We start from the raw sequence: 96664 nt of genomic DNA, 5'->3' as shown, positions 1-96664 counted from the left end.
TACCTGCTATAGTGTGCAAACGGGGTTAATCCAAGCAACTTCAGCGGCTGCAAGGCATCCGCGCGGGCATAGGAGCTAGGAAGGGTGCTCCTTTCCCATACAGTGAACTCGTTTAGCTTAGATCGCACCTGTTAGACCTTGAGGAGCCGCAAGTAATTGTTGCGCACATTTACGTTCTCGATGTCGGCATTACAGCGATGGGATAGTGGCTGAGCGAATGGTAAACAGTCGTTGCATTCGAGAAGGTGGTCACCAAACTGCGTCCAAGTGCCAGTTGTGTGCGGCTTAGGAGCCTTAACCTCTAGCGTGATGCATCCAAGTTTTGTCAGCACCTGAGCCGACAGGGCCGGTAAAAGCGAAGCGTGGTAGTCTGCTGGCGCTTGTGATCATAATCAGCTTTGTAGTTGGTAGCTAGTCGCTAGCTACCAACTAGCTACCGGTATAAAGATGCGGGGTTTACATCACCCAAGCGCTATCATCCCACCCAAAGCTCAACACGGAAGCGTTGTTCCTGCAAGCTATTGAACGGAGTGCCACGGGCTGTGAGTCGACGTGGCGCCCCCTACACTTGTATCTGAGGTTTCGCTAGACGCTTTTCATCGCGACGCAATCGCTCGAACATTTCCTGCATTTCGTCTACTTCCGGAACCTGGCGGGGCACAGGGGGCGCCTCAAGGGAGGCCTCGATGGAGCCGAGATCCTGTTCCAGGGCCAGTACGAGCAGGTAGAGGTTCTGGAGCAGGGAAGCGGGATCGGCGCCGCGGATCTCGATCCGGCCGGGCTCGATCTGGATCTCAGGCGGAAGGTCGCGGAGCATCACGGCGTGGAGGTCCTCGGGGAGGTCGACCTTGAGCGACCGCGGCCGAGGCACAGGTTCGGCGAACAGGAGCCGTTCGCGGTGGGCAGCCGTGAGGTCGTCCGCAGAGTCGACTGCTTCCAGGTAGCGGAGCAGGGCGGCGCGGGAGACCAGGTAGGTTCCGCCGATGTTTTGGACCTCGCCGATGGCGCGCATGAGGGATTGGGCGGTGACGCGCTGGACCGCGAAGACCCGCTCGAGATCGCGCCGGGTCCAGCTTTCGGTCACAGAATGCCGCACCCGCTCGGCGATCGCGCCGGCCCGATGCCGCCAGGACACGGTCCGGGACATGGTTTCTCCCTCCAGATCAGCTCTCCCAAGGCTACCTCATTGTTGGCCGGCCTGCCAATATTGCGTGTCTGGGGTGTGTATTTCTGATGCGTGATAAGAGATACTTCTCAGGGGTCAGCGTGCTATCGTCGGCTGAGAGGCCGAAAAGGGCCTACCGAACGGGAGTGCGCGATGGACGAAGTGGACCTGGATCGACCCTCGCATTTGCGTTCTTCACCGTTCGCACTCGCCGGCACGAAGCCCTCTCTCCCGGAGCTGGCTCCGGACGATCCCCTCTGGCGCACGGCCGAGGCAGCCAACCAGTATGTACGAGCCGCCAAATCCCCGGCGACCCGCCGCGCCTATGCCGCGGACTGGCGGCACTTCGCGGCATGGTGCGGGGAGCACGGCCTCCAGTCGCTCCCGGCGGAACCCGCGACGGTCGCCCTTTACCTGGCCGCGCTCGGCGCGACCCACAAACCTGCCACCATCACCCGTCGATTGACCGCGATCTCGGCGGTCCACGGGGAAGCCGACCACCCGTCGCCAGCCAACCTCTCGCATCGCCTGGTCGCCGACACCCTGCACGGCATCCGCCGGACGCTCGGGACCTCGCAGAAAGCAAAAGAGCCGCTCTCGGTCACCCAGCTCATCCGGGTCCTCGATCATCTCGAGGGCGGACTGCTTGCCGCCCGCGACCGGCGTTGCTGCTGGTTGGGTTTTCAGGCGGGCTCCGCCGGTCGGAAGTGGCTACCTTATCGATAGACAAGCTCGAGTGGCACAAAACCGGCATCACGATCCGGCTCGAGCGCTCCAAGACCGACCAGGAGGGCGAGGGCAGGGAAGTGGAGATCCCGCTTGGGCAACACCCCGAGACCTGCCCGGTCCGCGCGCTGAAAAGCTGGCTCGAGCGGGCCAACCTCACCGAGGGCCGGGTCTTCCGCCGGGTCGATCGCCACGGCAACGTGGGGATGGCCCTCGATAAGGATTCGATCGGGGTCATCGTGCAGCGCTCGGTCAAACGGGCCGGGTTGGCCGCGAAGCACTATGGCGGCCATTCTCTGCGCGCCGGCTTCGCAACCCAGGCGTATCTCAAGGGCGCAACCGAGCTCGAGATCATGCAGCAAACCGGGCATCGCTCGCTCGCCATGGTCCGTCGCTACATCCGCGAAGGCAAGAAACTGCGGCAGACCGCAGCGGGGAAGCTCGGGCTGTAGCTGGCATCCGGGAACCTATGATCAAGCGACCAAAACAAAGCGTGGGACTGTTCATGTTTCGCGAAACTACGGCCCGGAGTTGTTCTCTGTGTATCCAGGCAGGCCTAGTGGGCAGGTCGCCACTATGCCGTCTGGGTACTGCCGAAGGGAAGCGAATGGGGAGTTGAATGCTGCAGCTTGGCCCACTCTGGAGCAGCGCTAGCGCCTCGATTGCAAACGTCTGGCTCGCAGTCGTTCGGGAAGATGGTTAAGGAGGCGAGGCGAGGCGGGGTGGCTGGGATCGGCCGGGACGTCGCGAGCCTCACCAAGATCCCGAACCTCCGGCAGACGGCGCCCGCTTGCGAGACGTGGCTGAGGAAAGAACAGAGAGGGAATTGCAGGGCCTTGGCACCACTCATCGTTGAAGATACTCAGATACGGGAGAGCAACTGGGTGATCGCCTCCTTCCCCAAGAGGGAGCCTGATCCGGACCCTAGCAGATTTATTTGGTTGAAGCACGATATTCATGCCTGGCTAGCGGCGGGAACGGTGGAGGCCGACCGTTGCTGCGCTCCATCTCAAGGGCGATAAGGTTAGGGAAAAATGAATGGCTGGTCATCTGGGCGTTCCTCACTGCTGCGGTTAGGGAAGTCGGGATCGACCGCTCCGGTCCCATGACCTGCGCAACGTCTGCGCCACACTGTGACGTTTGGCCGGTGCCGCCTCGAGAAATCAAGATACTGCTAAGGCACTCCCCGATACGAACGTTCAAGCGCTTTCTTTGATCGGAGCGGAGGATCGCCGTGGCAGCAAATGATGACGTCGATCACTGACCTTAGGGGGAGAGATGGCAGCCGCACTCCTGAAGCCCGAAGGGAATCGGGTGCAGCCGGCTATTTGACGGCTATTCGAGCACTAACTTCAGAGTGCGTTACTGGGTCATCCGAGTCGCAAGCGTTCCTTCTGGAACTCTGCGCATTTTACTTCCCTGACTGGGAGTGCCAGAAGTACGCGAGTCCAAACATTGTTACGTCGGCTTGGTCCTCTACGGATCCCTTCTGCAGCGATGCGTGTCGATCGACCTGAATCCAGTAGATCTTGACCCGACAGGCCATCGGCGAATGGGCAGGTATGGTCGAATCATGGCTGTAGCTCAGGCGCATTCCCGGACGACAATCCCGGCGCCATTATTCTCTGCACCCATAGGAACAACGTAGCGGCGTGCTCCTTCGTGCTTCAGGAGAGCTTGGCGAGCCCTTACCAGTTCGTCCTGCTGTACATGGATGAACCTCGAGCTGATCTTGAACAGAAACGCATAGCAGTTGCAATTGGTACTGAATAGCTTGGCAGCGATTTTCATTCATCCGCGCTGAACAATAGAAAAATCTGTTAAAAGTCATGAAGAGGAGTCGCTGAGTGAAAACATCGCACCTGGATCTCCTTCTTTTTGCGGAGGAGCGTGAACGGATTCGATTTCTTCTCCAAAGTCTTTCCGAGATGGCCGCTCAACTTGATGCAGCGAGCATTCAACAAGCTCTCTCCGCAATTCGTAGCAACTTGGATTCTGACGATTTTCAGATCGCTGTAGTTGGGGAGTTCTCGCGCGGCAAGTCAACCTTCATCAACGCGTTGATGGGGGCAAAGATTCTCCCTTCCTCCGTAGCTCCGACCACTACTGTCCTGACCGAAATCGTTCATGGTGGCGCAACTGAATTTCTCCTTTGTTATCGTGATGGGAGCGAAGAAGCTTCTATCTCGGCAGCCGAGTTTAACAGCCTCATCGCACCGGTTGAACCCGCAGACGATGACAGCGAGAGGCGAGAGTTTCAACAACGTCTAACACAGTTGCAAAAAATTGAAAGGGTGGTCATTCGCCACCCTTTTGGTGTTGAACACCAGGGTGTTCGTCTGTTAGATACGCCTGGCACCAACGACCTCGACCCGATGAGGGAACAGATCACGTTTGACATCATCCCCCGTTCAGATGCTGTCGTTTTTCTTCTATCGGCCAGGCAGGCTTTGACAGAGACTGAGATGAACTTTCTCCGTGATCGCGTGCTAAGCGCTGATATCAGCAAGCTGTTCTTCGTGCTTAACCACTCAGACAGGCTGAATGAATCGGAACTTCAAGAAGTGACGAGTGTGATCTCGCAGCGTCTGGCCTCGATTGCGCCAGGAGCCAAGCTGTATTCAGTATCCGCTCGTGCAGTCTTACGCGCTCGGTTGCAGCAACAGGAAGATCTCGAGTGGGAAGCTCGATTCAGGACGTTTGAGGAAGATCTAGCTCACTTTCTACTCTTTGAGAGAATGGACTCCAAACTGACAAGGCCCCGCATGCAAGGCTTGCGCCTTTGTGAGCAGTTGATTACAGGACCTCTCACCTGCCACAAAACGCTGCTAGGTTCGGACCTGCCCGGACTGCTGGCGGCGGAGACGGAAGCCAATCATCGGTGGAAAGAGGGTGCCACAGCTTTCTCGTCCGAGATAGCCCGTCTCAGAAGGAATTTGGAGCAGGGAGGCAGGGACATCGCCCTGAAGCTACGTGGCGAGCTTCACAAAGTGGCCGACGTCGCGATAGGTGTCTTGAGGCAGGGCTACAAAGAATTGAGCAGCGAGCAGATCCAGCAGCGGATAGAGGAAGAAGTTGCGAGTCTCCAAAGATTGCTCCATGTGAAGCTTAACGACTGGCAAGAAGCCGCAATGCGAAGCTCGCTAGAGTCATCTCATGCGCAGATTAGCGAAGCTCTAATTCTCTCGGGCCTGGGACCGGAGATATTTGGCTTTAAATGTTCCTCCGAAATCGCACAAACTCTCGAAGAGCCTTTGCTGACGGGCGAACACCAGTTTCTGATTCGAGCCGGGGCCGCTGCTATGGGGCTGATCTTTATTCCAATCGCATTCCCTTTTGCCATCGCTACTGGCTGGTTCGGAGGGGGGCGCATTTTGGATTGGCTGGAGAACAGAAGAAGAGAAGAGATGATGGCCAAAGTACGCTTATCCCTGGAGGAGCGTTACAGATCTACGATTCCAAACACTCTCAAGCGATTCGAACATGCGTGGGCCATGAAGGTCTCGGATGTCATTCAGGCTCTGGAAGCCAGCTTCGAGGGTCGATTGGCCGACCTCAAGGCTGTTCACACCGCTTCTCTTGCTCGGATCCGCGCAGCCGAAGCTGATCGCGCTTCAGAATATGCCAGGTTACAGTCCCTTGAGACTCGTGTAGGTGAAGTGCGTCACGGCCTGGAGCGAGGTAGACGATAGTGAAGCAAAGTGGAGCTTTGCAAAGCCTCGCTGAGAATGCTTCACGTGCACAGGTGATTGCGCGATCATTGGGCGCGTTGAGTGAGGTGGGCGAACTAAATGAGTGGGCCGAGGACCTGAAGGATCCTTTTAAAGTTGTTGTTCTCGGAGAGTTCAATCGCGGGAAGACTTCAGTTCTCAACGCCTTGTTTGGCATAAGAACTCTTCCAGTCGGAGTACTGCCGACGACATCGGTCATCACCGTGTTGCGCTACGCCAGGGAGCCTTATGTCCGGGTCTTTTATAACGAAGGCTCCCCAGAAGAACTGCCCTGGAGCAAGGATGCGATGGAACAGTACATCGGCAGCGAAGCCGACCTGTCACGGATCAGCTTCGTCGACGTCGGCTATCCACATCCTTTGCTCGAAACGGGAGCGGTCTTCGTGGACACTCCGGGGGTTTCAGATCTAAACAAGCAAAGGGTGGAGGTCACGTATCACTATGTCCCCCGTGCCGACGCCGTGCTTTTTCTCCTAGACTCCACCACCCCTGTCACGCAATCGGAGATGGACTTCCTGCAGACCACAGTCATGCAGGCTGACGTTTCGAGGCTTCTCTTTCTTGCAAATTTTATAGATCTTCTTGAGGTTGAGGAAAGAGGTGACGCAGTTCGACTTGCCGGTCGCAGAATTCGAGAAAGCGTTGGCGAAAACTGCGATGTGATCGCGATCTCTGCCAAGGAGGCACAATCTGGTGGCTCCGATGAGGGCACAGGCTTTGCATCATTAGAGCGATGGCTTTTAGAGACAATCAACAGGAGTCAGCACTCAGAAGAACGCGTCGACCGATTCAGGTCGCGCCTTCTCTCAATAGTGAACAGGCTCAGAGGCATAGTAGAGGATCGACTCCGTCTCTCTACGCTCAAGCAGGATCAACTACAACTGGAAGTGAGCAGGCTTTCGCACGTATTTGAAGAGCGCCTCAAGAAGGTGCAACGACTGGCCATCTGGCTGCGTGATCGCGAGGAAGAACTGCTAGCGATGACGGCAAAGTCGATGGATTGTCTCCGCGAAACCATGGAAGAAGAAATCCTTGATCAGCTGCAAAACTATGGGGGCCGCGACTTTCGTCAGGCAGTAGGTCAGGTGCCACTAACCGTGAAACGCCGTCTGAAGATGTGGGTGGATTCGCGTACGCCCGTTCTTCAGAAGCTGTTCCATCAAGTCAATTGCGGTCTCACGGACGCACTAGGCCGCGAGTTCCACACAGAAGTGCCGCTCCTGCGACTGGGTGCTGTATCCATCGATAAACAGGCCGGAGCCATCGAAATGACTGTTCCGCCGGAGTTTGCCTCTGCGCAGATCAAGGCCGGTGCGATTGCGGGATTGGCCATGGTCGCCGCTCAAGCAGTCGGTTTCGCAATGTTTCCTCTCATCGGTCTTGTTGGACTACCATTCCTGCAAGACAAGCTACTGAAAGGGTCTACCGAACGCGATAAACAGACACTCATCCCCGGTGTACGTGCTGCGCTCTGTGCGAGCCACGACGCATTTCGCTCCTCGGTTCTGGATTCAATCCGCGTGCAGTTCCAGGCGTTAGGAGCAGCTGCAGAAGAACAGTACCGAAGGCTTGCAGAAGCAGAAGTTCATGCCGCCAGAGGAGAGATTGTCGCGAGGTCGGTGCTCGATGATCAATGGACAAGCTTTCAACAACCCAAGTACGCAGAGATTTTAGACGAACTGCAAGGAATCATTTCAAGAGTTCAAGGAGCGGAGGGCGCTGTCTCACATGAGTTCCGAATTTAACGACATCCATCAAGCCATCCATGAAGGTCTGCTTACCGAATATTTCGAGAATGGTCATCTCACTTCGACGGACGTTCATTTCCAGGATCAGATCGACGTGTTTACCGCTGATGGTCTGCACCAGACCGTGAGATCAAATGCAATGGGCGGCCACGACGTGACCCTAGACGGGCAAGTAGTCGAGAGAAGTATCCCGGATGGACACGGGCACACGCAGCTCTACACTGGAGAAATGCATCCTTTGGGCTCGTTGAGTGGAAATGTGCATGGCGGCCACGACCTACTCGACAATGCAGGAGTGCTGGTAAGCAGCAGCATCCCGCACGGCGGCGGGTTCGAGACTGTAATGCATTTTGAGGATCCGCTCGTGCATAGCAGCGACTACAACTTTCCCGACTTCATCTTTTAGCCGAAATGGAGAATCTGGTTCCTGCGACCGCTACTCACATAAGCCGAGCTCTCAGGCACGCTGCTGATCGTTTAGGGGAGCTTCCTGAGTTACGTGAAACGGCCGACCTGATCCGCTCAGCCGCCGATGACGTCCTCTTGCCTCCTCTGGTTGTAGTCTTAGGCGCCTTCAACGCCGGTAAGTCTACGTTGCTGAATGCACTTTTGCAGCGTCCGCTACTTGCCATGCATGTACTACCTTCGACGGCGGTCGTAACCCTCTTGCGGGCTCCCCGTCTGGGTAAACCCGCCATCCAGGCTTTCAAAGAGGGTCGCCACGCGTGGTTCGGGGACATGGATTCCTTAAGCCAGATCTCAGCAGAGGGAGATTCATCTCTGGCTCCCCTTAGGGAGTCGTGGTCGCACATAGAGGTTGGTGTCGACGCAGCGATCCTCGAGCGTGCAACGCTGGTCGACACGCCGGGGTTGAACTCGATCATCGAGTCACACACCTTGGGCACGCAGAGATTCCTGAAGCGGGCGAGAGTAGCGGTCTGGGTCACCTCTGCCTTGCAGCCGATGAGCAAGAGCGACCTGGAACAAATCCAAAGGCTACCTGAAAGATGCAAGCTTCTCATTGCGCTTAATCAGACGGATGAGCTTGATCCAGACGAGGATCCGATTGAGGCCATCTGTCAGCGAGTGGACAGGTTAATTTCACGCCCGAAGCAGGTAGTACCTATCTCTGCAAAAATGGCCCTTGAAAGCTTTCGAGCCTCTGACCAAGACATGCTGCGGCGAAGCAATCGAGGTGCCCTTCTCGCTGCTCTCGAGGGCCAACTTGCGGATCTGGTTGATGGCAATGCGGATGGCTATGCCATATACGTAGCTTTTGAGGAGTGGCGAAAGGTTTTAAAAGCTTCAGCTGCGAAACGGCTTGTCATTGTCCGGGAGCTTGACTCCTTGAACACGAGAAACGGGGCGCTGGAGTCTGAGTTTGCTCTCCTCAGGTCCGCTGCTGAACGCTTTTCTGGAACAGGGAACGCCGTGGCCGCCGTCCTCCTTGCGAAGGATTGCTTCTTTGAACACTTGCCAATAGAGATTCGGTCCACGCTTAAGGAGGCGGCAGACAGCACCCTATCTATAGTCTCGCTCGAAGAAGAGATGCGGTTTAAGTGGGATTCTTGGGAGCTGCGCCAAAAGTCACTCAATGAGCAGCGAGCTCGCCTGTATGAGGCCCAGGCTGAATACAAAAACTCCGGCTTCTTCGGCACCGAACCTGTTTTATTTAAGGGCAAAAGGGCGGAGTTGGATCGAACGGGGCGGGAGCTCGATCAACGCCGTGGTGAGCTGGAACGGGACAAGCGTTCTCTTCGGGAGAAGCAACAGAGCCTGATTCACCGACGCCAGCAATCGAACGATCTTTGCGCCGAAGCATTGCCTTTGTTAGCTAAGGAAATACATACGCTCTTAACGGCCGCTGCCGAAGATCGAAATCTAATTTGTCAGCGTTACAACTCACTCTTGCATCAGCTCGAGCAAAGTCGAGCTGGATGCCGACTCGCGTCCCAAGTTCTCGAGAGAGGAGCATGGGGCCTATTTGATCTATCGAAGGGTTACGCCGAAGTCGTCTTCTTACTGCCCGAGCTATCCGAGGCGCTCCGCGCCGAAGCAACCTTTCCTCACCACTATCAGACGCTCTCTCTCGTAAGTCTCCCTGATCCTGTGACGATCCCGTTCCTGCCTTTGCCGCCTTTCCTCCCAGAAGGGCCGAGGAAAGAGGAGTCTTATTCGATCCGCTTCTTCATGCTTGTGGCGGCATTGGGCTGTCTCCTTTTGATCTCCCTATTTGTTTTGTGGCCGCGCGCAGGCCGCAACGGCCCTTTGATGTCAAGCGATATACGCGCAGCAGTCGATGCGAGGGTGAAAGCTGACGCTGCAAGCCCTCAGAGCCTTGAGCCTAGTCACGATGAGCGCCTCAAAGCCTCGCAGGGATTGACGGAAGGGGCGGTCCAAGGCGTGAATACTCTCTCAGAATCTGCATCTTCTCTGCCTGCACAGCAAGTAAGTGTGGGTCAAGATTTCCAAGATCAGAAGACGGCTGAGGCTTCAGAGTTTCCTCGCTTTACGCAGTCGGTGGGGCAACTTGATAGGGATGGTTTTCCAATCTCAGGTGCGAAGCTGTGCCTACTTCAACGGCCGGATATCTGCTTTCAAATGCCTCCGCATACCACAACAGCTGCTGCGACGCTTACCTATCAATTTGCATTAGATCCCCGTACAGAGCGTTTGCCACTCGCAAATGGAGGATCGTGGGTGTTCTTCTCTGCAGCATTTTCTGCCGGCGGGAGTGGTTTACTTGAGCGAATCGCCATACTGCGGTATGAGAAAGATGCCAGTGGCGGCAGAATCGTCAATCTTATGCCTTTTGTAAGCGCGACTAATGTGAGCGATCGCGCAATGTGGTCGATTCCGAGTGCATCACCCTTTCCCATTTTGGTGCATGCCGACTTTGTGTGGAAAGATGGGGAATCGCATTTTGGTGCACACTTCTACAATGTGACGGTGTGGCGCTTCGATCCAAGCCAAGATAAGTATGTGGAAGCATTTTCCTATCAGACTAGCAAGCGTTACGGCGATGAAGATGACAGCAAGCCAGCGCATGTTCTTGCTTCGGAACGGGCGGAAATCCTTGGCCGACTAGGTTGATGTGATGGCGCGCAATCGAGCTAGTTTGTCTGACCATGACAAAACACCTCACCATGAACTTACGGGAGGGTAAGCGACGCAGCTGCGATCCTCGCTCTAGGTAAAGTCAACCACACTAGCGTAGCAAGAGCAGCTCAGAGAGTGCGACGATCGAGATCACCTAACCGAGCTCGAATGCAAGGGCCTATTAACAGATGACAGACCTTCAATGGTCCACGCTATGGAAGCCAGTCTCCACCGCAGCTTCATGGCCGTACTCTCTGAGGATGATGAGCGTCGTTCGTCAGTGAGCGTTCTTGAGCGCGCTTTGCGGTCCTCCGCTCTTACAAGCGCAGCTAAAAAGGATCTGGCCGGGCTGCGCCGCAATAACGTCGTCGCAGAGAGCCTTTACCGTTCACTCACGAGAATCTATGACCAGCACAATCTTAGAGATCAAGCCGTCCGGGGAAATGCAAAGTCGGAATCTCAGGTTCCTCGAATCATTTGCAGCGAGGCCTTCATCTAAAGGGTCGTTCGACATAGAGGTATGCCGCTATTCGCCGTCAGGTGACGATGGCGGCTCGTCAGGGTAATCAACTGGCATCTTCTTATCTTCGATATCAGAATTGAAGTTGTAGTCGAATAGATCTAGGGTTGCTTGGTGCCTGTTGTTGGCGTTATAGGACTCAACGGTGGTGCTATGAGCAACACAGTCAGCCAGGATACCCTGCCTGTTCTGTGCAAGCGAAACTCTCATATGCTGAGGTTTGGCGGTGACGATGTCAGCCCAAATCACCATTTGCTCGCCCTTGTCTGAAATGCGGACAGGGTGCATTCTTTTTACGTCTCTGCCCTGTGGGTCTATGTAGTGCTGAACCCTCAAAGCACCCGCTTTGGCGCACGGCGGAGGCGGCCAACCAGTACGTGCGGGCCGCCAGATCCCCGGCCACCCGCCGCGCCTATGCCGCGGACTGGCGCCACTTCGCGGCATGGTGCGGGGAGCACGGCCTCCAGTCGCTCCCAGCTGAACCGGCAACGGGCCCTCTACCTGGCCGCGCTCGGCGCAACCCACAAACCTACCACCATCACCCGCCGATTGACCGCGATCTCGGCGGTCCACGGGGAAGCCGACCACCCATCGCCAACCAACCTCTCGCATCGCCTAGTCGTTTCTAGGTGTGGAAGGATTTAGTCCGCGGAATCTCCGGTACATGCGTACGTTTGCCGAGGCTTGGCCCGAGACGACAATCTTGCAACAGCTTATTGCCAAATTGCCTTGGGGCCACAATCTGCGCGTTCTAGACCGGGTCAAGGACCGGCCGACGAGGGAGTGGTACCTCCGCGCTGCCTTGGAGAATGGTCGGAGCCAGAACATTCTGGTGCATATGATCTCTGGCCAACTTCACGAAAGGGAAGGGGAGACCCTCTCGAACTTTCAGAGAACCCTCCCGCCGCCTAGATCAGACATGGCGAATCAGCTTCTGCGTGACCCCTACAATTTCGATTTCCTGACGCTCACGAAGCCGTTTGCCGAACGAGAGCTTTCTGAACTTGAGCGAGTTCAACGGCAGGGAAGTCGAGCCGCTGGCTCGTGAGCTGCGCGACCGCGTTCACCGCTGGGTCGGCATCCCCACCTGTGTTGGCATTGCACCTACGAAGACCCTTGCGAAGGTGACCAACTTCATCGCCAAGGAACGTCCGCAGTATCGCGGGGTCTGCGATCTGCGTTCCAGCCGCGTGCGGGCGGAGCTGCTACCCACCGTGCCGGTCGAAGAGGTCTGGGGCATCGGCGGAGCCTCGGCCGCAAAGCTCGCGAAGCTTGGAATCCTGACGGCGGCGCACCTAGCTGCCCTCGAACCGGACGACGCCCGCGCTCTTATGACCGTGACCGGGGGCCGCACGGTATACGAGCTGCGCGGGATCTCCTGCATGCCTTTGGAACTGATAGAGCCGACCCGGAAGGGAATCGCCGTCACTCGCAGCTTCGGGGCTCCGGTCACTTCCTGGCAGCCGATGCGGGAGGCCATCGCCAGCTACGCTACTCGTGCGGCGGAAAAAATGCGGCGCTACAGGGTCGCCGCCGAAAATATTTCGTCTTCATGCACACAAATACCTTCAACAACGATCCGTTCTATGCCAACGGTGCTCCGGCCCGGTTCGCGGAAACAACCAACGACACCGGGGAAGTAATCTCCCTGGCCGAGCGCTTGGGAGAACGGCTCTGGCGCGACGGCTTTCGGCATTCAAAGTGCGGCATTATGATTACGGAGCTGCTGCCTGAAACCATCCGGCAACCGGCCCTCTGGGGCGAGCTGGATCGGGATCGTAGAGAACAGGCATGGAAGGTCATGAATAAGCTCAATGCCACCCTCGGGCGTGATACCGTACGCATTCTCGGGGCAGGGTCAAAGGACGCCTGGAAACTCAGAGCTGAGCATCGCTCGCCACGATGGACTACACGGTGGGATGAGCTGCCGAAGGTGCGTGCAAGCTAACAATCAGCTGATCCACGTGTGGTGCGCCGCAAGGTTCAAACACAAATCGGGCAGGTTTGTGTTTGATTTAATATCGTCATTGTGAGCTATACTGAAGTGGGTCGGGAGCGCTGCATTTTAGCGGTGCGTAGAACTTCGGTTCTCCTGGCCGATCTCTTAAAGGGCTGCTCCTGAGCAGCCCTTTCGCTTTTGGGATGGGAAAGATGCACCTTCTGTACGTTGACGAATCCGGCGCTATTGGAAATCCCACCGAAAAGTTTTTCATACTCGCCGGTGTTTCAGTATTCGAGCGCAATACGCACTGGATTGAGCGAGATCTAAACGAAATTGCAGCACGCTTCAACAAGGAAGAACCGTATACTGTGGAGCTTCATGGAAGCCCTATGCGCTCAGGCAAGGGTTTCTGGAAACATCAACCGCGAGATGTACGAGAACAGGCGATCATCGATGCTCTGAGTGTTGGGATACGGGATCGACAGCACAGGCCTCGTCTTATTGGCGCAGTGCTCCAGAAGGAGAACCACACTGGTAAAGAGATGTCTGAGGTTGCTTTTGAGCAGCTAAGCAGCCGCTTCGACATGTATCTTACGCGGCTTCATCTAAAGCAACAGGACACACATCGTGGGTTGATGATCTTTGATGAGTGCTCAACGGAAAAACGAATACAAACACTCGCCCGAGAATTCAAGCACAGTGGTCACACCTATGGAAAAATTAGAAACTTCGCCGAAGTACCCGTGTTTCTCGATTCACGGGCTTCACGGCTTATCCAACTAGCAGATCTCGTCGCTTATGCAATGTATCGTCATTTTGAACATGGAGACTCGAAATATTACGACGTCATCTATCCATGTTTCGACCATGATGGTGGGGTAGCTCACGGCTTATACATCCGCTAGCTTGTCGAACTCCCAGCTGGTGCCGTTTCAGCTAGGAGATGAAGGCCGTCAAGATGTTTTCGGCGTCAGAGTAAGTTCACGTTCGAGCAGGTCTGCTTTCGCTCGCAACCTGGCTGATTGAAGCGCCAACCCGGCGATCTCAGCTTCCTGAGTGGGATCGAGACGAACAATCTGCTCTGATGCAAGGTCATCCGGCTTGAACTCTGGCACGCTAGAACCCGATCCAGACTTGACTTCAATCTAATCGAAGTGAGTTCGGCTGATTCAGTTCGAATCTGATCGGTCGCGGTCCTCCATAAAAGGTGAACAACGGACAATGTCTAATGAAGAGCTGAATCAGCGGAACTACTTTGTAAACGGGAAGCTACGTGGAGAGATGTTCGGCGATTTCGAAGCAATGAACATTGGTGGCACCAGCGTCCGGGAGCTGAAAGCTGTAGGTATCGACCTACTAATTCCCGAGTCGGTCAGTTTCCCCTGGACCCTCTATGCAGCACCGAAGAAACCTGGTAATGCTAAGCCGGACCGAGTCTTCCTGCGACGCGACGCGGGCAAGCTTAGGGTTGTGGCGAACGCCGAACAAAAAGCTCCCACTAAACTTCGGAGTTCGAAGGAGGTTCTGAAAGCGGCCGAACAGGCTCTTTTTGCAGGTGCTGCTATGGGCACCACTATAGCGGCCATCTCCAATGGTTCGAACTGGATGTACATCGACGTCGAAAAATCACTTCTCGCCGGAGAGGTGGTTTACTTCCCCGAAACTCGCGATTTCGGTCCGGGAGTGTTAGCAAACCTGATAGTGGGAGATGCGGGAGTGGCCAAAGATCCCGCTCCTCTTGCAGACACCGTATGGCAGATGATCTGGCACGCCACTAAGGAGGAGCCCAAACAATGCCTGCTAACGTTCGTCGAAATCTTCGTTCTGAAGTTTCTCTCTGACAATCTTCCCCTCAAGTCTCTCCCGGATGCCTACCGGTTTTACGGCCTGCTGACTGACCCGAAGCAGTTTCAAGAGCAGCAAGGCGTAACAGCTATTGAATATTATGTTTCGAAGATTCGACCGTTCATCAAGAGTCTTTTCCCCGACAATACTCTGGCGGTGGATCCGCTTGTCAGCTCAACATTTGGCTTGAAGACAATCGTTTCCAAGACCTCCGTGATAAACGGATTCGCTTTTCTACGATCATCGAGCGTGACCCTGGCTGGATTCAACCGCATCTTCATGGAAATTCTAAGGGAGTTCCAGAATTTTGGACCGCTAACGACAATCGATCTCGAGTTCAAGCTACGCCTGTACGAAACATTCCTCAAGCGCAGCGCGCGCCAGCAAAAGCTTGGACAGTTTTTCACGCCGAGAAACATTGTTCGTTCCATGATCCTAATGGCTCGTCTAGAGAACCTGAAGGACGGCGCAATCGTACTCGACCCAGCCGCCGGCGTAGGTGGATTTGTTTTAGAACCGCCCCTGATCGTCCCTTCGCTTGCAAACAATACCAGTTTCAGTGAAGGTCAAGTACGCAGACGCATTCGTCTCATCGGCGTTGATGTTGATGCGAACACGCACATCTTAGCCAAAGCGAACACTCTGATCCACTTCGCCGAAGCAGTCCGGAACCCGCTGACGACCTTAAGTGCTCTGAACCAACTAATGGCCGAGACTTTCGTTCTGATGAACACCAACGAAACACTCGGATCACTACAGAATCCTCCGCGAGAGACGGTCGATATCATCCTTACAAATCCTCCGTACGTCACCAAAGGAAGTGGCGTCTACAAGGATGAGGTTCGCGAAGCAGGGACGGGCGTAAATGGAGTGGAGCTTAGAGACTACTATGATCGGAGCGGATTAGGAGTAGAGGCTCTATTCCTTCGATACATCTCCGGAGCGCTGAAGCCAGGTGGAAGAGCTTTCGTGATCGTACCTCTGGGTCTTCTCAACCGCACTGATCCAGGACCCAAGAAGCGGATTCTGGATGAATGCAATCTCCTTGCATCTATCGCGCTTCCTCGCAATACCTTCTTCAATACAGCGCAATTAACTTACATCTTGGGTCTGGAGAAACGCCACAGTCCTGCCGACAACAGGCCGGACGTCTTCTGCGGAATAGCGAGCACGATAGGCGAAACCTTGAATTGGGAGCGCATTCCTACTCCAGCTGATAACGATCTCGAAAAGATAGCAAAGATGTTCGTTGCCCATAGCGATGGGGTCACCGGCGCATTGGATGGGGCCCAAATTGCCAAGAGTGTGCCGGCAGTAGAGTTTACGGAGAACGATCGTTGGGATGTTTCCCGCTTTTGGACTGAAGATGAATCCGTAGCTCTAGGCCACAAGGACTCGGCGATCAGCCGAATGGACTTCATAGATGAGACGCGAGCCGAACTGGAAGAGATAAGTGCCGATCTAGAGGTAGCGAAAACCGACTTAAATGCACTCACGTCTGGAGATATTAAGAAGCTAAGCATGAGTGATGCAAAGTACTTTGAAGTTCGCTCGGGAACGCGCGTGACAGGCAAGGAGATTCGAGACAACCCAGGCAATCTTCCGATCTACAGCTGCTTCAAGACCGAACGAGAAGTGAAAGGGTTTGTAGCAGGGTCATTTTTTGAGGAGGCGAAGGGTGGAACGATCGAGACCCGTCCTATTGTCACTGTCAATGCGAACGGGGCAAGCGTCGGGAAAGTCTATGTCCGGAGAGATCGGTGCGGCATTACGGATGACGTCATAGTCGTTGAGATAAAGGACGCAAGCATCGATCTTGACTACTTGGCAATCGCTTTGAGGGCGGCCGTTGATAGAGGCGGCTTCCTGTATGAAGCCAAGCTGTTCGCCAAGCGAGTCCGTGAACTCGAAGTAGAAATCCCGGCTTCAGCCAACGGATTCGATATAAAGCAGCAAGTAGAAATCTCGCGTGCTGTGAGGCGGTTCGATGCACTCCGAACGCGGCTGCTCGATTTGGGCGTAAGGAGCGAGACGATCAGGGCAGTGTAGATTGCGTGATGTACCACCGAGTAGCCGCGAAAGCGATAACCAAAGAGGCACACCATAGCTTTATAGCTTTCATAGCGTAGTTTGAACGACCGCCTCACCCGTAGCGAAAGGGTGTAACGCCAGCGAGAGGAATTGAACTGGCGAAGCGGGATGGCGTCTATAAAGGCCGGAAGCGCTTGCTTACGCCGGATCGTGCTGCTGAGCTGACTCGCCGCTTGGGACAGGGCGAAAGTAAGGCGGCTCTGCCTCGTGAGTTCAAGTTGGATCGGACAACGGTGTACCGCGACATCGGACGTGCGCAGGCGGAACCTGGAAGGGCGGGGAAGTGACGCGGCTTGTTCAAAGGGTGATGCATTGTCCTTGCGGGAATCCGAAGGTCCTGGCGTTGGGATTGTGCTCAACCTGCTACACGCTGAAACGGCAGGATGAGGAATATTTTTGGGGCTTGCGCGAAGCGGTTCCGGAGCGTGATGGTTACCGATGCCGCGGCTGTGACGCTTCCGGTCGCGATAAACGCTCCATCATCGTTCACCACCGGGTGCCTGGGAAGTCAGTCTTGAACCTGATGCTTTCCCTTTGTCCTAGCTGCCATGCCAAGGTTCATCGTACCAAGGCGGTGCTCTCGGCTATGCCGCCGCTCCTTTTGGAACTATGGCGGGAGCAACATCCCAGAGGCCACGATCAGAAGCAGCTAGACTTCAGTTCGAAGAAGCCTGCGGCCAAGCTCGTTCCACTCTTTGGAGATGAGAAGGAATTAATAGTTTGATTGCTGAAATCGCGACCTTTGGATCTTCAGATCGTTAGGAGTAATGGTGAACATTCCAGATTGGATCCACACCGTCTTGATGTCCTTTGAATCTCGGACAAATCCCTTCATGGAGGTGTCCGTTGCCGACGCGCTCAGTGCCGTCAGGAAAGATCATGGTGACCTTGACGATGAGGTTTGGGCTGTCTTTCTTGCGGAGCACTCAGCCTTCATGTACCGCGAAATGCCTGATGAGGACAGTTTGTGGGGAACCTACTTCGCACCGATGATGGAATTCACCCAAGCAGACGGATCCATCCTTAGAGTGCCGAACGTTATGGACCTCAATGGCGCGACGGTGGCTCACTGGAAGGCACGAGCGAAGATTACTAAAAACCCGATCATGCGTGCTAGGTATGCCGACTGCGTCTGGGATTTAGATCGAGTCGTCACCAAAGAGAAGCGGCAGCACGAATTCGCCTTGATCGCGGCACAGTCCTATATCGAGAACGCTCGGCGAGGCGGATTCGCGGATGAAGTGAATGCAAGCACAGATTTAAGCCGCGCTCTCGACATCGAAGGCGTTCGTCAACTGACGCGGGCATTGGCGCTAGCTCGTACAGTCAATGCAAAGGAACTGCAAACCGAAGCTGTGTCTGAACTAATCGACTTTTGCGAGCGGAGCGGGAAACCCGGTGCGCCTGGCATCTGGTTGGCCCCCTTTGACTCCCTCTACGGCCAGAAGGGGCTTCTGACGCCCGCACAGCAAGATGACTTGATCAAGAATCTGGAACTCATGCTTGCGCGCACTACAAGCCAGACAGAATCGAAAGAGTTTGATCCATGGGCTGCGCAGTATGCAGCTCAGCGCTTGATCACTCACTATAAGGACACCGGGCAAACAAAGCGTCTGGTGCTGGCTTACGGGCATGCTTTCGAGACGATGGCGAAGGATGCTGCGCCCTTACTCGCAATTGCATGGCTGCAGCCTGTGATAGAGGCATACCAACAAGCCGGATTAAAAGGGGAGGCGGAGAGGCTTTCGCTCGTCGCCGCTGAAAAGGGACGAACGCTTGGTGACGACCTCAAACACGTTAAGGTAGAAGTTCCGTTTGATAGAGACCACTTTCTGAAGTCTGTGGACCGGCTCTTGGCAGGGGACGACCTCAGTACGAAGTTGTACCTTATCGCCCATGAATTCGCCCCCAAGGCAGCGCAGGTTCGGGAAACTGTGCAGCATTTGTCTGAGACAGCCCCTCTGCTCGCGAGGATTACTCATCAGGTGATTGGGCCGAGTGGACAGACAACAGCACAGATCGGGTCAGTCGATGAAGACCTAGAAGGGCGTCTGCAGAGTCAAACGGCTCAATACATAGGCATTTTGCTTCCCCTACTGAATCACACCCTGTCCGAACTGAAGCTAAGAGACAACCCGACTACGGACCAAATTATTGACGTTCTATTTAGATGTCCGCTGTTCAACGACTGTCGTAAAGAGTTGCTCCGAGAAGGTTTCGGTGCCTACCTCGGAGAAGACTGGGTGAAGGCCATTCACGTGCTCGTACCGCAGATGGAGGAAGCACTTCGCAATTTGGCAGCAGGCATCGGAATACCTGTAACGAAGACAGTGAGAACGCAGCCGGGACTCACCGATCTTAAGAATATGGGAGATGTCTTTAATGATGCGCGCGTTAGGCAGGTGCTCGGAGAAACAATGTGGCGATTCCTCACGGTCCTCTATACCGATAGGCGTGGGATCAACTTACGAAATAATGTTGCGCATGGCCTGGTTGGACCGGAGGCTTTCAATCGCTCCAGCTCCAATTTGGTGTTCCTTAGTTTCTTCGTCATCGGGTCCCTGCGAATAAAGCCAAGCGAGTAGATGACGTAGAGCTCTCAGCTATCCATACAGCAATCTTGACCGACCTGAGACGTCAGCAGGTTTAGGGGTCCCTACACCAAACTTCGAAAATCGTACGCTAGCGAAGTGAGGCAGAACGGGCAACTGGCGTGAGCGGCGCTTCTCGTTACTAATCGAGCTTTACGTATTTAATGGCTATCAAAACTGCAGCTGGGGTAAGCACAGGCTTTTAGGATACTTCATGCGGAATTTTGCGCGTAACATCCAACCGACATGGGTCAAGTACGACAGAAAGACAAGACGCAGGAAAACGACAAAAAGGGCTTGTTGTTGTGCATGTGCGTTGTTTCTTCTGCGGTGGCCTCGGTCCCTCACCGACGATCGATCGAAGATTCGACCTCTGCCGACTTTGATGAACAGCAGTTCGGGGCTGTCCCGACCAGGAGCGTCGCACTGGCCTGATGCAAGCGGGGCAAAACCCCTTAACCGGAGCTAAGGAATTTATAGCAACTCCTAAAGCTGATCACCTCGCGCATCCACGGGCATAAGGACTAAGCAAAAAGAGTGACTGTCGATTAGACGATCTTCATGATCCAGATGACGTTGTAATGCTTAAGGTTGATAGTCGCGGCCTCTGTCGCTCCAGTCACCTGATGCGTGTGATCGGTGCCAGTCGCGTCCGGGGGAACCGCCACGGCCCTTATTATCTATGCGCCAGCCATCACTATTTGAGTTGCCTGCCTTGCCGGTCATTCCTGTTATGCCAAAACTCCACCCGTCGTCTTTACCGTCAATCTTTCCAACGTCAGGAATAGCTGATCCTTGGAGGAAGACACGATCACGGAGATCCGGGGTGTTGTTTGTTCCATCACAAATATGCCAACCGTTTGGAATAGATACTGACGCATCAGACCACGGAAGAATAATGCCCTTCGGCAGGGCACCCATTATTACCTGTGTCGCACTTGGAGGCGGAGGTGCAGGAGGTAATGATGCCCGTAGGTCACCTTGACTTGTTGGCAAAATGATTGTCACGCCTTCATTGCCTACGCGAGTGCACACCATGGTCTGGTGACTGAGGCCCAAACGGGTATTCTGCGGCACCCCGTTGTCGCACGTCGCGTTGCTTGCAGGGTTGATGGAAATCTTGCCTGTAATGGCCGAGTCGTTCGGGTGTATGGTAGGCGTGAACCAGACCTCAAAAGAGATGGACTTATTATCGGGTGCGGTCAGGATGCTGCTTTGTATCCCCTGGCGCCTTGATGCAACGCAAGCGTTGTAGCCTTGGACCAATACAGGCGAGGCCACGCTCGAGAGAAACGTGAGATTCTGGTCGCTCAAATCATGCGTGTCAAGACCGTGACAGAACGAAGACTTGTAGGAGTTTTGGAAGTTCTGAGCGTCGTTGAAATTGAGACCTAGCGGAATATTCAGGCCAGGAATGACAATTGACGCACCTCCACCAGCAGAACCTCCGCCAGAGGATTGCTGCACTGTTCCGGTACACAGAGCGGAGTGATAGGAAGAAGCTGAGCTATTAGCAGCTGTCTGCTGAATGCCGTCGTATACCCCTTGCGCGAGAAGGGCTTCGCAGCCAGTAGAGACCTGAGCGTTGATATATTGGGAAGAGAGGAGAGATAGTGCCGCGGCCATTACGTTAAAGCGCAGTTGCATAGGTTCTCCTGAAAAATATCTGATTCAGGCCCGTGGTCGTTGTGCTGATAAGAATTTCAGAAGTGATCAAAAGCAGCAAGAGAATTCATTTGTAGGGGCGATGCCGACGCGGATTCAATACCCATCCTGCGATGAAAGCTCTTTCTGGCTTCGACCTTCGGGCATGAAATCAGAAAAGCTACAGATTGCGGGTTAGAAATCGATCAGTAACGACAAGTCGGCTTGTGGGAAGTAACCTCGGCCGGGAAACCGGCTGATGCGTTTCCCTGTGTCCGATACGATTTCCGAGATTCCGATACAGACTTATCCTTATTGGTAGTAACGCATTAATAAGACTGTTTTTATGCTGCTAGCGCTTGCGCATGTAGTCAAATGTCGCGCATCCGTCATGTCCGTCTCCCACCCCGGGATTGTGACCAGAGGCAATGGATCATGTTCTGCAGAAGAGCCTTGCTGTCTCCACGTCGGCTTGCTTGCGGGCGGCAGCATGTACGTTGGGCTTCTTGGCACTTCCATGTCTATCAAGTACCATGCAACCGAAATTGTTTGAAGTAAAGCTGGGCAGATTGCAGACCTACCCCTACTTCCATTCCTCGACTATGCGATGTGTCTTGTGCGGGCGCTCTTTCGGGCTGCCGCAGCTCGGGCACATGCGCACTCACGTGCGACACATCACGTTTAAGCGACTGGGGAAGCTGCTGGCGGTCGCTCGTGAAAATCTGCGCATCATGCGCTCCGCGTGAGACAGAGACATACGCCATGCGGTTGTTGAGCAGATCCCTAGCAGCAAGCTCTGTGTCGATGTGGATGCAAACACGATCAGCAGTCTGCCCTTGTCCAGAGTGACTCGTCACGGCATAACCGTGATCGAGATGCGGATGCTCGCGCGGGTCGAGGGTGAGGCGCTGTCCGGTGTCCATCTTTAGAGCGAACCGGCCATCCTGGCCGATACCCTCAATCGTACCGAGCTCACGATTCGCGATCTTGAGATCGTTTGCCGGTGCCGTGAACTGGATACGGTCGCCTACCGAGAACGCCTTCTGCTGGTCGCGGTACAGGGAAACACCTTGCTGGCGGCGCGGGTCGTAGGTCACGTTCCTTCCATCAGCCCGCACGACGGTGATCTGGTTCGCAGCGGCGTCGACGCTCTTTACGCGGGAATACTCGCCTTTCTGGATGCCGGTCTCTTTTGAGCTCCGGGAGTAGAGCAGCACATCATTGAACTGGTACCGCGCAGCCCAGGTTCGGTCTGCTCCGGTGAGATCCTGCCGGGGCACAAGCGTGTCTGTGCGCCGCTCTTCCCTGCCGACCACACCCTCTGTCTGCAGCTCGGCGCGGATACGTGCGTTTATTTCGCCGCGGGAGCGATTGTCAGGCGAAACGACCAGGGTGTTCTCGGGCTGACGCACATACTCCTTGGCAATGGCCGCGATGCGCTCAGCCTAATCGCATACCTCATGCACGCTGCCCTGCCGCTCCAGGCCATGTATAGAATCCACTACCTGGCCTTGGGCAAGCTGCTCAACTGCACGCTTCAGCTCGGGGTCGCGCTGGCGCACAATCTCGTCCAGCCTGGCGGTGCGCATGCCAGCTTCCTGCAGCTGCGCAAATGGTCTGCCGGCTTCGACAGCCTCGTGTTGCCGCGTATCGCCAACCAAGAGAACACGATCCTTCGGTTGTAGGCGCATCAGCAGGTCATGCATCTGCCTGGTCGAAGCGAGCGAGCTCTCGTCAAGTACATAGAGCCGCTTCTCCCCGGTGTCAGCCTTCTGCCCCTTGGCAAGGTGAAGCTGCAGGGTCGAGGTCTCCATTCCGGCCTCTGCCAACTTCTGCGCCGCGCGGCTGGTCGGCGCAAACCCCTCTACCCGGTAGCCGTTGACCTCGGCTCCTTCACGGATCACGGCAAGCGTGGTGGTCTTGCCTGCTCGAGCCACGCCATCGAGCCCAACGATCTTTTCCTGGCTCGCAAGGATCTGCTCGGCCGCCTTCTGCTGCGAGGCATTCAACCGCGGATGTTGGCTGAGAACCTCGGTCCGAACTCTCTGTTCTGCTAAAGCCTGACCCTGCCCAGGGGCATTCCCGCTCTGCATGCGGCTGACGATCTCACGTTCCATCCGGTCCATGGCAATGGTCGTGTACTGCTGGGCCGCAGACTTCGGTCCATGCTCGACCGTGCGGAACTCACCTTGTACCCGTCGCTCGAACTCTTGTCGGACCTGGGCGACACTCGCCTGTCCCATGCTCCGATCCAGTGCCGCCTGAAGGATCGCTCGCTCATCCTGCACCGCCGCACGCTCGAAGGCGTGTTCGCGGGCGTAGGTGATGGCTTGCTGCGCCATCTTGGGAGAGTCCACCTCCTGCCGATGCGTGTGTGCAAGCGCCTTCGAGACGACCCAGTCCGCCTGATGGCCATGCTGTGCGGCGAGATCCCAGTGCCGATGCAACACTTCTGCCGGGGACTGGATCTCCTTGGAATCGCGCGTTCTGTGCGCCGCGACCTGTGCCGCTCCTGCCCCTTCGCGCCCGATCTCCTCCAGGTGCGACTTGATCTGCCCGCGGCGCGGGCTCGATGCCTCGAGGTACTCCTGGCTGTACCCCTTGATCTCAGGCTGGCCATACTTGCCGCGCTCGATCTCATACCCCAAATCCCGCAGCCGCCTGGCGAGCTCGGTCCTGTAGACAGAGGTTGCGAACTGCTGCGAACCAAACAGACTGCGTGCGTCGAGCGATCGCGTCTGGCCGTTCTCGCGCTCGGTGACGTTGAAAATGACAGCGTGAGTGTGGAGCTGCGGCGCGGCATAGCTGTCGACCGGCCGCGCAGTGTCGTGCTCGAAGGTCGCAGCGGCGAACTTGCCCGTGCGCTCGGGCGCGTTCACATTGCCAAGCCGTGCCTGGGTGTATCGCTCCAGCTCGCTCAAAGCGACGCGAACACTCTCGCGGTGTGCTTCCCGGACGCGCTGATCGCCACCAACCAGGGCGGTGAGAGAAACAGATTTCGGCGCGGAAAACGTAGCGTCCCATCCAGCCCGGTGTTCAACCGAAGTCACCTCCCTGCCGAACTGGTTCTCATAGGTCTTGGCCGGCTGATGCCGCACCATCTGCTCGTGTGTCTGCGGGTGCTGGCCTTCAGTGAGGTGGGCGAACTGCTCCGCCCCAACTGCTCCCTGTAATCCCCACTCCTGGGCGAGTTTGCCCTGCCATTCGCTATGGCCCTGCTGCTCACGGCTCCAGTAGTTCGCTTCCTTGGCCGCGAACTCGCGGGCATGGTACGCCCGGGCCTGGCCACCCGAGAGTGGTTTGGAGATCGTCAGCATGAATTGACTCCACAGAATGGTAAGGCGGATTTATCGCTTCGAGTCTTCGCTCATTTCCTCTGGCCACTGTTGGGCGCCATGAAGAACACGCAGGATTCGGACGATGTTGCCCTCTACGCAATAAGCAGCGATATACGGAGTCCGCGATATGACCAACTCGCGCGTCCCGGCGACACGGCCTTCACGTCCCATCTCGGGCATCTGCATCAGGCCTTCCACCTGCGTTTCAATCCGGTCATCCACCATAACAGCGGCTCGTGGACTGTCCGCCTCGATGTAGTCGAAGATCGCTTCGCGGTCGGTCATCGCAAAGAGGCTCCACTCGATCCTCACTGGCTGCTTTTAGCCTTCTTCAGTGCGGCGGCTCGGCGTTTCGCGAAGCGGGCCTTCACCTTATCGTGCGCGACTGCGGGACGAGGATCGTCGATGGCTTCCTGCACCTTGGCTCGGAACCATACATCGTGCGCGGCTGCGTTTGCGGCAAGCGGGAACGGAAGCGCACCTTCATTGGCGGTGCGCGTCAACAGGATGCGTACGGCGTCTGACACGGTCATTCCCAGTTCTTCGAGGATGGCAGCCGCTTTGGCTTTGACGCTGGAATCAATGCGGGTCTGCACAAGAGCATTCGCAGGCATAGAATTCTCCTGATCCATTGTAATGCAGATGAATGACAGCTCAATCCACCGGCTTCCAGTCACGCGCCGTGCTCTTTTTCTTCTTAAATGCTGATTTGCGCGGCTCGGGCTGGATGAGCGGAAGATGTTCGGCTCGGCCAGGACCGTAGCCATCGCCGGCTGCGGAGCAGCGAGCGTTTCTACAGGGATTGCCTCTTTCGGTTCGGAAAGCTGGATTTTCACGTCGCCCGCAACGGGTTCAGACAAGTATCTCGGTTCCGTAACCATCGTCTTCCGCTCCACAAATACTGGCTGAAGACTCCGCTTCGGCACATAAGCAAACTTTACCGGCATCACGCGGTTCTCCTGCTTGATGTACCCGCTTGAGGGTGCAAGCCCCGCGATCTCGGATGCCATGACGAGGGGCTTGGTGGCGATCTCCATTGTGTAGCTGCTATGACCGCTCAGGAGTTTTGCCGTGCGGGATTCCTTCAGCCGCTCGACTTCGATCTCCCCCAACGTCTCCGAGATCCACTTCGCCGCGCGCGGTTCTGAGGTCTTGAAGAAGACCTTGGTCGCGGCTTGTGAGAGCATCGTCTCGGCATCCTAGCCGTAGCGTTTTTCAAGCTGACTTCGACCCTGAAAACCAAGCACAACCGGGTTCCAGTACTTACGGCCTTCGGTCAAAGCCATGTGGAGCTGCGGCAACCTGTTGAGACTGGCCAGCTCATCGAGGACGAACCACACCGGCTTCGCCTCGTTTACGCACGGCTCCATCATGCGCAGGATGAGGAGGTCCAGCCACGCGGCATGGAGCGGTAGAATTCGCTCGCGCAACGCTGGCTTCGAAGTGAGGAAGACCCAGCGCGTTCGCTCGTACTTCCATTTACTTGTCGTGAACCAAGCCCGATCGTTCTCCTCCGTGGGAGCAGATCAAGACTGTCGGCGATCATGTTCAGGCTGGACAAAACGCCGGCGCGTTGCGGACCGGCCTTTCGGTCAAGGTACGCCGCCTGGGGTGAGCCAGCGAGGCGGCGCTCGATTTCCTCCGGATCCGACATCCAGGCAAGCAGGTCCTGCACCGAGCTGCGTCTCCGGAGCAGAGCAGCGAGGACGCGGCGCGGTGCGTCGGTAAAGAAACCATTATCAAACGGCTTCTCCGGGAGCATGGCGGCGGCAATCGCATCCTCGACGCCGTAGCCGTCTCGATCTCCGCTGAGGTCCCAAAAAGGACAGCGCTCATCGAGCGGATTGAGGATGTAGTCTCCGCGCTCGGGACGATAGAACTCCTGCACAAATTCGCAGGCTGGGTCGTACACGATCGCGGACTCGCCTCGCTGCTGGACCTGGCGGAGAATCTGCCGGATGGCATTCGACTTGCCACTGCCGGTATCTCCCATCAGCAGAATGTGGCTCGACTCGAGTGCTTTTGGGATCCGAAAACTTCCTCCCGGCAGTCCGAGCTTCCCCGCCAGCCGGAACCGGATCCCATCTGCTTTAGTCATCCGGTTCCACGCCAAGGGTGAGGTCAACTCCGGCCCTTTGGTTCGTTGTCCATGCCTCTGCTCATGTTGCGCCTGCCTCCCGGAGCGACCACTGAGTACGAGGTAGAGCAGCACGATCAGAGCCAGGCCACACGACGGGGTCACCAGGAGCTGCGAGACACTTGCGCCCCCATAGATCCCATCTCGGAGAAAGGCTTTCTCTCCCCGCAATTTGCCGACTTGCTGGGCGCGGAGCAGCCCGGTCCAGCCCTTCGCCTCGGCTTCCGGAGAGAGGGCGAGCGATAAGTGGTTCCACCTGACTGCGGGAGCAAAAACAACATCCTCCTCGTCGGCAAGTACGGGTTTCCGCCTAGGTCCTGTCTTCCAGATCCACCACACGGGCATCGGTCGGCTTCCCGGCACCGCCATCGTCATATAGGTCGGCAGGTATTGCTGCTGCAGGGGCAAGAGCAGAAACCAGAACCAGGCCATGTAGGAGAGGAAACAGCCAAGGGGAAACACGAAAACCAAAAATGGAAGAACCACGTCCCGTCGTCCGAAGTTGAGTGGTTGGGGCACCTACTTCGCCTCCGGGTGAGCATGCTCAAGCCGCTTCAGGATCTCCTCGGCTTTGCCCTCTTTGATCGAGTCCGCATGCTTGGCAATCTGCTGGACGGTCTCCTGGGGAAGGTCGGAGGCAGCGGCGATTAGGTTCTGCACGATAGACCGCAGGCCCATCAACTCGGCCAGAATGGTCGGGTCCGGAGTCGCTGTTTTCTTCCGCGCAGGCCGCTTCAGGTGGAGCAACACCGCCTCGCGGATCCACTCCGCGCAGCTATGGCCGGCAGCCTCGGCCGCCGCCACGACCGCCCTTACTTCTGCCGGCGGAAGCCTGGTCGCGACAGTTTTCTGCGCTTTCGAAAGCCTGGACTGGAGGTCCAAACTTGAAGACTCAAGAGACGGGGGATGCGCAACAACGACATCGAACAAGCTCCTCGTTCTGCTTAGAATTCCGTTCCGTGGTTGTTAAAGGCCCAGAGTGCGTAAGGCCTATGCACGTCCAGCTGCTCGGCATGGGTTACTCTAAGCCCCTATGGCAAAGACAAATCTACTTTCTACGATCGACCAGGCGATAGCAGCTCTCAAAGAAGCCCGCAAGGCGCTTGCTTCAACAGCACGGAAGGCAGCCGGAACGACCCAGAGCAAGGGTGTCGCGAAGAAGGTTGGCACGCAGCCTGCACGCAAGAAGAGCACGATGAGTGAGGAAGGACGAGCGCGCATTGCAGAAGCGCAGCGTAAACGTTGGGCTGCTCAGAAGAAGGCTGCGAAGAAGACCTTACGCGCTGCCGCCTAGTTCGCCATCAAGGCTGGACCGAGCCGGTGTGACGTGCACCGACCTTCACAAAGCAAATGATCAGAACGGCCCAGCACGTGGCGCATGCGAACGGAGGGAAGCGAGGGTCGGTGCAGGGCAGGAGACAGGCCCTGCGCGCCTGCTGGCGCGTGATCCTCTCTTTGCGGACCACAAAGAAACGGCTAGGAAAGAGCCCTGGCCATGCATGCTTTCTTTCGGACGATGGCTGATCATGCTGCCTGCGTGCGTGCTTCGCGGGAGAGTCAACAACCTCTGCATCCTCGGCCGTACCTTGGGTGCTCTCGCTTTGCTCGTCTTCGAAGCGCGTTCCAAGGATGCAATCTACACTCCTTCGCGCGGCTTCCTTTTTCCTTTGCTTTGCGGCTTCTGGCGCCGTGTTGTCACTGGACGCCGTTATGAGACGCGAGCGTAGGTGCCTTTTGGGAGACCGTTGCATTACGTCCTAATTCGTATCCCAAATAAGTTGGCAGATGCTTTTCATTAGCTCTTGACGTTCATCTATGTCTGCTTTGTTAAATACTTTGTGTGCTTTGAACTTGAGGTCCAGAGTGCCCATCATCGACAAAAAGTTGGGGTTCTTTTTGTACGCAGCTGGATGGAGTGACTTCACCAGCAGGTTCTCTTTCAGGTAATGCTCTAGCTTTTCTGGATATGGCAAAGCTCCGTAGGACTGATTAGTCCCTTGCGGAAGGAGGAGCAAGCCGCCTAACCTATTCCGGAAAGCGTCGAACTCGTGCCTCTGGTCAAACTCGTTCTTATATACGCTGAACTTGTCTGCCCACACATGCTCAATTTCGTAAGGCTTCTTTCCAGGGCTAACGTAGAAGGTTGAGAAGTTGCTTGATGATCCCGCCTGTTGCTCAATGAATCCCGTGATCCGGGAGAGTAGAAACTTGACGAACGCACGGTTCATCCCGTGCAGTCGAAAGTCTGAGAAACCATCCCACTTCTCGGGCATCTCTCTCAATTTGGCTGTAAGCGTAGACCGCAATGATGACAAGGTCTTGCCGCGAATCTCTTTGACGAGCGAGTACATGGTGTAGCGAATGGAGCTTGCGCCGAATTTGCGGAAGTTAATCGAGCGCCGCACAGCGAAAGTCTCCAGATAGAGTGCCACGGCATTAACCTTCTGTTTGACCGTTTCAATCGAATCAGTACTCCTGAGAGGAGCAAGCATTAGCGAATGAGCCAGTGAGTCGGCGATCCCCCAACGAGAGTGGTAGAAGACGTTCTCCCAGCCCTCTTTCTCTTCTTTCTGTGCATCGAGTATCGAGCAATAAGCATCCAGATAGAACTTCATCTCAACATGGAGGATTCGAGTGAAATCGTCCGGCGAGTCAGGGTGGAGAACCGCCTTTGCGAGGTTGTCACGGAACCAGCTGTGAAAACGTGTTCCGATCTTCTCGAAGTCTTCGTTTGAAGAGCCAGCCTTGCTTTGGCGTATTGTGTCTGCGTACTGGCTCCTGAACCAAGCCTGAAAGAAGCTCTGATCTTCGTCCTTGTTGTATTGCTGTAGCCGTTGTACTGAGGTCTTCCAGAAACGATTGGCCTTGTCCCGGTCTGTGGCCTCAGTGAAGCGGGAAAGAATGTAACCCTTCAGCATCTCGGTTGATGTGAGATTCAAACCGCGATCGTTCATCGATTCGAAGATCTTATAAGCGTTGTCGTCAGAGTAAGCGGTGATCTCCACCAAGATGACGTTGTACTTCAGCCAGTCGAGGAAGTAAGCGAATGGCTTTCCCTTGAGCTCCTCTGGGAAGGCTTCGCCTATATCGGCGTACCTAACAGTCATGTTGACAGTAGAGGCATCATCCTCATCCTTGACCGTGTATGCACCCTCATAAAAGAGCTTTTCGAGGCATTCTTTACGCTCTTCGACCTGGATGTTGAATGATTTCTTTCCGAACTTCTCAGAGAAAATTAGAGGCTCAATGGATTCCGTTGTCCCAAGTTCCTTCTGCAGATTGTTTAGAAAGATCAAGAATAGCGTGAGTGACGTAAGGCGCTGTTGCCCGTCGATGATGCTTTTCGTGCCATTCTTGCTGCTGACAACGAATGGACCGAGGTAGTAGACGTTGTAGTGCTCCACGGCATGACGTTTGTCGCCGGGGGTGTACGCTTCCAGAAAGCTGGACGTGAGATCCGTTACCAGCTGCTCGATATGCTTCTGCTCCCAGCTGTATTCGCGCTGGAAGTAGTCCACTGTGTATTTGCGCTCATTGAGAACGTCAAATACGGCTCGATCTTTTGCATCAATCTTGTGATCTTCCTGGCTCATAGACTCTTTCAAATTCAGGCTTTCGGCATGCGAGGCCGCTCATCTGTCCGGCTTGCTCACAATGTTAGTGGGGGTACTTGTGCTCACGAAGCTTTAAACGATGTAGCGTCGTTCGTTCGGGTATACCGTATCGCCACGTTGCAGGTCTGCACGAAAATACCGTGGCATAGGGTTGTTTTCTGGCTTATGCTACAGTGAATGCCGAAGGTAGTAAAGCCTATTGCGACACATCACCCCTCGAAGGGACAGACGGTGGGGTACGTGCGGGTGAGCAGCTTTGAACAGAACGAGAGTCGGCAGCTCGAAGGGCTGACACTGGATCGCGTGTTCCTGGATAAAGCCTCGGGCAAGAACATTCAACGCCCGCAACTCGAAGCCCTGATGAAGTTCGTTCGGGAAGGCGACACAGTTGTTTGTCACTCGATGGATCGCCTCGGCCGCAATCTTGTGGATCTCCGAAAGACGGTTGGGGAACTGACTTCGCGCAAGATCGGCGTCCGCTTCATCAAAGAAAACCTGACACTGACCGGCGACGACTCGCCGATGGCAACGCTGCTCCTTCATATGATGGGCTCGTTCGCGGAGTTCGAAGTGGCGTGGAGCCGGGAACGCCAGCGAGAAGGAATCGAGCTTGCGAAGCGGGATGGGGTCTACAAAGGCCGCAAGCGTCTGCTGACACCGGATCGGGCGGCTGAGCTGACCCGTCGCCTGGGCGAGGGAGAAAGCAAAGCCGCTCTGGCGCGTGAGTTCAAGTTAGATCGGACGACGGTTTACCGCTACATCGGACGGGCAAAGGCAAAAGCTGAAAGGGCGGGGAAGTGACACGCCTCGTTCAAAGGGTCATGCATTGTCCGTGTGGGAATCCGAAGGTCCTGGCCTTGGGCCTGTGCTCAACCTGCTACACGCTGAAGCGGCAGGATGAGGAGTATTTCGGTGGGTTGCGTGAAGCTGTTTTAGAACGTGACGGCTACCGATGCCGCGTGTGTGATGCCTCCGGTCGCGACAAGCGGTCGATCATCGTTCACCACCGGGTACCCGGCAAGTCGGTCATGAACCTGATGCTCTCTCTTTGTCCTAGTTGCCACGCCAAGATCCACCGTACAAAGGCGGTTCTTTCGGTTATGCCGCCGCTCCTATTGCAACTATGGCGTGAGCAGCATCCTGAAGGCCACGAACAAAAGCAGCTAGATTTCAGCTCAAAGAAGCCTGCGGCGAAGCTGGTTCCTCTCTTCGAAGATGTAATGAAACCAACTCGCTAGTGCTGCAGCAGTTTCACGCGCAGAGCCCACCTTGCGGTGCGCTCTGCTAACGGTAAGCATGGTTGAACCGGCCGATGGTGAGAGTAGGAGCGAGAGCCTACGCACGCTTAAGCTCTACATGCAAGTGCGGCTTGATCAGGCGTGAGCCTGGCCGGAGTCGTATTCCAGGAAGTTATTCAGATGATTCTGGACGATGGCATAGCATTCGCATGACCGGGCTTCAAGGCCGGCGATGTCGAGGATCTCAACCATGCCGCGCCTGTAGGTGATCAGGTTGTCCTGCTTGAGACGGTCCGCGGCGTGAGTAATGGCGGGGCGCCCAGTACCAAGCATGTCAGCGAGGAAGCTTTGCGTGATGCAGAACCGAGTGCTCTTTACGCAATCTTTGCATGCCAGAAGCCAGCGGGCCAAGCGCTCCTGAATGCTGTGCTTGGCATTGCAGCCGGCGGTCTGCATGGCATAGATGAGCTGGGTTTGTACGTAGCAGAGCACCACGGTCTTGAAATGCGGAGAGCGGTTGAACTCTTCTTTTGCGGTCCGAAGTGGTACGCGATAGCCGCGCCCTGGAATCTGCGTGTATACGCGGTTGAGAGACTGCTTGGTGCCCATCATGGCGCTGAAGCCGACGGCTCCTTCATAGCCGACCATGCCAACTTCCACCTGGGAGCCATTGTCGAACGTGGTGGTGATCGAGGCCAGGCCTTCCTCGATGAAGTAAACGTAGCGAATCGGGCCGCCCATGACTTCGAGGTCGCGCATCAGCTCGAAGGAGACCGGTTGCGGGTCGAGCCGCTGCAAGGAGTCTTCATCCAAGGCTTGCAAGAGGCGGTTTTCGAAACGGGTATTCACAATGCGGCCCTCCTGAGCCATTGCGAGCCGAGGATGCTGTGCTGCCACGTCGACAACTATCCGCGGAGAGGGATACGAGCGACTTGCTCAGCCACGAAGTGTCATGATTGTACTCATTCGTTCGCTACAAAACAGACAGGTCTCGCGTTAACCCAGCGAATGCCATGAACATGGCGGCTCGGGAAGCTAGGACCTTGGGTACACAGCCACTGTGTGCTCTGGCACGTATAGAGGACGCTTAGAATCCTCAACTTGACTGCACAGCTTCGCTTGCTCCGAATACGTGTTTATCGCGGTGAGCGCGGCTAGCTACTTCTTCGAGCAAGAAGAAACGCTTGAGCTCGGGTTCGATCTTTGCCCATGACGCAGCAGAAGCCCAACAATTACGTCTTCGTGGGCCGCACGACCTATTTGCGTAGGATCCTAGTCGTCGGATGATGTTTGCCGTAATGTCGCTTTTTGGACAAACGGAGCGTCAGGACTCAAGTTCTATAGCTCTGTGGACTTGCCAGCGCCGGCACTTGGCTTTTCCTTCAGGCATCGTACAAACTTGAACTTTGATCAGGGCATGCGACGGCTAGCAACTCAGGTCAGCGACTGAATATCAGATTTTCTCGTGACCCGTGGGCGGAGAGTGCAAGGGCTGGCGATTGGTAGCCACTGTTGATAGCTCGAGTCAGGAGGCACATGGTTATAGATGGAAAAAGCCTACTCGCTTCGCTTGAGCAAGGGGAGATCTCTCCCTTTTACCAGCCGCTTAGGGAGCTACGGACCGGGCAGCTTCTAGGGTTCGAGCTTCTTGCACGCTGGAACCATCCCGAGAGAGGTATGGTGCTGCCATCTGAGTTCATCCCCGTGGCTGAGCACGCGGGGCTCCTCACGCGCCTTACTAAACAGATCCTGGCGGATGCGTTTCAGTCCGTTGCTGTACACCCTGAGTCGTTTACCTTAACGGTGAACATATCGCCCAGGCAGCTACGCGAGGGGGACATCATCTCGCAACTTCAACAATTAGGGAAGAAACACACGTTCCCCTTGAGCCGCCTCGTAGTCGAGATAACTGAAACTGCCCTGACCGAAGATCTCGATCACGTGCAAGCCATTGCACTCGATTTGAAAGCCTTAGGCTGCGGTATCTATTTGGACGGTTTCGGTACAGGCTATTCCAGCTTTGCGCACCTTCAAACGATTCCCTTTGATGGACTGAAGATCGATCGAAGCTTCATTCGAGAGATCGCGCAAGTGCGGCAGGACCGAAAAATTGTGGGTGCTCTTGTCGGCCTGGGACAAAGCCTTGGAATCACAACAATCGCGGAAGGGGTAGAAACGGAAGAGCAAGCCAGCCTGCTTCTGTATCTGGGCTGTGACGTGGTGCAGGGATACTTCTATGGCAGGCCGCAGCCCGCGAACCACATTCGTGGCTTTATCGATGCGGTATCCCCCCGCGTTCTTCCGGGAGCTGCCTCACAGGGTACGCGCCTCGCCCTTTCGAGCCTGGAATCTTTACCGGTCGAGCGTGTTGCTCAACTTCAAGCGATTTACGATGGCGCTCCGGTTGGCCTTTGCTACCTCAGCAAGGACCTTCGTTATATAAGCGTAAATCGAAGGTTGTCAGAAATCGATGGAACACCCATCTTGACGATGATCGGCCAAACCGTGGCGTCGGTATTCCCGAGGTGGTTCCCCATGTATGAGCCTTTTCTACGCCGAGCACTCCAGGGTGAGGCTTTGCACGACTGTGAGTTGATCCGCCCTTCCCTCCTTGAAGGTGAGCCTGATCAATGCATTCTTTTTTCGTGTGAACCCGCCAAAGATGAAGCACAAGAAGTGATCGGTCTTAGCATCGCAGTCCTCGACATCACGGACCGAAAGCGTAAAGAGATAATGCTCATGGAAAGCGAGCAGCGCTCCCGAGCTCTCCTGGATTTGAATCCCGAGACTCCGTGGGTCATGGACAACCAAGGCAATATTCTGGATTTCGGCAGCAGGTGGGAAGAACTAACCGGCTTCCCGCGTGAAGCCGTGCTTAACCGTGGCTATCTGGACACGTTGTCGGAAGAAGATCGGGTGAGAGTGCTCAGCTTAACAGAAGCTGCCCTGTCGACAGCTTCTTCACTCGAATATGAATGCCGCGCCAGACGTGCGGATGGAACCTGGGCATGGATACGGGTGCGAGGCAAGGCGGTTTTGGATGATAAGGGCAGAGTCTGGCGCTACTATGGCAGCACTGAGGTGATTGATGAACTCATGAAGCTCCGCGAAGTCGTGTCGACCATGAACGACGGCTGTGGCACTGCGTCAACTCAGATCGTTTGACTGGCGTCGAGACGTTGGATCGGGTCAAAACGCGGACTGGCATGTTGACACTGCTTAACGTGCGGCCAAGCATGCCGTTGCCGCGCCGACGCTCGTACCTTTTTATGGATCGGACGTCGCCTCGACAGCCTTGCGATGTCGTTCAACGTGCAGGTGCATCGAGGTGTGGAGGCTGTGGTTCTGATTCCATCTATGCAAGCTTTATCCGTCTTCCATTCTGCCGCGGCACACCTAACGTTGACTCGTTTTGCCTGGCTCAGGCAGCTTCCAGGGAGGCGCAATGATCTCGAAGCTCACGAGGTTGAATGCTGCCTGCCATCTTGCCACCTGCATCCCGTAGGCCGTCGGACTTCACCACACCATTTCGACAAGCCGTACTTGCCGAAGACCCCATTTACTAGTAGTGACCTTACCTGACCCACAATGGGCTAGGGGCGTCGTCACCTGCCTCTTGCTCGAGGCTCAGATGACGTTGCTGTCGTCTTCGTCGTGGCGAAATTAGATTGAGACAGACGACTCGCCTTCTCAAATGCTTGCGCCATGTGCTCGCCCAATCCCATGGAGTTGTCTTTAAACCACGCAGCAACTCCGTAGCTTGATGCTGCCATGCCCATCCAGGCCACAAGGTTCGCTTCAGGCTCTGAGACACCTCGCTCACAGAGTGCCGACGTTACGTTGGTGACTAGAGATCTGGTCTTGGCCATCGCCCGTTCCTGTAATGCGGGAGTGGCTGCAATCACGTACTGTCGGGGCTCTGTAAAGGGCCGGTTATCGATGAACATCTGCTTCACCGAGCCAAAGGAGAAGAGGAGTGTATCCCACGGGCCGAATGCTTTCGGGGCGTTCCTTATCGCTTGTGTCAGTGCCTCGCTAAATGCAGCTTCTCCGTCGAAGAGCACGTCGCGCTTGTCAGCAAAGTGGCGAAAGAAGGTTCGCTCTGTCACGCCTGCTTTGGCGGCGATGTCGGCGGCTGTGGTTTCTTCGTAGCCGCGGTCCCGAAAGAGTTCCAACGCAGCCCATTGAAGGCTTTTTCTTACTTTTTCCCCGTTTCTCGGCATGGCCTCATTCATTGTCAGCGACTGACATTATGTGGTATTTGTCAGCGAGTAGGGTTTTAGCGTCTGTGACTGACACAAACGAGCCTACGTGAAGGAGCATGGTCATGAAAGCACTTTTTCTAAAAAACTACGGCAAGCCGCTCGACGTGTTGAATTTGGAAGATGTTGCGGTTCCAGTGCCAGGAGATGATGAGGTCCGCGTGCGTGTGCATGCCTGCGCGTTGAACCCAGCGGACTGGGTCGTCTGCGAAGGCCTCCTTCCGGGCCCTCCACCGAAGGGTATTGGCTTTGATGTCTCCGGCGTCGTGGACGCTCTCGGCGAAGGCGTGACCCATTTCCAGGTCGGCGATTCTGTCTTCGGCGTTCCTGATTACATGAACTACACAACCGGCGGTGCTGCTGAATATGCCATTCTGAAAGTCTTTCTCCCTGTCCCGGAGGGATTGGGCATGATCGAGGCCGCTGCATTACCGATGGCGACCGAGACGGCGGCGCGCACCATCGACCTGTTGCCACTGAGCGCCGGCCAGACAGTGATGATCAACGGCGGCGGAACGATGACGGGGTTTGCGGCTGTTCAGATCGCTTTGCTGCGCGGGGCTCATGTGATCGCCTCGGCTGGCGAAACGTTCGCTGGACGACTGCGTGAACTTGGAGCCAAGGTGACTCCTTATGGCGAAGGGATGGTCGAACGAGTCCGCGAACTTGCAGGTGGGTCGCCCGACTTTGCGGTGCATACCGCGCAGGTGAAAGGCACTTTGCCTGATCTGGTAAAGATTGTGGGCGGGGATCCGAAGCGGGTTTACAGCTTTGCCGATCGGGACGAAGAAAATCTCGGTGTGCGCACGGCATGGCGAGAGGGCGGCAGTCTTCGCTACGACGTGCTCGGCCACTACGCACAACTAGCAGCGGAAGGGCGATTCTCGATTCCAGTCTCACGAGCATTTTCTCTCGACGATTGGCGCGCGGCGGCAGAGATCAGCATGAGTAAGAGGGCTCATGGCAAGATCATTCTCTTGCCTGAACTCTAGTGCTGGCAGACACGAGACCCTACTCCAGTACATCTAGACGTCAATACAGAAGCCGGCAGCGGTACACTACCGGCTCTCTTAGGAGGCCTTCGGAGATGCTGGCCAAGTGTGAGCAGACTTGCAATCTGCGGGCCGGCGAGAAGCGAATGCAAGCGTGACCCAACTCAGTGGGCCACCAAGCGTTGCGTCGCGACTCCGAAACGAGCAGTTCCTCGTTTAGGCCGACTATACAGAATGAATCCTATCGGCCAGCACTCGTCAGAAAAGGTGCGAGCACCCGATCCAGGCTCATCGGTTTACGGCCAAGCACCTTCTCCAAGGTTGGATCAGCGCGTCCCAAGGAGCCGAAGCAGATCGACGGACGGCTGCTCTGTCTTCTCGCGATCGAGCCAGCGGCTGTAGTCCTCATGCCGTAGGATCGCCGGCATGCGATCGTGCACCGCGGACATGAGCTCGTTCGCCTCTGTGGTGACGATCGTGAAGCTCTGAAGCCACGAGCCGTCAGACAGGTCCTGCCAGGCGTCCCAGAGGCCAGCAAGGCGAACAAAGAGGCATCCTTGACGCCGATGCCGAAAGCCTTGCGCTCGAGCTTACACCACTCGTAGAAACCGGACTGTGGAACCAGGCAGCGCGGCCGGCGGAAGGGAACTCGCCAAAGCGGGCTCTTCTCGATGGTCTCTGAACGCGCGTTGAAGGTGCCTCGCTTTGGATCAGAGCCGCTCGCGTTGTGGCCGACAAGGCCCCGGCGCATCGGGGTGATCTCGCGGGTATCCGTCTCGCGCGACAGACGGATCACCGGCTGCGTGGTGGTTGGGGCGATGTTGTAGCCAGGAGCTGCGTAGAGCGTGTTGTCTGAGAACCCCACTCGGAAGCGCTCAGCAATCTGCTGCTTGTCCCCAGCCCGATAGCTTGTACAGCTTGAGTCAAAGTGTCCATTTCTCGATATTCGCAGTTTTGCGGTCGCAACGTTGTCGATGGCTGATCATAGGGACATCGGACTGTCGACAACGCCGTTTTCCTCCGCAAGATAGGGCACTGGACTGTGACGTTGTGAATCAATCGAAATCTGGGAGAGATGCGCTCCGTGCTCGAAGACCTTTTCACACAGCAACTTGCACGTGGGCGTCACCTGGAAGCACCGTTCTTCGAGGAAAGAGACGCCTACCTCTCTCACATCCATGGACAAGGAACACACCTCCACAGGGTTCGCGTAGTCGCGGGCATGCTGCTGAACGTGATCAAGCACCTCGGAAATGGCTGCCTCTCAGGCACGACCCCACTTGCGATTCGTAGTGCCAGCGCGCTCTGGGTAAGTGAGACAGGTTGGCACCGGAAAGCGAGCGACAACGGAGTCTCACTCGCCTTTATCCGAACAGCCACTGCCTGGCTGCGGTTTCACAATGCGTTAGCCTTGGCAATGCCAGCAGCTCCACCGTACGGCCGTGTTCTCCCTGAGTACATCCAGTATATTTCCGGACCAAGGGCGATGACGCCGGCAACCGTGAATGGGTACAAGTCGATCGTCTCCAGATTTCTCGGCTGGGCGTGGAAGCGCTGCTCCCTGTTCAAAGATGTGAAGACCATCGACGTTGACGCATACATTGAGACACTCGTCCAAGCTGGAATGAAGCCTGGGGCGATTGCAACTGTGTGTCGCACTCTTCGCAGCTTCTTCCGGTTCACAGAAAGCAAGGGCTGGACGCCGTCACTCGTCTCGTTGAGCATCCATTCACCATCTCAGGTACGATGGGACCCCCTTCCGAAGGGCCCGCGATGGAGCGACGTAAGAAGGATGCTCGAGGTAAGCACCAAAGACGGACAGGCCGATCTACGCGCAAGGGCGGTTCTCTTCTTTTTCGCTATTTACGGGCTTAGAAGCATCGAAGTGTCGTCCCTCCTGCTGAGCGATCTTCACCTGGAGAACGGGACATTCACAATCGTGCGCGCCAAGGGAGGGCGTACGCAGCACTTTATGATCACAACCGAGGTAGGAGAGGCCCTCGTCGCCTACTTGAGCAAAGGTCGCCCTCTGTGTGAATGCCGCAATGTGTTTGTGACATTGCACCCTCCATTTCGAGCGACCACACATTCGTCTTTGCGGTGCATCGTCGCAGGCCGCATGACGCAGCTCCATATCGAATCGGCACTGTACAGCACACATGCTCTACGCCACTCCTGTGCAACAGAGCTTTTGGAAGAGGGGATCTCGATGGGCGAGATTGCGCGTTTCCTGGGACACCGAGGCAGCCGATCTGTTGGCATCTACGCGAAAGCGTCAAAAGCCTCCGTGAAGGAAGTGGCAGAGTTCAGTTTGCGAGAGCTGCGATGAAGTTGAGCGAAGCCATCGAGAAGTATGTGATCCATAAGCAAGCAACCGGATTCCGGCACGCGAGCGCGAGAAGTCGTTTCCTAAGGTTTAGCCGGTATCTTGGAGATGCCGACTTGGCAGATGTCACAACCGACGATGTAACAACCTATCTCGGATCTCCCTTGAGTGGCTTGGCAACATGGCACGACAACTACTTGCGCCTCCGAAGATTTTTCGACTACTGGGTCATTCAGGGCGAGATGGAGCATCTAGGCATGCCTCCTCGTCCAGTGCGCAGACGTCCGACCACAAGGCCTTATGTTTACAGGACAGCGGAGATCCAGCGTCTCCTTCGCGCAACGGTTCAATGCCAGGCAGGAGCGAACTGCCTGGTGGATGCAGAAACGCTTCGCATGTACTTGATCGTCCTCTACGCTACCGGAATCACGACCTGTGAACTTCTCGATCTTCAGAATGCGGATGTCGATCTCGACGGGAAAACAATCAGTGTCTTCAATCGAAGATATCTCCGTCGCCGGGAGCTCCCAATCGGCGTCGATTTGCGGAACCTGTTAGGGGAGTTCGCTCGCGGACGACCCACAGCGCCGAAGGGAAGTGGCGCATTGTTTGCAGATAAAACAGGGAAGCCCATTCAATCCTGGCAAGTCACCCACTGCTTCAGCCGACTGCGGAGGATTGCGGAGGTTGGATCGCGAGATCCTACCATCCAGCAGCCACGGGTATCGGATTTAAGGACGACCTTTGCGGTACATCGCATCCAGGCATGGATGCGATCCGGGGATGATCTAAATCGTATGCTTCCGGCACTCGCGAGCTACATGGGGCACGTCGGGCTGGGTGCGATTGACAAATACTTGGATCTGACTCCTGAAGGATTCGCAGGTCCCCTCGCCATCTTAAGCTCGCAGCAAGGCGGCGGACCGTGGAGGAACACAGAGATCGCTCTGCCGGTACGCTCGACATCAGATCATGCACAGTAGCGGATACTGTGGTACAGTTCTGCCATTCAGCCAAGGAGACAACATGCCCGGACTTGAGATCAGCAGGCCCCACTTGAAGCAGACACCGACATCTGCGCCCGAACGCGAGCTGCCGCTTGATGAGGTGGCGAGGTCGATTGATGCGCGTCTTATCGAGTTGCGAGCAGCTCTCGCTGTCTTGCGGGAGTCGCGGGACGAGGAGCCGGTTCGGCTTTCCTCGCGAGGCCGACATCGAAGATAGGGAGAAAACAATCAACAGAGCCATGCGTCGCATACTATTCAGAAGTCGGCGCCCCTTGTGCACTGAGGCCTTCTTGGTGTGCAAACACATCTGGGTGTTGGCCCAGATCCTGGACTGTTAGAACTCGATCTCTTCGTCTGCATTCTCTAACTCGATGTCATGCTTTGCAGCGTTCCACCCACGCTTCCAGGCGTCGGATCTCTCGTCTGCGAATGGCACCCCCAAGAGATGGTCTTCCACCCCGATTTCGTAGTCTGCGCACTCTTCGTCCTTGAGGCAAAGATCGTCTGCATCCATGGGTTGTCTCCTTCTGCTGTGGGTTCAGTGCTGTGGGAGCTTGTCTACGATGATCCTGGCGAGCCGCGTGCTCTCTGCGATGGTTGCAAGAATCCTGGGGCTGTTTGCTCCGGTTTCAGCCTCGGGTACCCTCGCGAGCTTAATGGCGGCCAGAAAGCCTGCGATGAGCAGTGTGGTGTCCGTGAGGTTGCGCTCTGGCGGGTAGTAGATCGTCCCATAGCCCGAGTGCAGCACAAGAACCAAAGGCTCGTAGCTGCCAGCATGAAGGCACAGGGCATGCCTGGGCTGAACGGGGAGAACCGGCTGCTCCCCGTTGGACGCCGCGACGAACACGAGCTGGCGGCATTTCTGGCATCCGGCATGCCAGTGGCTTTTGGCCCCTCTCACCGCTTGCCGCCCTGAATCAGCCCGAAGGAAAGCCGTCCCTCGTAAAGCTCAGTGGGTCGATACTGCCGATGCTCGTTGCAAACGGGGCAGCGGACGGCGATTGAGTTGTCGGGGATCGAGCGCTCGCCCGTCGGTATGGCCTTTTGGCAGCCTTAGCAGGTCACAACGATGGCGAGGCGTACCGCAGCTCCGTGGAAGCTCATGGCTGGAGTGTACCGGAATGGCGAATATATGGCGAAGAGCAAAGTTGTCCCGAGGGCGAGAGGTACCTGCTGAACGCGACTTCAGCGAAGGCACCGCACTGAGCGCATCCGAAGATCGTAAGGAGGAGCCGTGATGAAAGAGCCTTTCACTAAAGTGGGCGCCTGCCGCTTCGTTCTCCTTTGTTTTCTGGGCATGTTCATCATCTACGTTGCCTTCGAGGGCATGATGAAAGTCCGGGCGAGTGGTGGCCTTTTGGAGCCGTCCGGATCGAGCTCTGTTTTCCATGCGAAGTGAGCTTCGGCCGACAGGGGCAAGCCGGCGAAGTATAGCGAGCCCTAGGCCATCAGTCGGACAAGCAGCTGGCTTCCGAGGTATGCCGGAAGCACTCACCGCTGAGTGCTCGCAAGCAGATCCTGCTCAACCTTTCCGTTTTCGTCGAGCACACTGTTTTGCCGGGCCGCACGGCCTTGTGTGTGGCGGCGGTTTGCGCAACTATCCTATATGCAGACTCTCTGGTGCTGGCGCTGCAAAGCGGATGTGCCCATGCTGGATGAGGCTGAGTTTGGCGAACTCGCGAGGCTCTACGACGGGGCGTTTCGGTCCGTGCAGAAGCTACGGGTCGAGCAGGGTCTCACCCTCACTCAAGCTCCCGTGCGTGAGATGTTCGAGCCGGTCCGGAAGCGCTACGCCGAAGTGACATGTGGCGATGACCGCTATGTGAATGATGCGAGGCACCACCGGCTGGCGAACTACGGGCCTCCCTGCGCGCAGTGCGGCAAGCCGCTGCGAACCGTGAATGCGAAGCTGTGTGGAAGCTGCATGCACCCCGTCTTTCCTTGACGAACCGACAGTCGCAGCGAAGCTATGGTGAGACGCCCGACTTCGTGCAAGTGCCGCTAGGCATTCGCACGAGTAGGCGCAGGAGATGTCGGGCATCCTACGCCTCTACTCGCAGATTTGTAGTGAAAGCAGGAGAAAGCTCATGTGCGGTCGATATGGTCGTCGCAGTGATAAGCAGAAGATCGCGGAGTACTTCCATGCCACACCGCAGCCGGAAGAGCTGCCCATGCCAGAAGTTGATTGCGATCAGGCTTCTCTCGATCTGCCCCGGCCAACTTTAATGAGAATTCTGGTCAGAGATCAGACAGATTGCTCGTGAAGCAACTCTCCCTTTCTTATCGAACGAAGCAAGCAGAAAGGATCGTTCCATTACCGGACAATGTCGGCGCTGTATTACACGTGAATGTTCCCAACTTGGAGTCTGCATAAACGTTCTAATCCGTCCCATGTCGAAGGCCTGATTGCTCTAAGCCTCGGATCCTGTATGCCAACTTCATCCAGCGTTGAATTCATTCGCCCGAAGTTGCAAGGTGCACACGTGAGTAGAAGATTGTCCAAACTAGTGTCACCGCCTCTGGCGTGAGGCAGAACGTGGTCATACTGAGCCCACATCGCTTGAAAAGCGGCATGCTGAAGGATATTAGTTCTTCCCCAGGGGAGCGCCTTCGGGTAGTCCTGAGCCAACTTCTGACGAATTTCTTTGCGAATCACCGGGATACCGCAAAAGCGACAGTTGAAGCCATCGCGTTGGTGGATCGCGAGTATCTCCGCAGATGTCGGCATGCGAACATGACGCTGCACAAGAGGTCGCACCTCCGGAGTGCCACACACAGCTTTGCGCTGTACATAAGGGCTGTCCTTTCCCCAAATCGACTCAGTCCATTGCCGAATCTCGGGTTTGTCTGCCAAAGCGATCAACGCCTCAGCTTCTTGTTGTTCTCCTTTAAGATGCATGGACACAGCCCGATCAAGGTAACCAGCTGCTAAGGCGATTTCCGGAACGGGTGGGCGGAAGCAGACTCGTATCGGATGGTCCCTTCGATCCACTAATCGCCCGAAATATGCAACCATCGAACAACGATACTGCAACTTCACCCGTGCATAACAGCAGAAGCCGTCTCCATTTACCACTAGTAACCGGTGATGCCTTCGTAGAGGTTGGATTCGTGCTTGCATCTTCCTGCTGGCTGACTTCTTCATGGGTCTGGCCTCGGCTTTGGAGTGGATTGCCTGTGTTTGTTTTCAAACACGCCTTGACCCAGGCCCACGCCTGCGGAGGTAGCAAGTGCAAGGGCGGATTCCTTCCCGAAGGCAGCTACCGGCTGGTCTGCACAAGCGCAGCGCGGAAGATGAAGGCGCCCCTTGCGCGCGCGAGAGGCGGAGCCTCTGAGCCAGCTCGTTAGCTTCTCAGCTGTGTAGAAGCTGTATGTACTCGGTCTCTCCCTCACGAATCAATGTAGCCGCTGCGGAGTTATGGTGAGAGAAGTCCGACCTTCGTGCAAGTGCCGCGAAACAGTTGCACGAGCAAACGTTGGAAATATTGCTTGATGAAAAAGGTCAGGAGCGGTACACAAAGCGTGTCTCAGGCTTCGTGCCAGCCCGAGACAACGTCATGCAAGCGCCGCCCACGCCACAGGAGTTCGATGGCGCCGCGGGCATGCACAGCTTTACAGCGGTGTACTTCAACAAGGCGCATACTCTGGCCATGACCCAAATCGGCCTGTACTGCGGCGGCCTGTGTGGGAATTGGACCTGGGTAGTGTTAGCGCGCAAGAACGGTCTTTGGCAGACTCTGCCCTGGGTGGCGATGTCTGGAGTTTCCTGATTCCTGAAAGTGCACGCGGCTTGTGAAGTGTGCCTGAAGGCCGGCTTACCCCTGACGCCATGTCTTGCCAGTAGCTCACTGCCTGATTCACTTGCCCTCCTGTCTACTCATCGCGAGCAGGGACGACCAAGCTGCTCAAGTCGAGCGAGGGTGTCAGCTGAGGGTGCTGAAAGGCATAGCGCGGCCTGCGCCATCGCTGCTTCGCGCGGACGCTGCTCGACCAACTCGAGGAGCCACGTGGTCGCCTCCTGTCGACGAGTCAGCGCGATTGCCGAGAGCAGTCCTCTCCCGAACCATGGATCCTCGAGCGATCCAGAAAGCTCTTTGGGTTCTGAGAGCTCTTTGAGTTCGTAGCGCTCTTTGAGTTCGTAGCGCTCTTTGAGCATGTGGAACCCCTCGACCATGTGTGTTGCGGAAATCGCCATCGCGGCTTCCATTCCCGGCTCGTCTTCGACCTGCAGGAACTCGTGAACCCAGTCGAGTGCGGAGGTTCCCTCGATCTTCAGCACGCCCTCATAGCAGGCACCAAGCACCTCAGGCTCATCGGAGCCCAACTGCGCGCGAAGACGCAGCAGCAGGCTGCTCGCCTCGGTACCGACCTTAGCGATGGCTTGTGCCGCGGCAGTCCGAACCACCGACTCGCGGTCTTGTAGAAGCTGGACCATGTGCTTCAATACTTCGAAATCCTTGAGCTCGGTCTGTACGAGTGCAAGTGCGCAGGTACCTCGCAGCCCCGCGGCTGTATCGGTCAAGGGGTACCATCCCTCAAACTGCACATACCGCATGCCGGCCAGAAAAGGTGCCGGATCCTGGTACTCGAACGCGGCCAGCGCTTTTGCCAGGGCGAGCTTCCCGGCGCACTGTGGGTCGCCTTCTTTGCCGGCCGCCAGAAGGCGCTCGAAAGCTTCGACCACAGCTGGGGTCAACTGCTTCAGGTCATGGTGCGCAGCCACCTCCGCGGCCCGTTCCACGATGAAAGCTGAGCGGTCCGCCAAAGTAAGCGCGATGGCTGGCGCAGCTTCACTCGCGGGTACATCCTTTAGCATGCGCAGCGCACTTCGTTCTTGTTCGATGTCGCGACGGCGTGGCATGGACTTTTCAGATCTCCCGGCATTCGCCTCCTAAGTTAGCGACCGTTCAGCCTTCTTGCTCGATCGGCTCACCTTCTCGCCAGAGCATTTCGTCTTCGATCTCGACGGTGTTTGGGCAGCCATGCATCATGGCAGGCCACTGCACGTGGTAACCGCAATTCTCGACCTTGTCGAAATGCGCGAAGGCTTCTGCGAACAGCTCGATGTGCCCGCGCATGGCGCGGATGTCGGCGATTCGCACGCCGCCATTCTTGAAGAACACCTTCAACCGGAACTCCGGCAGCACCTCGACCGCCCTTATCAGGTAGGGCGGCACCCAATCGTCGGGTATGCTCGGCCACTTCACGGCAAACGAGATGACGGCACCAATAACTACCGGGTCTAGGTCGAAGTTATATGCGATCTGCTCGATCGTTTCGCCACTCGCAAAGTTCTCAAGAACCGAGTCAACCTGTACGCGCGTTCCTGCCAGCACCGGCACCCCGCCCATCTTCCCTGGTACCTGCTCCACACTGCTGCAAGCTGTCCAGTCCATGATCCATCCCTTGTCGCTGCGCTGCATGTGAAGAAGGGAGCGGGCCTCCACCAGCGTGGCTGCTTCTTGTTTCGGTATGTCCATTGTGCCTCCGCTTAGTCTCTCTGCTGCCAGCCTGACGCATCAGCTCATGCATGTACGTACGCAGCTCTTCCGCGTCAGGATCCCACCGACACTGGCTCGATGGCGATCTTCTCGGCCGCGGCTCGCGCCAACGTCCGGGTGGATGCCGAGCTACTCAACGACTCCATCTTCACTCTCGAGTTCCGCTAAATGCTGTCGCAGGCCCCTAGCCACATAGTGGCTTATCAGGGTCGTAGTTTTGGAACATCCCATAGAGGCAGCAATCTCCTGTATGGTCTCGAGCATGTCAACCGGCAGGCGAAGACTTACGGCTTCTCGAGGTCTGGTTACACCCGGAGGCCAGGTCCTGGTATGCCGCTCCACCGCCGTGCGGATGAGTTCTTGGCTCGGGACTTCCTGCTCTGGCTGCGCCTCCAGGCTACAAGCCGGAAGATCGTACTCGTCGAGCACAGATTCCTCGATCTTGTACGGGGGACCGATGTACATGGAGGGATCATGATCGTACTCGAGCTTGATTGCGGTAATCGTGCGTTGCCCTATGTCGGTCACCCGCCAGCGTGCGCCCGACATCCAGAACTCCTGTCCCTGTCGAAACTCTCTATGCTTCATCGGTCTTTGGCACTCTCTGTAAAGAAGTACGCCGCGCTAAGCGCAACTTGTGAAAAACCTGCTTATTTCTGTAGAAGTAGGGCTGGCGATCCTCGCGCGTAAGCTCCGGCTAAACAATTAATCGCCGAATGATTCCATGCGGCGCCTGCGAACAGCGGAAGAGAAGGGTCGGTGCAGGGCAGGAGACGGGCCCTGCGCGCCTGCGGGTGCGTGATCCTCTCTTTGCAGCGCGGCAAAGAGTTCATCAGGAAGGCGCCCTGGTCGAGCATGCACACTTGTTTCAGGCAGCCTGTGATCAGGCTGACTGCGTGCATCCCTTTGTTGGAGTGCCAGCAACCTCTGCGTCCCCGACCTGCTCATCGGTGGTTGCTTTGTTCGTCTTCGAAGCGCGTTCCAAGGATGCAATCTACAGCATTCTGCGCGGCAGCAGCGGCCGTAATCATCAGGCGGCTATATCCTTCCAAAGCTTTGATCCAGTTCTGGGTGTAGGCGGCGGTATTCCGCTCTGTGTCCTCGGAGCTGATGCTTGCGATCGTTGCCAGGAACGCGGCTCCAAAGGTCCGGGCAAGACGGTTTTCATGGCCGGTGCTGTGGATGAGCTCGTGGAACAGGGTTGCGTAGTAATGGGGCGTGTCCACAAAGCGGTTCCGTGCCGGCATGTGTACCGCATCGGTGCTCGGGCGGTAGAAGGCGCGGCCTTCGTGCTCATTGTCCAGATGCAAGGTTGGGCGGCTGTCCCAGCCGGTGACGATGCTTTCGCACAGATCGTCGGGGTCGATCTCGGGGCGATCGATGTGGGGCTCTGCCGGGGCGAGTCCGTCGCACTGCTCGACGTTGAACACGGTGTACGTGCGGCACAGGAAGCGGTCGCGTTCTTTCGCGTCTTCGCTGCTGGAGGCCACTGGCGCGGGTGCGCCTTCCGGCGTTTGCTTCGCAAGCTTCTTCCAAAAGACGATCGGTGTGCCTTTCTCCCCTTTGCGCACCGTGCCTCCAAGCTCCTGCGCCTGCTTGAAGGTCAGCCAGTAGTTGGAGGCATACGGCGAGCCCCACAGCAGAAGCACGTTGATGCCGCGGTAGGGTGCGGTAATTGGACGGGAATGCCGTACCCTTGCTGTTGCCCTGCCAGGGTTTGGACCATGGAACGACGCCGGCTCTGAGGGATGCGAGGATGCGTGCGGTGACGGTCTCGTAGATGTTGAGCTTCGGGGCGGAGGTCTTTTTGCTGGCTGGCTTCTTCATGGGTGGGAACTCGCTCTGGAGTGGATTGGCTGTGTTTGTTCTCAAACACGCCTTGGCCCAGGCCCATGCATGCGGAGGTAGCAAGTGCAAGGGGCGGATTCCTTCCCCGAAGGGCAGCCACCGGCTGGTCTGCACAAGCGCAGCGCGGAAGATGAAGGTGCCCCTTGCGCGCGCGAGAGGCGGAGCCTCTGAGCGTACTTAGCACTTGCGTTCAAAAAGAGACCAAAGACATGCGTTACAGCACGTTGGAACCCTGATGGTTCCTGAGCTTTGACCTGACGCACGATGATGCGGTATGCCCTGGAGGAGAGTCGTATCGTGGATCAACGCCTGCAATGTCTGTCGAGCTACCAAAAGGAGGAGATGTCGCTGTCGGACCTCTGCCGTGAGTTTGGAGTCTCTCGATCGACTGGGTACCGATGGATCAACCGCTACAAGGAGGTCGGGCCTGAAGGACTACTCGATCTAAGTCGTAAGCCGCACGGGTGCTCTCATGCGACGTCGGAAGTTGTTGAGAACGCGATCCTGGCACTGCGGAATAAGCACCCGAGCTGGGGAGCCCGGAAGCTCAAGGCGAGATTCGAAACGCTGCAGCCAAAAGTCATCTGGCCAGCAGCCAGCACCTTTGGCAACATACTCAGCAGGGCCGGTCTCACGAACCCAAAGCAGAAGAAGCGGCGCACCACGCCGTACTCTGAACCCTTCTCCACGGTCACGGCAGCGAACCAGCTGTGGTGTATGAATTTTAAAGGGCTACTTCAGTACGGGCGACGGCGCACGCTGCGATCCTTTCACCATCACCGACGCTTACAGCCGCTATCTCATCCGCTGCCAGACAGTCTTGCGCATGGACCTAAGTCAGGTTGCCGCGGTCTGCGAAGCCGCTATGAATGAGTACGGAATGCCTGCCAGGATCCGTACTGACAACGGTGCTCCGTTCGCCGGAAATGGGCTTCTGGGCCTATCGAAACTGTCGATCAGCTGGACGAAGCTGGGTATCGTGCGCGAGCGCATTCAGCCAGGCAGGCCACAGCAGAATGGTCATCACGAGCGCATGCACCGCACGCTCAAGGAAGACACAACGAAGCCACCGGCTCTGACTTTACGGCTACAGCAGAAGAAGTTTGATCGCTTCCGGCAGATCTTCAACCATGAACGGCCGCACCATAGGGGTGAGCGTCCGCATCGCACCGTTCTGATCAGTTATCCCTTGGAGCCGCCGGCGGCTTGCCTTGCTTTCAGGTCGTCATCGGTATACTTGACCCAATTTGCGAGCGTGGTGGGCTCCATCAGCCCGTTCACGCGGTTCCTGAAGCTCGTGATGCGCATAAAACTGTACCACTCACTCGGGTAATCGCCCTTGATGCCGACGACCTGCCACCAGATGAATATCTGACCGAACAGATCCACGGCCTCACTTTCATCAATGAGCTCCTTCGAGACGGCAAACTCCATCGCCTGGACCACGCCAAGTCTGCGGTATTAACAGCCTCAGTTCCCCTCACTCAAGGAGGAACTATAAGTACACGATGGAGCAGTTCATCGACTGGTACTGCTCCGAGCCGCGGTTGGCACTGAACCGAACGGTGGTGCTGCGGTTTCGTCTTCATTTGGAGTCTCTGGGCCTGGCGGCTGGAACCGTGAACCAGCGCCTGGCGGCGGTCAGGCGGCTGGCTTATGAGGCGGCAGATTCGGGCTTGCTCAGTCCGGAACTCGCCGCCGGCATCAGGCGGGTCAAAGGGGCGAAGCAGCTGGGAGCACGTACGGGAAACTGGCTGACTCAGGACCAGGCTAGGCTCTTGCTAGAGAAAGCCGATGGAGACGGCTTGCGCAGTGCCCGCGATGTCGCGATGATTCTGTGCTGGTAGGCTGCGGCTTGCGACGGGCTGAGCTGTCTGCGCTGACGGTTGAGGACCTACAGATCAGACGAGGACATTGGGCGATTGTGGACCTCGTCGGCAAAGGCAATCATGTCCGTACCGTCCCGATGCCCGTTTGGGTGAAGGGATGCTGTCGATCACTGGAGAAGTTTGGCAAAGGTGACCTCAGGCCGATCTTCCGAGCCATCAGCCAACATCGGACGCCCTGGGGCACGGGGATCTCCGAAAACGTGATCTGGTACGTGGTGCGAAGAGTCGCCAAACGAATGCAGATGGACGGTCTTGCGCCTCACGATCTTCGCCGAACGTGCGCTAAGCTTTGCCATGTGAATGGCGGCGAACTGGAACAGATCCAATTCCTGCTCGGTCATGTGTCCGTACTCACTACCGAGCGGTACCTTGGCTGTAAACAGAATCTGGAGAAGCCGGTTAATGATCGGTTGCCTCTTAGATCGGCAATGCGTGGGATTACGGTGAGGCCTGTTGTCATCAGTAGAGAAACCGGGATCAAAGCCAAATTGACCCTCGGATGGTTTGATTGAGATCTCGTACCCAGAGCCAAACCTAGTCGCAGGCGGCACAACGATCAAACGTCAGAGCTTGGCCAGTGTTGTTCGCTTCCGCATACGTGCCCTTCAGCTGACCGGAAACTACCGTGAGTCTCAGGACTGCCGGATAGTCGGGCCTGCGAATCGGACCGAAATAGACGTTGGTGAAAATGACCTTCAATGTCAGGTCACTACCGACGAGACTGGAATCTCCCTCTAACGGAATGCTCGGTGACTTCCCACGCATGAACCACCCTGTTACCTGCGAGCCCTCAACTTTGGCAATGTGGATGGTCAAATCCGTGGGAGTGCTTTTACGTAGAGGGATCGAAGCCTTCCAGAACCCCAAAATCTGCTCTTGTGCAGGTTGTACACGCACAGGCTTATTGCTGTTGTTTTGACTATCCACCGCAGGTGCGACCGTTGGTGGAGGCTGTGGCGTGGTTGCGGGCGCAACCGCTACACCAGCGTTTGTATCCTTAACCTGTAGGTTCGTTTGCGTAGGCGATCCGGCGCGCGGCAACCAGACTTCGATCTGACCGTTCGCTGCAGCGAGACCGAGTCGCACGGCGCGCGCTCTCGGATAAAACGTTTGCAACACAGACAACACTTTGTTAGCTTCCTGCGAATCAGCGCTGTTGCCAAATCGTACTTGAGCGAGATCTGGCATTTTTTCGCTCGGTAGCTTCTCGATCTTCTGCACTACCTTAAGCTCTGGTGTCCGGGAATTGATGGCGGAGACGACTCTTGAGCCAAGACCGGAGGTGTCGGAGGAATCTTGTTGCACGTACACTCGTCGAGTTGCCGCATTTGGGGGAGGCCGATTAACAGCCTCCAGTTTGATCGGTTGCTGGAATGATCCAGACGAACTCAGAGTGGATAGAAGTAAAACTACCGGTTCGCTCTTCTTGTCCGAGACGGTAACGGAAGAACTACCTGGATCGTCCTTGACTGTTAAACCACCTAGGTCATTGAGCTTTGCTTGCACTTTCGCCGGATTGTCCACCGATACCGTAAAGCTGATTTTGCCGATGATGACACCGCGCACCAAGCGAAGCCCCGGATGCTTTACAAGAAATCTTCCGCAGGCTGAAGTGGCATCTTCGATAGCTTCGATCGATGCCGAGTCCATAATCTGGGACTGTACATCTTCCACACTATAATTAAGTTCGGAGTTGTGCGTGAGGTCGACGCCAGCACCGCCGAGGCCCTCAATGGCTTTCTCCCCAAGATTGGCCAAAACGGCGATGTCGCTTTTCATGTGATACGTGGGAAATAACCGGCTCGCTGTAAAGCTCGGGATCGCTGGCGGAACGCAATCCCTGAAGTCTGCAGGTGTCTGTGTCAATGCGTCCAGCACGGTGCCAGCTGGATAGCTGGTATGTGCTACAGCAACAGAGAAGTGAGCCCCATTATCTGTACCGCCATATTTCGCTTTGACCCTTTGAGCGAGCGAATCTTGGAAATCATCGAAATCGCGAACCTGGACGGTCAAATCGCCTCCCATCGGCTTGGGCGGATTTGGTATCCGAGTCCAGTAGTAATGCCAGAAACCGATAATGAGGACCATGAAGACCATGGAAGTTACTGGGACAGCAAGCTTGTTCAACGGGCGCCTCTTTCGATCCATATATCAGGGTTTACTGTTGCGGATCCACTCTACGTTGCTTTATTGCAATAACCTGGTAACAGAAGTGCAGTTCGTTTGATTTAGCGAAGCTGGAGCCTAGAGCAGATAGATCACTCTGATTGTGATGTCGCCGACCGATTCCGTCATCCATTCTGGGCGGATACGGTACTTTGTCAGTTTTGCTTTATGCCTAAATTCATTCGGGTGAACATCAGATTCCGCCAGCACCAGCAGGACTGCCGGCATCACTCTGAAGAGTGGAGATTACACCCTGTATACCGCTTTGTATGGCGGATGGATTCATGCTGTATATCGAAGCTCCCAACACTGCGAGGGATGTAATGATCTGGAGAGTCTTATCGACTGTTCCATTTGCTGCGATTGCATTCCTCGCTTGGGTGGTGGCGTTCTTAATTGCTTTAAGCGTCGCGGTCAAAGTCGTTTGTTCAAGGGAAAGCCCTTGCGTGATGAACGAGCTTGAATACTGTAAACACTGCATCTGTTGATTCTGTAGTTGGTATTGCTGCGCTACGGTCAACGTCCCGTATTGATTCAACCGGTAGTTTCCGATCAACGAGGCCAAGTCGTGAAACTGTTGAGCCAGATCGCCACACTGCGCTGCGGAGGGTACTTGTGTAGGCATCGTTTACCTCGCATCCTTTTCAAGGCTCTTTACGGATTCCGTAATACCAGAAATAGGTTCCGATATCTGTTTGGCTAGGTTCTGAACCGCTGCTTTATCAAAGCCAGCCTTGGATGCAGTCACTAATTTGTCATGGGCATCGGCGATTCCCATCATGAAGGTGCGGTATGCAAGTGCTGCTTTTTCGCGGGCGGCGAGTTGATCAAGTGCCGTTTGGTATTGACCGCGAAGAATAATCTTTAATCCCGGATCGGTTTCACTTGCGAGAGGGACATCGTAATACGAATGTATTGTTTGTTCTTCATTGCAAAGCTCCAAGAGGTATGTCGGAGGAGTTCCGGCTGGAGGGGCATAGCTGCAAGGGGTGTCAATCGGAACCTTATCGGGCGCAATCTGATTGGCCAACCCTTGTGCCAGTGTTCGGACAGGTCTCTGCGATTTTTGAATGATGTCCGCTACTTCTTTTTCCCGGTAACCCAATGTTGCGAGTTTGGTTATCGCCCCAGCGAGAGTTCCTGCAGCATTAGCCATGTCCTGTTGGGTGGTATCGAAGCCGGTGTTTTTGAAACTTGTTCCTAGTGTTGGTGCGGCCTTCTCAAAGCCGGTAGCGTCCGCTGCAGACAGCTTTCCTAGCGCATCGACATAGTCGAATAACACGCCCTGCTCGGTGGTCAAGTTCTTACCTAAATGGTCAAACTCTTGGCGATTGTCGGCAGTACATGCTTTTGCTGGAGGTGGATTAGGAGGAGGGCCGGGCGGCAAATTGATGTTGAGGTTTTGACGGTCGCAAGACAAAATGAAATCGCCAGCCAATACGTTGGCGGCTGCTTTTCCGACGTCAACTGTTTGTGAAAGGTTTTGGACCTGGGTGAGGTTCGGACAGCCAACTAAAGGCACGAGAAACGAGACTAAGAGAACAGGGCGCAGGTGCGCAATATTCATGAAACCCTCCTCAACTCTACGATTGTGGAGCGGGCCCGACTGTCTACAGAACTTGCGACAGCGATGATACCGCTCTACTCGACTGCGCATTGTATTCTATTCGAGTCACGCTTGCTGTTCGGACTCAACTTCCTTCCCGCTGTTAGCCAGCGTCTTGCGAAGCGGTTTATTTCTATACCGGTTGCGAGCCATGCTCACCTGCATCGGACGTTCGCCGACCGGGCGTTTCCAGCGACCTTTGATCGTGTCCTCGCTCGGCGCTTTTCCCGCTGATCGATGACCCAGAGACCTTCGATTAGCAATCTAGGTGATTGACTAATCGCCAATGCACCCACCGATGCCGGCTAGTCCTGATAAGTCGGCTTGTGGGAAGTAACCTCGGCCGGGAAACGACTGGTGCGTTTCCCTGTGTTCGATACGATTTTCGCGATTCCGATACAGAATTATTCTTATCAGACGTAAGTGGTTTGTTGTATTCAAGATAGTAAAATACTGTGGTCTGCGCATCTCAATGAGTGCACTGCGCTGGTGGATAGGCAAAGGGACCACATTCGCCTTGACCCAACTTCTCATGGCGGCCCGGTTCCTATCGCTGCAAAGAACTCTTCACAACCTGCACATTCTCTCCTTCGCTGCTCATCGATTCTCCTTTGCTTCGTCGAGTGCGTCCGCATGAATGGGACCGTTCGCAATGATCCCTCTCGCTCGCAATCGCAAACCGATTACTGCTGCTTCTTGAACACATCCTGAAAGATCAGGTGCCCCCAAATTGCGCCGCGTGCGTGCACAAGCCATCCGCCCTCGTTCAGCTTGCCGAGCTTCACGGGTGCGAATCCCAGTTCTTTAGCGAGCTCCACCACGGGAGCGACCGCATCGTCATCATCGCTCGATAAAAACACCACCCGGTATCCTCCCTCGACCGCCGGATCAGTCGCCAGCTTGGCCGCACCCAGGTGATTGAAGCCCTTCACGAGCTTGGCGCCGGCGAACGACGTCGCTACGAAGGCTGACGACGGGAGACCGTCGAGTTCCTCAAGCGGGAGGGGAAATGAATTCATCGCGTCGATGATTGTCTTGCCCTCCCAACTCGGCAGCGCCTTCGCAACATCTCGATGTTCCCCAAACGGAACCGCCAGAAAGATCGTATCCGCTTTGAGCGCTTCCTCCAACGATTTGGCAACAACCTTCGGCCCAATCGCGCGAGCCTGCGGTTCCAGCTCTGCAGGCGGGCGGCGGCTCGCGACGGTCACATCAATGTCCTTACGCGCAAACGCGAGGGCCAGCGCCTGGCCGATCTTGCCGAATCCAATGATTGCGTAGTTCATGCTGTTTCTCCGATCTGTGTGAGAACTAAAAGTTTTTGAAAAGCGTCGTCCCGCGACTGGCCGGGCTGGAAAGCCCGCCGCAGGACTCGCTATTAGACCTGCGCCATTCCGCCAGCGACGGCGAGCTCAACGCCGGTAATGTAAGAACTCTCATCAGAGGCGAAGAATGCAACTGCTGCCGCGATTTCTTCTGGCTTGCCTCTGCGGCCAAGCGGAACTTGTGAAGCGAATCCCGCTATCGCTTGTTCGAGCATTTCAGGGGGGATGCCCGCTTTCTCAAGTGCCTGAGTTTCGATCGGTCCGGGGCTTACCGCATTCACGCGGATTTGGCGGTCTTTCAATTCCAGGGTCCAGGCACGCAAGAAACTGCGCACAGCCGCCTTGGCCGCGGCATAGACAGCAAAGGTCGGCAATCCCATTACGTTTGCGACCGAGGTGTTCAGGATGATCGAGCCTCCGTCTTTGAAGAGGGGAATGGCCTTCTGCACGGTGAAGAATGTTCCCTTCGCATTTAGATCGAAAGTCCTATCGAAATGAGCTTCGGTAACCGCCCCAAGTGGTGCGACTTCACCCCAGCCGGCATTTGCGAAGAGTGCGTCGATGTGCCTGTGTTTCCCTTTCACGACGGCATAGAGCCGGTCCAAATCTTCCAGGCGCGTTATGTCGCCCGTGACCGTCGTGACGTTCCTCCCGATATTGGCTGCGGCCTCGTTCAGCTCTTTCCCGCGTCGACCGGTGATGACAACGTGCGCGCCCTCTTCAACGAAGCGCTTGGCTGTGGCTAACCCAATCCCGCTGTTTCCGCCTGTGATGACTGCAACTTTTCCTTCAAGCTTTCCCATACTCGCTCCGTTTCGTAATCGCATAACATCCGATACATGGGAGTAGACTCCTCTTGAAGAGGACGGGATCTGCCCGCAAGTCCAAATATTTTGTCTATTCGTCCAAACAAGGAGGCTACAAGTGGATCCCATAACAGACGTATTTCGTACGCTGCACGTAACCGCATTCGGTCAGCACAGGCTCGAAGCCACAGCCCCGTGGGGACTCAAGGGAGGAGGGGTGGAGAACGAAGAGAAGCCGCCGATTACCGGCAAAAATCGGCCACCGGCAGAGTTGGCACACTTCGCCATGCTCTCGCGTGGCAATTGCTGGCTCAACGTCGAAGGCATCAAGGAGACGATTCCACTCACCGGAGGCGATTTCATCTTGCTTGCCCGTGACACTTCAATCGTCATGCGCGACAGCCCTCGCACCTCACCAAAGTCGACTTTTCGCGAGGTCGCGGCCAAGGCCAAGAGCAACGTAGCTCACTGCGGAGGCGGCGGCGCACCAACGACCATCGTCTGTGGGTCTCTCAGCTTCGACCGTGCCAGCCTGAAACCCGTCACTCAGCTATTACCAAACTTCATTCTGATCAAGGCCGATCAGGCACGCACGTTCGCTCTTCACAACACCATGCAGTCTCTAGCGACGGAGATGGCAGACCAGGGGCCAGGGTCTGAAATCGTCGCGACCCGCCTCGCCGAGGTTCTCTTTATCCAGGTGCTCCGGGCGTATATAGCGACGGAACCAGAGCGCAAACAAGGATGGCTTCGGGCGGTATTCGATCCTCCCATCGGCACTGCCCTGACCGCCTTTCACGATCAAGTGGGCGCGCCATGGACAGTCGAGTCTCTGTCCGAAGCAGCGGGCATGTCTCGATCCGGATTCGCACTGCGTTTCAAAGATCTGCTCGGACAGACACCGTTGGAATACGTAACAGGGTGGCGAATGCAGAAGGCGATGCGGCTACTCGAACGACGTGACAAGAAGCACGTCGACGTTGCTCGGTTAGTCGGTTACGAGTCTGATGCGGCCTTCAGTAAGGCATTCAAGCGAGTGGTTGGAGCCAGCCCAGGGGAGTACCTCAAACGTGGATTGGAAGACCATAGTCAGTCCCAATAGACACCGTTCTCGTCAGCTGTGATCTCTATGAGCGACAAATCGCCGATGCGCTCACTGATATCCAATTGGTACCGACAAGTCGGCAAGTGGGAAGTGATCCACCTCACACAGGGCTAAGAGAGTACCTCACGCTTCGGGCCTCCCGGGCCAATAGCGTCACGACAATGGCAACGGGGAGGACGCCGAAGCAGACCGCGCCTTCAGCGGTGACGTGAGGCTCCAAAGAGCATCAATCCAGTTCCGATGAGCTTCAAGCCAAACCAGCGTTTTCTTACAGCCATGACGCATCCTTAAGCGAAATCACCTGCATGCGCTGCGGAAATGCCGGAACTGTGCAAAGCGTGTAGCGGTGAAGCTGTACCACCCTTACACCGTTCCGTGGAAGGCGCCGGAAGTACCCGCGCCTCCCACATCCCCTTAGCCCTAACGGCGACCAAATTACATTACGTAAAGACAGCATGGCTTAAAACGAACACCTTACTGGACGTCAGAGACCTGGCCGTTTAGAAAACCAGCGTTAAGTCCTTGTAGACGTAGACCTGCTTGGCCGCGAGATCGACGATCTTGTCTGAGTCTCCAAGCATCCTCTTTACCGCGTCTGAGCTCATGCCGAGTTTGATGATTTTGTTCTCGACGGCAAAGGCGTGAGGGGCCGGCAACGACGATGTCGATGGTTTTCTTCACATCTTCCGGGGTCATGTTGTCCAGGCCTGGAAGCTTGACGTTCAACTCGCCCCAGTATTGAGTTCCCTGCCGTCGGCCAGCGTCGTGCCGTCCGCTGTAAGCAGCTCCGTGAGGACGGCATCCCCCTTCACTGTGAGCTCAGTGACATAGTCTTCCCGATCGGCGCAAGCGTGCGGGAGTGGCCTGTGCACCCTCCGAAATGGGTCCGTAAAGCACTTGGCCTGACTCAATTGCCCGTTCGCAAAGTTGGGGTTCACGATGACGTTCTGGGTAACGGCCTCATCCGGCATAAACGCCGGGGAGACGCACAGCAACAATCGCACCAGGCTGGGTGCTGGCGAGCTGCTTAGCCATGACACCTTCAAGCCCACAGTTCGAGACTATGGGCTCAGCTATTCCCAGGACATATACGCCCAGCCTAAAGACATGGATTTGCGGCTGTACATACGCAATTCTATGCACGGACCACCTGCACTTCAGCGCTTTGCTTTTGCATGTTGGCTGGTCCGTGTGCGCACTGGCTCACAGTAAAATGGAACAGTGAAGAAGCTGGTGCGAGAGAGGACCAAGATGCCTAAACATCGTGCGCTGCCATTGTTCGACCAAGAAGATGCCATCTCTGCCGAGGAGCTTCTACTACGTCGTATTTTGCTCGCGATTGAACAGCCTCAACCGAAGCGGCCCCTGCAATGCGTGACGTACAAAATGCCTCTGCCACACTACCTGCGTATGAAGGAAGCAGCGCAACGTTGGAAGCTCTCCTACTCTGATCTGCTACGAATTGCCATGTTTTATCTCACGCCCGCTTTGGAAGCTCCGTCTGGCGAATTGCGTGCGCTACTGGAAACTCATCGCTCTTCCGAACTGCAAAAGCAGTCAGAACGCTCTTTGAAGCGGAGCCTCAGCCTGCGCAAAGCCAAACTAGCGTCGTAAAGGCTCACCAAGGTTGGCGAACTTTGACTTCTTAGCTCGGACGAAGATACCGCAAGGCGTCGTGCTGGGTTCGGCGTCATCCACTTTGGCGATCCGTTGAGAGGCCCAGCGTCCAATTTCTGTTGGTCAGAGTGAGTTCGAAGACACCACTAATCTTTGCATCGAAGGTCACTGCGCGCTTCGCCTGTCCTGCACCCGCGTCCAGCCTGGCAACGATTCGGCCAACGAAAACGCGACAGATCATTAACATGTCGTCGTTTGGTACGCCCATTTGCCTAAAAGACACTAGCCACAACGGTGGTTGTGCTAAATGTACAGGGCAGGGAAATGGCCTTCAAGGAAGAAGAAGATGGGGAATCTTGCCATGCACGTAGTTTTTGACCTGGACGGCACCCTTGCCGACTGCTCTCACCGGCTCCACCACATTAAAGGCGACGGTCCGAAGGACTGGGACGCGTTTTTCCGGGATTGCCCTAAGGATCAGCCGCTCGAGAAGATCATTGCGATCGCGCGAGCGATGTTCGCAGCTGGCCATGATGTCGAGATCTGGTCAGCTCGGTGCGATTCGGTGAGAGAGGCCACGAAAGCATGGCTCGCGCTCATGGACGTCCCGCACAAGCTGCTGCTGCTTCGAAAGGTCGGGGATCATCGCAACGATGATGTGCTCAAGCGGGAGTGGTTGGAAGAAGCGAGGCAAGAAGGCTTTCCCGTCGACCTGGTCTTTGAGGATCGGGCTCGCATGGTTGCGATGTATCGTGAGGCTGGCGTGACCTGCCTGCAGGTGGCGGATGGGAGCTTCTAGCCTTGCCCCCAAATCGCTCGAAACTGGCTGCGCTTCATCTTCTCGAGGCGGCCCTGCCAGAACACCTTCGCTGGCCAGGAAACCTCTCGCAGGTCAGTGATTGGCAATGGGACGCACAGACACCTTACGGCTTCGCCAGGATGGCAGCGATCAGTTGAGATTTTCCCGATTAAGCTTTCTGGTGCTGGAGGATCAGACCAGCGAACAAGGGCTATGTTCAACGCCCCGTGGGACTTGTGCACGCAACTATTCCCGGCCGCCTCCCATTGGTACCAGTGAAGTCCTAGTTCCTCAGCGCGGGCCCTCTCGAGGGACAAGCTGGCGATTGCAACGACGCTTTGAGCGATCTGTTGAGCTTCGCTCTCGGCCATACCGGGTAGTTCACGCAAAATCCCTGTGGCAATGCTCTTGGCTCGTTTGCCCTTTAGGCTTTCGTCCTGGATGTAGAGGATGAGCGCTGGGGTAAGTTCGCGTGTGATGGGATTCCGTGAGCAGGACTCCAGAAGATGTTGCTGCACCACATTCCCCAGGGGTCCTGAGAGTTGCCGGCTCAAAGCTGTGTACATCCTAGCGCCATGTTCTGAGCTGGCGCCGCGTGTGCGGGGTGCAGTCATCGGCGAGGGAACCGGCCCCGCAACGTCTAGCAAGGGGCCTTGTCGTCGTCGAACAGCCTCCTTGGCTGGTGATGAGCTCAGTGACGTATCTTTGAGCCCAGGAAAAATAAGAGCCGATCCCCAAACCCCATGTCATATCTCCGTGCAGTCGTGTGTGAAGCATAGCCGAGCGAAGGTTCTGGCGCCTGCACAGCATCGGCTTCAGCATTAGGGTTCCTGACGCCTACCGCAGCTGAAGTATGCCTCAGCTGCGGTATCTGTCCCATGCGCGAAAGCAAAAAGTTACGATAACGGCGGAAGCCATATCGATGAAGAGGTCGGCAAGTGGTAGTGGAAGAGTGAAATCGACATGCATGTCAGGCCTCTCGATGCTTGAGATCACAACGTCGCGCACCGTACCATTTCCTATCTTTCGGACAGGAACTGATATTTGCTCGCGACGTCAATGAGTCTGCCAAAAAGCTTTGAAATTCAGCTTTTCGCGAAGAGAAGGATGGGGGCCTCAATGCGCGAGTGGCTCACGCAGAAGCTCAGATGAATTTGCTCGTGTCCATCGGGGTGCTGCTCACGCCACAACTTGCGAAGAAGGGCAGGCCAGTCAGCTCGGACGAGCCGGGTTCGAGTCACCTTTGCATGGCACGGAAGACAAAGGGTCAGCATCAGCTTGGGGTCGCTGCAGCCAGGGACCCTATGATGTACCGCAAGCGATCGCTTTCCTCGCTTCAGAGTGGTGCAGCCAGGAATGCAGCAACGGTAGCTGTCACGAGCCAAAACAGCTTCCCGATGTCCTCCAAAACGCTGTTTGTCCTGCCGTTTCAGGGTGTAGCAAGTACTGCAAAGACCCAGGGCGTGGATCTTGGTTCGACCGCATGGGCAGTGAAGAACCCGCTGTAGGCGGCGGCTGGATGTTTGCTTTTCCATGCGCGTTACTGACAATCTCCAGTATCCCAGTGTTTGGCGGGTTGTTCCTGTAGTGGAACAAGTAGTTTCAATAGCTTCTATAGTTTGTTGACAACGGTTCGTTCATTCAATATCTTCAGAATTAACAGACCCGCCAAGCCTATCGACCGGAAACGGAGAAGCTGAAATTGGCGGGTATTCTGCGTTTGGGCCTATTTTGTGGGTCGCGGGGCGGGTTGCCAAGGCTCTTGGGTCTGCCAATCGAGGGGGAATCGCATCGCCGTCAAGTTCGCGGTTGGGTGGCGCGCGATGAGCTCTTCGAGGGCCTCTTTCCATAGAAAGCTGGGATCAATGCGCCCGAGCAAATGGAAGAGGACCAAGCAAACGCTGTAGAGCCTGCCAGCTTCGGCATCCGGCACATTCCATTCCTTGAGCAATTCAGGTTTGATGGACAATTCACGATTCCAGAGGCGACCGTGATGAGCGCAAACATTCCTGACGTAGGCTAAACACCTGATCCAGCTGACATATTGGCTTTGGGAAATCCGGTATGGTCTGGCCATCTGCTTGCGGGTACTCTTCGGCACCTCACCCACCATTTTTGAGACCACTCCAAAGGTGAGCAACTCTGTCGCCATCCAGATGGGCATGTGTGGCTCGCTTGTATAGGTTTTGAAGTAGTGTGCGACAAAGTCCTCTTTCGACAAGCTGATCTCTTTTTGCAGCCTGGCTAGGAAGTCCTTATGGTCGAACCCCTGAGCTGGAAAGCCCGCCCCGGGTGAAGGGATCAGCGTTGAGAAAGACGACGCCTGCAGATAACCGAAAGGGCCGATTGTGTGCGCTAGCTGGTACGTCAATGCAGCTCTTGCAGCGATTTCAATTAGGTCTACCGACTTCATGATCAGCAGACGCAGCTTAGCGTCGAACTGATAGAGGTCGATCACCATCGAAAAGGACATATTCGGGAGAAACCGGTTCTCCTGATGCACCTTGAATGGAATGAAGTAAGCGCTCAGCCGGTAGTAGCCGATGAGTTCCAGCCAATGAAGAGCTTCACTTCTCGATGGGATTAAGAGGCCCCTACTTTCTAAAAGCTCAAGCTGCTGCTCGTACGTCAGTGCTGCTTTGGTGTAGTTCATTCATCCTCGAACTGGGTTCTGCCTACATTAGCCGCTCTTACGCACTGTTGAGCATGTCTGGGCCTTGGTTGCGCACATTCCCTACTTTGGGGTGCGCCAGGGCTTGTGTCATTTGATCTGAATCGAACGGCCGAAGCAGGTCAAGCGGTGGCTGGGTAGTCTTCTCGCGATCCAGCCATCGGGTGTAGTCGGCTGGCCGCAAGATCACCGGCATGCGATCATGCACCGCGGACATGAGTTCGTTTGCCTCTGTGGTGACGATCGTGAAGCTCTGAAGCCACGAGCCGTCAGACGGGTTCTGCCAAGCGTCCCAGAGCCCGGCCAAAGCGAACAATGGCTCAGCCTTCAGCCCAAAACGGAAGGCGGTACGCTCCGGCTTGCGCCACTCATAGAACCCGGAGAGCGGAACGAGGCATCGGCGCCGGCGAAAGGGGACTCGCCAGAGCGGGCTCTTCTCGATCGTCTCGGAGCGCGCGTTGAAGGTGCTTCGCTTCGGATCGGGCCCACTGGAATTGTGGCCAACAAGTCCCCAGCGCATGGGCACGATTTCGCGTCTGTCCGTCTCGCGCGACAGGCGGATCACCGGTTGCGTGGTGGTTGGCGCGATGTTGTAGCCAGGAGCTGCGTAGAGCGTGTCGTCTGAGAACTCAGCACGGAAGCGCTCAGCGATCTCCTGCTTGTCCCCGGCCCGGTAGTAGCGTCCGCACATCGGAGTCCCTCCAGCTTGGCATTTTGAGCGCTCGCTCCAGCCATTGGGAGGATGCGGCCTGTTCCAAAGGCTGCAATGGTGCTATTTCAACCATTGGTGGCTTTTTCATCCCGATAATAGGGCATCGGTAGACAGTTTTCATTGTAGGAGGGTGGGATGGGAGTTTCTGAGCACAGCGCGGGAGGGAAGGTCATGCTGCGGCTGCCGGCTCACGTGAAAGGGTCTGCGGTGTTTGGCGGAGATCGTAAAGAGTACCGCTACCGCCTGGAGCGCTGCTGGGACGAGAGCTTGCCTGCGGTGTTGTTTGTGATGATGAACCCGTCGACAGCCGAACCCCAGTTCGATGACCCAACCGTGGCCAAATGCCGGCGGTATGCAGTGGCTTGGGGATTCGGAACGCTGCTTGTCGGCAACACATTCGCCTACCGGGCCACAGATCAGCGACGGCTCATGGAGGTTGAAGACCCCATCGGCCCGGAGAACGACCGCCATTTGCTCAAGATGGCGAGCCAGGCATCGCTCACGGTCTTTGCGTATGGAAAGCCGCACAAGCTACTGCAGCAGCGGGGTAAAGAGGTGGCAAGGAAGCTGAGCCGGAGGTGCTTGCCGCACGTCCTGCAGTTGTGTAGTGATGGCACCCCAGGACACCCGCTTTATCTTCGCGGAGATCTCCAGCCTCAAATGTGGAGGGTGGCAGCTTCTTAAACTTTAACGATCAGCTGGCCCCGACTTGGCTGGAGTGAGCTCTTCACAACCTTGGCTATTGCTGAACGGTTTTGTAGGGGTTGGATGTCGCGAGTCAAAACAAAGGCCTTTATGAGGACCAGGGATTGAGTCGGTCTATTTACAGGTGTTATCCAGCCACTCGTTCGGCTTTACAGCCGGTGGAAAGGCGAGCTTCCTAGCGGCGGCTAACGTTTCCTCGATGGCTCCACCACCCGGATAGCCGATGGTGGGGTCGATCGAATATGCGGGGTCTCTAAGCGCGTCTTGAAGCGAAATGAAGGCAAAGCCCCGTTCGCGGAGTAGTGCGATGAGATCAGGCAGCATCTTGGCATTAAATGCGGTCACATGCAGAAGAAGCACGTACCGAATATCGTGCCCATACAGCCGGCTCGATAACGAGCGGTAAATGTCGATGAACTGATCGGCGGCGGCGAGATAGCTGTCATGCAGCGCGTCGACTTTGGCCATCTGATTCTTGGTGACACACCGCGCATACGGGTCGTTCCACAAGTAATCCTCGAAGTCCAGCGATACTTCGGCGGTCTTGTAGCCATGCTCCTTGAGGTAGAACTGAATGGCTTGCCGCTTTTCCAGAGTTTCGCCTTCGTGCAGGAACGGGTAACGGAAGTAGTGCCAGTCGGTCTTGCCTGCATAGATCTTTAGAGCTGTTTCGTTTTTGAGGATGTTGTCTTCGAAGTCGGCGGCAGAGATCGACTCGAGATCCGGATGCGAATATGTGTGACTGCCGAGCAAGTTCCCAGAATCCGTCCAGGCGCGCAGAATGGCGGGCCCGCTGGGCATTCCTTCAAGGGTGTGAGCGTTAATGAAGCCGTAAATGGGAGGCAGTTTTTCTGCCTTGAGTGTAGCGAGAAGCGAGTCGATGATTTGCGCACGGGTCACGTCAGGCGGAGCCGCACCGGTGGAGGGCAGATCGTCAAAGGTGATGGCCACCTGTAGATTTGGCTTCTGTGCGCTTACTTTGAAAACTGCGGTGAAGACAAGGACGCATATAACGATGGTGCGCATGTGGCCATTCTAAAGAGTACAAAGCTAGTGCTTAGCCCAATTAATCCACCAATACAGTCCACAACACCGGATTAGTACCTACAAATCCGATTACCGCCAGCACTACCGAATTCCCTGGAAAGAGGGCGCTCTCTGAAGCGTGGTACATCCCAGCAGTTGTCATAATTGCGAGATCGCTAAAACTGAACCTCTTCATCTGCGTTCTCAAGTTCGATATCGTGCTTTGCGGCGTTCCAGCCGCGCTTCCAGGAGTCCGTCTGGTCCTCGACGAACGGCACTCCGGAAAGATGGTCTTCGACTCCAATTTCATAGTCAGCGCACTCTTCGTCTTTGCGACAGAGGTCTTCGGCTTCCATGGTTCGTCTCCTTCGTGGACCTGAGTTTCAGTGTTTCGGCAGCTTGTCTACGATCACCCTGGCTAACCGGGTGCTCTCTGAGATTGTGGCAAGGACCCTAGGGCTGTTTGCTCCGGTGTCGGATTCAGGTACCCTGGCGAGCTTGATGGCTGCCAGAAAGCCGGCGATGAGCAGAGTGGTGTCCGTGAGATTGCGCTCTGGCGGGTAGTAAATCGTCCCGTAGCCCGAATGCAGGACGAGAACGGCAGGCTCGTAGCTACCGGCATGTAGGCAATAGGGGCAGAGGGCGTGCTGTGCCGTGGTTGGTAGCACTGGCGTCTCCCCGTTGGCGGAGGCGACAAACACGAGCTGGCGGCACTTCTGGCAGCCGGCATGCCAGTGGCTTCTGGTTCCCCTCACCGCTTGCCGCTCTGGATCAGCCCAAAAGAGATGCGTCCCTCGTAGATCTCGGTGGGCCGGTAGCGGCGGTGCTCGCCGCAAGATGGGCAGCAGACCGTGATCGGGTTGTCAGGAATCGAGCGCTCGCCGGTCGGAACGGCCTTCTGGCAGCCTTTGCAGGCCACCACGATGGCGAGGCGCGTCGGGGCGCCGTGAAAGCTCATGGCTGGAGTGTACCGGAAAAGCGAAGTCTAGGCGAAAGTCCGGAGTGTCTACTTTCGCCTCCTTGGGAGTTTCGCTTGTACTATCCAGGCCATCGCTTGTGATCTATCTCATCTCTAATCAATATTCTGACAGCACCGTTGTCCAGCGAGTGCTCAACATCTTCAACCCTGAAAAAGTGAAGATTGAAAGGGCCTCCCCCTGAACTGAGAGTCCTAGTGATGAGATCCCCAATTCTGGGTACTGTTGTCATTTGCTGGTCTTCTTTATTGCCGTTCTGGTCAATGATTCGGATCTCGATCATGCGGGCCAGTGTACTTGGTTTCAAAGGCTCAAGCCTTCTCTGAACTGAGCTTGCTCATTTCGGCGAGTGGAAGTTTGAGTGAATGCCACAGCGGCGGGTTTGCTGATGTCCCTGCTGAGCCGCTGACCGAGAGAAGCTCCATCGTTGGTGAAGATCTGCGCTTCCTCTGCCGCCCGCGAGACAGCCACGTAGGCGAACCGTGTGTTGATCAGATTCCGGTTGGCTTGGGTGTCCATGTTCACTAAGACTCGCTTGGCTGTCACGCCTTGGCTGCTGTGGCTCGTCACGGCGTAGCCATGGTCGAAGTGGCGCATGGTCTTTGCGTCGAAGGTCACTGCGCGCCGTTCTTGGCCTGCAGGCGCGTCCAGTGCTGCAACGACTCGGTCACCGTCGATACGCTGGATTGTCGCCATGTCGCCATTTGCCAGTCCCATAGCTTGGTTCGGAGCTGTGAACCGGATCCGATCGCCGCTCGCGAAGCTGCGGCTGATCCCCTGATAGGCGGCGATGCCTTTGACGCGGCGCGGATCGTAGTTGAGCAGACGGCCATCTTCGGTCCTGACACTGATCCGGTTCTTCGCCCGATCGACCGCCTCAATGCTCGTATAGCCGCCACGCTCAATGCCCAATTTCTTGCTTCCTTTGGCGTAGCGCAGCACGTCGCCCGGTCGATACTGCGAAGCCCAGCTACGATCGGCGCCGGTCATGTCGTTGCGCGGGATGAGCGTCGGTAGCTGTGTGTCTTCCCTGCTGAGCAGCCCGCGCTGCTGCATCTCCTCGCGCACCGCTGCATTGATGGCGCGGCGGCTGGCGTTGTCCGGGGACACGATGATCGTCGACTCCGGCTGGGTCGCGTAGGCTTTTGCGATCGCCTGGATACGCTCGTCGCGGTCCTCAACCTGTGCGATGCGGCCCTGTTCAGCGAGCATGCTGATGCCCTTGCGGGTTTCATTCTGCGACAGCTTCTCGACCGCCGCCAGCAGCTTGGGGTTTCTTCGCTGTCGAACAATGGTGTCCAGCCGGGACGTACGCATGCCGGCGTCCTGCATCTGCTCGAAGGGTTTGCCCGCGTCTACTCCCTGATGCTGACGGGTATCGCCGATCAGCAGTACCCGGTCCTGCGGGCCGATCTTCGCCAGGAAGTCCTGCATCTGCCGGGTGCTTGCGAGGCTCGACTCATCCAGCATGTAGTACCGGCGCGCGTCCGGATCCTGCGTCTGACGCTTGTCTCCGCCGCGTGTCAGGAATCGCTGCAGCGTCGTCGCAGAGATGCCCGCGGCGCGGAGCTCGCCCGCAGCTTTGGACGTTGGGGCGAAGCCCTCAACTGAGTAGCCCTGCCGCTCGGCCGCCTCACGGATCGTGCGCAGCGTGGTGGTTTTACCGGTTCCTGCGAGCCCCTGCAACCCATGCACACGATCGGGAGAGGTAAGCACCTCCTGTACTGCCTGCCGTTGTTCCTGATTGAGCTGCGCATTGCTGGCGACGTGTGCGGCTGCGGCCTCTGGCCTGAGGACTGGATCAAATTGTGGGCCTTGCGTGACATGGGCGACCGATGCCTGCTCAAGCGCGATCGTCTGCGGCGTGGTCAGTTTGCGACCGGATTCATGCTTTCTGGCTTGCACCTCGCGGAACTCGCCGGCTGCGGTGCGCTGTTCGAACGCTGGCCGCACTTCCCGGTAGCGCAGATGTCCCATACCGTGCCGCAACGCGTCGCGTAGCAGGTCTCGCTCGTCGGCGACAGCTTCTCGCTCAAAACTGCGGTCCCGCGCGTAGCTGATAGCCTCGTGCGCGCGTTTAGGCGCTTGGCGTGCCTCTGCTGCATCCTGCCGGAGCGAGCCGCGCGTCTGGGCGGCTGCTGTAGCCTTGTCGGCCTCATTCCCGTGCTGCGCTGCAATCTTTGCGTGCGCTGCCAATACCTCGGCGGGCTCAAGCTCGATCTTGCCTTGCCGCGTTGTGTACGCGGCGATCTGCGCAGCCGCCGGGCCTTCCAGCTCATGTTCCTGCATGTACTCCTTGATCTTCTGGCTGCGTGGGCTCGAAGCCTCGATGTACGCGCGGCTGATGCCGGCAATCTCGGGCGCACCGCTTTGCCCCGGTTCTATCTCATAGCCCAGTTCGCGCAGACGGTAGGTCAGTTCCGACTGATAGACCGCGGTTGCAAAGCCCTGGGTGTCGTGCAGTCCCTGCGACTCAACCGCGCGCATGGTTCCGTCGTCCCGCCTGGTCATATTGAAGATCACGGCATGCGTGTGGAGCTGCGGCGCTGCGTAGCCGTCGACCGGGCGCGCGGTGTCGTGCTCGAACTTCGCTGCCACGAACTTGCCTGTCTGTTCTGCCTGCCGGCTGCCGCCCAGGCGCGCATAGGTGTACTGCTCAAGCTGAGCGAGCGCCGACGAGACGGCCTCGCGGTGCGCTAGGCGTACGCGATCATCACCTCCCACGAGCGCTACGAGAGACACCGACTTGGGCGCTGAGAACGTCGCATCCCAACCGGCGCGGTGCTGCATGGGCGTGACGGTCTTCCCTGCCTGCGTCGTGTACGCCGCAGACGTCTTGTGCCGGATGAGTTGCTCGCCTGTCTGTGGGTGCTGGCCTTCCGTGAGGCGCGCAAAGTGCTCAGCTGAGACGGAACCTTCGAGCCCCATCTCTGCGGCAAGAGCGCCTTGCCAGCCCTGATACGCTGGGGCGCCCTTTGCCCAGTAGTTCGCCTCCGCCGAAGCAAACTCCTTCTGATGGTAGGTCTGCGCCTGCCCTGCTTCGAGCGCTTTGGAGATGTTCAGCATGAGGAGCTCACAGGCGCAGCCCCGCTTCCTCGTCAACCTGTTGGCGGTGGTCCACCCTGGCGCCGCGGGCATGCTCAAGCGCCAGTTCTTTCGCGATCGGCTCGCGCTTCTGGTTGTAGAACTGTCCGGCGTCGTCGATGTGCAGATGACGTCCGGTGTCATAGTGGCGGTAGCTCTGGATGTTGCCGCTCTCCTGCACCCACGTGTAGGCGTGCTGCTCTGTTCTCTCCACTACCGCGGTAAGCGCTGCGTACCGCTCGCGTCGTGCGTCGATCTGATTGGCTGGCATGTTGCTCCCCTTCAGAGTGTTGGTTTAGAGCCCTGCGGATCCCACGAGCTCGTCGCTGTTTTCCTCTGGATCGAGAGGTAGCGGGGCGGGCGAAACGGGCAGCGGTTCTGCCGGCGTGCGCACCGCATTCCTGATGGCCGGGTGGACCTCCTCTGCCGCACCCGGATGTTCTAACCAGAGCGTCTCCTGCCCCTTCTCTCGAGGCTCGAATGCCTTCGCAATCACCGGCATAGAAACGTGCGGGAAGCGGAAACGGGAGACGTGGTTCCCTGTCTTCACGAATGCGTGCAAGTCGGCCAGGCCTTTGATCTCAGAAGGCAGCACAAGCGGTTCTACCTGGCGGTCCATCGTGAAGCTCTTGCCCTGCCGTTTCCCGCTTGAGACTGTCTCGCGTACCCGCTCGATCTCGCGTTCCCCAATCAACTCGCTCGCCCACTTCGCCGCCTTCGGCTCATCGGTGCGCAGGATGAACTTAGTCGCTGGCTGGGATAGCATGACTTCGGCAAGTTGCCCGTACGTGTCCTCGATCTGGGCCTTGCCCTGAAAGCCGAAGATGATCGGGTTGTTGCCCTTACGACCCTTGGTCAGCGCCTCGTGGAACTGCGGCAAGCGCTGCAGACTCGCCACCTCATCGAGGACAAACCACGCACGCTTCTGGCCTTCCTCGGGCCTGTCCAGCAGCCTCAGGATCAAGAGATCGATCCAGAGCGAATGCAGGGGCCGCAGCGACTCTTTCTCGCTTTCCTTGCCGGTGAGGAAGATCCAGCCCTGGCGCTTCTCGGCCCACTGCGCCGCGCTCCACTCGCGCTCGGCAGCCTCTCGGGTCGGAAGCATCATCAGCCCATCAGCAACGAGCCCGAGGGATGCGAGCACGCCGCTGCGCTGCTGCTGCGCACTCTTGGCGATCATCGCCTTCATGGGCGTTCCTTCGACGCGCTGGTCGATCTCGTCCGGGTTCGCCATCCACTCCGCAAGGTCGCGCGGCGTGGGCCGATACAGCAGCAAGCGCGCGAAGATCTTCTGCGGGGTCTCGGTGAAGAACTCGCCCTTTTGCTTGTTGGTCGGCTGGTACAGCGACTTGGCGATCGTGGTCGCCTCTGCGGGGTTCCGCATCTCGCTCGAGGGCGTCCAGTACGGGCACCGAGCGTCCAGAGGGTTGAGCACCACATCGCCGCGGTTCGCGTCGTAAAAGCGCTCCGTGAACTCGCCGGCCGGGTCGTAAACGATGGCCGAGTCCCCGCGGTCGCGGATCTGGCACAGCATCTGGAACAGCAGCGTGGTCTTCCCTGCTCCGGTGTCGCCCATCACCTGAATGTGTTTGGCTTCGGCCTCAGCCGGGATGCGCAGGATCTCATTCTGCTCGAGCGTCCGGATGCCGAGGCCGCTCCCCTTCAACTCATCGTTGAACTGCTTGGGTGTGAGCATCACCGGGCCCTTGAGCAGACGCCCGTACTTCATCTGCCGGAAGCGCCGCACGTCAGCCGGCATGGAAAGTGCAAGCGCCCCGATCAGGACCACGCCGCCTTCGATCAGGCTGAGAGCATAAGCGCTCAACATGGTGTCGCCGTGGAAAACGGCAGCACGGAACCAAGCTGCCAGTCTTGCGTCCTGATACTGCGCCGGTGCGGCAAGTGTCAGACCCGAGTACCCGGCAGCCCTGGCCGAGTCCGATGGTCCGAACCCAAAACCCCAAGGTCCTTGGCCCAGGTCTCCGTCCTCAACGATGTGCGCTGTGCGCTTCGGCCCGGTCATCATCAGCAGTCGGTATTTGCCGTGCTGGTTCGCCATCGCCCCGGCGCTTGCGCGCGCGTAGTCAGCCGCGTAGTACCGCTCCGCTGGTGTTTTGGAGTAGTAGTGCTGAACCACGAACACCAGGCAGCACACCAGGCTGAGGATCACGGCGCCGTAGCTGTAGATCGGCTGGTGCGGCGGCCAAACCACCGTCTCTTTGCGACCCCAGGTGCTCATGCCTTGACCCCGAGTGGGTCGTTGTAGAGCGGCAGCACGTTTGTGGCAGCCTCGAACTTTTCGGTGCGGATCCGCTGCACGATGGCGTTGTACTCGGCCGGGGTGAGCTGCTTGCCGGTGACGATTGGCTTGAGAACTTCGTTTAGTAAAAGCCGCGTTGCGATGACCTCGGTGAAGATCGCTCGCAGGCTCACCTTTTGCGTGGAGCCGGTGACCAATGTATCCCGCACCCACTCGCCGAAGATCTTTCCTTCGCGCTCAGCTGCCCTCACAAACTGGCTGTACTCATCCACCGAAACGCGTGCATTTACGAACTTGTTGCGGAGCCCGCGGTTGTTTGAAGGCCGCAAGCGTTGAGAGAGATTCAGTGCGCGCTCTGCCATGTTTTTCACCTCAGATTGATGTCTCACTTTCGTGTTACACGCCGTCCCACGAACGTGATACGTGATCCTGTAAACCGTTTGCCATCTATAGTTTGGGGGATTATGGAAGCTGCGCATTTCTGCATGTCCTGAAAGGGGTGGAGTGTCAATCAACCCCTCGTGCGCAGCACGATCTCCAATCTGCCACCCCACCATGTCTTTTTAGGCATCGTTCGTGGTCTTCGCGGGCACAGGTTTCTGCTTCAATTTGAGCGAAACCGGCGCGGACTTCTCACCCTGCTTCTGCAGGAAAGCGATGAAGTCTTTGTCCTTCCCATACAAGTATTCGAGCGCTTCTTCGATCACCTGGTCAGCGGGTGCGTGCGTCATTGCGGCGTAGTGGTCGAGCTTCGCAGCGGTCTCGCTGTCGATACTGATGGTGGCCTGAACCTTCGTGCTGGTCTTCAACTTCAGCAATGCCATGGTGTCTCCCTGTGGGTTGGTGATGAGCTGGTGAGTGGAGAGGCGTGTGTCTAGAACGGCTGCCAGTCGTCCTCGTCGTCGTCCTCGGGCTCAACGCCGTGCATGTTGTCCCAACACACGCCGCAGATGCCGCTGATGCCTACCTCGCGCTTTGCCGCCTCTGTTGCGCTACGCTCCAGTGCGGGCTTGCCGCAGTCGATGCAAAGCGTGTTGCTGTCTACAGGGCGCATACTTCCTCCTCGATCAGTGCTGGTGCGTTGACGTGGTAGAGCGTCTCAACAGCGAAGCTCTGGGTGGTCTGGTCGTAGCCTCGGACCTCGATCAGCTCGCGCACTTGGCGCTTACCGTTCGCAGCACGTTCGCAGTACAGAACGAAGTCCAGTGCCGCTGCTGTCTCGCTGCGGATGAAGCCGTGGTTGATGTTGGAGCGTGCACTCAGCGCGAGATTCGCCAATCGCCCGAGCGCATCGACGGCAGACGACGCATGGATCGTCGAGAGGGTGCCGCCGTGGCCTGTGTTCATCGCCTGCAGCAGGTCATAGCCGCAGTCGTCGCGGATCTCGCCCATCACAATGCGATCCGGTCGGTGACGCAACGCGGCAGCCAGCAGCTCGCTTGCGGTGACGCCTGCCTGCCCCTGGATGGCATCCACAACCTCCCACTGGACTGCGTTCGGATGTGCAAGTTTGAGCTCGGCCGGCTTCTCGATTAGGATCAGCCGCTCACTTATCGGCACGTGGTCGAGGAACGCCTTCATGGTGGTCGTCTTGCCTGACCCCGTTCCACCGCTGATGAGTCCGTTCTTGCGCTGGGCGATGAGCTGGACGACGTGATCGCGCACCAGGCGCGGCATGCTTCCGGATGCGACAAGCTCGTCAGACGAGAACCACCGGTTGAACTTCCGGATCGTCAAGGTGTGGCCGTTGATGGCTGCTGGTGGGCCCACTACAGCCACACGCGAGCCATCGGGCAGGCGCGTGTTGAGGATGGGGTTCTGCGCTGTGATGTCCTGTCCCAGCACGCGCGCGATCTTCTCGATCGCAACGCGAAGCTGCAGCTCGGACTGCGCCTGGGTGATCGGCACCCGGGTCATGACACCGCCGCGGTCTGCAAACACACCGGTGGTCCCGTTGATCATCAGGTCGCTGATCGTCGAGTCCAGGATGAGTGCCTGTACCTCTTCGGGGAAGTACGGCAGGATGCGCTCGAAGCTGCTCATCGTGCCACCGGCGCCGCTTCGACGCCTTCGCGATTCTGCACCAGCGCAGTGATGGTGAGGCCTAGTGGATTGATCGTCTCGAACTGTGGGAACAGCTTCGCCTGCTCGCTGACCTGCTTCGGATTGAGGTAGTATGTTACGTTCGCGTCCCAGTGCTCGGTGCGCGGTTGCTGAGACTGCCGGGCGCTGTAGACACGGTCCAGGTTGATTACTGCCGTGCCCTTGGCGATGTTCGCGCCGGCGACCTGCTCTGTCGCCATGCTGGTGATCGTGACGTTTCGCACCTCCACGTCGCTCTGTTCTTCCTGGCCTGTCAGCACCTGTGACACCAGGTGGTTGGCGTTGTCCTCGTTCATCAGCTGCGCGGAAAGCTGCTGCGAGAGGAAGTAGTAGTTGAGCGGGTACTTCTTGGCGATGGTCTCGCGGTTGATGGTGAATCGGTAGTTGGCCCAATCGGTCAGGTACGTGCGGATCTCGCCCTCGCGCGGCGAGTAGTTCAGATCGCTGTACTGGATCGCTTGGGCGCGCCCCATCTCGTCGATGCGGACGTAGCGGTTCACGCTCGGCCTGCTCGCCAAGGCTGCGATCGTGCCCATAGCTCCCAGCAGCAGCAGTGATAGTCCGCCGATGATGATCCGCGCCGTCTTGCGCTCGTTATAGTGGGCGGCATAGACCGCGTTCCCGATGTGATCCTGGACCGCGGCCTGCTTCGGGGTGAGGCGCTCCGATGTCGGCATCTGAAGGGTGCTCATGGATGTTCCTTTCCGTAGTGGCTGATTACATGACCTTGTTCATAAGGCTGCCGAGGCCGCTGGCGGAGCTTGCGCTGCCGCCAAAAATGTCTTGGGTGAGCTTCATAACGCCAGCGAGGCTGACGAAAAAAGCGACAAAGACAGCACCAACGCCGACCCAGTTCGCCTCCCACATCGCGATCGAATAGTTGCCGTTGAACACGCGCTGCATGAAGGCCATTAGGAAGCCCGACCAGATGAAGATGTACCCGCCTGCGACCGCGCGGATCATCCCGAAGCTCAGCAGCGTCTGCATGAAGGACAGAAACATTCCGCGCAGCGATGGCACCATCATCAAAGGAATGAAGAGCGGTCCAAACAGCGACGTCACGCCGTACATGATGAACGACGAGCAATTGAGATAGAACAGGATGCCGCTTGCCAGTGCCATCATCAGTTCCACGAGCCAGTAGCAGATATGCTCAGCAACCGCGAAGCCTGAAGGCATGGGAGTGTTCTGCGACGCGTCGTTGAGAAGTTGGGTCAACGTGTTGAGCGAGTTCTGATCGAATGCCGTAACGATGACCTGGGCCAGGTATGCGAACAGGTGCGCGAGCCCGAAAGAGGCACCCGGCATCGGGGTTGTCCAGTACGTTTCCATCAGCGAGCAGATCAGCAGCGTTCGGAAGAACCGCATCAGATCCCCGACGTGCAGCGGGTGATGATAGCCCCCAATGGCCATTCCCCGGAAGTTCCACTCCATAACCAAACCGACGAGCATCAAGAGCGCGATGAAGCTGAGTTCCGTCGTTCCCAGGCTCGTCAGCACGTCGGCGTGCTGCGTCGTCAGATCGGTCAGGTTGTTGGTGAACTGGTAGAGCCAGTTCACGGAGCCGTAGGTGGTGTCGGTTGTGAGGGTCTGCGCGAGAAGGGCCGGGTTCATCGTGTGCTCGATTCTTTAGGGAAGGTACGTCTGCCAGGTGTGCGATTCGTGGCCGGGTGCGCTGCCCTGCGCGTTGCGCTTTGCGACCGCCGCCTCGTAATCCTTGCGGGCTTTCTCCTGCGCGTCCGCTACTTGCTGGTCGTGCTTATAGACGGCAAGCTGAGCCGCCGCCTGCCGCTTTTGCAGCGCGAGGGCGTCGGCCTGGTTCTTGAGCATCACCCCGGCCGTGGCAGCGAGGCCCGCGAGGGCGGCAAGGATGGCGATGAGGATCTTCGTGTTTATGGCTGAGGTCATGGCGTCTGCGTCTCCTTTACGGCAGGTAGCTGTCCCAGGTGGTCGACTCACCGCCCGGGGCTGATGGATTGGCGGCCCGCTGGGCGGCCACAAAGGTTGTGTCATTCAGCTGCTGCGCCGCGGTGTTGCGCTGCTGCATGTTGGCGATGGTGAGCTGTGCGGCAACGCACGAGTGAATTACCCCTTGCGCCATCGCCTCGGTCGCTGCCTGCTGCATGGCGGCGTTCACAAGGTTGAGCTGCTGCACCTCGGAGTTCGTCGCGGCCGTCACATCAAGCTGGTTGAGCTGCAGCGACGCCTGCGCTGTCGTGTTCGTCGTCCGCTGTTGGTTGTACTGCCCGATGGCAGTCATGCAGGTAGGCGATACCGAATCGCTCACCTCGACCATCGCAAGCTGTGCCAAATCTGCGCTCGCGCCCGGCGTTTGCCCGGCCAGGTTCGTCGGCGTGTTGACGGCAACCGTTCCCATCTTCCACGCCGATTGCGAGGTGCCGATGTTGTTCGTATTTAGCGCCACGCCCCACCCGGAGGTCTCCCCGAACAGGCTGGCGACGTTCAGGTTCTCGAGCTGCATCTTCTCGGTCTGCCAGAGCGACTTCGCGGAGAAGTGGGTGAGGTTGTTCTTTACCGTCGTGTACTGCTGCTGCAACGTGGTCAGCTGCGAGACGAGGCTCGCATAGCTGGTCGGATCAAACACAATGTCGCCTATGCCGAACAGCCCGAAGGTTGGCAGGGAGGCGCAAGCGAACAGCGCGCCCCCGAGGAGGATGTTGCGCTTCATCTTGGGTGAAAGCTTCATGCAGGGCTCCTTACAACGTGGGGTCTACGTGGTGGCTGGCGTAGGACGGGATGAGCAGATCGCGGCCAATGTAGACGCGAGCGCGGCTGCCCTCCTTGAGCGTGATCACCGGCAAGCGGTTGAGGAAGTGGTTCAGCACCTGCTCGCCTTCCTCTGCCGACTGCTCGGAGATGCCGTTGCGGATCTCGGACGATGGGGTGAGAATGCTGCCGCTGTTGCCGATCTGCGCGAGACCGCCCAGGCCGCCGATTGCCGCCGCAGCGCCGAACGCCTGCAGGTAGCCGTGGTCGACGTGACCCGACAGCCCGCTGGTGCCGAGCGGATCCAGGCTGGCGAACTTGTCGAGCGTCACGGTGAAACCGTCCGGGCAGATGGCCCGGTGGAAGACGACTGCGAGCCGTGCCTGCTGCGTGCTGCTCACCGGCTGCACCTCGCCGATCAGCCGCGTGCCCTGGGGCAAGAGAAGCTGCTGGTGGTCGTGCGAGTAGTAATCGGTGGTCAGCATCACGAGGATGGGCCCTGCCAGCGAACCGTTGATGTGGTTCGTGACCACTCCTTCGAAGACAGTCCCCTCGAAAACGCGGTACAGCTTGCCGTCGTACCCGTCGATTGGGTCAGAGACCGCTTTGGCTGGATCGTCGGCGGCCCTCTTCCCCGCCGCTAGTTCTGTGCCTGGCGCCTGCTGAATCACCGGCGCTGCTTCCGCTGGCGCGGGTCCTGCTGCCGCTTGAGCGGGGCGGGCGAAGTCGATTGCGACTGTGTCACTGTCGCGGGCGTCCTGTGCGGCCTTCTCACGGGCAAGCCGGCGTTGCTTGGCCTCGGCGGCTGCCTCAGACGCAGTCGAAGTTTTTGCTGGTGCATTCGCGCTGGTGCCATAGATCGCCTGTTTCTGCGCGGCGGTCATCGGGGCGGCCCCATCTGCCTCAGGGCCGGGAATGTCGCTCTGTGGGCCTCCCATCGCATTCTGTGCCGCGGCTTGTTGCATGCGGAGCATGGCGTCACGCTTCGCCTCCAGATTCTGCTGGGTCTCGAAGCTCGAAACCTGCTGGGGGCTGACGCTCGCCGGCCGCTGTGTGAGTGCGCTTTGCGCCTGCTTCTTGCTGGAGGTCGCGCGAACGGCATTTGCAACCATGACGATAGCGATCAAAGCGATCAACACCCACAATGCGGGCTTGAGGCGCTGTACGGGGGCTGTTGGAGTGGGCTGTGCCGGAACGGTGGCGTGCTGCTCGATGGGCTCTGGCATGTCAGCTCCCTTCCCCGGTGCGCTTGAACTCCACTTTGGTTTTGCCGATCGTCAGGTAGCCGTCTTCCAGCTGCTTAGGCACCGTGTAGAGGCCATCGGCGAAGTCGAAGTTGACCAGGCTTCCCTTCTTGTCCTTCAGCTCGTAGAGCGCCGGCGTCTCCTGGAACTTGCCGCGAATGTAGGTGAACTTGTCGTCGCGCCAGATCTGCTGGATTCCGAGCTCGCGCCCCTTCTCGTGGTTCCACTCGTAATCGAAGTGCACTTTGGCTGGGTACGCTGCGCGATCGGCCTCAACCTTCGCCTGTTCATCCTTGCGCGTCTTCTCAGCAGCAGCCTGCGCCGCGGCGGCATCTGCCCGGGCCTTCTCGACTTCCGCAGCTGGCAGGAAGACCGGCAGTTGCGAGATCTTGTCCTGTGCGCCCTTGTCGCCGGCCGAGAGGATCACGTTCGAATCGAAGTGGCTGTCGCCATCCGTCGAGACCTCGCGGAGCTCGAGCGTGTACTCGTTGCCGTGGTCCGAGATGATGTGTACGTCTGTCGCGGCGTTCGGCACTTTGGGCTTGACCGAGATGTACCGGCTGGCGACGTGTCCTCCATCGACTACCCAGCCTTCGGTGTCACCGACGAAGACGGTTGCTACCTTCTCCTCAGCCGGAAGCGCAATCAGCGTCGACTGCAATACCCCGGTGCGAATGACCGGAGGGGCGGCGGCCTGCATGAACACCACCGTGCGCGGCGGACTCGGCTGAAAGCGGTGGATTTCTGCGTCGGCGAAGAGGCCGGGCGTCAGGAGCAGTGCTGCGATTGCGAGTACCTTCATGCTGTTTCTCCTGCTGCGAAGCGGTCGAGTCCCGCTTCCAGCCCGTAGCGTGCAACCAGCGCGGCACGGCGCCGGCGGTCCTGCGGCTTGGTTGAGAACGCCGCATAACTGCGCGGGTCCAGGTTGAACGTGACCACCTTGGTGAGCCCATCGCGGCGCATGTACAGCGCCTCACGCGTGCGCAGGCTCTCGAACAGCGCAAGCTGCTGCTCAGTCATCTGGAAGAGCTTTCCGTAGTAATCCCGGCTGAACGTGCGGTCGGGAAGGAACAGGAAGGAGCTGCACGAATTCACGATGCTCTCGGCGTTCTCGCCCAGGTCGTTCGCGCTCTGGCCGATCAGCGTCACGCCACCCAAGTTCTTGCGGGACGTCTTGATGTTGGCGAGCGCGCCCTCAAGAAGCTGCTTGTTCTTCATGTTCGAGAAGAGCTCCTCAATCACCACGTGCTTGGGAACGTCGAGGTTCGCCGGGTCGTAGACCACGGCATCGATGCGCCGCAGTAGCCACACCATCAGCGGCTCGATCAGCTCGCCGTACTGCTTCGAGATCCCGGCGAAGTCGAAGCACTGCAGCCGGTTCAGCTCGAGCGAGTCCTCGACGTTGTCGAAGATCTCGCCGTAGACGCCGCCGTGTTTCCACTTCTCGAGGTAGCGATCGAGATGGCGCGGCAGGAATAGCTCCGCAAGACGGTGCAGGTGCTTCGGCATTTCGTACACATTGCGCACGGACTGGAAGATCGCGTCATCATCCTCTGGGCCGATAGCCGCGCCGCCTGAGCGCAGCAGCAGCTTGACGAACTCGTGCAGGAACTTCAGGTTGCCCTCGCTCGGCATCAGGGAAAACGGATTGATCCGCGGGCCGTCCAGCCCGATGCGCACCACCTTGCCGCCGTAGAGCTCGACCAAGCTCTCGTAGCTGTTGCCGATGTCGAAGATGAACGTAAAGCCGCCGTACTTCTGATCGAGAGCAATCGTTTGGTTGGCTAGCATGCTCTTTCCTGTACCCGGAGGCCCGATGATGAGCTGCACGCGAACTCCATCGACGTAGGCATCCTGAAAGAACGGCGTCTTGGTCCGCGTCTCGAAGATGTTCAGGTACTCGGCCTGCAGATCCGCGGAGTGAACGTGCCCAAGGCTTGGCGCGAAGATCAGCGACATGCGCGCGTGGTGGTTCTCAGCGAGCCACACCGGCCAAACGTTGAACATGCCGTTGCCAGGAAACATCGCGTAGAAGGCTGACAGATTGCCTATCGTTTCCTCAATCACCGGCGCCTGCACCTGGACAAATGCCTTGTGGACTGAGGGGGATACTGCAGCGATCTCTTCAGCACTGCGAGCGGCGATCAGCAGGCGCAGCGAGTATTCGCCCCAGGTGTGTTGGTCGATGTCCGCGAGCACGCCGCCGAGCGAATCGACCTTGAGCGTCGAAGCCTTGGCAGCAGCTCCTGTTTCCAGCTTCGCCGCGTCCCGGCCTGCGGACACTCGCTGGAGGATGCCGGCCTTAAAGAAGTCGACGAACTTCTCCTGTGCTGTGGCTTCCTTGCGCACCTCTGCCGCTGACTTGGGTCGCCAGGTGCTGCACAGCACCGCATCGCAGTCGAGCGCAAGCAGTTCCGAGAAGAGCGCGGGACGTGACGCTGCTGGTGGACCGATCAGCGAGTAAACCTGCACGTGGCGGCGGCCGACGCGCAGGTGATCGGCATGCCAGGACACCGGGCTGTGCACGATCTGCCGGTCGATGTCCTGCGCCGAGGTGCTACGGATGTCGCTTGCCCAGTCCTCGAGGTTGAACAGGTACGAGAAGAACTGCAGCGTTGCGTCTTGGTTCAGCGTCTGAAGGCCGAGCTCCGAGCCCAACGTGCCCACGAGGATGCTGACGGCCTTTTGCAACGTCACAAGCATGCGCGCTGTCTCCTGCGCGTTCTCCTTGGGCTTGCCGGGCAGCTTCGACTTCGCCGGTTCGATCGTCAGGCACCAATGCAGGTCCAACCGGCGGAATCCTGCGGAGCGGGCGAGAAACGACAGCCGGCTGTCGACAAAGGCTTCAGTGGCTGCGTGGGTGTACTTCCCTTTCCTGCGCGGCAGCGTGTAGCCGGTACGGATGCGGGCGTACTGGTAGAGGCATGCGCCTTCTGGCAGCCCGCGGAGCGCGCCCTCAAGGATCCGGACACGTGCGTCGATCTCCCGATCAGTGAGACCTTCCTCGTCAACGCCTGTGAAAGCCATCACGCAGCCGTACCCGCCAGCTTTCAGCGCGAAGATGGTGTCATCGACGAAACGGGCAATCGGAACAATGCCGGCCGCATCGCTGGCCTTTGCTGCCCACGGGTTTTGCTTATCGCTTGCGCGGGTCATAGTAGCTTCCCTGCCGAAACCCGAGGTTCCAGAGCTGAAACATCTTGGGGTGTTTGCGGCTGATGGCCCAGGCGATCCCGGCGAGTACGGGAACGAGCACAACAGCCAGAAGCTTGTACCCGGCGAGGAAAGCCACGACGCCGACGAAGATGATCACGATCCACGCCGACATCTCGAGGCCGAGCTTCTTCCGGGACGCGTTCAGCGCCCCATTGATCGGCAGAAGCTTCCCCCGCCCGGTAAGCGCCATCGCTACTGAACAGCCTGGCCGGTAGCCGAACCGATCCAACCAGCGCCCCAGCCGATGCAGGCGCCGCCGATCAGCACACCGAATAGCGCCGCAAATCCCTCGGTCATGTCGCGGGCCATGAACTTGAACACCGCAAAGACGAGGCACACGAGGCACATCAGCGAGCCGCCGAGCAGCGCAAAGTTCTTGATGGTGGTCATGAACGTGGTTGCGCCTGAGAAATCAATCGTTCCCTGTGCGTGGGCGGCAGTTGAAAACGCCATAACGCAAACGGCAGGTGCTACAGCACGTGCAAAAAGCCTAGCCTGTTGCTTGGTGAAGGTCCCTGATGTGATGGTCGCAATCTCGCATCGCATTTTCTTGTTCAACTTGCGCTCCTTTTGTTGTTGGTTCGAAGTAGATGAACGACGGTTAACGTCTTTAAAGATACAAGTTAAAGTGGCATTTAAATGTCACTTTAAGGGCCAACGGGGTGTAGATTGCACCAGTGATGCTGCTTCGCTGGCGATTGGTTTTGTATACCATTGGTGACATTTAGATGTCACGCGAAATGCATATTTCCACAAAAACAGTGACGAGGCTGAGAGCGGGCAACGGCTAGGGTGTCTTACTGAACTCGACGAACAGTGCCTTCAAGCAATCGAGGTGGTCTAGAGTTACTTCTTCTTTTTGAATGTTTTATCGGTTGTATAGAACCAGATGGCACTGTTCATCAGCACATTCATTGAACTATGCCGGCGCGCCGCAACTTCTCTTAACTTTTTGTGTAAAGCAGCAGGCAGCATTACCGAAGTCGCTGCCAGGTCCTGAATATCAGAACTAATTTCAAGAAGCGGCATCGTCGAAAGATCCACCGTACGCAGGATGAGTACGATGAGCTTCACCAACTCACCGCGCCGCGAAATTCGGTCACGGAGCTTCCGGTCTACGTCAGCCATAATCCGTGTTTTATAGCTAATCAACTTCTCTTCGTCTTGCATGGTTTTATGCAGTTCGCTCTCTTGACTTAAACATCCCTGCTCGGTTGCAGGAATGTTCATGAGGGTGCCTATGCGGTACCGACTCTCTTGGCTTCAAACCGTCTTAGTCAAAGTTTTGTACATCGAGTTATTACTTCGCTCGTAAAGTCGCAGAAGGCGTTTCATCATCAAGTAGTACGACATTGCAGCCTCTTGCACGTAATCCGAAACGCCGGCCCTGCCATATCCACAGATCTTTCGCAGCCCCAGAGCTACGACTGCTCGCTTCAGCGCAATGCCATCTCTGCGCATGCGTTCTGCCACAGCAATGCTCTCGTCGCTATCCCATTTGCAAGCATAGTAGGCCATCGCGATCAGCACATCTGCATTGTCTCGCATCCGAGCAAGCCCTTCGACGCCGCCTACGAGTTTCCAAATATCTTCATCGCTGCGTGTTATTTCGTCGCTGGAGAAGTGAAGATAATCGAGCGCGAGAACAGTGATGCCTTTGCGATCGACTGGTTTCAACTTGGCGGCAAGCTGGCTCCAGTTTTCCATCGGCAACTGCCGCACGGAACGTGCGCGTGTATTCCAAAGTCCGATGGCTATAAAGAACACGAAAGAAACGAGCAGTCCAACCATCAACGCGTGCGTCATTATGAATGCTTACCCGCCGATCTTAACGTTTCCATTTCGTACTGTACTTGCTGGTGCAAGGCTGCGAGGTAAGCCCGCATCTCGGGCGCTATCGGGGATCTGCGACGTTCTGGCAATGCAAAGTTGATCGTCCAGAAGATTAACGCCCCAAGAAACGTCACATTTCGAATTTCGTCGAACACACGCGTAGTACGGCTCCAGCCGGTTGCGAAGTGCGCGACATCGGCAGCAAGACCAACAAGAGCCCACACAGTGAAACCTCGACCGATGGCCATGACATCTAAATTCCACTGTAAACCAAGGCGGCTGGCCGACGCAGACATTGCCAGGAATACTTCACAAGTCAGCAGGGAGGTAAGCAGTGACGATCGTGCAGACCAAAGAGTCAGTCCGTGTCGATTTGGGGGAGTCATAGCTAGTGCAAGGACCGTGGCAAGAAGCAGACCCGTGAGGGACCACAGGAGAAAAGCCTTCCGAGCATCGTGGATCCAGGTACCGGTTGGCCGGAGAACATCACGCGCCAGGTCGTAGATGATCCCTAGCTGGAAGATGTAATCCAAAGGGGCGAAAGCCCAATACCAAATAAAGTAGGCATGTGAGCTAAAAGCTCTCGAGACCCAGAACAGGGTTAATGTTTCGATGATCTCGTAGGCCATATAGATCATGAAGAACGGGAAGGGCTTGGCTCGTTCCTTCTGCACCAGCAAAAGACACAAAAGAACGACATTGGCCCCGAATCCGCTAGCCCACAAGGCATTCTCGAAGGGCGTGATGTTCACGAGGCCGCCCTCATCTGATTTCCCAAATTGAGAGGACCAGTTGGATGATGGTAACGGTAGTGAATGGTACAACCTTGCTCTGTGGAGGCGGGTTCGTGCCCCCGGGCGCTGCCGGGAAAGCGGGGGTTGAGATCACAGCAACGGCAACTGAAAACGCTAAAGCACGAAGCAACTTCATCATGGTGGCAGTACTCCAGTCTGGGAGCGAAATGGCTCGGGCTGCACTTCTAGCCATCTGACTTTGAAAGTATGTATGGCGCAATAGTAACCGTCTCGTCAAACGGAAGATTGCTATTCTAAATCTTCTTCGAACCTTTACAACATCATGTACGTCCACCATCGGTAACGGTTCATCTCTGAACCTAAGGCTAAACGGATGGCGAACCTAATGGCGGGTGGGGGCGGGCGTCTAGGTCGGCAACACACAGAGGTGGCGAGAGGCCGCGGCGCAGGACATCCGGCCATCTCATTTTTACGTTACTGCAACCTCGCTGTTAGGCGCGAGCGGTGACCAGAAAAGACTGGCGCGTGACGCCGCATTTTGAGCAGGTTAACGAACAGATCTGAACGTAGCGCCGACCGAGGCGCAGGTTGTGTGCGTGCCAAAAGGCGCGCCTAAGAACGAGTCGTAGTTAACTTCTCGTACCAAGGTGCTGCAGATGTTGATTGCCCAGCTCTCTGGGGCCCAAAAATAGCCGCAGAAAAACAGAGTGGCGACCATGCGCTGTGTTCACTGCGTGTTCTCCTTGGGCTAGCCCGGCAGGTTCGGCTTCTCTGGTTTGACTTATCGGGCACCGCTGCGGGTCGGCCAGCGAAACCGACCAACTGCATGAGGATCCAAAAGCTGTCTACGAAGGTTCGGTGATTGGGAGGGTTTACTTCCCTTCTCAGCGGGACAACACGGATATCGCACGAAGTCGGGCGTGCTGATCTAGGCAACCGCCTTCTAGCTGCGGATGCTGGTGAGCGGTCTCGAACACAATCAACCTAAGCCGAAACTAGACACAAAGCTCGACTGCTATCTGACCCCAAATCATTTGATTAATGCTCTGCTTGCTGGAAGGCTTGTTACGTGCGCTGAAATCATGCTGCGACTCTCTTTTGAAGCGACCCTCATCTGAGAACGGTTTTGCGACACTAGTCGGCGCAAGTGAAAAGAGTCACCTGCGGTTCTTATGTGGCAATTTAACCACGTCCTGCGGTCGGTGCCGAGCACACCTTTTATCTTGTATTGTCGTTCAGAAAAGAAGGCCTTGAGTGTTGGCCTTAACCCAATCTTCGAAGGGCAGCAGAGCAAGTTCCTTAACAATTTCCTTCTTTAGCACGCTCATCAATTCCTTACTGCGTAGCGCAGAAGGCAGCCTGTCAAGCCTCGCAGCTTCGGTTGGATTCTTCCGCAGTTGACTGGAAAGATTACGTAGCCGTTTGGACAGCAACTCACCTTCGAGGTCCTTTGCGATGAATTCCTCCGCCTGGGATAAGCACCATTTGCGGTATGCATCCTTCAACTCGAACTCGGCGAATTCACGAGCTTGCTCCGCCGCACGTAGAGCCTCTATGTCGCGATCGGTCTCATCATCGATCTGCCTCTGACGCTTAGTCCGGAATGATGGCGGGACTTTTTGCTCACCTTCTATGAAGGTGATGAGGTAACCGGGTGGATTCTTGATCTTGTTGGATCGGTCCGCTTCGACTTGGCACGTCACATAGTCGATATAGTCAAGCAGGCTTCCCGGTTCGTACTTTTTGGCTAGCTCTGTGGCCTTTGGCATGCTCACTCCTTGCTCTACAAGAGCAGCCTTGGCCACCTCGCGTGGCCCTGAAAGCGACTCATCAGCCGGAGTGACGCCGAGGGCCAATTGTCTACGCTGTGTAAGTGCAAGGACTTCCTTCATGGAGGCCCCAGGGGTCAAAATCAACTTGTAGCCAGCCTTCGACGACATCGGCTTTATGTCCCAACTTTTTAGGTAGCCGATGCCTACCAGATCCTCGAGCGATAAACCCATCGTCTCTCGGATCTTCGACACATGGTCATAAGCGCGGACATTCAAGAGTGCACATAATTCAGAATAATCCTTCTCTACCTCTTTACCTTTACTTGCAAAGAACCACAGGTATAGGTAGACGAAGATGCCCTTTGCAGTGGGCCGGAGCAATTTGCGGTACATGTTGAAATCTTCGGGGACCACAAACGATTCATTCAAGTTCTCGAGCAGCCAGTCTTCAAGCTCCACTTCGTATGTCTCTACTTTGTCGGTTCCATCCAGATTGCTCGAGCCTACCCGCGTGAAGCTGCGAAATACATGAACTGTTTTGTTCATGTACCGCTTTCGCGCAGATGAATAAATCACCTGTTCCGAAGTGATCGTTGTGTCTGCCATGCGCTGGCCCCAAGAGTTAATCGCTTCATAGTTTTCTCCTGAGTCGCACTGCCCGAGCACTTTCAGCAGAGTGTAGCCGGAGAAACGGATTGGATTCTGGATCAGCCCGCTTTTCAGCTTCATGTCCATGAGCAACTTCATGAAGCCCATGTACTTGTCTCTGTCGGATGTCGACGGTAAGCCGAGCAACTCTGACGAACGGAATTCTGCCGAAACCTTTATTTTCTTGCCAGCACGGTTAACCCACTGCTCGATTCGTCTGCTTGAACTTAGCTGCTTGCCGCGCCTCTCGTGCGCCCCGAAAAATCCTATCTGGAGCAAGTTCTTCTCAAATCGAATCAGGTCAACAGCATCAGGTTGGGTGATCAGCGTAGGTTCGAGGAAGGACTTCCTTGGCGCCATGAATACCCCGTTATTGGAGAACTGTTGTTTGTAATGTTCCTCTAAAAACAAAATCTGTAAAGCAGCCTAGGAACTCTGGAAATGGCCATGACCGCGCTCACAAGGTCGTTATCCTCATCTTTTTTCCAGCCGACTGCGGGGTTTTTTCCAGCCGACTGCGGAGTTCATCCCAACCAACTGCGGAACTCATGTCCAACCAGCTGCGGGATAATTTCCAATCGGGTGCGGGAATACTGCCAGCCTACTGCGGGTAATCCTTCCAGCCCGATGCGGAAGCTAAGAGAGGTAGGCCCTTTTGGTGAATAAAGATAAAGCGAGGACTTGAGCCCAGACAATAATGACCAGTTCAACCCTCGTGTGCCCGCAGTTGGCTGGAAAACCACTCGTCAAAAGCTGTTCCCGCAGCGCAGTGGAAAAGGAATTGCTCGCGCACACGCTGCGTGGACCCGCGACCGCAGTTCGCTGGAAATTGATTATTTCGGAGCCCCGCAGCTGGCTGGAAGTGGACTACGGAAGACGAGCAGCCCGCAGTTGGCTGGAAAATAGTGGACTCAACCTACATCGCTTCTGCCAAGCGGCCGACGCAGAAGGAGTTATCCCATCTTAGAGCGATGCTGTTTTTCCAGCCAGCTGCGGTGCTACCGTGAGCAATCGGCGATCTTGGGGGCTATGACTGCGGGGTCTTCAAAGAATCGACGGCAAAGACGACGAACTCACCAAGATTCTTAATAGGGCTGCTAGGATCCTGGATGAGCTTAGAAGCCGCAACGATGATACGCTGTTTTTCTTCCTCTGTGACCTTCAAGTTCAACTGAATGTTGGCGCCACGGCTTCTGAGACGCCTTCCGTCCAACTTCTCAAGATGACGTCCTTCGAATCCGAACTCGCGTCCCGCGATGACCGATGCTTGGGTGCTTGCGGCGTCCATCTTCGGACGAGCCGGAAGTTGATCAAGCCCGCTGGTGAAGTCGAGCTTTATAGGTGGACGTGCCTCAGGCATGTGTGGTGACCTCCGCCCTGACGTTGGTTCCGATCAGGATGTCTCTGATCTCTTGCGCGAATGTTTCTGCGTTCGTAATGGCTGCTAAGGGGTTCTTAGCTTCGCGTTCATTCAGGTCATAGATGCTGCCGCCCAGAGCGAATGGTGCTTTGAACGCGGCTCGCTCCACCATACCCGTCTTCAACATAGGGATGCCGTTCTCTCTCATCTGTTTGCAGATGTCCCTCATTCCCCTATCCACAATTACCGGCGAAGTCTGAGACAAAAAAACGCGAAAAGGGATGGCTCGCCGGAAGATCGACTCTTGTTTTCGAATCACCTTGATCACGTTGACGGCTTCGTCCGCGTCCAGCCGGTTACCCTTCATGGGTATGAGCACGAGATCAGCTCGTCCTATAGCAACAGACACCTCTTCGTTGCGACTGCCCTCAAGATCCACTATCACGTAGGGGTCCGCAGCAGAATCGATGATGTCAGCGACATCTGTTCTGAAAGCCGTTTTGACGGTGAGACCCTGAGGGACAGAATCGGGAAAACGCTTAGCCCAAACTGCTAACGGCGCATTCGGATCAGCATCTATCAACGTCGTTTGCGCGCCATGATGTGTCAGGACTGACGAGAGCGTCAGCGCTGAGGTGGTTTTCCCTACCCCGCCCTTGCTCGATGCGAAAACTATGACTTGCATGCAACCCTCACAATTTCGGGCAGCCTGACCAGCGTCCCAGCCGTCAGACAGCAATCCGCAAGTAAATGGTAGCTACCCACTAGCTAGCGAGTAGCTAGTTTACCCCAGGGCGGCTGGAAAAGCAGAAGTCATCTGCAAAAAAAAGGAGAATATCCTAGGGAGCAGATCCGGCGGCCCCTTCCCTCGGAGTATCAGCTAGATACCGGGTACCCAAAGGATACCAAGTGGCCGTCATGAACAACTGACCATGTAAAACAGTCTTCAGATGTGACTTCCGGTTCAAGCCACCCCATTTAGCCGCTGTCGAAACTCGAAGGTTTCTTGTATGTTGAGGCCCTGTCAATGTGATAAGCATGCGATCTGCCTCCCTAGCCTTCAGTCATGAACTGCTACCTACCTGCTAGCTAGCAGGTAGATAGCAGGTAGCGATCCGGTAGCTATGTGGTAGCCATACTGCCAGCTACCATTTGGTTGTCTAAAGTTACTTACACATGGCCGCCAGTCGCGGTTCGGGTTTTAGTCCCAGCCGGTTATACCAAGAGCATGCGGCTTGAAGCACCTCCTACGGACGGTGTGAGGCTGCTCAGCTTAACGGCTATTACGGCGGTAGCTACAAGTTAGCTAGTCGATAGCTACCGGGTAGCGCTGTGCAGTATAGGGTCATTTGCGTGCTCCATCAGTCGAAGACTTTCGCAGCCACTATCATCGCCCAACTTGTCAAATTGTTCAGCGAGGACCTTGAACTATGGGGGGATACCGAGTAGCTACCCAGTTGCTACTCGGTAGGTACCTGCTATAGTGTGCAAACGGGGTTAATCCAAGCAACTTCAGCGGCTGCAAGGCATCCGCGCGGGCATAGGAGCTAGGAAGGGTGCTCCTTTCCCATACAGTGAACTCGTTTAGCTTAGATCGCACCTGTTAGACCTTGAGGAGCCGCAAGTAATTGTTGCGCACATTTACGTTCTCGATGTCGGCATTACAGCGATGGGATAGTGGCTGAGCGAATGGTAAACAGTCGTTGCATTCGAGAAGGTGGTCACCAAACTGCGTCCCAAGTGCCAGTTGTGTGCGGCTTAGGAGCCTTAACCTCTAGCGTGATGCATCCAAGTTTTGTCAGCACCTGAGCCGACAGGGCCGGTAAAAGCGAAGCGTGGTAGTCTGCTGGCGCTTGTGATCATAATCAGCTTTGTAGTTGGTAGCTAGTCGCTAGCTACCAACTAGCTACCGGTATAAAGATGCGGGGTTTACATCACCCAAGCGCTATCATCCCACCCCAAAGCTCAACACGGAAGCGTTGTTCCTGCAAGCTATTGAACGGAGTGCCACGGGCTGTGAGTCGACGTGGCGCCCCCTACACTTGTATCTGAGGTTTCGCTAGACGCTTTTCATCGCGACGCAATCGCTCGAACATTTCCTGCATTTCGTCTACTTCCGGAACCTGGCGGGGCACAGGGGGCGCCTCAAGGGAGGCCTCGATGGAGCCGAGATCCTGTTCCAGGGCCAGTACGAGCAGGTAGAGGTTCTGGAGCAGGGAAGCGGGATCGGCGCCGCGGATCTCGATCCGGCCGGGCTCGATCTGGATCTCAGGCGGAAGGTCGCGGAGCATCACGGCGTGGAGGTCCTCGGGGAGGTCGACCTTGAGCGACCGCGGCCGAGGCACAGGTTCGGCGAACAGGAGCCGTTCGCGGTGGGCAGCCGTGAGGTCGTCCGCAGAGTCGACTGCTTCCAGGTAGCGGAGCAGGGCGGCGCGGGAGACCAGGTAGGTTCCGCCGATGTTTTGGACCTCGCCGATGGCGCGCATGAGGGATTGGGCGGTGACGCGCTGGACCGCGAAGACCCGCTCGAGATCGCGCCGGGTCCAGCTTTCGGTCACAGAATGCCGCACCCGCTCGGCGATCGCGCCGGCCCGATGCCGCCAGGACACGGTCCGGGACATGGTTTCTCCCTCCAGATCAGCTCTCCCAAGGCTACCTCATTGTTGGCCGGCCTGCCAATATTGCGTGTCTGGGGTGTGTATTTCTGATGCGTGATAAGAGATACTTCTCAGGGGTCAGCGTGCTATCGTCGGCTGAGAGGCCGAAAAGGGCCTACCGAACGGGAGTGCGCGATGGACGAAGTGGACCTGGATCGACCCTCGCATTTGCGTTCTTCACCGTTCGCACTCGCCGGCACGAAGCCCTCTCTCCCGGAGCTGGCTCCGGACGATCCCCTCTGGCGCACGGCCGAGGCAGCCAACCAGTATGTACGAGCCGCCAAATCCCCGGCGACCCGCCGCGCCTATGCCGCGGACTGGCGGCACTTCGCGGCATGGTGCGGGGAGCACGGCCTCCAGTCGCTCCCGGCGGAACCCGCGACGGTCGCCCTTTACCTGGCCGCGCTCGGCGCGACCCACAAACCTGCCACCATCACCCGTCGATTGACCGCGATCTCGGCGGTCCACGGGGAAGCCGACCACCCGTCGCCAGCCAACCTCTCGCATCGCCTGGTCGCCGACACCCTGCACGGCATCCGCCGGACGCTCGGGACCTCGCAGAAAGCAAAAGAGCCGCTCTCGGTCACCCAGCTCATCCGGGTCCTCGATCATCTCGAGGGCGGACTGCTTGCCGCCCGCGACCGGGCGTTGCTGCTGGTTGGGTTTTCAGGCGGGCTCCGCCGGTCGGAAGTGGCTACCTTATCGATAGACAAGCTCGAGTGGCACAAAACCGGCATCACGATCCGGCTCGAGCGCTCCAAGACCGACCAGGAGGGCGAGGGCAGGGAAGTGGAGATCCCGCTTGGGCAACACCCCGAGACCTGCCCGGTCCGCGCGCTGAAAAGCTGGCTCGAGCGGGCCAACCTCACCGAGGGCCGGGTCTTCCGCCGGGTCGATCGCCACGGCAACGTGGGGATGGCCCTCGATAAGGATTCGATCGGGGTCATCGTGCAGCGCTCGGTCAAACGGGCCGGGTTGGCCGCGAAGCACTATGGCGGCCATTCTCTGCGCGCCGGCTTCGCAACCCAGGCGTATCTCAAGGGCGCAACCGAGCTCGAGATCATGCAGCAAACCGGGCATCGCTCGCTCGCCATGGTCCGTCGCTACATCCGCGAAGGCAAGAAACTGCGGCAGACCGCAGCGGGGAAGCTCGGGCTGTAGCTGGCATCCGGGAACCTATGATCAAGCGACCAAAACAAAGCGTGGGACTGTTCATGTTTCGCGAAACTACGGCCCGGAGTTGTTCTCTGTGTATCCAGGCAGGCCTAGTGGGCAGGTCGCCACTATGCCGTCTGGGTACTGCCGAAGGGAAGCGAATGGGGAGTTGAATGCTGCAGCTTGGCCCACTCTGGAGCAGCGCTAGCGCCTCGATTGCAAACGTCTGGCTCGCAGTCGTTCGGGAAGATGGTTAAGGAGGCGAGGCGAGGCGGGGTGGCTGGGATCGGCCGGGACGTCGCGAGCCTCACCAAGATCCCGAACCTCCGGCAGACGGCGCCCGCTTGCGAGACGTGGCTGAGGAAAGAACAGAGAGGGAATTGCAGGGCCTTGGCACCACTCATCGTTGAAGATACTCAGATACGGGAGAGCAACTGGGTGATCGCCTCCTTCCCCAAGAGGGAGCCTGATCCGGACCCTAGCAGATTTATTTGGTTGAAGCACGATATTCATGCCTGGCTAGCGGCGGGAACGGTGGAGGCCGACCGTTGCTGCGCTCCATCTCAAGGGCGATAAGGTTAGGGAAAAATGAATGGCTGGTCATCTGGGCGTTCCTCACTGCTGCGGTTAGGGAAGTCGGGATCGACCGCTCCGGTCCCATGACCTGCGCAACGTCTGCGCCACACTGTGACGTTTGGCCGGTGCCGCCTCGAGAAATCAAGATACTGCTAAGGCACTCCCCGATACGAACGTTCAAGCGCTTTCTTTGATCGGAGCGGAGGATCGCCGTGGCAGCAAATGATGACGTCGATCACTGACCTTAGGGGGAGAGATGGCAGCCGCACTCCTGAAGCCCGAAGGGAATCGGGTGCAGCCGGCTATTTGACGGCTATTCGAGCACTAACTTCAGAGTGCGTTACTGGGTCATCCGAGTCGCAAGCGTTCCTTCTGGAACTCTGCGCATTTTACTTCCCTGACTGGGAGTGCCAGAAGTACGCGAGTCCAAACATTGTTACGTCGGCTTGGTCCTCTACGGATCCCTTCTGCAGCGATGCGTGTCGATCGACCTGAATCCAGTAGATCTTGACCCGACAGGCCATCGGCGAATGGGCAGGTATGGTCGAATCATGGCTGTAGCTCAGGCGCATTCCCGGACGACAATCCCGGCGCCATTATTCTCTGCACCCATAGGAACAACGTAGCGGCGTGCTCCTTCGTGCTTCAGGAGAGCTTGGCGAGCCCTTACCAGTTCGTCCTGCTGTACATGGATGAACCTCGAGCTGATCTTGAACAGAAACGCATAGCAGTTGCAATTGGTACTGAATAGCTTGGCAGCGATTTTCATTCATCCGCGCTGAACAATAGAAAAATCTGTTAAAAGTCATGAAGAGGAGTCGCTGAGTGAAAACATCGCACCTGGATCTCCTTCTTTTTGCGGAGGAGCGTGAACGGATTCGATTTCTTCTCCAAAGTCTTTCCGAGATGGCCGCTCAACTTGATGCAGCGAGCATTCAACAAGCTCTCTCCGCAATTCGTAGCAACTTGGATTCTGACGATTTTCAGATCGCTGTAGTTGGGGAGTTCTCGCGCGGCAAGTCAACCTTCATCAACGCGTTGATGGGGGCAAAGATTCTCCCTTCCTCCGTAGCTCCGACCACTACTGTCCTGACCGAAATCGTTCATGGTGGCGCAACTGAATTTCTCCTTTGTTATCGTGATGGGAGCGAAGAAGCTTCTATCTCGGCAGCCGAGTTTAACAGCCTCATCGCACCGGTTGAACCCGCAGACGATGACAGCGAGAGGCGAGAGTTTCAACAACGTCTAACACAGTTGCAAAAAATTGAAAGGGTGGTCATTCGCCACCCTTTTGGTGTTGAACACCAGGGTGTTCGTCTGTTAGATACGCCTGGCACCAACGACCTCGACCCGATGAGGGAACAGATCACGTTTGACATCATCCCCCGTTCAGATGCTGTCGTTTTTCTTCTATCGGCCAGGCAGGCTTTGACAGAGACTGAGATGAACTTTCTCCGTGATCGCGTGCTAAGCGCTGATATCAGCAAGCTGTTCTTCGTGCTTAACCACTCAGACAGGCTGAATGAATCGGAACTTCAAGAAGTGACGAGTGTGATCTCGCAGCGTCTGGCCTCGATTGCGCCAGGAGCCAAGCTGTATTCAGTATCCGCTCGTGCAGTCTTACGCGCTCGGTTGCAGCAACAGGAAGATCTCGAGTGGGAAGCTCGATTCAGGACGTTTGAGGAAGATCTAGCTCACTTTCTACTCTTTGAGAGAATGGACTCCAAACTGACAAGGCCCCGCATGCAAGGCTTGCGCCTTTGTGAGCAGTTGATTACAGGACCTCTCACCTGCCACAAAACGCTGCTAGGTTCGGACCTGCCCGGACTGCTGGCGGCGGAGACGGAAGCCAATCATCGGTGGAAAGAGGGTGCCACAGCTTTCTCGTCCGAGATAGCCCGTCTCAGAAGGAATTTGGAGCAGGGAGGCAGGGACATCGCCCTGAAGCTACGTGGCGAGCTTCACAAAGTGGCCGACGTCGCGATAGGTGTCTTGAGGCAGGGCTACAAAGAATTGAGCAGCGAGCAGATCCAGCAGCGGATAGAGGAAGAAGTTGCGAGTCTCCAAAGATTGCTCCATGTGAAGCTTAACGACTGGCAAGAAGCCGCAATGCGAAGCTCGCTAGAGTCATCTCATGCGCAGATTAGCGAAGCTCTAATTCTCTCGGGCCTGGGACCGGAGATATTTGGCTTTAAATGTTCCTCCGAAATCGCACAAACTCTCGAAGAGCCTTTGCTGACGGGCGAACACCAGTTTCTGATTCGAGCCGGGGCCGCTGCTATGGGGCTGATCTTTATTCCAATCGCATTCCCTTTTGCCATCGCTACTGGCTGGTTCGGAGGGGGGCGCATTTTGGATTGGCTGGAGAACAGAAGAAGAGAAGAGATGATGGCCAAAGTACGCTTATCCCTGGAGGAGCGTTACAGATCTACGATTCCAAACACTCTCAAGCGATTCGAACATGCGTGGGCCATGAAGGTCTCGGATGTCATTCAGGCTCTGGAAGCCAGCTTCGAGGGTCGATTGGCCGACCTCAAGGCTGTTCACACCGCTTCTCTTGCTCGGATCCGCGCAGCCGAAGCTGATCGCGCTTCAGAATATGCCAGGTTACAGTCCCTTGAGACTCGTGTAGGTGAAGTGCGTCACGGCCTGGAGCGAGGTAGACGATAGTGAAGCAAAGTGGAGCTTTGCAAAGCCTCGCTGAGAATGCTTCACGTGCACAGGTGATTGCGCGATCATTGGGCGCGTTGAGTGAGGTGGGCGAACTAAATGAGTGGGCCGAGGACCTGAAGGATCCTTTTAAAGTTGTTGTTCTCGGAGAGTTCAATCGCGGGAAGACTTCAGTTCTCAACGCCTTGTTTGGCATAAGAACTCTTCCAGTCGGAGTACTGCCGACGACATCGGTCATCACCGTGTTGCGCTACGCCAGGGAGCCTTATGTCCGGGTCTTTTATAACGAAGGCTCCCCAGAAGAACTGCCCTGGAGCAAGGATGCGATGGAACAGTACATCGGCAGCGAAGCCGACCTGTCACGGATCAGCTTCGTCGACGTCGGCTATCCACATCCTTTGCTCGAAACGGGAGCGGTCTTCGTGGACACTCCGGGGGTTTCAGATCTAAACAAGCAAAGGGTGGAGGTCACGTATCACTATGTCCCCCGTGCCGACGCCGTGCTTTTTCTCCTAGACTCCACCACCCCTGTCACGCAATCGGAGATGGACTTCCTGCAGACCACAGTCATGCAGGCTGACGTTTCGAGGCTTCTCTTTCTTGCAAATTTTATAGATCTTCTTGAGGTTGAGGAAAGAGGTGACGCAGTTCGACTTGCCGGTCGCAGAATTCGAGAAAGCGTTGGCGAAAACTGCGATGTGATCGCGATCTCTGCCAAGGAGGCACAATCTGGTGGCTCCGATGAGGGCACAGGCTTTGCATCATTAGAGCGATGGCTTTTAGAGACAATCAACAGGAGTCAGCACTCAGAAGAACGCGTCGACCGATTCAGGTCGCGCCTTCTCTCAATAGTGAACAGGCTCAGAGGCATAGTAGAGGATCGACTCCGTCTCTCTACGCTCAAGCAGGATCAACTACAACTGGAAGTGAGCAGGCTTTCGCACGTATTTGAAGAGCGCCTCAAGAAGGTGCAACGACTGGCCATCTGGCTGCGTGATCGCGAGGAAGAACTGCTAGCGATGACGGCAAAGTCGATGGATTGTCTCCGCGAAACCATGGAAGAAGAAATCCTTGATCAGCTGCAAAACTATGGGGGCCGCGACTTTCGTCAGGCAGTAGGTCAGGTGCCACTAACCGTGAAACGCCGTCTGAAGATGTGGGTGGATTCGCGTACGCCCGTTCTTCAGAAGCTGTTCCATCAAGTCAATTGCGGTCTCACGGACGCACTAGGCCGCGAGTTCCACACAGAAGTGCCGCTCCTGCGACTGGGTGCTGTATCCATCGATAAACAGGCCGGAGCCATCGAAATGACTGTTCCGCCGGAGTTTGCCTCTGCGCAGATCAAGGCCGGTGCGATTGCGGGATTGGCCATGGTCGCCGCTCAAGCAGTCGGTTTCGCAATGTTTCCTCTCATCGGTCTTGTTGGACTACCATTCCTGCAAGACAAGCTACTGAAAGGGTCTACCGAACGCGATAAACAGACACTCATCCCCGGTGTACGTGCTGCGCTCTGTGCGAGCCACGACGCATTTCGCTCCTCGGTTCTGGATTCAATCCGCGTGCAGTTCCAGGCGTTAGGAGCAGCTGCAGAAGAACAGTACCGAAGGCTTGCAGAAGCAGAAGTTCATGCCGCCAGAGGAGAGATTGTCGCGAGGTCGGTGCTCGATGATCAATGGACAAGCTTTCAACAACCCAAGTACGCAGAGATTTTAGACGAACTGCAAGGAATCATTTCAAGAGTTCAAGGAGCGGAGGGCGCTGTCTCACATGAGTTCCGAATTTAACGACATCCATCAAGCCATCCATGAAGGTCTGCTTACCGAATATTTCGAGAATGGTCATCTCACTTCGACGGACGTTCATTTCCAGGATCAGATCGACGTGTTTACCGCTGATGGTCTGCACCAGACCGTGAGATCAAATGCAATGGGCGGCCACGACGTGACCCTAGACGGGCAAGTAGTCGAGAGAAGTATCCCGGATGGACACGGGCACACGCAGCTCTACACTGGAGAAATGCATCCTTTGGGCTCGTTGAGTGGAAATGTGCATGGCGGCCACGACCTACTCGACAATGCAGGAGTGCTGGTAAGCAGCAGCATCCCGCACGGCGGCGGGTTCGAGACTGTAATGCATTTTGAGGATCCGCTCGTGCATAGCAGCGACTACAACTTTCCCGACTTCATCTTTTAGCCGAAATGGAGAATCTGGTTCCTGCGACCGCTACTCACATAAGCCGAGCTCTCAGGCACGCTGCTGATCGTTTAGGGGAGCTTCCTGAGTTACGTGAAACGGCCGACCTGATCCGCTCAGCCGCCGATGACGTCCTCTTGCCTCCTCTGGTTGTAGTCTTAGGCGCCTTCAACGCCGGTAAGTCTACGTTGCTGAATGCACTTTTGCAGCGTCCGCTACTTGCCATGCATGTACTACCTTCGACGGCGGTCGTAACCCTCTTGCGGGCTCCCCGTCTGGGTAAACCCGCCATCCAGGCTTTCAAAGAGGGTCGCCACGCGTGGTTCGGGGACATGGATTCCTTAAGCCAGATCTCAGCAGAGGGAGATTCATCTCTGGCTCCCCTTAGGGAGTCGTGGTCGCACATAGAGGTTGGTGTCGACGCAGCGATCCTCGAGCGTGCAACGCTGGTCGACACGCCGGGGTTGAACTCGATCATCGAGTCACACACCTTGGGCACGCAGAGATTCCTGAAGCGGGCGAGAGTAGCGGTCTGGGTCACCTCTGCCTTGCAGCCGATGAGCAAGAGCGACCTGGAACAAATCCAAAGGCTACCTGAAAGATGCAAGCTTCTCATTGCGCTTAATCAGACGGATGAGCTTGATCCAGACGAGGATCCGATTGAGGCCATCTGTCAGCGAGTGGACAGGTTAATTTCACGCCCGAAGCAGGTAGTACCTATCTCTGCAAAAATGGCCCTTGAAAGCTTTCGAGCCTCTGACCAAGACATGCTGCGGCGAAGCAATCGAGGTGCCCTTCTCGCTGCTCTCGAGGGCCAACTTGCGGATCTGGTTGATGGCAATGCGGATGGCTATGCCATATACGTAGCTTTTGAGGAGTGGCGAAAGGTTTTAAAAGCTTCAGCTGCGAAACGGCTTGTCATTGTCCGGGAGCTTGACTCCTTGAACACGAGAAACGGGGCGCTGGAGTCTGAGTTTGCTCTCCTCAGGTCCGCTGCTGAACGCTTTTCTGGAACAGGGAACGCCGTGGCCGCCGTCCTCCTTGCGAAGGATTGCTTCTTTGAACACTTGCCAATAGAGATTCGGTCCACGCTTAAGGAGGCGGCAGACAGCACCCTATCTATAGTCTCGCTCGAAGAAGAGATGCGGTTTAAGTGGGATTCTTGGGAGCTGCGCCAAAGTCACTCAATGAGCAGCGAGCTCGCCTGTATGAGGCCCAGGCTGAATACAAAAACTCCGGCTTCTTCGGCACCGAACCTGTTTTATTTAAGGGCAAAAGGGCGGAGTTGGATCGAACGGGGCGGGAGCTCGATCAACGCCGTGGTGAGCTGGAACGGGACAAGCGTTCTCTTCGGGAGAAGCAACAGAGCCTGATTCACCGACGCCAGCAATCGAACGATCTTTGCGCCGAAGCATTGCCTTTGTTAGCTAAGGAAATACATACGCTCTTAACGGCCGCTGCCGAAGATCGAAATCTAATTTGTCAGCGTTACAACTCACTCTTGCATCAGCTCGAGCAAAGTCGAGCTGGATGCCGACTCGCGTCCAAGTTCTCGAGAGAGAGCATGGGGCCTATTTGATCTATCGAAGGGTTACGCCGAAGTCGTCTTCTTACTGCCCGAGCTATCCGAGGCGCTCCGCGC

Annotated in this window: 88 protein-coding genes and 5 pseudogenes; 37 read left to right on the top strand and 56 right to left on the bottom strand. The window is 56.7% G+C overall.

Annotated elements, in window-relative coordinates; all coding sequences use genetic code 11:
* Positions 1-562 precede the first annotated feature (562 nt).
* Entirely contained in the window at positions 563-1147 is a 585-nt protein-coding gene (locus tag D1Y84_RS00450; protein WP_124846698.1) for a hypothetical protein, read from the bottom strand.
* Positions 1148-1318: 171 nt separating this feature from the next.
* On the opposite strand from D1Y84_RS00450, the gene D1Y84_RS00445 reads away from it, so the two are divergent.
* The 6 genes from D1Y84_RS00445 to D1Y84_RS00420 all read left to right on the top strand — a co-directional run bounded on the left by D1Y84_RS00445 (position 1319) and on the right by D1Y84_RS00420 (position 10463).
* On the top strand, positions 1319-1891 hold the full coding sequence (locus D1Y84_RS00445) for a site-specific integrase (RefSeq protein ID WP_124846766.1): 573 nt from the start codon (positions 1319-1321) through the stop codon (positions 1889-1891).
* Positions 1873-2343 carry a site-specific integrase gene (locus tag D1Y84_RS00440; protein WP_233580889.1) on the top strand — a complete coding sequence of 157 codons (471 nt, stop codon included), beginning with the start codon at positions 1873-1875 and terminating at the stop codon, positions 2341-2343. Before D1Y84_RS00445 ends, D1Y84_RS00440 begins: the two co-directional genes overlap by 19 nt.
* A 1395-nt stretch (positions 2344-3738) precedes the next feature.
* A complete protein-coding gene (locus D1Y84_RS00435; RefSeq protein ID WP_124846696.1) occupies positions 3739-5583 on the top strand; it encodes a dynamin family protein in 1845 nt (614 codons plus the stop codon).
* Entirely contained in the window at positions 5583-7367 is a 1785-nt protein-coding gene (locus D1Y84_RS00430) for a dynamin family protein (protein WP_158615232.1), read from the top strand. Before D1Y84_RS00435 ends, D1Y84_RS00430 begins: the two co-directional genes overlap by 1 nt.
* A complete protein-coding gene (locus D1Y84_RS00425) occupies positions 7351-7776 on the top strand; it encodes a hypothetical protein (RefSeq protein ID WP_124846694.1) in 426 nt (141 codons plus the stop codon). The genes D1Y84_RS00430 and D1Y84_RS00425 overlap by 17 nt, the downstream gene beginning before the upstream one ends.
* A 5-nt stretch (positions 7777-7781) precedes the next feature.
* Entirely contained in the window at positions 7782-10463 is a 2682-nt protein-coding gene (locus D1Y84_RS00420; protein WP_124846765.1) for a dynamin family protein, read from the top strand.
* 532 nt (positions 10464-10995) lie between these two features.
* Here D1Y84_RS00420 and D1Y84_RS00415 read toward each other — a convergent pair.
* Complete coding sequence (locus D1Y84_RS00415) at positions 10996-11277, bottom strand: hypothetical protein (RefSeq protein ID WP_124846764.1); 282 nt, start codon at positions 11275-11277, stop codon at positions 10996-10998.
* Between the two features lie 343 nt (positions 11278-11620).
* Between D1Y84_RS00415 and D1Y84_RS18765 the strand changes: the two genes are divergently transcribed.
* From D1Y84_RS18765 to D1Y84_RS00395, 4 genes are all read left to right on the top strand, one after another.
* Positions 11621-12037, top strand: coding sequence for a DUF1016 N-terminal domain-containing protein (locus D1Y84_RS18765; RefSeq protein WP_370245678.1), 417 nt, complete (start codon positions 11621-11623; stop codon positions 12035-12037).
* On the top strand, positions 11970-12632 hold the full coding sequence (locus D1Y84_RS00405; RefSeq protein ID WP_124846762.1) for a hypothetical protein: 663 nt from the start codon (positions 11970-11972) through the stop codon (positions 12630-12632). The genes D1Y84_RS18765 and D1Y84_RS00405 overlap by 68 nt, the downstream gene beginning before the upstream one ends.
* Positions 12542-12937: a DUF4113 domain-containing protein gene (locus tag D1Y84_RS18760; RefSeq protein ID WP_124846761.1), complete on the top strand. Its 396-nt coding sequence runs from the start codon at positions 12542-12544 to the stop codon at positions 12935-12937. Before D1Y84_RS00405 ends, D1Y84_RS18760 begins: the two co-directional genes overlap by 91 nt.
* 203 nt (positions 12938-13140) lie before the next feature.
* Positions 13141-13836 (top strand): DUF3800 domain-containing protein, encoded by a 696-nt coding sequence (locus D1Y84_RS00395; RefSeq protein WP_124846760.1) that lies wholly within the window; start codon positions 13141-13143, stop codon positions 13834-13836.
* Positions 13837-13884: 48 nt separating this feature from the next.
* On the opposite strand, the gene D1Y84_RS17760 is transcribed toward D1Y84_RS00395, so the two are convergent.
* Positions 13885-14046 (bottom strand): hypothetical protein, encoded by a 162-nt coding sequence (locus D1Y84_RS17760; protein WP_158615237.1) that lies wholly within the window; start codon positions 14044-14046, stop codon positions 13885-13887.
* Positions 14047-14152: 106 nt separating this feature from the next.
* Here D1Y84_RS17760 and D1Y84_RS00390 point away from each other — a divergent pair, with 106 nt between their 5' ends.
* The 3 genes from D1Y84_RS00390 to D1Y84_RS00375 all read left to right on the top strand — a co-directional run bounded on the left by D1Y84_RS00390 (position 14153) and on the right by D1Y84_RS00375 (position 19452).
* A complete protein-coding gene (locus tag D1Y84_RS00390) occupies positions 14153-16825 on the top strand; it encodes an N-6 DNA methylase (RefSeq protein WP_124846759.1) in 2673 nt (890 codons plus the stop codon).
* A 176-nt stretch (positions 16826-17001) separates the two neighbouring features.
* Positions 17002-17154, top strand: coding sequence for a hypothetical protein (locus tag D1Y84_RS18255; protein ID WP_255424319.1), 153 nt, complete (start codon positions 17002-17004; stop codon positions 17152-17154).
* A 480-nt stretch (positions 17155-17634) separates the two neighbouring features.
* Positions 17635-19452, top strand: a complete 1818-nt coding sequence (locus D1Y84_RS00375; RefSeq protein WP_124846758.1) for a DUF4209 domain-containing protein — start codon at positions 17635-17637, stop codon at positions 19450-19452.
* Positions 19453-20043: 591 nt separating this feature from the next.
* Here D1Y84_RS00375 and D1Y84_RS00370 read toward each other — a convergent pair.
* From D1Y84_RS00370 to D1Y84_RS00330, 9 genes and pseudogenes are all read right to left on the bottom strand, one after another.
* Positions 20044-21105: a hypothetical protein gene (locus tag D1Y84_RS00370; protein WP_124846757.1), complete on the bottom strand. Its 1062-nt coding sequence runs from the start codon at positions 21103-21105 to the stop codon at positions 20044-20046.
* A gap of 521 nt (positions 21106-21626) precedes the next feature.
* A complete protein-coding gene (locus D1Y84_RS18250; protein ID WP_233580887.1) occupies positions 21627-22514 on the bottom strand; it encodes a hypothetical protein in 888 nt (295 codons plus the stop codon).
* 33 nt (positions 22515-22547) lie between these two features.
* Entirely contained in the window at positions 22548-24419 is a 1872-nt protein-coding gene (mobF, locus tag D1Y84_RS00365; RefSeq protein WP_233580886.1) for a MobF family relaxase, read from the bottom strand.
* A gap of 30 nt (positions 24420-24449) precedes the next feature.
* Complete coding sequence (locus D1Y84_RS00360; RefSeq protein ID WP_124846756.1) at positions 24450-24752, bottom strand: type II toxin-antitoxin system RelE/ParE family toxin; 303 nt, start codon at positions 24750-24752, stop codon at positions 24450-24452.
* On the bottom strand, positions 24749-25054 hold the full coding sequence (locus D1Y84_RS18245) for a type II toxin-antitoxin system RelB/DinJ family antitoxin (protein ID WP_233580895.1): 306 nt from the start codon (positions 25052-25054) through the stop codon (positions 24749-24751). Before D1Y84_RS18245 ends, D1Y84_RS00360 begins: the two co-directional genes overlap by 4 nt.
* 384 nt (positions 25055-25438) lie before the next feature.
* Positions 25439-25882 (bottom strand): annotated as a pseudogene (locus D1Y84_RS18590) (type IV secretory system conjugative DNA transfer family protein); the annotation flags it as partial.
* Positions 25810-26538: a type IV secretion system DNA-binding domain-containing protein gene (locus tag D1Y84_RS18585; RefSeq protein WP_255424323.1), complete on the bottom strand. Its 729-nt coding sequence runs from the start codon at positions 26536-26538 to the stop codon at positions 25810-25812. The gene D1Y84_RS18585 and the pseudogene D1Y84_RS18590, both read right to left, overlap by 73 nt.
* 558 nt (positions 26539-27096) lie before the next feature.
* Entirely contained in the window at positions 27097-27381 is a 285-nt protein-coding gene (locus D1Y84_RS00340) for a hypothetical protein (RefSeq protein WP_124846752.1), read from the bottom strand.
* 953 nt (positions 27382-28334) lie between these two features.
* The gene (locus D1Y84_RS00330) at positions 28335-30170 is read right to left on the bottom strand and encodes a DUF262 domain-containing protein (RefSeq protein WP_124846750.1); all 1836 of its coding nucleotides are present in this window, start codon (positions 30168-30170) and stop codon (positions 28335-28337) included.
* A gap of 198 nt (positions 30171-30368) precedes the next feature.
* On the opposite strand from D1Y84_RS00330, the gene D1Y84_RS00325 reads away from it, so the two are divergent.
* Both D1Y84_RS00325 and D1Y84_RS00320 read left to right on the top strand, forming a co-directional pair.
* Complete coding sequence (locus tag D1Y84_RS00325) at positions 30369-30992, top strand: recombinase family protein (protein ID WP_124846749.1); 624 nt, start codon at positions 30369-30371, stop codon at positions 30990-30992.
* Between the two features lie 56 nt (positions 30993-31048).
* Positions 31049-31429, top strand: a complete 381-nt coding sequence (locus tag D1Y84_RS00320) for an HNH endonuclease signature motif containing protein (RefSeq protein WP_124846748.1) — start codon at positions 31049-31051, stop codon at positions 31427-31429.
* Between the two features lie 135 nt (positions 31430-31564).
* On the opposite strand, the gene D1Y84_RS00315 is transcribed toward D1Y84_RS00320, so the two are convergent.
* Entirely contained in the window at positions 31565-32278 is a 714-nt protein-coding gene (locus tag D1Y84_RS00315; protein ID WP_233580882.1) for a Crp/Fnr family transcriptional regulator, read from the bottom strand.
* Between the two features lie 687 nt (positions 32279-32965).
* On the opposite strand from D1Y84_RS00315, the gene D1Y84_RS00310 reads away from it, so the two are divergent.
* A complete protein-coding gene (locus D1Y84_RS00310; RefSeq protein WP_124846747.1) occupies positions 32966-34594 on the top strand; it encodes an EAL domain-containing protein in 1629 nt (542 codons plus the stop codon).
* Positions 34595-35034: 440 nt separating this feature from the next.
* Here D1Y84_RS00310 and D1Y84_RS00305 read toward each other — a convergent pair whose 3' ends face one another.
* A complete protein-coding gene (locus D1Y84_RS00305; RefSeq protein ID WP_124846771.1) occupies positions 35035-35652 on the bottom strand; it encodes a TetR/AcrR family transcriptional regulator in 618 nt (205 codons plus the stop codon).
* A gap of 104 nt (positions 35653-35756) precedes the next feature.
* Here D1Y84_RS00305 and D1Y84_RS00300 point away from each other — a divergent pair, with 104 nt between their 5' ends.
* Entirely contained in the window at positions 35757-36683 is a 927-nt protein-coding gene (locus D1Y84_RS00300) for an NADP-dependent oxidoreductase (protein ID WP_124846746.1), read from the top strand.
* Between the two features lie 326 nt (positions 36684-37009).
* On the opposite strand, the pseudogene D1Y84_RS00295 reads toward D1Y84_RS00300, so the two are convergent.
* Positions 37010-37548 (bottom strand): annotated as a pseudogene (locus D1Y84_RS00295) (SOS response-associated peptidase).
* 210 nt (positions 37549-37758) lie between these two features.
* Here D1Y84_RS00295 and D1Y84_RS18755 point away from each other — a divergent pair.
* The 3 genes and pseudogenes from D1Y84_RS18755 to D1Y84_RS18750 all read left to right on the top strand — a co-directional run.
* Positions 37759-38364: pseudogene (locus D1Y84_RS18755) on the top strand (site-specific integrase); the annotation flags it as partial.
* A 111-nt stretch (positions 38365-38475) separates the two neighbouring features.
* Positions 38476-39012 carry a tyrosine-type recombinase/integrase gene (locus D1Y84_RS18235; RefSeq protein ID WP_233580876.1) on the top strand — a complete coding sequence of 179 codons (537 nt, stop codon included), beginning with the start codon at positions 38476-38478 and terminating at the stop codon, positions 39010-39012.
* Positions 39009-39992 (top strand): tyrosine-type recombinase/integrase, encoded by a 984-nt coding sequence (locus D1Y84_RS18750; protein WP_124846744.1) that lies wholly within the window; start codon positions 39009-39011, stop codon positions 39990-39992. The genes D1Y84_RS18235 and D1Y84_RS18750 overlap by 4 nt, the downstream gene beginning before the upstream one ends.
* A gap of 358 nt (positions 39993-40350) precedes the next feature.
* Here D1Y84_RS18750 and D1Y84_RS00280 read toward each other — a convergent pair whose 3' ends face one another.
* Both D1Y84_RS00280 and D1Y84_RS00275 read right to left on the bottom strand, forming a co-directional pair.
* Complete coding sequence (locus D1Y84_RS00280; RefSeq protein ID WP_124846743.1) at positions 40351-40530, bottom strand: hypothetical protein; 180 nt, start codon at positions 40528-40530, stop codon at positions 40351-40353.
* A 24-nt stretch (positions 40531-40554) separates the two neighbouring features.
* The gene (locus tag D1Y84_RS00275) at positions 40555-40773 is read right to left on the bottom strand and encodes a hypothetical protein (RefSeq protein WP_124846742.1); all 219 of its coding nucleotides are present in this window, start codon (positions 40771-40773) and stop codon (positions 40555-40557) included.
* A gap of 480 nt (positions 40774-41253) precedes the next feature.
* Between D1Y84_RS00275 and D1Y84_RS17750 the strand changes: the two genes are divergently transcribed.
* Together D1Y84_RS17750 and D1Y84_RS00270 are read left to right on the top strand one after the other, a co-directional pair.
* On the top strand, positions 41254-41415 hold the full coding sequence (locus D1Y84_RS17750; RefSeq protein WP_158615234.1) for a hypothetical protein: 162 nt from the start codon (positions 41254-41256) through the stop codon (positions 41413-41415).
* Between the two features lie 249 nt (positions 41416-41664).
* Positions 41665-41961, top strand: a complete 297-nt coding sequence (locus tag D1Y84_RS00270; RefSeq protein WP_233580874.1) for a hypothetical protein — start codon at positions 41665-41667, stop codon at positions 41959-41961.
* 393 nt (positions 41962-42354) lie between these two features.
* Here D1Y84_RS00270 and D1Y84_RS18745 read toward each other — a convergent pair whose 3' ends face one another.
* On the bottom strand, positions 42355-42573 hold the full coding sequence (locus D1Y84_RS18745; protein WP_370245679.1) for an HNH endonuclease: 219 nt from the start codon (positions 42571-42573) through the stop codon (positions 42355-42357).
* 919 nt (positions 42574-43492) lie between these two features.
* Between D1Y84_RS18745 and D1Y84_RS00260 the strand changes: the two genes are divergently transcribed.
* Positions 43493-43786 carry a hypothetical protein gene (locus D1Y84_RS00260; RefSeq protein WP_124846740.1) on the top strand — a complete coding sequence of 98 codons (294 nt, stop codon included), beginning with the start codon at positions 43493-43495 and terminating at the stop codon, positions 43784-43786.
* A 107-nt stretch (positions 43787-43893) separates the two neighbouring features.
* Here D1Y84_RS00260 and D1Y84_RS00255 read toward each other — a convergent pair whose 3' ends face one another.
* The 4 genes and pseudogenes from D1Y84_RS00255 to D1Y84_RS18230 form a co-directional block, all read right to left on the bottom strand.
* On the bottom strand, positions 43894-44832 hold the full coding sequence (locus tag D1Y84_RS00255) for a HEAT repeat domain-containing protein (protein WP_124846739.1): 939 nt from the start codon (positions 44830-44832) through the stop codon (positions 43894-43896).
* A 91-nt stretch (positions 44833-44923) separates the two neighbouring features.
* Positions 44924-45496, bottom strand: a complete 573-nt coding sequence (locus D1Y84_RS00250) for a DUF433 domain-containing protein (protein ID WP_124846738.1) — start codon at positions 45494-45496, stop codon at positions 44924-44926.
* 965 nt (positions 45497-46461) lie between these two features.
* Complete coding sequence (locus D1Y84_RS18580) at positions 46462-46947, bottom strand: zincin-like metallopeptidase domain-containing protein (protein WP_255424322.1); 486 nt, start codon at positions 46945-46947, stop codon at positions 46462-46464.
* Positions 46948-47001: 54 nt separating this feature from the next.
* Positions 47002-47344: pseudogene (locus D1Y84_RS18230) on the bottom strand (ArdC-like ssDNA-binding domain-containing protein); the annotation flags it as partial.
* Between the two features lie 285 nt (positions 47345-47629).
* Here D1Y84_RS18230 and D1Y84_RS18225 point away from each other — a divergent pair.
* Together D1Y84_RS18225 and D1Y84_RS18740 are read left to right on the top strand one after the other, a co-directional pair.
* Positions 47630-48238, top strand: a complete 609-nt coding sequence (locus tag D1Y84_RS18225) for a helix-turn-helix domain-containing protein (RefSeq protein WP_370245677.1) — start codon at positions 47630-47632, stop codon at positions 48236-48238.
* Positions 48126-48500 (top strand): annotated as a pseudogene (locus D1Y84_RS18740) (integrase core domain-containing protein); the annotation flags it as partial. The gene D1Y84_RS18225 and the pseudogene D1Y84_RS18740, both read left to right, overlap by 113 nt.
* A 47-nt stretch (positions 48501-48547) precedes the next feature.
* On the opposite strand, the gene D1Y84_RS18035 reads toward D1Y84_RS18740, so the two are convergent.
* On the bottom strand, positions 48548-48811 hold the full coding sequence (locus D1Y84_RS18035; protein WP_199726320.1) for a hypothetical protein: 264 nt from the start codon (positions 48809-48811) through the stop codon (positions 48548-48550).
* Positions 48812-48873: 62 nt separating this feature from the next.
* Between D1Y84_RS18035 and D1Y84_RS00225 the strand changes: the two genes are divergently transcribed.
* Both D1Y84_RS00225 and D1Y84_RS18735 read left to right on the top strand, forming a co-directional pair.
* Positions 48874-49212 (top strand): hypothetical protein, encoded by a 339-nt coding sequence (locus D1Y84_RS00225; RefSeq protein WP_124846735.1) that lies wholly within the window; start codon positions 48874-48876, stop codon positions 49210-49212.
* Positions 49203-49766 (top strand): site-specific integrase, encoded by a 564-nt coding sequence (locus D1Y84_RS18735; RefSeq protein WP_124846734.1) that lies wholly within the window; start codon positions 49203-49205, stop codon positions 49764-49766. Before D1Y84_RS00225 ends, D1Y84_RS18735 begins: the two co-directional genes overlap by 10 nt.
* A gap of 22 nt (positions 49767-49788) precedes the next feature.
* On the opposite strand, the gene D1Y84_RS00215 is transcribed toward D1Y84_RS18735, so the two are convergent.
* The 5 genes from D1Y84_RS00215 to D1Y84_RS00195 form a co-directional block, all read right to left on the bottom strand.
* Positions 49789-51381: a hypothetical protein gene (locus D1Y84_RS00215; RefSeq protein WP_124846733.1), complete on the bottom strand. Its 1593-nt coding sequence runs from the start codon at positions 51379-51381 to the stop codon at positions 49789-49791.
* Positions 51382-51613: 232 nt separating this feature from the next.
* Positions 51614-52045 carry a hypothetical protein gene (locus D1Y84_RS00210; RefSeq protein WP_124846732.1) on the bottom strand — a complete coding sequence of 144 codons (432 nt, stop codon included), beginning with the start codon at positions 52043-52045 and terminating at the stop codon, positions 51614-51616.
* 3 nt (positions 52046-52048) lie between these two features.
* The gene (locus D1Y84_RS00205; RefSeq protein WP_124846731.1) at positions 52049-52987 is read right to left on the bottom strand and encodes a hypothetical protein; all 939 of its coding nucleotides are present in this window, start codon (positions 52985-52987) and stop codon (positions 52049-52051) included.
* A 722-nt stretch (positions 52988-53709) separates the two neighbouring features.
* On the bottom strand, positions 53710-54312 hold the full coding sequence (locus D1Y84_RS00200) for an NADPH-dependent F420 reductase (protein WP_124846730.1): 603 nt from the start codon (positions 54310-54312) through the stop codon (positions 53710-53712).
* A gap of 92 nt (positions 54313-54404) precedes the next feature.
* Positions 54405-55154, bottom strand: coding sequence for an SDR family oxidoreductase (locus tag D1Y84_RS00195; protein ID WP_124846729.1), 750 nt, complete (start codon positions 55152-55154; stop codon positions 54405-54407).
* Between the two features lie 121 nt (positions 55155-55275).
* Between D1Y84_RS00195 and D1Y84_RS00190 the strand changes: the two genes are divergently transcribed.
* The 4 genes from D1Y84_RS00190 (at position 55276) to D1Y84_RS17745 (ending at position 60186) form a co-directional block, all read left to right on the top strand.
* The gene (locus tag D1Y84_RS00190; protein WP_124846728.1) at positions 55276-56259 is read left to right on the top strand and encodes an AraC family transcriptional regulator; all 984 of its coding nucleotides are present in this window, start codon (positions 55276-55278) and stop codon (positions 56257-56259) included.
* A 1224-nt stretch (positions 56260-57483) separates the two neighbouring features.
* Positions 57484-57876, top strand: coding sequence for a hypothetical protein (locus tag D1Y84_RS00185; RefSeq protein ID WP_124846727.1), 393 nt, complete (start codon positions 57484-57486; stop codon positions 57874-57876).
* Positions 57877-58225: 349 nt separating this feature from the next.
* Positions 58226-58678, top strand: a complete 453-nt coding sequence (locus D1Y84_RS00180; RefSeq protein ID WP_124846726.1) for a hypothetical protein — start codon at positions 58226-58228, stop codon at positions 58676-58678.
* 1304 nt (positions 58679-59982) lie between these two features.
* Positions 59983-60186 carry a hypothetical protein gene (locus tag D1Y84_RS17745; RefSeq protein ID WP_158615233.1) on the top strand — a complete coding sequence of 68 codons (204 nt, stop codon included), beginning with the start codon at positions 59983-59985 and terminating at the stop codon, positions 60184-60186.
* Positions 60187-60404: 218 nt separating this feature from the next.
* On the opposite strand, the gene D1Y84_RS00170 is transcribed toward D1Y84_RS17745, so the two are convergent.
* Both D1Y84_RS00170 and D1Y84_RS00165 read right to left on the bottom strand, forming a co-directional pair.
* The gene (locus D1Y84_RS00170) at positions 60405-61331 is read right to left on the bottom strand and encodes an Abi family protein (protein ID WP_124846724.1); all 927 of its coding nucleotides are present in this window, start codon (positions 61329-61331) and stop codon (positions 60405-60407) included.
* A 37-nt stretch (positions 61332-61368) separates the two neighbouring features.
* Positions 61369-62040, bottom strand: a complete 672-nt coding sequence (locus D1Y84_RS00165) for an SOS response-associated peptidase (protein WP_124846723.1) — start codon at positions 62038-62040, stop codon at positions 61369-61371.
* Between the two features lie 156 nt (positions 62041-62196).
* Between D1Y84_RS00165 and D1Y84_RS00160 the strand changes: the two genes are divergently transcribed.
* The gene (locus tag D1Y84_RS00160) at positions 62197-62745 is read left to right on the top strand and encodes a DUF1643 domain-containing protein (protein ID WP_124846722.1); all 549 of its coding nucleotides are present in this window, start codon (positions 62197-62199) and stop codon (positions 62743-62745) included.
* 135 nt (positions 62746-62880) lie between these two features.
* Here D1Y84_RS00160 and D1Y84_RS00155 read toward each other — a convergent pair whose 3' ends face one another.
* The 26 genes from D1Y84_RS00155 to D1Y84_RS00030 all read right to left on the bottom strand — a co-directional run bounded on the left by D1Y84_RS00155 (position 62881) and on the right by D1Y84_RS00030 (position 88392).
* Positions 62881-63792, bottom strand: coding sequence for a polysaccharide deacetylase family protein (locus tag D1Y84_RS00155; RefSeq protein ID WP_124846721.1), 912 nt, complete (start codon positions 63790-63792; stop codon positions 62881-62883).
* 176 nt (positions 63793-63968) lie between these two features.
* Positions 63969-64148 (bottom strand): hypothetical protein, encoded by a 180-nt coding sequence (locus D1Y84_RS00150; protein WP_124846720.1) that lies wholly within the window; start codon positions 64146-64148, stop codon positions 63969-63971.
* 395 nt (positions 64149-64543) lie between these two features.
* Positions 64544-64750 carry a hypothetical protein gene (locus tag D1Y84_RS00145; protein WP_124846719.1) on the bottom strand — a complete coding sequence of 69 codons (207 nt, stop codon included), beginning with the start codon at positions 64748-64750 and terminating at the stop codon, positions 64544-64546.
* Positions 64751-65072: 322 nt separating this feature from the next.
* Positions 65073-67835, bottom strand: coding sequence for a MobF family relaxase (gene mobF, locus D1Y84_RS00140; protein WP_124846718.1), 2763 nt, complete (start codon positions 67833-67835; stop codon positions 65073-65075).
* A gap of 7 nt (positions 67836-67842) precedes the next feature.
* Positions 67843-68124 carry a hypothetical protein gene (locus D1Y84_RS00135; RefSeq protein ID WP_124846717.1) on the bottom strand — a complete coding sequence of 94 codons (282 nt, stop codon included), beginning with the start codon at positions 68122-68124 and terminating at the stop codon, positions 67843-67845.
* Positions 68125-68148: 24 nt separating this feature from the next.
* Positions 68149-70092, bottom strand: a complete 1944-nt coding sequence (locus tag D1Y84_RS00130; RefSeq protein ID WP_124846716.1) for a type IV secretion system DNA-binding domain-containing protein — start codon at positions 70090-70092, stop codon at positions 68149-68151.
* Positions 70089-70475, bottom strand: coding sequence for a hypothetical protein (locus tag D1Y84_RS00125; protein WP_124846715.1), 387 nt, complete (start codon positions 70473-70475; stop codon positions 70089-70091). The genes D1Y84_RS00130 and D1Y84_RS00125 overlap by 4 nt, the downstream gene beginning before the upstream one ends.
* 201 nt (positions 70476-70676) lie before the next feature.
* On the bottom strand, positions 70677-70937 hold the full coding sequence (locus tag D1Y84_RS00120) for a ribbon-helix-helix domain-containing protein (RefSeq protein WP_124846714.1): 261 nt from the start codon (positions 70935-70937) through the stop codon (positions 70677-70679).
* 50 nt (positions 70938-70987) lie between these two features.
* Positions 70988-71167, bottom strand: a complete 180-nt coding sequence (locus D1Y84_RS00115) for a hypothetical protein (RefSeq protein ID WP_124846713.1) — start codon at positions 71165-71167, stop codon at positions 70988-70990.
* Complete coding sequence (locus D1Y84_RS00110; protein WP_124846712.1) at positions 71155-72156, bottom strand: CpaF family protein; 1002 nt, start codon at positions 72154-72156, stop codon at positions 71155-71157. Before D1Y84_RS00110 ends, D1Y84_RS00115 begins: the two co-directional genes overlap by 13 nt.
* Complete coding sequence (locus D1Y84_RS00105) at positions 72153-72908, bottom strand: VirB8/TrbF family protein (protein ID WP_124846711.1); 756 nt, start codon at positions 72906-72908, stop codon at positions 72153-72155. The genes D1Y84_RS00110 and D1Y84_RS00105 overlap by 4 nt, the downstream gene beginning before the upstream one ends.
* A 25-nt stretch (positions 72909-72933) precedes the next feature.
* Positions 72934-73830, bottom strand: coding sequence for a type IV secretion system protein (locus D1Y84_RS00100; RefSeq protein WP_124846710.1), 897 nt, complete (start codon positions 73828-73830; stop codon positions 72934-72936).
* 15 nt (positions 73831-73845) lie between these two features.
* On the bottom strand, positions 73846-74124 hold the full coding sequence (locus D1Y84_RS00095) for a hypothetical protein (RefSeq protein WP_124846709.1): 279 nt from the start codon (positions 74122-74124) through the stop codon (positions 73846-73848).
* Positions 74125-74140: 16 nt separating this feature from the next.
* Positions 74141-74923 (bottom strand): hypothetical protein, encoded by a 783-nt coding sequence (locus D1Y84_RS00090; protein ID WP_124846708.1) that lies wholly within the window; start codon positions 74921-74923, stop codon positions 74141-74143.
* A 10-nt stretch (positions 74924-74933) separates the two neighbouring features.
* Positions 74934-76169 (bottom strand): TrbI/VirB10 family protein, encoded by a 1236-nt coding sequence (locus D1Y84_RS00085; protein ID WP_124846707.1) that lies wholly within the window; start codon positions 76167-76169, stop codon positions 74934-74936.
* A 1-nt stretch (position 76170) separates the two neighbouring features.
* Positions 76171-76989 carry a TrbG/VirB9 family P-type conjugative transfer protein gene (locus D1Y84_RS00080; RefSeq protein ID WP_124846706.1) on the bottom strand — a complete coding sequence of 273 codons (819 nt, stop codon included), beginning with the start codon at positions 76987-76989 and terminating at the stop codon, positions 76171-76173.
* Complete coding sequence (locus D1Y84_RS00075; RefSeq protein WP_124846705.1) at positions 76986-79343, bottom strand: VirB4 family type IV secretion system protein; 2358 nt, start codon at positions 79341-79343, stop codon at positions 76986-76988. Before D1Y84_RS00075 ends, D1Y84_RS00080 begins: the two co-directional genes overlap by 4 nt.
* Entirely contained in the window at positions 79324-79593 is a 270-nt protein-coding gene (locus D1Y84_RS00070) for a VirB3 family type IV secretion system protein (RefSeq protein ID WP_124846704.1), read from the bottom strand. Before D1Y84_RS00070 ends, D1Y84_RS00075 begins: the two co-directional genes overlap by 20 nt.
* A 2-nt stretch (positions 79594-79595) precedes the next feature.
* Entirely contained in the window at positions 79596-79961 is a 366-nt protein-coding gene (locus tag D1Y84_RS00065; protein ID WP_233580871.1) for a hypothetical protein, read from the bottom strand.
* Between the two features lie 288 nt (positions 79962-80249).
* Positions 80250-80633: a hypothetical protein gene (locus D1Y84_RS00060; protein WP_124846703.1), complete on the bottom strand. Its 384-nt coding sequence runs from the start codon at positions 80631-80633 to the stop codon at positions 80250-80252.
* Positions 80634-80666: 33 nt separating this feature from the next.
* A complete protein-coding gene (locus tag D1Y84_RS00055; RefSeq protein ID WP_124846702.1) occupies positions 80667-81209 on the bottom strand; it encodes a hypothetical protein in 543 nt (180 codons plus the stop codon).
* Positions 81209-81988, bottom strand: coding sequence for a hypothetical protein (locus tag D1Y84_RS00050; protein ID WP_124846701.1), 780 nt, complete (start codon positions 81986-81988; stop codon positions 81209-81211). Before D1Y84_RS00050 ends, D1Y84_RS00055 begins: the two co-directional genes overlap by 1 nt.
* A 1238-nt stretch (positions 81989-83226) precedes the next feature.
* Positions 83227-84822, bottom strand: coding sequence for a replication initiator protein A (locus D1Y84_RS00045; protein WP_233580869.1), 1596 nt, complete (start codon positions 84820-84822; stop codon positions 83227-83229).
* Positions 84823-85438: 616 nt separating this feature from the next.
* A complete protein-coding gene (locus tag D1Y84_RS00040) occupies positions 85439-85771 on the bottom strand; it encodes a hypothetical protein (protein WP_124846700.1) in 333 nt (110 codons plus the stop codon).
* Positions 85764-86456, bottom strand: coding sequence for a ParA family protein (locus D1Y84_RS00035; RefSeq protein ID WP_124846699.1), 693 nt, complete (start codon positions 86454-86456; stop codon positions 85764-85766). Before D1Y84_RS00035 ends, D1Y84_RS00040 begins: the two co-directional genes overlap by 8 nt.
* 1351 nt (positions 86457-87807) lie before the next feature.
* Entirely contained in the window at positions 87808-88392 is a 585-nt protein-coding gene (locus tag D1Y84_RS00030; RefSeq protein ID WP_124846698.1) for a hypothetical protein, read from the bottom strand.
* 171 nt (positions 88393-88563) lie between these two features.
* On the opposite strand from D1Y84_RS00030, the gene D1Y84_RS00025 reads away from it, so the two are divergent.
* From D1Y84_RS00025 to D1Y84_RS00005, 5 genes are all read left to right on the top strand, one after another.
* Positions 88564-89589, top strand: a complete 1026-nt coding sequence (locus D1Y84_RS00025) for a site-specific integrase (RefSeq protein ID WP_124846697.1) — start codon at positions 88564-88566, stop codon at positions 89587-89589.
* A 1395-nt stretch (positions 89590-90984) separates the two neighbouring features.
* On the top strand, positions 90985-92829 hold the full coding sequence (locus D1Y84_RS00020; RefSeq protein WP_124846696.1) for a dynamin family protein: 1845 nt from the start codon (positions 90985-90987) through the stop codon (positions 92827-92829).
* The gene (locus D1Y84_RS00015) at positions 92829-94613 is read left to right on the top strand and encodes a dynamin family protein (protein WP_158615232.1); all 1785 of its coding nucleotides are present in this window, start codon (positions 92829-92831) and stop codon (positions 94611-94613) included. The genes D1Y84_RS00020 and D1Y84_RS00015 overlap by 1 nt, the downstream gene beginning before the upstream one ends.
* Positions 94597-95022, top strand: coding sequence for a hypothetical protein (locus tag D1Y84_RS00010; protein ID WP_124846694.1), 426 nt, complete (start codon positions 94597-94599; stop codon positions 95020-95022). Before D1Y84_RS00015 ends, D1Y84_RS00010 begins: the two co-directional genes overlap by 17 nt.
* A 5-nt stretch (positions 95023-95027) precedes the next feature.
* Positions 95028-96395: a dynamin family protein gene (locus tag D1Y84_RS00005; RefSeq protein WP_124846693.1), complete on the top strand. Its 1368-nt coding sequence runs from the start codon at positions 95028-95030 to the stop codon at positions 96393-96395.
* Positions 96396-96664 lie beyond the last annotated feature (269 nt).

This window comes from Acidipila sp. EB88 (assembly GCF_003858395.1).
GTDB lineage: Bacteria > Acidobacteriota > Terriglobia > Terriglobales > Acidobacteriaceae > EB88.
Note: the sequence above shows the minus strand (reverse complement) of the source record. Positions and strands in the feature narration are given on the sequence as shown.

What these genes read in the sequence shown, in the direction of transcription:
- D1Y84_RS00450 (WP_124846698.1), bottom strand. Translation starts at nt 1,147, where the DNA reads ATGTCCCGGACCGTGTCCTGGCGGCATCGGGCCGGCGCGATCGCCGAG.
- D1Y84_RS00445 (WP_124846766.1), top strand. Translation starts at nt 1,319, where the DNA reads ATGGACGAAGTGGACCTGGATCGACCCTCGCATTTGCGTTCTTCACCG.
- D1Y84_RS00425 (WP_124846694.1), top strand. Translation starts at nt 7,351, where the DNA reads ATGAGTTCCGAATTTAACGACATCCATCAAGCCATCCATGAAGGTCTG.
- D1Y84_RS00420 (WP_124846765.1), top strand. Translation starts at nt 7,782, where the DNA reads ATGGAGAATCTGGTTCCTGCGACCGCTACTCACATAAGCCGAGCTCTC.
- D1Y84_RS00415 (WP_124846764.1), bottom strand. Translation starts at nt 11,277, where the DNA reads ATGCACCCTGTCCGCATTTCAGACAAGGGCGAGCAAATGGTGATTTGG.
- D1Y84_RS18760 (WP_124846761.1), top strand. Translation starts at nt 12,542, where the DNA reads ATGCACACAAATACCTTCAACAACGATCCGTTCTATGCCAACGGTGCT.
- D1Y84_RS00395 (WP_124846760.1), top strand. Translation starts at nt 13,141, where the DNA reads ATGCACCTTCTGTACGTTGACGAATCCGGCGCTATTGGAAATCCCACC.
- D1Y84_RS00390 (WP_124846759.1), top strand. Translation starts at nt 14,153, where the DNA reads ATGTCTAATGAAGAGCTGAATCAGCGGAACTACTTTGTAAACGGGAAG.
- D1Y84_RS00375 (WP_124846758.1), top strand. Translation starts at nt 17,635, where the DNA reads ATGGTGAACATTCCAGATTGGATCCACACCGTCTTGATGTCCTTTGAA.
- D1Y84_RS00370 (WP_124846757.1), bottom strand. Translation starts at nt 21,105, where the DNA reads ATGCAACTGCGCTTTAACGTAATGGCCGCGGCACTATCTCTCCTCTCT.
- mobF (WP_233580886.1), bottom strand. Translation starts at nt 24,419, where the DNA reads ATGCTGACGATCTCCAAACCACTCTCGGGTGGCCAGGCCCGGGCGTAC.
- D1Y84_RS18245 (WP_233580895.1), bottom strand. Translation starts at nt 25,054, where the DNA reads ATGCCTGCGAATGCTCTTGTGCAGACCCGCATTGATTCCAGCGTCAAA.
- D1Y84_RS18585 (WP_255424323.1), bottom strand. Translation starts at nt 26,538, where the DNA reads ATGACTAAAGCAGATGGGATCCGGTTCCGGCTGGCGGGGAAGCTCGGA.
- D1Y84_RS00330 (WP_124846750.1), bottom strand. Translation starts at nt 30,170, where the DNA reads ATGAGCCAGGAAGATCACAAGATTGATGCAAAAGATCGAGCCGTATTT.
- D1Y84_RS00325 (WP_124846749.1), top strand. Translation starts at nt 30,369, where the DNA reads ATGCCGAAGGTAGTAAAGCCTATTGCGACACATCACCCCTCGAAGGGA.
- D1Y84_RS00310 (WP_124846747.1), top strand. Translation starts at nt 32,966, where the DNA reads ATGGTTATAGATGGAAAAAGCCTACTCGCTTCGCTTGAGCAAGGGGAG.
- D1Y84_RS00305 (WP_124846771.1), bottom strand. Translation starts at nt 35,652, where the DNA reads ATGCCGAGAAACGGGGAAAAAGTAAGAAAAAGCCTTCAATGGGCTGCG.
- D1Y84_RS00300 (WP_124846746.1), top strand. Translation starts at nt 35,757, where the DNA reads ATGAAAGCACTTTTTCTAAAAAACTACGGCAAGCCGCTCGACGTGTTG.
- D1Y84_RS18235 (WP_233580876.1), top strand. Translation starts at nt 38,476, where the DNA reads ATGCTCGAGGTAAGCACCAAAGACGGACAGGCCGATCTACGCGCAAGG.
- D1Y84_RS18750 (WP_124846744.1), top strand. Translation starts at nt 39,009, where the DNA reads ATGAAGTTGAGCGAAGCCATCGAGAAGTATGTGATCCATAAGCAAGCA.
- D1Y84_RS00280 (WP_124846743.1), bottom strand. Translation starts at nt 40,530, where the DNA reads ATGGATGCAGACGATCTTTGCCTCAAGGACGAAGAGTGCGCAGACTAC.
- D1Y84_RS17750 (WP_158615234.1), top strand. Translation starts at nt 41,254, where the DNA reads ATGAAAGAGCCTTTCACTAAAGTGGGCGCCTGCCGCTTCGTTCTCCTT.
- D1Y84_RS00270 (WP_233580874.1), top strand. Translation starts at nt 41,665, where the DNA reads ATGCTGGATGAGGCTGAGTTTGGCGAACTCGCGAGGCTCTACGACGGG.
- D1Y84_RS18745 (WP_370245679.1), bottom strand. Translation starts at nt 42,573, where the DNA reads ATGTGGGCTCAGTATGACCACGTTCTGCCTCACGCCAGAGGCGGTGAC.
- D1Y84_RS00255 (WP_124846739.1), bottom strand. Translation starts at nt 44,832, where the DNA reads ATGCTAAAGGATGTACCCGCGAGTGAAGCTGCGCCAGCCATCGCGCTT.
- D1Y84_RS00250 (WP_124846738.1), bottom strand. Translation starts at nt 45,496, where the DNA reads ATGGACATACCGAAACAAGAAGCAGCCACGCTGGTGGAGGCCCGCTCC.
- D1Y84_RS18225 (WP_370245677.1), top strand. Translation starts at nt 47,630, where the DNA reads ATGATGCGGTATGCCCTGGAGGAGAGTCGTATCGTGGATCAACGCCTG.
- D1Y84_RS00225 (WP_124846735.1), top strand. Translation starts at nt 48,874, where the DNA reads ATGGAGCAGTTCATCGACTGGTACTGCTCCGAGCCGCGGTTGGCACTG.
- D1Y84_RS00210 (WP_124846732.1), bottom strand. Translation starts at nt 52,045, where the DNA reads ATGCCTACACAAGTACCCTCCGCAGCGCAGTGTGGCGATCTGGCTCAA.
- D1Y84_RS00205 (WP_124846731.1), bottom strand. Translation starts at nt 52,987, where the DNA reads ATGAATATTGCGCACCTGCGCCCTGTTCTCTTAGTCTCGTTTCTCGTG.
- D1Y84_RS00200 (WP_124846730.1), bottom strand. Translation starts at nt 54,312, where the DNA reads ATGAACTACGCAATCATTGGATTCGGCAAGATCGGCCAGGCGCTGGCC.
- D1Y84_RS00195 (WP_124846729.1), bottom strand. Translation starts at nt 55,154, where the DNA reads ATGGGAAAGCTTGAAGGAAAAGTTGCAGTCATCACAGGCGGAAACAGC.
- D1Y84_RS00180 (WP_124846726.1), top strand. Translation starts at nt 58,226, where the DNA reads ATGGGGAATCTTGCCATGCACGTAGTTTTTGACCTGGACGGCACCCTT.
- D1Y84_RS17745 (WP_158615233.1), top strand. Translation starts at nt 59,983, where the DNA reads ATGATGTACCGCAAGCGATCGCTTTCCTCGCTTCAGAGTGGTGCAGCC.
- D1Y84_RS00170 (WP_124846724.1), bottom strand. Translation starts at nt 61,331, where the DNA reads ATGAACTACACCAAAGCAGCACTGACGTACGAGCAGCAGCTTGAGCTT.
- D1Y84_RS00165 (WP_124846723.1), bottom strand. Translation starts at nt 62,040, where the DNA reads ATGTGCGGACGCTACTACCGGGCCGGGGACAAGCAGGAGATCGCTGAG.
- D1Y84_RS00160 (WP_124846722.1), top strand. Translation starts at nt 62,197, where the DNA reads ATGGGAGTTTCTGAGCACAGCGCGGGAGGGAAGGTCATGCTGCGGCTG.
- D1Y84_RS00155 (WP_124846721.1), bottom strand. Translation starts at nt 63,792, where the DNA reads ATGCGCACCATCGTTATATGCGTCCTTGTCTTCACCGCAGTTTTCAAA.
- D1Y84_RS00150 (WP_124846720.1), bottom strand. Translation starts at nt 64,148, where the DNA reads ATGGAAGCCGAAGACCTCTGTCGCAAAGACGAAGAGTGCGCTGACTAT.
- D1Y84_RS00145 (WP_124846719.1), bottom strand. Translation starts at nt 64,750, where the DNA reads ATGAGCTTTCACGGCGCCCCGACGCGCCTCGCCATCGTGGTGGCCTGC.
- mobF (WP_124846718.1), bottom strand. Translation starts at nt 67,835, where the DNA reads ATGCTGAACATCTCCAAAGCGCTCGAAGCAGGGCAGGCGCAGACCTAC.
- D1Y84_RS00135 (WP_124846717.1), bottom strand. Translation starts at nt 68,124, where the DNA reads ATGCCAGCCAATCAGATCGACGCACGACGCGAGCGGTACGCAGCGCTT.
- D1Y84_RS00130 (WP_124846716.1), bottom strand. Translation starts at nt 70,092, where the DNA reads ATGAGCACCTGGGGTCGCAAAGAGACGGTGGTTTGGCCGCCGCACCAG.
- D1Y84_RS00125 (WP_124846715.1), bottom strand. Translation starts at nt 70,475, where the DNA reads ATGGCAGAGCGCGCACTGAATCTCTCTCAACGCTTGCGGCCTTCAAAC.
- D1Y84_RS00120 (WP_124846714.1), bottom strand. Translation starts at nt 70,937, where the DNA reads ATGGCATTGCTGAAGTTGAAGACCAGCACGAAGGTTCAGGCCACCATC.
- D1Y84_RS00115 (WP_124846713.1), bottom strand. Translation starts at nt 71,167, where the DNA reads ATGCGCCCTGTAGACAGCAACACGCTTTGCATCGACTGCGGCAAGCCC.
- D1Y84_RS00110 (WP_124846712.1), bottom strand. Translation starts at nt 72,156, where the DNA reads ATGAGCAGCTTCGAGCGCATCCTGCCGTACTTCCCCGAAGAGGTACAG.
- D1Y84_RS00105 (WP_124846711.1), bottom strand. Translation starts at nt 72,908, where the DNA reads ATGAGCACCCTTCAGATGCCGACATCGGAGCGCCTCACCCCGAAGCAG.
- D1Y84_RS00100 (WP_124846710.1), bottom strand. Translation starts at nt 73,830, where the DNA reads ATGAACCCGGCCCTTCTCGCGCAGACCCTCACAACCGACACCACCTAC.
- D1Y84_RS00095 (WP_124846709.1), bottom strand. Translation starts at nt 74,124, where the DNA reads ATGACCTCAGCCATAAACACGAAGATCCTCATCGCCATCCTTGCCGCC.
- D1Y84_RS00090 (WP_124846708.1), bottom strand. Translation starts at nt 74,923, where the DNA reads ATGAAGCTTTCACCCAAGATGAAGCGCAACATCCTCCTCGGGGGCGCG.
- D1Y84_RS00085 (WP_124846707.1), bottom strand. Translation starts at nt 76,169, where the DNA reads ATGCCAGAGCCCATCGAGCAGCACGCCACCGTTCCGGCACAGCCCACT.
- D1Y84_RS00080 (WP_124846706.1), bottom strand. Translation starts at nt 76,989, where the DNA reads ATGAAGGTACTCGCAATCGCAGCACTGCTCCTGACGCCCGGCCTCTTC.
- D1Y84_RS00075 (WP_124846705.1), bottom strand. Translation starts at nt 79,343, where the DNA reads ATGACCCGCGCAAGCGATAAGCAAAACCCGTGGGCAGCAAAGGCCAGC.
- D1Y84_RS00070 (WP_124846704.1), bottom strand. Translation starts at nt 79,593, where the DNA reads ATGGCGCTTACCGGGCGGGGGAAGCTTCTGCCGATCAATGGGGCGCTG.
- D1Y84_RS00060 (WP_124846703.1), bottom strand. Translation starts at nt 80,633, where the DNA reads ATGAACATTCCTGCAACCGAGCAGGGATGTTTAAGTCAAGAGAGCGAA.
- D1Y84_RS00055 (WP_124846702.1), bottom strand. Translation starts at nt 81,209, where the DNA reads ATGACGCACGCGTTGATGGTTGGACTGCTCGTTTCTTTCGTGTTCTTT.
- D1Y84_RS00040 (WP_124846700.1), bottom strand. Translation starts at nt 85,771, where the DNA reads ATGCCTGAGGCACGTCCACCTATAAAGCTCGACTTCACCAGCGGGCTT.
- D1Y84_RS00035 (WP_124846699.1), bottom strand. Translation starts at nt 86,456, where the DNA reads ATGCAAGTCATAGTTTTCGCATCGAGCAAGGGCGGGGTAGGGAAAACC.
- D1Y84_RS00030 (WP_124846698.1), bottom strand. Translation starts at nt 88,392, where the DNA reads ATGTCCCGGACCGTGTCCTGGCGGCATCGGGCCGGCGCGATCGCCGAG.
- D1Y84_RS00025 (WP_124846697.1), top strand. Translation starts at nt 88,564, where the DNA reads ATGGACGAAGTGGACCTGGATCGACCCTCGCATTTGCGTTCTTCACCG.
- D1Y84_RS00010 (WP_124846694.1), top strand. Translation starts at nt 94,597, where the DNA reads ATGAGTTCCGAATTTAACGACATCCATCAAGCCATCCATGAAGGTCTG.
- D1Y84_RS00005 (WP_124846693.1), top strand. Translation starts at nt 95,028, where the DNA reads ATGGAGAATCTGGTTCCTGCGACCGCTACTCACATAAGCCGAGCTCTC.